This window comes from Streptomyces sp. NPDC044063 (assembly GCF_056434285.1).
Map to the genome: position 1 here is coordinate 1 of NZ_JBWKFM010000012.1, position 114,595 is coordinate 114,595.

Genomic DNA, 114,595 nt, shown 5'->3' on the forward strand with positions numbered 1-114,595 from the left:
GGGGAGGTCGAGGAGATGATCCGTGCCCGGCACGAAGAGGCCGTGGGGGGGGTGGGGGGGGGGGCGTTCCCCCCCCCCCCCCCCCCCCCCCCCCCCCCCCCCTCCCCCCCCCCCCCCCCCCCCCCCCCCCTGCCCCCCCCCCCCCCCCCCCCCCCCCCCCCCCCCCCCCCCCCCCCCCCCCCCCCCTTCTCCCCCCCCCCCCCCCCCCCCCCCCCCCCCCCCCCCCCCCCCCCCCCCCCGCGTGGCCAGATGGTGAGCGGGTGACGGGGGGTGTGGGGGGTGTATGAGGCTAGCAGCGCCGACGAAGATCGTGTTGGGGTTCATTCAGGGGGAAAAGGATGCGGTTCCCCAGTTGACCCTGCAGGGGGCTGACTGGAAGCACCAGCGGGGCCAAGAGGTGGCAGAGGTCTCTTCCAGCCCTGCAGACGCAGGGAGCACGATGATGGTGCGGTTCCCCATGGGTCACCCCCGCGGGTGCGAGGACCACCTGACGCGCTCGGCCAGAGCGCCCTTGAAGGCGGGACCATTCCCGCAGGCGCGGGGACCACGGCGTCGACATCGCCCCCCAGCCCAATTACCCGGGACAACCCCCGCAGGCGCGGGGACCACGATGAGCGTGCAGTCGTGGGGATGGGTGCCAAGGACCACCCCCGCAGGCGCGGGGACCACGTGACGACGAGCTGCAGCATCGGGTTGCCGTCGGGACCACCCCCGCAGGCGCGGGGACCACCTCCGCCGTCTCGGCGAGCAGGGTGCGGGCCTGGGACCACCCCCGCAGGCGCGGGGACCACGGCACCGGCTACCACGTCTCGGGCTCGATGTGGGGACCACCCCCGCAGGCGCGGGGACCACATCGGCACCACCGCCGACGCCACCGTGCTCTCGGGACCACCCCCGCAGGCGCGGGGACCACTGACCAGCAGTCTGATTGTCGTCGGTGTTCTCGGGACCACCCCCGCAGGCGCGGGGACCACCGCTCTTCCATCTCAGGTGTCACTCGTCCTCCGGGACCACCCCCGCAGGCGCGGGGACCACCGAGGTCTACCAGGCAACACGTATCGAACTGGGGGACCACCCCCGCAGACGCGGGGACCACCCGGCCAAACGCCTCGGTGATGATCTGGCCCTGGGACCACCCCCGCAGGCGCGGGGACCACGGGCAGTCCCCGGAGTCGCCCGGCACGTTGATGGGACCACCCCCGCAGGCGCGGGGACCACAAGCATCGGGCGAGGCGTCGCCCGAAATCCCCGGGACCACCCCCGCAGGCGCGGGGACCACCAGACCGGCGCCGTCGGAGGCGCCCCGGAGCTGGGACCACCCCCGCAGGCGCGGGGACCACCGGGCCCGATCCTTCTCCCACTGGTGTCTGGTGGGACCACCCCCGCAGGCGCGGAGACCACCGGTGTCCGCCGCAGCGGACAGGAGGTCAAGCGGGACCACCCCCGCAGGCGCGGGGACCACAGCGTCGACCGCCCGCACCGGCAGTACCGGTCGGGACCACCCCCGCAGGCGCGGGGACCACGCGCGGTGGGAGACCCATCCGACCCGCCACATGGGACCACCCCCGCAGGCGCGGGGACCACCTGATGGACGTGCACCACTGGAACGCGGACGCGGGACCACCCCCGCAGGCGCGGGGACCACGACCACCATGACCGGGTCGGCGGCCACGGCCTGGGGACCACCCCCGCAGGCGCGGGGACCACACGGTGACGCCGGTGATGCGTCGGTCGATGCTGGGACCACCCCCGCAGGCGCGGGGACCACCCCCGCAGGCGCGGGGACCACATGGTAGCGCTCCGTAGAACCGTTGGCCAAGGGGGACCACCCCCGCAGGCGCGGGGACCACAGGTCGTGAGCTGGGGATTCATCCGGTCAGGGTGCGGTTTCTTGTGACTTCTGGAGAAACGGACATTTCGCCGGGTGGTGGATCGGTTCTTGGAGAGAGCGCGGGGCACAGCCTGTTCCTGAACAATACTCGTACCCCCCACGTCTCTCGCTTCCTGTCGTTCACCTCGCTTGCCCGCCCGTGCCGAGAGTTGTCTCGTCGAGCGCTGTTACCGTCGCCGGATGGAGAGCTGGGACGCGGAAGGCGTGCATGCGCGCGTGGGAGAGATGGCTGCGGGGGATCCGGGGTGTGAGCGCTTCGGGGCCGACACGCATCGGTACGCGTTGGCGCCTCCGCTGTCCGAGGCCGAGATCCGGGTCTTCGAGGAGACGCATGGCATCCAGTTGCCCGCCGAGTACCGGTCCTTCGTCGCCGAGGTGGGCGATGGGCCCGCCGGTCCCTGCCATGGGCTGATGCCGCTCGTCCACCCCCGTCCGGAGGCCGGCGAGGAGTGGGCCGTGGACGACGAGTGGGAGGAGGACCGGGTGCCGGGCCGGCTCGCCGCGGCCTTCCCGCTCGTCGAGCCCCTTCCCGGCCGGATCGGCGCACAGGCCGACGCACTCTGCCGTGGCACCCTCATGCTCGCCGAACGGGGCTGCGGCATCTTCGTCCGGCTGGTCCTCAACGGTCCGCGCGCCGGTGAGATCTGGCAGTTCGATCCGGACTGGGGAGGATTCACTCCGGTGAGCCCGGGTTTTCGGGCTTGGTACACCGAGTGGCTGGACGGCCCGGGGCCAACCGGGGGATGAGGGCTTCGGCGTTGCCGCGGTCGACAGCGTGGAGTTGCCCGGGTGCCCAGTGGGGGTAGGCGTCCAGGGCCGCGTCGAAGTCCGTGCCCCAGTCCTCGGGGACCATCGGGAAGTCGCTGCCGTAGAGCACGTGTCCGGGTGCCGCGAAGGTGAGGAGCGAGGGCAGTGTGGCCGGGCCGGCGGCGAAGGCGGTGTCGAAGTAGAAACGCCGCAGGTCGGCCAGTACTCCCTCGGGGGTGGTGCCGGGTCGTAGCCGGCCCGCGCACGCGAACCGGTGGGCGGCGTACGGCAGGAAGCCGCCCGCGTGGGGCAGGATCATCCGGACGCGCGGGTACCGGCGCGGTACGCCGTTGAGTACCAGGTGCAGGGCGGTACGGGTCGTGTCGTACGGGAAGTCCACCAGCGGACCGGGCAGGTCCGGGAGCGCGGTGCCCGGTGGCGCGGTGGGGTGGATCAGGACAACCGCGGCACGGGCGTCCAGCTCGGCCCAGAGCGGCTCGAACGCGGGGTCGCCGAGGTAGCGGCCGTGGGCGTTGCTGAGCACCATCACCCCGTCGGCGCCCAGTGCGTCCAGGGCGTACGTGGCCTCGGCGAGCGCGCCGTCCACGTCCGGCAGGGGAAGGACGGCGAAGTGCCCGAACCGGTCGGGCCGCTCCTTCACCACTTCCGCCGTGTACTCGTTGACCCGCCGGGCCGTGGCGCGGGCACCCGCAGGGTCGTCCGCCGGCCCGACGGGAGCGGCGTACGACAGCAGGCCCGTGGCGATCGACCGGCGGTCCATCATCGCGATCGCGCTCCGCTCGTCCCAGACCGGCGCCGGCCACCCGAAGGCCGCGGCACGGCCGGACATGGCTTGGCGCCGCTCCGGCGGGATCAGGTGCTGGTGGACGTCGATGCGCGCGCGATCCGTCATGCCGTCCGAACCTCCTCACATGCTCGTATTCCCAGTCCTGCCCGGACCGCCACGGGAGACCACCCGGGCGGCCGAGCTCCCGCCGGAGCGTTGTCAGTGGGGCGTGCGACGATCCCGGCATGTTCGCCTCGCTCGACGCCCTGTTGCCCACCACCGGCACGCACGTTTCGACCACCTACGCCGACTGGGTCGACGCCCACGACCCGGGTGCGGCCGCCGCCGCGCGTGCCCTGGTCCAGGACATGGGGTCCGAGCTCAACCGGTCCTGGACCAAGCCCGGCCGGTTCGTCGACGCGATGGCGGCACGGGCGCGGCGGCTGCCGCCGGCGCATCTGCCGTGGTTCTGGGACACCGTGGGGCACCGGCTGATCGGTTACGGGAGCCGGCCGGGCGGGCGGGCCTACGCGGCGGCGCGGGCCGCCGAGGCCGAGCACGGGCTGCCGGTGGACGCCGGCTACCGTCGCGCCAACGGGTTGCTGTTCGCCGCGGGCGGGGCCATGCCGGCCAAGGAGTTCGGGGCCCATCAGCGGTTCCTGGCCGAGACGCTGGAGCCGGTCGCGGCGCACGCCGCCCTGGACGCGTTCCTCACCGCGTGGGCGGGCTCGTCGGCGGATCTGCCGGCCGACCTGGTGCGCCGGGTCCGGGCCTCGGCCAAGGCGGCCGGGCACGGTGACGAGGAGGTCGCCCGGCTGGTGGGCGCGATCCTTTCCGTTACCCGGAAGAAGTCGGTGCCCGACGCGCTGCTGACCGCCGCGGCGCCGGTGCTGGCGGCCCATCCGCCGGCGGACACGATCGCGGCCGGGCTGGTGGAGGTGTTCCCGGAAGGGACCACCGACGGCGGGGCGTGGCTGCGGATGCTCGTCGACTGCGGCGCGGCGGAGGCGATGGAGGCCGGGCGGGTGGTGCCGGAGGGCGGGCCGCACCGCTGGGTCGGGCACTTCACGCACCTGTACCAGTACGCGGCACAGTCCGGAGGCGGGGTCGCGCGGCAGCCGCTGCCGGCGGAATTCCTCGACCTGGTGGGCCGGTTGGGGCCGCGGCTGCGGGCGGCCGGCGCCCCGGTGACGCTGCACACCACCCGGCACCACTACCAGGGCCTCGACGCGGACGTGCTGGACGCCTGTCTGGCCGCCGGGGTCGCGGTCGTCGATCCGGGCCCGGAGATTCGGATGCGCTTCTGGGGCGAGCGGTCCCGGCGGGACCTCGCCGCGCTGGCCGCCGACCCGGTGTTCGGCCCCCGGCTGGAGGGGACCGTGCACGCGGACCTGCTGCCGGACTGGCGGGCGCGCGGGCGCCGGTCCGGGTCGGCGGTGACGCTGCTGCCGGGCAACGAGGGCATCGCCCACGAGGTCGCCGCCCGGGTCGGCAAGCTCGTCGACACCGTCGCGGGCGGAGGCATGGCGGGGGCCGAGGAGGCCGTGGCCGAGCTGGAGACCCTGCTGGACCGGCCGACGGTGGCGGCCCTCGGCGGCATCGCCGACGCCCTCGCCGGGGCGGACCCGGCTGGCGCGCTGCGGCGCTCGCTCGCGGCCGGCCTGCCGGAGGAACTCGCCTGGCCGGCCCTGGAATCGGTGTACGCGGAGGTCGCCGCGGACGACGCGACGGGTGGGCCGGCGGTCGGCGGCGCCCTGCCCGGCGTCGTCGGCGTGACCTCCACCTGGCCGGTGCTGACGGTCTTCGGGCGCGACCGGGCCGTCGCCGTCGCCCCCGACGGGGTACGGGCCTCCTGCCGGTTCACGGTGCCGGAGGAGGCGACGATGTTCGCCGTCCACTACGTGGGCGGGTCCTTCCTCGTGAGCTGGACCCTCGCGGCGGACCCCTACCACTGCGACACCGCCGTATGGGCCGACCGCCCCGAGGAGCCGTTCGCGCCCGACGAGGTGGGCGGCCTGGTGCCGTTCGGCGGCAGCCTGGACGGGGCCTACGGCTTCCAGTTCGAGACCGCCGACGGGCAAGGGCGGCACGACGGCCGACGCGTGCTGCGTCCAGGTGGCACCGAGGGCATCGACGGGGACGAGTTGCAGCTCGGCGACGGCTCCCGGATCTGGACCAACGCCGTCTACGGCAGGCGGCCGTGGGAGACCGTGGACCCGGTCACCGGCGAGCGGCGGGGCGCGACGCCGCTGCCGGACTTCCCCGGCCGCGCCGCCGGAACCGCCCCAGCGGCGGGAGAGTCCGAGGCGGGCATGAGCCTGGCCGCCGAGGCCCTGCAACTGGCGCCGCTGCCCGCAGGCCTGTCCGGCTCCCCACTGGGCAGCGAGGACGGGCTGGTCGGGACCCGGGTGCTGTTCCGCACCCGCCACCGCTACCACGCGCCCGACCACTTCCTGGTCGAGAGCGTGGACGGACGCACGGCCCGCTTCGACATCGACCGTCAGGGACAGAAGCCCTGGGGGCTGTGGGCGCCGCCGGAGGGCGCGGTGGAGGACGTGGTCCTCGCCGAGGCGGAGACCCGGACGGGCGTACGCGCGTACACCGCCGACGGCATCCTGCTCTGGGAGCTGGACGGCCACCACTCACCCCGGCACCCGCGGGTGGGGCCCGCCCGGCATGTCACCGTGTCCGGCGGCGTGGCCCTGCCGCCGGCCTTCTGGTACCTGCTGCGCACCCGGGACGCGGCCGGCTCCCGTGCCCTGCGGACCGTGGAGCGGCGGACGGCGGACGTACTGCTGGCGGCCGCCCTCGACGGCACGGAGGCGTTGCGCGCCGCCGTGGCACGGGAGCTGCCGGACGTCACCGCCCCGGTGCTCGTCGAGGCCGTCGTGGCGGTGACCCGGCGGGCCGTCCTGGTGGAGGAGCGGCGGCGCGCCCTGCACCGGCGCGTCACCCTGCTCGCCGAGGCGCCGGCCCCGCCGCGCCGGTCCGCGCCGGACACCGAGCTGATGCCCGCGCTGCGCGGGCTGGTCACGGACGGGGCGAGCGATGCGTGGCGGCGGACCCCGGACGCGGCCCTGCCGGCCACGCTGGGCGCGCTGGCCGCCGACGGCGCCTGCCTGGCCGGGACGATCACGGAGGAGGTGCGCCGGCTCTCGCCGTCCGCGCCGCCGCACGACTGGTCGCAACTCCTGGGCACGATCGACGCCGTGGCGTGGCGGGCGGCGGTGGCACCGACCCCGGACGCGGACCGGGCCGCCCTGCTGGCGCTCCTGGACACCTGGGCCGACCAGCCGTTCGCCCGGGCGGGCAGCCGGTGGTGGGTGGGCGGCGCGTCCGGCGGCTCCGAGGCCCTGGACGGCCTGCGCGCCGGCGGCACCGCCGTCGTGTCCGCGGCGGTACGCGACGGAGGGCAGCGGTGCTGGTTCGTGGCGCCGGCCGCCGAGAGCCCGGACGGCGACCCGGTACCGGCAGCGGTGGCCGAACACCCGCGGCTCGTCCAGGTGGAGCGTGACGACGCCGCACGGCTCCGCGCCCTCGTATCGGCGGTCGACACCCACGGACCGGTCCCCGTACCGGAGTCGGCGGCCGCGCGCTTCGCCGAACTGACCGGCGTACGGCGGTCCGTGGCCCGCCTGGTGGTGGCCGGCCTGGTCGGCCGGCCCGACCGGGACGAGGATCGCGCCCTGATCCGTAAGGCCCCCTATAAGGCGACCCCGCTGACGGCCGAGTCGTACGACGCGCTGCGCGCGCGGCTCGGGGCCGCCGGGCAGCGGGCCGTCCTGGCCGCCGCCCTGCCCGAGGACCCGGCCGAGCTGTGGCGGCCGGGAGGGGTCGAGGCGGCCGTGGAGCGGATGGCCGGGGTGTGGCGCGAGCTGGTCGGGACGCTGCCCGCCGTGCACGACGAGGCGGCCGACGCGCTGGAGGCCGACCTGGGGCTCTCCGAGGTGTGGGCGCGGCGGTTGGCCGGCGGCTACGAGGCCGCCGACGACGCGACGGTGCCGGCGGCCGGCTGGGAGCTGGAGATCCGGTACGGGACCGCGGTGGAGGTCAGGGCCGTGCCACCGGCCGGGCCCGAGCTGCCCTACGGCACCCCTGTGGGCCTCGCGCTCGAGCGGATGGCGAGCGCGCTGGTCTGGGCGTGGACGCACCGGCCCGTCGGCGACCCCGCCGTGGCCGGCGCGATGGCCCTCCACGAGCGGCTGCGCGCCGAACTGGAGCGCCCCGACCTGCTGCTGGAACTGACCGGCGGGTGGGTGAAGGACACCTCGGCCCGCATAGCCGAGCGGTTCGGCCCCGGCCGCCTGCCGATCGCGACGGACCGCCGAAGGGACGAGAGCGGGGCTTCGGTGACCGCGTACGACTCCGGACCGCTGGTAGTGTGCGCGCCCGGTGGCGCCGCCTTCCTGCGGCCCGCTGCGGTCGCCGACGCCGAGGAGTGGCGGCGGGTCCGCGAGGGCGCCGACGAAATCGCCGAGGAACTGGACCGGGTGGCGCCGCTGCTCGCCGGCGGCGGGCTGGAACGGATGATGCGCCGGGCCGCCTCGGGAGCGGTGCCGGTCGGCGCGTACGAGGCGGATCCGCGGCAGTCCTGCCCGGAGCTGGTCGCACGGGTGGCACAGGAGCTCGGCGCGGGTACGGACGCGGCGGCGCTCTACCTCCAGGTGGCGACGCTGGCCGCGCCCACCGACCGCAACGTGCGGCGGTGGAACGGATGGTCCACCAAGCGGCACGCGGAGGTCCGCGCTGAACTCCTCGCCACCGGCGCGGTGGTGGAGGCCAAGCGGGCCCGGGCCGGCCGGACCGTGTTCCTGCCGGGGGAGTGGACCGAGCTGAAGGCCCCTCACCTGCCGCTGGAGACCGTGAAGCTGGCGAGCCACCTGGTCCGCCCGCTGTGGCGCAACGAGATCCACTCCCCGTTCGGCCGGGTCCTGCCGACGGCACCCCTGCACGAGATGTTCGCGGAGACCTGGGAGCGGACGGCCGGCGAGCGCTAGCCGGGCCGGCGGAGCTCTGGAGGGGGTCGACGGGGTGGGCCTACTGTGCTGCTAGTGACAAGGGACGTATGACGGGGAGGCCGGGGTGCTCTCGGAAGCGTTGATCGTGCCGACGGGACAACAGGACGAACAGGACCAACAGGATCACCGCCTCGGTCCGCGCCTATGACCAACCGGGAGTCGACTTCGACTGCGGGGGAAGAGGGCTCGGACAGAACGAGGTTCCAGGGCCCGACCGGGTTCCAGGACGGCAACCAGAACGTCCAGCACAACCACTTCTACGCCGCGGCACGCCGTCTGGGCCTGGAAAAGCTGCCGTGGCGGGCCATCGCCTCCAAGGCGGCGGACGTGTTCAAGGTCGTCGCCGTTCTGGCCGTGCTGGCAGGGGGAGGGGGGTGGTGGTTCCACCACCATCAACAGGCCGAGGCCGAGCGCCGGCAGGAGGAGGCCAAGTACGCGGTGTGCCGGCAGGCGAACGACGTGAAGCCATGGATTCTGACCGTCGACCTCTTCATGCGTGAGCCGTCCATAGGCGGCTACAAGGCTTTCGCCCGCGTGCTCGGCCAGGCCGCCTCGACGGTCGACGACGCGAAGTTCGCCAAGGACCTCCAGGCGCTGTCGGCCGATTCCTCCGCCTGGGCGGATGCCGTGGAACGACGGGACAGGAGGACGGCGGACATCCTTCGGGAGAAGGTGGTGGTCGACAGCAGGGTCCTGCGCGGCGACTGCTACGACGGGAAGGGCCGCTACCTTTTCTCCTCGTGACGGAGTGCCGTCCGAATTTTTGTTATCCGCTCCCGGCTCCCGGGTCTCCTGAGTGTTGGACGCAGTACTCAGCAGACCCGAACCGGAAGTGATCCGCGTGAACCGTGAGAGCAGCACCACCCCGTTCGACCCGACCACCGACGGCCCCCGCCGCTCCCGCCGGCGCTCCGGCGGCCGGCCCCGCCGGGCCGCCGTGGTGACCGGAGCGGTCGCCCTGGTGGCCGTCGTGGGCGGCGGCTACGGCGTGGCCACGACGCTGGGCGGCGACGGCGGCGGCAAGGGTACGGACTCCGAGGCGACGTCCGTACGGGCCGCCGCCGGCGGGTCGTCCGGCGAGCTCGTGCCGTCCGCCGCCTACTCCTCCGCGGCACCTTCCGCCGCACCCTCCGCGACGCCGAGCACCACTCCGCACGGTGCGTCGCCGAGTGCCGGCAAGACCACGGACACGTCCGGCAAGGGTGGTGGGAGCGGCAAGGACACCAAGGGATCCGACACGGCCGGCGACCGGTCCGCGAAGGCTGTCGCGGGATCGGGGAAGTCCGCCGGCGACGATACCGGGACCACCACCTCCGAGGCCGGCTCCACGTCCGGCTCCGACGCCGGTTCCCGGGCGGCCGCGGTCGCCGGCAAGCCCGGCCGTAAGACGCCCACCGGCAAGAACGGCTCCCACGTCCAGCAGATCCTCGACATGGTCAACGCCGAGCGTGCGCGGAACGGCTGCTCGCCCGTCAAGATCAATGCCAAGCTGCAGGCCGCGGCCCAGGGCCACTCCGACGACATGGCCGCCCGGGACTACTACTCCCACACCTCGCCCGAGGGCCGCGGGCCCGGTGACCGGATAACCGCCGCCGGATACCGCTGGAGCACGTACGGCGAGAACATCTTCAAGAGCCCCAAGGACGCCCGTACGGCGATGGACGGCTGGATGAAGAGCCCGGGGCACCGCGCCAACATCCTGAACTGCTCCTTCAAGGAGATGGGCGTGGGCATCAACTTCAGCTCCAACGGCCCCTGGTGGACGCAGAACTTCGCCGCCACCTTCTGATCCACCCGCGGCACCGTCCTCGGCACCGGAGAAGCCCTAGTTCCGTAGGAAACGCAACGTCGCCTCGGTGAAGGCCTCCGGTGCCGCGGCGTGGATCAGGTGCCCCACCGGAATCGTCTCGAACCTCCCCCCAGGAATACGCCGGGCCAGTTCGGCCACGTTCTCCTGGGGGACGTGGCTGAGCGGACCGCCGCCCAGGACGAGGGTCCTGGCCGTGATCCCGGCCAGGTCCGCCAGCCACGCCGGTTCCGGACGGTCGATCTGCCCCCTGATGGCCGCCACCGCGTCCCAGTCGAATCCGAGGTCGCCCTCCGGCCGGGCGCGGGGCGTGGGCTCGCGGGGCACGGGCGCCGGAGCGTCCTCGACCACGAGCCGGCCCACCCGGCGCGGCTGTGCCGCGGCCAGCAGATAGGCGACGATCCCGCCCATCGAGTGCCCGATCACGTCCACGCGCCGGAGGCCGAAGGCGTCGAGGAGCCCGAGGACGTCGTCGCGCATGAGCTCGAACGAGTACGTCCCGGGCCAGTCGCTCAGCCCGTGACCGCGCAGGTCGAGCGCGTACACCCGCCGGTGCCGCACGAAGGCCGGTGCCACGCCGTCCCAGTCGGCCGCGCCCTCGCCCAGCCCGTGCAGCAGCAGGAGCGCCGGGGCCGTCTCCGGCCCCGAGACCCGGCAGACGAGCCGGACGCCGCCGACCTCGACCTCGACCTCGACGGTGCGGTGATCAGTCATGCGCCGACGCTAGCGGCAGTACTCCGCTTCGAGTACCTCGACCGCTTCGACGTGCGCCCAGTCGCCGTTGGCATTGAACACCATGGTGTGGCGGCCGTCGGGGGACGAGGTGGCCTCCGAGGTGGAGCCGTGGACGCCGCCGCCGTGCGTCCAGACGTATCCGCCGCAGGGCAGGTCGTACTTGTAGAGGCCCAGCCCGTAGGCGAGGCCGGCGTCGCCCGTCGGCACGGTGGTCAGCAGTTCCCGCTGCTGTCGCGCGGGCAGCAGCGTTCCGCCCAGCAGGGCGCCGAGGAAGCGGTTGACGTCGCCAGTGGTGGAGATGATCTCGCCGGCCGCCCAGACCCAGGTGTTGGTGATCTCGGTGGTGTCCCAGATCCTGGCGTCCGGGTCCTCGGAGAGGAGCTTGCTGTACGCCCGGCCGTGCGGCTCCGGCATCTTCGTGGAGGTGCCCGGGAGGGAGGTGGCGCGCAGGCCGAGGGGCTTGATGACGCGCCGTTCGACCTCGCTCGCGTAGGTCCGGCCGGTCACCTTCTCGATGATCAGGCCGGCGAGCACGTAGTTGGTGTTGGAGTAGTGCCAGCCCGTGCCGGGTGCGAAGTACGGCTTGTTGGACAGGCCCATGGCCACGAGCTCGGCGGGCGTCCTGGCGTCGTCGCGGTGCTCGGGCCAGCCCTCCCTGGCCATGTGCGCGAAGTTCCGGTCGTCGCTGTAGTCGAAGATGCCGCTGGTGTGGTTGAGCAGCTGGCGGAGGGTCACCTCGCGGCCGTCGTAGCCGTTGCCGCGCACGACGCCGGGCAGCAGGTGCTCGACCGTGTCGTCGATGTCGAGCCTGCCCTCGCTCTCCAGTTGGAGGGCGACCGCGGACGTGAACGCCTTGGTGATACTGCCGATATGGAAGTGGTCCTCGGGGAGCCGCTTGCGACCGGTCGCGGTGTCCGCCACGCCGGCGGAACCGTTCCAGACGTCGTTCCCGTCCCGTACCTGCGCCAGGACGCCGGGATGTCCGGCCCTGACCTGGCTCTCCAGCGCCGCCTGGGTGGCAGGGTGTCCGGGCCTGGGCGCGGCGGAGGCCGCGGGGGTGAGGGTGCCGGTGAGGGCGGTGGCGGCCACCGTCATGGCGATCAGGGCGCGGCCTAACGTTCTCGGCGTCATGTGTCGCCTCTTTCTTTCGTGATGAACGTGAACGAAGTGAAAGTTAGGCAAGGCTAGCCTAATCATCGCCGGGCGCGGATGCGTGGTGCGGCGGACGCCACCTACCGCCTCTACGTACCGCAGGCGATCCTCAGGATCACGTTCCTGGCCGGCGGCGTGTTCGCGTACGAGCTCGAGGACGGTGTGGTCCACCAGGGGACGTACACCGCCACGCCGGAGGTGCTGACGCTCGTGTCCGAGAGTGCGGACCGCAGTGTCTTCCGGGGTTGCGACGGGGCCTCGGCCACTCCCGGTGTCATCGCCTTCCCGGGCGCCATCATGGTCCGGGGCACCTGACGCGTCGCCTACCACTCTCACCGACGCCCCGTGTGTATAAAACCAGCCTCACTATGGCCTGATTTCGGCCACTTCTGATCAGGACTTGGGCTCGCTTAGGTCGCGACTGCATCACGATGCCCAGGCCGGCATGGATATCCACCGGGTTGCTGCCTAGCGTGACGCGGACTTGATGACGGCGCCGCGACCGGGCTGCCGTCGGCCCTGTCCTTCGCCAGAGAGAAGACACAGTGAAGCTCCGCAAGATCCGTAACACCGCCATGTCCGGGCTCGCCGTCACCGTCCTGGCAGCGACAGGTGCCGGCTGCAGCAGCGGCTCGGACGAGCAGGGCTCCGGTTCCGGATCGAAGCCGGCGGCCGCCATCGACGACAGCGGTGCCGCCGCGAAGGACGTCCAGATCGCCAGCTGCGCCTACGCCGACAAGCAGGGCGTGACCGCCAAGGTGAAGGCCACCAACGGCAACTCGAACGCCTACAGCTACGAGGTCACCGTGAAGTTCACGGCCCCCGACGGCACCGCCCTCGACGAGCAGACCGCCAGACTCCTCCTGGTCCGCCCGGGCCAGGAGGACACCCACGACGTCTCCACCCCCTACACCCCCAAGCCGGGCGCGGCCACCACCGGCGCCAAGTGCGAGGTCGAGAAGGTCGTCCGCACCGCCGGCTGACCGGTAGTACCGGAGCCGGCCCCAGCCTCACCCGTGCAGGGCGCGGCCCAGGGGCAGCAGGTACTGGAGCGGGTGGTCCAGGTCGTCCAGGCCCAGCAGCTCGTGGGCCAGGTCGTCGTGGAAACCGCCGAGCGGGGTGCCCGCCAGGCCCAGGGCCGTCGCCGTGAGCAGCAGGTTCTGCGCCAGGTGGCCCGCCTCCAGCAGGGTCAGTCGCAGGGCGCGCTGGCCGTAGCGCCGGCGCAGCAGGCCCAGGTTCACGTAGAGGCCCAGGACCACGGGCGCCTCGTCCACGCCGACCCGGTCGGGGTCCTCCGACGGACGCGAGAGGTACGTCGACAGCGTCTTGACGTCGGCCACCGACGGCGCCGGGCCGACGCGGCGCAGCGTGCGGCGCTCGGGCACGCAGTCGTAGGTGGCCGACGGGAGACCGGCCACGTCGAGGGCGAGCAGGCGCACCCGGGCCGTGTAGAGCGCCCCGGCGCTCGGGTACGGGCGGTGGACGAGCGACCGGGTCGAGCCGTCCGCGAGGCGCTGCTCGCTACGGCCGCTCTCGGACAGCGCACTCCACAGCAGCGTCCCGAGCGTCTCCGCGTCCAGCGGGCCGCCGAGCGCACCCCGCACGGAGGCCCTGCCGGCCAGCACGGACCCCAGCGACACCTCCGGCAGGGCACCCCCGGGCAATGGGATCTCCGGGAGGCCCGGGACCGCCGATCGCGTGGGTTCCGGCTCCAGCGGGCGCAGGGCCGTGTCCTCGTGCCGGCCGATCTGGAACTTGCTGCCCTCCAGGTACCGCAGGTCCGGCGCGGCGTGCCCCTCCGCGAAGAACGCCGGCGGCTCACCCGCGTCCAGCAGCGTCCGGGCCACGAGCCGGCACACCGCCCGCTCCTCGTCCGGGGTGACGCCGAGCCGGTTCAGGAGCATGTGCACCTGCGACGCCCACACCCACGGCAGGACCGTCGCCGCACCGGCCTCGCCGCCGGTTTCCGCGCGCAGCAGCGCGTCCGCGTCCGCGACCGTCCCGGCCCACTCCGCGAGCCACGGCGCCGCCGTGCCCGCCTCCAGCGACTCGCGCAGCGTCCGCGACCGGTGCTCCAAGGCCGCGTGCCGCGCCGCGTACACCGAGTTGACCCGCGTGTGCACCACCGCGCCCGGCAGCAGTTCCACCTCGTCGACCCACCGCCAGCCCGCCGCGTGCCGGCGCAGCCACCGCGCCCCTTCGAGCCGGTCCATGCCCAGCGCGTGCACGGTGGCGTGGACCAGGTCGGCCGCGAGCGTGAGCCGCGCCGACCCGGCGGACGCCCGGCGGAGGGCGCGCAGCGCCTCAACGGCCACCCGCGAGGAGACGGCGAAGACCCGCTCGGCCGTCGGGAGCGCGCGCGGTCCGCCGTAGCGGCGTGTCTCCGGGACGTACGGCACCTCACGGACCTCGCCGTGGTGCGACGGCCAGGCGTTCCCCACGGCGGGGCGTGCCTTCGCCGCCCGGGCCAGGGCGGCCGGCAGCTCGGCGGCGGCCGTCGCGTCGAGCCCACGCACCCGCACGCGTACGTGCGGGCCGCCCTCCCCGTACCGGATGAAGAACCACCGCTCCGCGTCCCCGGCCGCCACCAGCCCGTCGAGAAGCGGGGCCACGTCGTCGGTCAGGAAGGCGTCGGTGTCCTCCGTGGTGGAGTGGAGGAAGAGGTGGAAGCTGTGCCAGGTGCTGGTGCTGGTGCTGGTATCGATGTCAGGGCTCACGTGCCGCTCTCGTTCGTCGGGCTGGTCGCTGTCACGGAAACGGATGCGGGTGGATCGCCAGGTCCTCGTACCGCGGCGGCCGATCGACACGCCCCAGCCGGTACGGCACCTCCAGCAGCCGGGGCAAGCCCCTCGTACGGTGGTTGACGTGCCCGAAGGTCATCGGCAGGGCCCCCGGCACGATCACCTTCACGCAGTGCAGCCCGAGCCGGTCGCGCAGACCCGGCTCGGTCTGGTCGACCGCGATCACCTCCAGGCCCGCGTCCCCCAGCCGGCCCACGGTCGCGTCGAGCAGCGCACCGAGATCGGTCACCGGCTCCGGCGCTCCCGGCCACGCCTCGGCCACCGGCCGGACCGGGGTGTCGGCGAACAGGAACTCCAGGCGGGAGGCCGCCTCGGGAAGGGTGTTGAGCCCCACGTGCTCGTCGAGGGTCCGGACGAGATCGGGCCGGTCCAGCATCGGGCGAAGCCGTTCGGGATCGCGCGGACGGCCGTCGGCCGAGGCGCGGTGCGGCGCCTCCAGCACATTGGTGACGACCTCGGCGACGGCCGAACGGATCGCCGTGCGCGGGTCGTGGTGCGCCCCGGCCGCCAGGAACATCCGGGGCGCCTCCGGGTGCGTCCCCTCGTAGCGGCAGACGGCCACGACCGCCGGAACGCCGAAGTCGTTCGTCGCGTCGAGGAGCACGAGCCGGTAGCCGGCCACGGCGGCCCGGTCGGCGAGGAGCGCCGTGCCCAGGTCCCCGGGCGGCGGCTCCACCCGGGGCAGCGGCGTGGCCGCGTACCACGCCATGAGGAACGCGTCCCGCTCCGCCACCTCGAACAGGCCGTACAACGCCGCCTCCTCGGGGCTGTTGCCGAGCCCGCAGCCGTTGGACGACTCGTACATCACCCGTGTCCGGCCGGCGCCCGGCACGTCCCAGTACGCCACGTGCTCGGGCACGGCGACCGCCCGGCCCCGGGTGAGCGACCAGCCGTGCACCCACTCCATCTCCAGCTCCGGGGTGTACGGGACGCTGTGCGACGCGGGGTGCCCGTGGTACGCCGGGTCGGGCAGGCCGAGCCGTTCGGGGTCCAGCGCGCGGTCGGGCCCCAGCTCGGCGAACGACGCGCGCAGCACGGTGCGCCGGCCGGTGGGCCGCATCCCCGCGAACCGCTCGACGCTCTCGAACAGCGCGACCCGCTCGCTGTCGGCGAAGTCCCCGGCCCGCCCGTACCCGCCGTCGTCCAGCAGCCGGCCGTCCGTCACCAACGCCGTCGTGAGACAGAAGGCAGAGTCCTCCGACCGGAAGAGCTCGCGCACGGGACCGAACCGCTCGTCGTGCAGCGCCGCCCGCATCCCGTCATTGGTCGTACGGGAGTTGGCGCCGCGCAGCACGGCCGGGTCGGGCAGCGGCCGGGGACCGGCCGGCAGGGGCGTCACCCCGGCAGCCGAGTCCTCGGGCAGCGGCCGGCAGACCGCGCAGCCGCCGACCGGGCGGACCTGGTGGGTGGACCAGGTGGCGCGGGCGGTGTGGACGACGTGCACGGTGGCGGTCGCCACGGATTCGGCCGTATCCGGTTGTTCCAGCGGTTCCAGCGGTTCCAGCAATTCCAGTGCGAGGGTTCCGATCGCCTCACTCAGCGCGGGCGACGGCGAACCGGCCAGCGCCAGTTTCGGGCTCTGCCACGGCACCCTGCCGCCCGCCGTGGCCAGCCGCTGGTACTCCACGCAGGACAGGCAGGCGGGCGCGCCCGGCCGCAGCACGGGACCGACCACCGCCAGCGCTCCGTCGAAACGGACCGGGACCAGCGTCACCGGATGCGCGAGCGCATGACGACTCAGCTCCTCGGCGAGCCCCAGCGTCCACTCCGTCATCAGGACGACCGCCGGGCCCGCCGTGACAGCCATCGCGGACGCGGCATCGAGCACCGGCACCGGCATGGCGGTCAAGGTGGATACAGATAGAGGGGACACGGCCGACGTCATCGCTCACCCTTCTTGGTGGCCAGCACGGTGAAGCCGCAGGCCCGCAGCCGCGCGGCCAGGTCCACGGCCCCGGGCGAGGCCGGGACGGCCCGGCGGGCGCGCAGACCGGTCACCCTGTGCAGGGCGGTGTGCAACGCCACCTCCCGGTCGGCCAGTTCCGCCAGCCAGCCGGCGGTCCAGCCGCTGTCCTCCCAGGCGGCCGGCCGCGCGTCGGCGGACGCCAGGGTCGCCACGGAACCGTCCGACCCGCACATGTGCCGGACCGTCACCTCCTCGCGCGACGCCTGGACGGTGGCCACGGCCGAGAGCGCGGCGAACGCGGCCGCGTCCCCCGGCGTCGCCTCGACGGCTCGCCCAAGAAGAGAACCGCCGACGGCCGGTTCGGCGTGGACGACCGCGAGGTACGCCTCCTCGCCGGGCATGACCCGGAGAACCTCCAGGCGCGCCCGGACGCCCAGGCGTTCGGTGAGCGTGGTCCACCAGTGACGGGCCTGCGGATGACCGGACCAGTCCGTACCGGCGGCGTCGGACCGTACGCCGGCGGTGACGGCTCGGCGCAGGGCGCGTCCCCAGGCATGCTCCGGGTTCGCCCCCACGGTGAAGCGCTCCTGGCCCAGCAGGAGTTCGGCCGTACGGCAGAACGCGTCGAGGCGGGCCAGGTCCAGGCGCGGGGCACCGGCGAGCAGGGTGCCGGCGTGCGTCGTGTCGCCGGGCAGGTCACACGCGGCGAGCGGTACGGGCAGCTGCCGCAGGGCCCCCGGGAGCGGGGCGGGGAGCAGCCCGATCCGCTCGTCGCCGAGCACCGCCATCCGGCGCAGCGCCTCGGCGAGGGTGAGGGCGGGGCCGAGCGGGGTCCGCCGGTCCGCGTCGATCCGGTCGGGCCCGGCCCAGCCCTGGTACTCGGCGCGCGGGGGCCGCGCGGTCGCCAGCAGGACGGCGGGCAGCCCGTCCGGCAGCCGTGGGTCGTCCCCCTCGTGCGCCGGGTCCGTCAGCCCACCGACCGCGCACAGCAGCCGATGGGCCGCCGCCCCGCCCAGGAGAGCGACGGACGCGCCGGAAGGAGAAGGAGAAGGAGAAAGAGAAGGGGAGGGGCCCAGGCGCGCCGCCAGCGCCCTCGCGTCCGCCGTGGCCTGCGCCGAGCTGCCCGGGGCGGTGACGTATCCACTGCCGCCGCACACGCCGACGGCGACCGCCCATTCGTCCTGACCGCCCCCGCGCGCCGTCAGCAGGAACGATCCTGCGGGCAGTGCGTTCCCGGCACCCGCACCGTCCGCCGCGTACGCGACCACGGCGCCGCCCCGCTCCAGGGCCCGCCGGGCGGCCTCCGCCGGCGGAGAGCCCTCCGCCCCACCGGCCGTGATCTCCACGCGCGCCGCCGCGATCGCCGACGCCGCCTCGGCGGGATTGTCGGCCGTCGTCGCGAGCCAGTCGTCCCCGGCCTTCGCCCCGGTCGCCCCGGCGTGTGGCGCCGTCACCAGCAGGTCGTGGTCCTCCAACCGCGCGATCAGCGTGTCCAGCGCCGTGCGTACGGGCGTCCCCGGCTCCGCCTGCCGCAGCAACTCCTCTGTCTCACCGGTGCGCAACGGCCCTTCAAGTACGCGCCACAGGGCGGGCAGCGCGCCGCTGCCCTCCAGGGTGACGGTGCCGCGCGGGCCACGCAGGTGCAGTCCGTCGCGCAGGGGGGTGACGGCCACGCCGGGGCGCAGCCGCCAGGTGCCCGTCGTCCCGGGGACGGTCTCCTCCGGGTCGGCGGCATCGGCCGGACGCGTGGTCATGACCTGCCCTCCACCGCGTCGATGACCGCCCCGACCTCGGCGCGCCAGTCGCAGCCCGTGAGCCCTGGCACGGTGCGGACGACCAGGTGGGCGGCGAGGTAACGTTCCAGCGGCCGGACGTCGCAGATCGCGAACAGGCGGTACAGCGCGTTGGTGCAGGCGCGGTAGACCAGGTAGTCGGGGCGGCTCCACATCGCGCCCTGCGGGTCGGAGCGGCGCAGGAGCCGGTGGAACTCGCTGTACCGGGTGCGGATGTCCTGGTTCCAGCGTTCCACCGCCGCCGCGTCCCCGGTGGCGGCCGCCCGTACCCGGTACTCGAGCGGCGCACCGTGCAGATCGGCCCCGGCGTCGTGGCGGTCCTCCGCGAGCCGCCAGGCGGCGGCCGACCAGTCGGCCCACTCCCGTTCCCAGCCGCGCGCACCGCCGTCGGCGATCCTGCCGACGATGCCGGTGACGGCCTCGCCCGCGCTGTCCCAGTGGCGCTCGAAGCTCGCGCGCAGCCGCCCGTCCGGGTCGTCGTGCACGAGGAAGTCCTCCAGGTGCGAGACGTACGAGTAGTGGCCGCCGGCGAGCCCTCCGGGGTGGGCCGCCGCGTGGGCGGCCAGCGCGGTCACGGCGAGCTGGACCCGTGCCTGGGCGCTGTCGCCGTGCTCGCCCAGGAACCCGGCCCCCGCCCGCAGCGTGCCCAGCCCTCGGCGCAGCAGGTCGTCGCGCAGGGCCAGGCCGTCGGCGCCGAGGAGGCCGCGCAGCGGGGCGAGGTCGGTGGCCTCGATCCGGACCGTGTTGTCCGGCACGATCGGGTCGTACGGCGGGGCGACGAGTTCGGCGCGCCCGGTCTCGACGGCCTGCTCCAGCAGCTCCGCCTCGGTGAGATCGCTGTGCGAGGGGTGGGCCGCGACCCAGTCGCGCAGCGCCCGCGCGGCCTCCTCGGCGGCGGGCGCGAGGCGCTCCGCCGGCCCGTGCAGCCGCAGTCGCAGGTGGGGGCCGTGGAGCCAGTGCCGTTCGACGTGGACGGCGAGCCCTTGTGCCGTGTACGACTCGGCGAGGGGCAGCAGGACTTCGCGCAGCAGCGGTGCCTTGACCGGGTGGTGGTAATAGACGGCCACGTCGGTGACGGTGGTGGGCCCGTCCTGCTGGGGGTGAGCTGCCGGCACGGTCGATTCCATGGTCGATTCCACGGTCGCTTCCTCGGTCATCGGGGGCATCGGGGTCATCGCGTTCGACCGGGTCATCCGGATCGTCCGGCCCTGTAGGTCTCCACGACGAGTTCCACGGCCCGGGTGGGCGCGGCGAGCCCGCCGGGTGCGGGGAGCGCCTCCTCCAGGACGACGCCGTCGGGGTGGCGGGAAAGCCATTTGGCCAGGCAGCGCAGGTGGAGCGCGTTGCCGAGGTCGGCGAACTGCGGCTTGGGGAGCCGCGTATGGGCCAGGAAGTCCTCCGTCGTGCGGCCGGTCGGGGCGGCGGCGACGGGGTGGAGGAAGACCTGCTCGGGCAGGCCGAGAAGGGCCCGCCAGCGGGCCGCGACCCCGGCCGGAACTCCCCGCACCGCGGCCAGTTCCGTGTGCAGGGCGCGGACGACACCGGCCGGAAGCAGCCACCTCCGGCGGAGCAGGACGATGTGGCGGTGGCGCAACCGGGGCGTACGGACCACCTGGCCGCCGGGTGCCGGGAGGGTGCGCCGGGGGACCAGCGAGCGGAAGTCGACGAGGCCGTGCGGCTGGTCGCCGAGATGGGCGCCGATCCGGCGCGGCAGCATGATGGGGGCGAGGAAGCCCGAGTAGAGCACGTCGAGCGGCTCACCGGTGGCCCGCAGCCGGAACCGCACCTGGTCGGTCGCCTCGTCGTGGACGAGCTCCACGTCGGACTCGCCGATCGTCGCGCGGTCGCGGTCGGGGCCGATCTCGTCGGGGACGAGCAGCGGGTGGAGGTTGGCGTTGAACCCGCCGACCGGCCGGATCTGGGCGGCCCGTGCGTCCGGGCCGAGGCCGCGGCGGATCTGCGAGCCGACCTCCTCGGCCGCGCGCGGGTCGAGTGTGTCGAGGAACCTGCTGGTGAAGCGCCCCCAGCCGCCGTAGACGCGGTTGACGCAGAGCAGGCCGGCGCCGGGGTCGCGCTGGAGGAACCAGGAGAGGCTGAGTGGGCGTTCGACGGCCCAGCGCGGGAGCCGTTCGCCCAGGCCCTTCACGAGGTCGGAGGGGAGGACGACGTCGCCGTCCGCGTCCCCTACGGCGTTCGCGTACTGTACGCCGTCCCCGTCCCGTAAGGCGTCCGCGACGGTGTCGCGCAGAGCGGCGAGTTCGGCGGCGCCGGTGGGGAAGTCGTCGCGGTCGGCGGGGCTGAGGGCGGCGAGCCGACCGGCCCGTTCCCAGGCCTCGGTGACGTCGGCGCCGAACTCCCACGGGTGGTGGCAGACGCCTCCGCTGCCGTACCGCTCGACGAAGCGGTCGCGTGCGCACCGGCGCATCAGGTGGCCGAGGTCGAAGAGTTCGGCCAGCGCGGTGACCTCGCCGAGGGCCTCGTGGTCGGCGCCGTCGAGGTAGCCGTCGAGCCGCAGGGGGCGGGGCGCGACGACGTCCTCGGACAGGACGTTGAGGGCGGCGGAGCGGGCCGGTACGGGGCGGCCGGCGTCGGCGAGCAGGGACGTCCAGCGGCCGGAGAGGCCGGTGAGGAGGGCGGGGCGCTCGGCGGCGGGCGCGGCGGCGAACGCGGTGGTCAGACGGGAGATCTCGGCGATGCGGTCGGCGAGCGCGGCGTCCTCTTCATCGGACCTCCGGCGCTCGTTCTCGCGCAGCCACCGCGCGAGTCCGCCCAGCGGGTCGTGGTCCTGCGGCGGAACAGGGTCGGCGGGGACGAGCAGTCCCGCCTCCACGAGGCGGTCGAGGAAGGCGAGGGCCGCCTCGTGGCCCGCGGCGGTGGGGCCCGCGTCCGTGCCGGGCAGGGCGGAGGCGAGGGCGTGCGCGAGCTCGTCGAGGGCGACCGGCGCCGCGGCGCGTTCGGTGATCAGGCGCAGCGGGCCGGTCAGGGCGAGTTCGGCCTCGTCCTCGTCGGCGACGAGGTAGCGGCCCCCGGCGAAGACGCCCCGGTCGCGCGCGTACGCCGCACGGCCGCCGTCGGTGATGCGGGCGGTGCTGGTGATGCGGTGGGGGAGCCCGGCGCGGCGGTGCGGGGCGTCCAGCAGGGCGGCGGTGAGGGCGGCCGTCAGCGCGCGGTTGACGGTGACCGTGTTCGTCAACAGGCCGTCGAACAGGCCCGGTTCGCCCCATGCCTTCGCACGTCGGGGCCCCGGCGTGTCCGACGGTTCCGGCAGTGGCCCCCAGCCGACCGCCGTGAACCACGACAGCGGGCTGGTCTTCGTGCTGGCCCGCAGGGCGTAGCGCAGGACGGTGGGTTCCTCCTTGCGCGCCTTGCGGTCGTCGGCCCCGTCACCGGCGCGGCGTACGGCCCGCAGCAGGTCGGTGCTGGTGAGGGCGACGGCCTTGGTGAGGGCGGGGTCGCGGCAGAGGGCGGCGAGGGCTGTGCGTTCGGCGGTGAGGGCGGGGCCGGCGGTGCGGTCGAGGGCGGCGAGGAGGGCGGTGCGCCGGTCCCGTAGGGCGAGCCAGGCCCGGAGGCGGGGTAGGCGGGCGGGCAGGTCGCCGAGCCGGTCGAGCAGGACCGGCCGGGGCGCGCGTCCGTTGTGCAGGGCGCGGCGCAGGGGGAGGACGACGTCCCGGTGGAACTCGGCGGAGTGGTCGTCGTGGCTGGCGTAGAGGTCGTCGCAGAGGGGGCCGGCGATCGCCAGCGACTCGCCTTCCGCGGCGGCGAGGCGGGCGAGCGTGTCGCGGAACTCCGCGGCGTCCGGGCCCTGTGCCGGGTGGGTGAGGACGGTGGCGCGCACGAGTGCGTACGGCGCCGACCGTACGAGGTGGCCGACGGTGCGGGTGCCGGTGCCGGTGCCGGTGCCGGTGCCCGTGCGGGTGTCGGCGTGGCTGTCGGCGTCCGTGGGGTGCGGCATGCGGGTCCCGTCCCTTCGTGGTGCGGGTGCCCGCCGCGGGCCGCCCCTGATGAAAGAGGTACGGTCCGCGGCGGGCGTCAGGCGATCGCGTGGAGCCGGGCGCGCGTCAGGGGACGCGCGCCGGGGTCACACGTTCGGGTGCGGCAGGTGCGGCTGGCCGCAGGACGAGGAGCCGCAGGAGCAGGAGCTCCCGCTGTTGGAGGCGCCGCCCTCGGGGAGCGCGACGGTGTCACGCATCGAGGTGACGGTGAGGTCGCCGAGGTCCAGGTCGAGGTCTTGGAGGCCGAAGTCGATGGTGCGTGCCGGCTCGGACATACGGATCATCCCCTTGGTGTGAAGGTGAAGGCCGAAAAGTGCACTGGAAGAGTCGTGCGAAATGGAGCCTGGCGGTCCACGGAAAGCGCGTCAGAAAGGCCCGCTGACATGCTGCTGACAGGTCGCTGACGTCCGATGACCGTAAGTGATCAGCGCGTTGCGGGGATGACTATATGGCTGAGACTAGGTGGTCGTGTTGGGTCATATCTTGATTGGCCGGAATATGCCGATGGCTCGTATGGGACTGCTGGATAAAACGAGTCGAGAGCGGAAGAAGTCGGCCACGTCCGGACGCGCCGTACACGCGGGACGCGGGCCCGTACCGGGGTGTCCAGGGGGTGCGGGGGCGTCGAGACGGCTCGGGCGGCTCCAGTCGGAAATCCGGGCTTTCGTGCCGAAGTAGTCGCTCCGGTGCGGTGCGCGTGGAATTCTGGGGTTCTCGCACTGTGGTTCCCGCACCGTGGTTCGCGCACCGTGGTGGTCGCCGCCCGGTGCCGCTCGATCCGGCCGCCACTCCCGACCGTGCCACCGGAGGACAACCGTGACCCTCGCCCTGCATCCCTCGGTGTCCGCCGCGGACACCGAGGACGGAATGGTGCTGCTGAACGAAACGACCGGCCGGTACTGGCAGCTGAACCTCACGGCCGCGTTCGTCCTGCGCGCGCTGCTCGACGGCGCCACCCAGGACGACGCGGCGCGCCGGCTCGCCGCGCGGTATCCGCGCGTCACCCCCGAGCGGACGGCGGACGACGTGGCGTCCATCGTCGGCTCCCTGCGCGAGGCGGGCCTGGTGACGGTCTCATGAGCCAGCCCATGGTCCCGGCGGCCCGGGACATCATCCCGCCCCACCACCGGCCGCCCGCGCTGCTGGCCACGGCCGTGGCCCGGCTGATCGTCCTGATGCCGCCCGGCCGCATCCGGCGCTCCCTGACGCTACTGCGGCGCGGCGCGGCGCCGGCCACCGCCGCGCAGGCGCTCGCCGCGCGGCAGGCGGTGGTCGCCGTGAGCGCGCGCTGCGCGGGCGAGGGGTGTCTGCAACGGTCCGTCGCCACCGCGGTGTTGTGCCGTATGCGCGGCGTCTGGCCGGACTGGTGCACGGGGGTGCGTACGGCGCCGTTCCGCGCCCACGCCTGGGTCGAGGTCGGCGGGGAGCCGGTGGGCGAGTCGTTCGCGGCCGGCTACTACGGGCGGATCATGGTCGTGCCGAGCGCGCCCCGGAAGCGGCCGTCGTAGCCGTTCCTCATGCGATATGACCATCCTTCGATCCACTCGGAAGGGTTGACAATTCGGCAGCGCGGATGGGCGGGTTGACGCCGGGGGAGCCTCCGGAAGGCGGTGCGGTCCGGTGTCGTGCCGGAGCCGCCGCCGGCGCCGTGGATCTCGGGGGAGAGGCGTACGTCATGACCGTCGGTACGTGGTTCGTCGCGCTTCCCGACGGCGACGTCGCCCGCCCCGCCGCCCAGGCCCTGCTCCCGCGCGCCCCACGGGTCGTGAAACACGCCTCGGGCCGCCCGTGGCTGCTCGGCGACTGGCCGGACGACCGGCTGACCGTCGCCGACGCCGGCACGGCCCGGCTCGCGGTGATCGGCCGCTGCCCGGTCACCGCCGGCGAGCTCGCGGTCGGGCTGCGCCGGGCCCGCCACGTCGAGGACGGCGAGCGGGCCGTACGGGACCTGGCGGGGAGCTTCCACGTGGTCGCCTCGATCGACCGCCGCGTCAGCGTGCGCGGCAGCGCGTCGGGCGTCCGGCGGGTCCACCACACACGCGTGGGGCGGGCCACGATCGCGGCGTGCAGGGCGGACACCCTCGCCGCCCTGACCGACGCGCGCGTGGACGAACGGACGGTGGCGCTGCACCTGCTGTCCGCGCCCCCGCCCCACCCCCTGGACGTCCACGGCGTCTGGGAGGGCGTCGACGCGCTGCGGCCCGAGGACTGCCTCGTCGTCGAGGCCGACGGCCGGGCGCACACCCGCCGCTGGTGGACCGCGCCCGCTCCGGACGTCCCGGCCGCCAAGGGGGCCCACGCCGTCCGCCGGGCGCTGCAGGCCGCCGTCGCGTCCTGCGCCGCCGGCGGCGGCACGATCAGTTCCGACCTCTCCGGAGGCATGGACTCCACCAGCCTCTGCTTCCTGGCCGCGCGCCACGGCGGCGCCGGGCTGGTGACCCTGCGCTGGGAGTGCCACGACGCCGGCAACGACGACGTCGTCTGGGCCGAGCGCGCCGCCGCCGAACTCCGCGCCGCCCAGCACCTGGTGGCCGGCGACGGGGCCACCGGCACGGTGCACGCGGCACCCTCCTGGTACGCGGAGATGGCCGGGGCGACCGACCCCAACGACGCGCCGGGCCCGTGGGCCCGGGAGGCCGCCCGCCTGGCGACGCTCACCCGGCTGATGACCGAGCGGTCCTCGCGGCTGCACATGACGGGCGGTGGGGCCGACGAGCTGTTCACCGCGTTCCCCCAGCACCTCCACGACTACGTCCGCAGCCGCCCGCTGGCGGCGCTCGGCCGTGTCCGTAGGCAACACGCCTTCCTCCAGGGCCCGTTGTGGCCGCTCCTGCGCGGCCTGGCCGACCGCAGCACCTACGGCCAGTGGCTCGGCGCCTGGGCGGACGGCCTCACGGCGCCGGCACCCACCCTGTCCCACACCCTCCGCTCCCTCCCGGTCGGCTGGGGCGCGGAGCCGCGCATGCCGGCCTGGGCGACCCCCGAGGCGGTGCGGACCGTGCAGAAGGCGCTGCACGAGGCCGCCGGCGCCGGCACGGCACCGCTCGCACCGCAGCGCGGCCAGCACATGGCCCTGGCCTCCGTACGGGCGGGCGCCCGCGCGGTGGCCCAGACCGACCGCCTCACCTCGGCGCGGGGCCTCGAATACGCGGCGCCCTTCCTCGACGACCGCGTCGTCGAGGCCGCCCTGTCGGTGCGGGTCGCCGAGCGCAACGCCCCCCACCGCTACAAGCCGGTGCTCGCCGACGCCCTGCGCGGCCTCGTGCCGGGGGCCGTCCTCGGCCGGTCCACCAAGGGCGACTACGGCGCCGAGTTCCACCACGCCCTGCGCCGGAGCCGGGCGGAGCTCTTCGAGCTCTTCGAGGACTCGGCGCTGGCCCGCGCCGGCCTGATCGACGCCGCCGTCCTCCGCGCGGAGCTGCTCGCCCTCCACCCGAGCCCGCACACCCTGGCACCGGCCCTGGACGCCACCCTGGGCTGCGAGATCTGGCTCCGCTCCCGGGCGGCGGGAGACGGCATCGGCCCCGCCGGGACGAGAGTTCCTGCTCGGGAGCGAGCAGGGGAGGAGAAGGGAGAGCGCGATGGAACAGCAGCAGGAGGAGATGTACGAGCCTCCGGCGATGGTGGAGGTCGGTGACTTCGCCGAGCTGACGATGGGCACGCCGGCGGGCAATCGCGTCGAGGGCGGAAGCCCGGGACACTTCTGGTACTACGCACCGGCCGGCTGACCCGTCAGGCCGTCCGGCCGTTCGGCCCCGGGTCGAGACCTCCGGCCGCGACCTGAGGCCGAACGGCCGCTACGCTGCTCGCTCGAACAGGTCGTCGAGGAGGAGCGGGGAGCGGCGGGACGCCATGAGAACGCGGGACATCGTCTTCGGCCTCTACGCGGACGAGGACGGCCTCGTCCTGGTCCGGGACATCGTGCAATCGGCGGTCGCCGCCCACGGCGCCCGGGTGGCGCGGTGGACGGAGCGCGGACATACGGCACCGGACGCGTCGGTGGAGGACCTGCACGGCGACCTCGCGGTGCAGTGGGCGTACGAGCACCCGGGGCAGGACCCGGGAGACCGGCGCCCGGTGGAACTGCGCGTGGGCCTGGTGTGCTCGTTGCGCGTGTGGCGGGCGGTGCGCAAGAGGGTGATCCGGGACCTGTGCCCGGAGGACCGGGCGCCCCACGTCTGCCGGGTCCCGTGGAGCGTGTACTGAGCGCTCCCCCGGAAGTCGGGTGAGCCGGCCGCGGATGCGTCGTGGCTGATCGAGCCGCTCCCCGCGCCCCTGCGGGGCGCTGCCGCACCGCACCGGGCTCCGGCTACTCCTCCTGGCCGCTCGCGACCGGGCGGTACGTGCACACGTGCACGCCCGTGCCGCTGGTGACGGTGGAGACGAGCTCGAGCGTGCGCAGCGCGCCGTCCTCCGGGAAGATCCGCTTGCCGCCGCCGAGGAGCACCGGCATGACCATGAGCCGGAGTTCGTCGACCAGGCCCTCGGCGATCAGCGTGCGGACGAGCGTGGGGCTGCCCATGACCAGCAGGTCGCCGCCGTCGGTCGCGCGCAGCCGGCGGATGCCGGCCAGGGCCTCGTCGCCGGGGACGAGGGTGGTGTTCTCCCATGTCAGATCGTCGGTGCCGAGGGTGCCGGAGACGACGTGCTTGGGGATGGAGTTCATCCGGTCCGCGAACGGGTCACCGGCGCGGCCGGGCCACGCCGCCGCCATCGTCTGCCACGTGCGGCGCCCGAACAGCAGCGCCTCGGCCTTGCCCAGCGCGTCGGTGAAGGCGCCGCCCACCGTCTCCGGGTCGAAGAACGGGTGCGACCAGCCGCCGTGGGCGAACCCGCCGTCGGTGTCCTCGTCGGGCCCGCCCGGGGCCTGCACCACACCGTCGAGGCTCATGAACTCACTGACCACGATCCGCACAGCACTCACTCCACTTCTCGCTCAAGGGCATCGCGGCAGCGTGTCGCGCCGCGTGCACGATCATGGCACCGACCACTGACAACGCCCCGGTGACAGGCGTCCGGGTGTGGCCGATCCGCCCGCCGGTAGACAGTGTCTACCTCCGTTTGGTAGACACTGCCCATGAACGATGAGGGCTCGCTGCGCGAGCGATTGATCGACGTCGGGGTGGACCTCGTCCTGACGGAGGGGACCGCCTCCCTCGGGCTGCGCGAGATCGCCCGCCGGGCCGGGGTCTCGCACGGCGCGCCGCGCCGCTACTTCCCCACGCACCACTCCCTGCTCGCGGCGATCGCCCGGCGCGGGTTCGAGGACCTCGGGTCCCGGTTCGCGGCCGCCGTCGCCGGAGCCGCCACACCACGGGACCGGGTGGCGGCCGTCGCCCGGGCGTACGTCGGCTACGCGCTGGAGCGCCGCGGCATGTTCGAGCTGATGTTCCGTCACGACCTGCTCGACAGCTCGCAGCAGCCCGCCGGCCCGCCCCGGCTGCGGGAGTCGACCCTCCCGCTGTTCGCGCACATGACCGACCTCGTCGGCCGGTGCCGCGCGGAGACCAAGGACGCGCCGCCGCCCGCCGTGACCGCCGCGGCCCTGTGGGCCAACCTCCACGGCCTCGCCCAGCTGTGGGCCTGGGGAAGCCTCCAGCTCATGCTCGGCGTTCCGGCACCGGACGACGCCGAACGCGACCGTCTCGTCGACGCCGTGCTCACGGCCCACCTCGGGCCGGTGACGTCATGACCGCGCCCGCGCGACGCCACCTCGCCCTCCTGGCCAGCGTGGCCGGCGCGATGATCGTCGCCCTGGACGGGACCGTCCTGCTCGTCACCCAGCCCAGCCTGCGGAGCGACCTCGGCGCGAGCATGGCGCAGGTCCAGTGGACCAGTACCGGCTACCTCGTCGCGGTGGCGGCCCTCCTCGTCATCGCCGGACGGCTCGGCGACCGCTACGGGCACCCGCGCATGCTCTGCCTCGGCGTCCTCGGCTTCGGGGCCGCCTCCGCCGGGATCGCGCTCTCGCCCGGAGCCGGCTGGGTGATCGGATTCCGCGTCGCCCAGGGCGTCTTCGGCGCGCTCCTTCAGCCCGCGACCCTCGCTCTGCTGAACCTCACCTACCCGGCCGACAAACTCGGCCGCCCGATCGCCCTGCGCACCAGCGCGATCGCTGTGGCGGCGGGAGCCGGCCCGGTCCTCGGCGGCGTCCTCGTGGACCGCTTCGGATGGCGCGCGGTGTTCTGGATCAACGTCCCCGTCGCGGTCGCCGTCGCCGCGCTCACCCTCGCCGTCCGCACGCCGGCACCCGATCGTACGGGCCGTACCGGCCACCAGGGCGTCAACCTCGCCGGCGCGGGCCTGCTCGCCACCGCCCTCGCCCTCCTCGTCCACGCACTGGCCGGCGTACCCGACCACGGGTGGACCGCCCCGTCCACCCTGCTCGAACTCGTCGCCGCCGCCGGCGTCGCGGCGCGGCTCGTCGCACGGGAACGCGGCACCGAACACCCGATCGTCCCGCGTGCCGTCGCGCGATCCGTGCCGGTCACCGCGTCGATGGCGCTCCTGCTGGTCATCAGCGCCTGCATGTTCGGCTCGCTGTTCCGGGCCACGTTCTACCTCCAGGACGTGCTCCACCTCGGTCCGCTCGCCACCGGACTGCGCGTCCTCTCCCTCACCGCGTTCATGATCCTCGGCGCGCCCGTCGCCGCCGCCGCGCTGCGCCGCCACGGCCCGCGCCGCACCGCGAGCGCCGGCACGCTCCTCGTCGTCCTGGGCATCGCCGGGCTCTCCCGCCTCGCCCCGGCCACCCCGTGGCCGGTCATGACCGCCGCGTTCGCCGTCCTCGGCGCGGGGTGGGCCACCGTGATGGTCACCGCCACCGGCACCGTCGTCGCCGGCGCGCCGCAGGGCTACGCGGGGGTCGTCAGCGGGCTCAAGCAGACGGCCATGAACGTCGGTCCGACCCTCGGCATCGCCGTCGCGGCCGGTGCGGCGGGGTCGTCGGCCGCGCCGATGGGCCCCACGCTCCTCCTTCTGGCCGCGTTCGCCTGCCTCGGCCTGCTGCCGGTGGCACTGCTCCCGTCGTCGGGCTCGTCCGGCGGCGGGCGTACGAGCACGCGTGCGTCCACGGGCGACGAGCAGCCGGCCCGCTCCTAGGGTGCGTCCGGTGGGTCCACCAGGCACACGGCCACGGACGTCAGGTCCTGAGGGAAGCCGCCCGTGTTCCTGCCGCCCGCGTGCCAGCTGTGGTCCGTGAACCCGAAGGTCGAATCGGTGAGGACGATGTCGAGGCCGCTGGTCGTGCCCCCGCCGCCCGCCGGTTCCGCGTCCTCGGGGCACACCGCGTCGGGGGCGAAGGCCCAGGTGCCCGGCTGGATGGTGACGGGCCGGCCGATCACGCGGACGAGCCGGCCGCTGCCCAGGCTGCGGGTGCCGGCGCTCGGTCGTGGTTTGGGCAACGGCTCGCCGCCGGCCTGGGCATCGGCCGCCGTCGTCAGGGCGAGGCCCAGGACGGCGGTGGTGATCAGGACGGCGGAACGGGTGCGGTCCATCACGACTCCCCGGGTCGCGTCGGATTCCGTCAGCACGCCCCTCGGAGGAGGAACCTCCTCTTCCTGAACGCTAGGCGCGAGCCGCCGCGCCTCCACAGGGCGCGGCGGGCGCACCGCCACGGCGTACGGACGCACACCGCCGGCGGCGCGTACTACCAGACGCGCCCCTCCGGAAGGGCCGTCAGCTCCGGCGCGGACAGGTGCAGCACCTCGTAGCGCTCCCCGTGCTCCGTGCCCGTGCCGTCGTGGGGCACGGCGTCCCGCCACAGGACGAACCGCAGCAGCCGCCAGTGGTGCGGGTCGACGGCGAGCGCGGCCGTGTGGACGTCCTCGCGCCGGGCCAGGGAGCGGAGTTCGTCCGCCTCCCGCTCGATCGCGGCGGTCAGCCCGAGGCCGGTGCCGTCGGCGTCCGGGTCGGCGGGGAGCGCGGTGAGCCGGCGGGAGGCCGCCCGCGGGGGACGGGTGCGGGCGGGGCCCGCGTGGCAGGCGACGCCCGTCCAGTGCTGCGCGACGGGGCGCCCGAAGTCGCGGATGATGTTCTGGAACCCGCCGCCGCCGACCAGGAAGCGGGCCATCTCGCCGGTGTCGTTCCACAGATAGAAGGGGGCGTACTGGTTGACGGGGGACCCGTCCACGCCCCGCTCCCGGATGACGTAGGCCTTCAGGCCCAGCCCGGCGCGGTCGTCGAGGACGTGGCCACCGGCGGCCACCCGCTCGCGGATGATCCGCATGTCGTAGTCGGCGGGCAGGGTGATCTCGTACTGCTTGGCGTACACGGGGAGATGGTGCCTTTCACGGGAGGGGGAGGGGGAGGGGCGTCGGGCTCAGCCCTTGCGGGGCGGCGTGGCGTACGCGGCGAGCAGGGCCAGCACGCCGGTGACGGCCTCGTCGAACGGCTCCGTGGAGCGGGCGGCGCGGGCCAGCACATAGCCGCCCTGGAGGACGGCGATCACGGTGGCGGCGGTGGCCCGCGGGTCCAGCGCGTCGCTGAGCTCGCCCCGCTCCCGGCCTTCGGCCAGCACTTCCACGAGGCGTTCGCGCACCAGGCCGAGGGTCTCCTCGACCGGCACCCGCAGCTCCGGGTCGGCCATGACGTCCGGGTCCTGGGTCAGTCGCCCGAGGGGGCAGCCCTTGAGCACGTCCCGCTCGCGCCGCAGGTAGGCGGCGACACGCTCGACGGCGGTGCCGGGCGCGGAGAGGACGGCCTCCGCGGCCTCCCGCATCTCCTCGGCCGTGCGCCGGATCGCGGTGAGCGCCAGGTCGGGCTTGCCGGTGAAGTGGTGGTACATGCTGCCCTGGCCGACGCCGGCCCGCTGCTGGATGGTCCGGGGGCTGGTGCCGGTGTAGCCGCGCTCCCACAGCAGTTCCCGGGTGCTCTCGACGAGTCGTTCGGCGGTGCTCATGTCGATCACTGTACATACCAGTAGGTACAGAGAGTACCCATGGAGTGATGCTTTTCGGCCAGCCCCAAAAACTGGACGTTTCCTGTGAACTCCCTGTGAGAAACGGCGTGTTGGCTGCCGTCGGATGCCGGTGAGCGGTCGATGGTTGTCCGAAAACACCCCAAGGGATCGGTCAATACTTCCCCAAGCGCAGATAAAGGCGAGAGGGTTGGTTGACCGTCGAATCATCGGTATCGGGTCGGGTGTGGCGGTGGATTTGAAGCGTTGATGGGGTGTTTCTGCCCTGTTCGATTTACGGAACGTTGGGTCCCGTTTTACGAACCGGGTTCGGCCGCGCCACGTCTGTGGTGGGTGCGGACGTCCGGAAGGCGTCCGTGTTCCGTCAGATGTCGAATAGAGGCGCACACCGATGGCATCGACCTTTCCCGGTCTCCTGCCCGCACCGTCAGAACCCGATGTGGGCCGGGCTCACTACCCCGGCCCACCGCCCGCGCCGCCGCGTACCCTGCTCGACGTGCTGGACGCCACCGCCGCCGCGCACCCCGGGGCCCTCGCCCTGGACACCGGCGACGAACGACTCACCTACCGGGAGCTGACCGCGCGGGTCGCCGCACAGGCGGACCTCCTCCGGCGGGCGGGAGCCGGACCGGGCGACCGGATCGGGGTCCGCGTCCCCTCCGGCACGGCCGAGCTCTACCTGTCGATCCTGGCCGTCCTGCGCTGCGGCGCCGCGTACGTGCCCGTCGACGCCGACGACCCCGACGAGCGGGCCGCCACCGTCTTCCGGGAGGCCGGCGTCCGCGCGGCCCTCGGGGCCGGCGGCGCGCTCCTGCCCGGCAGCGCCCCGGCCGCCAGCGCCGCCCCCTCCACCTGGCGCCCGGTCCTGCCGGACGACGACGCCTGGATCATCTTCACCTCGGGTTCCACCGGCGCGCCCAAGGGCGTCGCCGTCAGCCACCGCAGCGCCGCCGCCTTCGTCGACGCCGAGGCCCGGCTCTTCCTCCAGGGCGACCAGGGAGACCAGGGCGACCAGGGAGATCAGGGAGGCCAGGGCGGTCAGGGCGGCCCGCTGGGCCCCGGCGACCGCGTGCTCGCCGGGCTGTCCGTCGCCTTCGACGCCTCCTGCGAGGAGATGTGGCTGGCCTGGCGGCACGGCGCCTGCCTCGTCCCCGCCCCGCGCTCCCTCGTCCGCGCCGGCCACGAACTCGGGCCCTGGCTCGTCGAGCGCGGCATCACCGTCGTCTCCACCGTGCCGACGCTCGCCGCGCTGTGGCCCGCCGAGTGCCTGGACCGGGTGCGGCTGCTGATCGTCGGTGGCGAGGCGTGCCCCGCCGAACTCGTCGACCGCTTCGCCGTCCCCGGCCGCGAGATGTGGAACACCTACGGCCCCACCGAGACCACCGTCGTCGCCTGCGCCGCCCGGCTGCACCCCGGCGAGCCCGTCCGCATCGGACTACCGCTGGCCGGCTGGGACCTCGCCGTCGTCGACGAGGCGGGCGAGCCCGTCCCCTTCGGCGCCGAGGGCGAACTGGTCGTCTCCGGCGCCGGCGTCGCCCGCTACCTCGACCCCGTCAAGGACGCCGAGCGCTACCGCCCCTCCGCGGCCCTCGGCACCGACCGCGCCTACCGCACCGGCGACCTCGTCCGGGCCGACCCCGAGGGCCTCGTCTTCGCCGGCCGCGCCGACGACCAGATCAAGATCGGCGGCCGCCGCCTCGAACTGGGCGAGATCGACGCCGCGCTGAGCGCCCTGCCCGGCGTCCTCGGCGCCGCCGCGGCCGTCCGCACCACCCCGGCCGGCACCCGGCTTCTGGCCGGCTACGTGGTGCCGGGGCCCGGCTTCGACCACGTACGGGCCAGAGCGCTGCTGACGGAACGCCTGCCCGCCGCGCTCGTCCCCCTGCTGGCCGAGGTGCCGGAGCTGCCCACCCGCACGTCCGGCAAGGTCGACCGCGACGCGCTGCCCTGGCCGCTGCCCACCGCCGGCGGCGGCGCGGACGACGACGCCGAGCCGCTGCACGGCACCGCCGCCCGGCTGGCCGACCTGTGGGAGGAACTGCTGGGCACCCGGCCCGGCGCCGGTTCCGACTTCGTCTCCCTGGGCGGCACCAGCCTGGCCGCCGCCCGCCTCGCCTCCGCGCTGCGCGAGCACCACCCCGGGGTCTCCGTCGCCGCCCTCTACCGCCACCCCGTGCTCCGGGACATGGCCGCCCACCTCGACTCCCTCACCCCGCAGCGGACCGTCCGGCGGCCGCGCGATGCCCGCCCGGTGCGCCGCCGGACGGGCGCGGTCCAGATACTCGTGCAGACCGCCCTGTTCGGCGTGGCGGGGCTGCGCGGGCTGGTGGGTCTGGCCGCGGCCGACAACGTCCTCGGCCTGCTCGCCCCCGAGGCCTGGGCGCCGCACACCTCCTGGTGGATCGTCCTGGCCGGCTGGTTCCTGCTCTTCAGCGCCCCCTGCCGGCTCGCGCTCGGCGCCACGGCCGCCCGCCTGCTCACCCGAGGCGTCGCCCCCGGCGCGTACCCGCGCGGCGGCCGGGTCCACCTGAGGCTGTGGGCCGCCGAACGCACCGTCGCCTCCTTCGGCGTCCCCGCCCTCCTCGGCACCCCCTGGGCCGCCTGGTACGCGCGCTCGCTCGGCTGCGCCACCGGCCGGAACGTCGCCCTCCACGCCATGCCGCCGGTCACCGGCCTCGCCGAACTCGGCGACGGCTGCGCCGTGGAGCCGGAGGCCGACATCGCCGGCTGGTGGCTGGACGGCGCGACCCTGCGCGTCGGCGCCGTACGCGTCGGCGCCGGGGCCCGCGTGGGCCACCGCGCCATGCTGATGCCGGGAGCCTCGCTCGGCGAGGGCGCCGAACTCGCCCCCGGCGGCTGCCTGGACGGCCACATCCCGGCCGGCCGCACCTGGGAGGGCTCACCGGCCCGGCCGGCGGACGAGGAGACGACGGGGACGACGGGGACGAAGGGAGCCGCGAGGACCACTCACCGGCGCTCGCGCCGCTGGGACGCCGCCTACGCCCTCTCCCTCGGCGTGCTGCCGCTCCTGCCGCTCGTCGCGGCCGCGCCCGCGCTCGTCGGCACGTACGAGCTGGTGAAGGGCTGCGCCACGCTCACCGCCGCCGGTCTGTGGCTGCTGGCCGCGGTGCCGCCCTTCACGTTCCTCACCACCGTCTGCTGGGTCCTGCTCGTCGCCGTCGTGGTCCGCGCTCTCGGCCGGGGCATCGTCCCGGGCGACCACCCGGCGGACGGCGGAGTCGCCTGGCGCGTCTGGCTGGTGACCCGGCTCCTCGACGGCAGCCGCACCGGCCTCTTCCCGCTCTACGCCAGCCTGGCCACCCCCGGCTGGCTGCGCCTGCTGGGCGCCCGCGTCGGCCGGCGCACCGAGATCTCCACGGTCCTGCCGCTGCCGTCGCTGCTCACCGTCGAGGACGGCGCGTTCCTCGCCGACGACACCCTGGTCGCGCCCTTCGAGCTCAAGAACGGCCGGATGCGGCTCGACCGGGTCCGGATCGGCCGGCGCGCCTTCGTCGGCAACTCCGGCATCGTCGGCCCCGGCCGCACCGTGCCGGACAACGGTCTCGTGGGTGTGCTCTCCGACGCCCCCGCGCACGCCGAACCGGGCGGTTCCTGGCTGGGGCGGCCGGCGATGCCGCTGCCGCGCGTGGCCGCCACCGCCGACGCGGGGCGCACGTTCGCGCCGCCGCGCCGCCTGGTCCTGGCCCGCGCGGGCGTCGAGGTGTGCCGTGTCCTGCCGCTGATGTTCGGTCTGGCCCTCGCCGAGGCGGTGTTCCTCGGCGAGCAGGACGCGCTGAACACCGGCGGTCTGGGGTTCGCCGCGCTCGTCGGCGCCCCGCTGCTGCTGGCCGCCGGCGTGGCCGCAGCGCTGACGGCGACCGCCGCCAAGTGGCTGCTGGTCGGCCGTTTCCGGGCCGGCGAGCACCCGCTGTGGAGCTCGTTCGTGTGGCGCAACGAGCTGTACGACACGTTCGTGGAGTCGCTCGCCGTGCCGTGGCTCGCCGGGCCGTTCACCGGGACCCCGGTCCTCAACTGGTGGCTGCGCAGCCTCGGCGCCCGGATAGGCCGCGGCGTGTGGTGCGACACCCACTGGCTGCCGGAGACCGACCTCGTCAGCCTGGGCGACGGGGCGACCGTCAACCGCGGCTGCGTCCTGCAGACCCACCTCTTCCACGACCGGATCATGCGCATGGACGCCGTGCGTCTGGAGGCCGGCGCCTCGCTCGGCCCGCACGGCATCGTCCTGCCGGGCACCACGGTCGGCGAGCACGCCGCCATAGGCCCCTCCTCCCTGGTGATGCGCGGCGAGAGCGTGCCCGCCGGTACCACCTGGGCGGGCAACCCCATCGCCGGCGCGGCCCCCGCCGCCGAGGGCGGGCGCGTGGCATGAGCGACGGCCCCCGCCGCCCTTGCAGCCGCCGTGGCCTCCTCACGGCCACGGCGGCCCTCCCGCTGACCGCCGCCGTGGCCGCCCTCGCCGGCGGCGACGGCCGCCGTACCCCCACGCCGGAAGGCGGGGAGAGGGCGGAGGGCGCCGGATGTGCCGGGCAGGCGGGGCGCTACTTCCCGCGGAGCGGCTCGTACGGCCACCGCACCACGGCCTACGAGCTGCGGCTCGACTACGACCCCGGACGCGCCCGGCTGGCGGGCCGGGCCCGCGTCCGGGCCGTGGCCCTGGAGGACGTCCAGCGGGTCGAACTCGACCTGGCCAGCCGGCTGACCGTGCGCTCCGCCCGCCTCGACGGGCAGCCGGTGCGGGTCCGCCACCGCCGCGGCAAGCTCGTCCTGGACACCCCGGGCCCGCTCGCCGCCGGCCGGCCGTTCGTCGTCGACATCCACTACGCGGGGCGGCCGGAGCCGGTCGCCACGCCCTACGGGTCCATCGGCTGGGAGCGCACCGGCGACGACCACGAGGGGACGCTCGTCGCCTCCCAGCCCGTGGGCGCGCCCTCCTGGTTCCCCTGCAACGACCGCCCCGACGACAAGGCCGCCTACACCTTCGAGATCACGGTGCCGCGCGGCCACCAGGCCCTCGCCAACGGGACATTGCGCGACCGCGTCCCGGACGGCGACCGGGTGCGCTGGACCTACGACCACCCGGGCCCGATGGCGACCTACCTCGCCGCCGTCTACACCGGCTCCTTCGTCCAGGAGGAGCGGGACGGGGTGCGCAACGCCTACCCCGCCCGCCTCGCCGACCACGCCCGCCACGACCTCGCCCGCCAGCCCGAGATGCTCCGCGCCTTCGCCGGGCTGTTCGGGCCCTACCCCTTCGAGACCTACGGGGCGGTCGTCGTCGACGCCGAGCTGGGCGCCCCGGTGGAGAACCAGACGCTCTCCGTCTTCGGCTCCAACCACATCGACGGCCGGCGCGGCGCGGAGACGCTCGTCGCCCACGAGATCGCCCACCAGTGGTACGGCAACAGCGTCTCCCCCGCCGACTGGCGGCACATCTGGCTGAACGAGGGCTTCGCCACCTACGCGGAATGGCTCTGGTCGGAGCACCTCGGCGAGGACGACGCCCACACCCTCGCCCGCGAGGCCTGGAACGGGCTGAACCGAGCCCGCCAGGACCTGCGCGTCGCCGACCCCGGCCGGCGCCACCTCTTCGACGACCGCGTCTATACCCGCGGCGCCTGCACCCTCCACGCGCTCCGGCTCGCCGTCGGCGACGACCGCTTCTTCACCGTCCTGCGTACCTGGCACGAGGCCCACCGGGGCGGAAGCGCCGACACCGGCGCCTTCCTGGCCCACACCGGGCGGGTGACGGGCCGTGACCCCGAACCGCTGCTGCGCCCGTGGCTGTTCGAGAAGACACTGCCGCGCTTTCCCGACCCGGCGTGATGGGGGGGACGGGGTTCGGGGGTGAACGAAGACCGGTGTCACACCGCGAGGCCCTCCAGGACCTCGGCGCCCGGGAGCCTCGCCAGATCCCGGCCGGGGAGGATGAGTTTGCCCCGGCGGCGTCCGCTGCCGACGAGGACGAAGGGCGTGGCGGCGACCGCCGCGTCGATCAGGAGCGGCCAGTCGGCCGGCAGGCCGATGGGGGTGATGCCGCCGTACTCCATGCCCGTCTCGCCGATCGCCGTGTCCATCGGGGCGAACGACGCCTTGCGGGCCCCGAGATGCCGGCGGACAGTGCTGTTGACGTCCACGCGGGTGTTCGCCAGGGCGACGCAGGCGACCAGGGTGGTCAGCCCGCCCCGCTTCGCGGCCACCACCACGCAGTTGGCGGAGGCGTCCAGCGGGACGTCGTAGGCCTCGCTGAACGTCGCGGTGTCGGCCTTCTCCGGGTCGCCGTCCACGTAGAGCACGGAACGCGCGGCCTCCGGCGCGTCCCAGCGCGTGAGCGCGTCGGCCACGGGTCCGACGAGACGGTCGCGGATCTCCAGGGCCCGTTCGACGGACGTGAAGGTGCCGAAGGGGGCTTCGGGGCGCTCGTTCATGACGTTCATGAGGTGACTGTAGGCGACTCCGACGGCCGTCGTTCCGGCCGGTTCCGGCGAACACCGGCCACCGCGCGGCCGGCGGCACTACGGTCGGCGCGTCGGCCGTAGTGCCGGAAGGGGCGGGAAGAAGGAGGAGGTACGTGGGCAAGCACGGTGACGGCAAGGGCGGGGAGGACGGCGACAAGAAGCAGTCCCCCCGGGAGAGCGACGGGCAGTGGACCAAGCCCGTCACCGATCCACCGAAGAAGAAGTGAACCGAAGAAGAAGTGAACCGGAGAAGCGACGAAGTGAGTGGTGAGCGCGGATGAGCACCCCGGCACGCCTGGCCCGGATCCTCCTGAACAAAGGGTCCCTGCCCCCGGACTCCCCGTGGCGGAGCGCGGTCGAGGACGTGCCGCGGGACCTGTTCCTCCCCGGTGTCTTCGAGGCCGGCGACCGTGTGTACGACCGGCGGCGGGACCCGGAGCGGTGGGCCTGGGCGGTCCACGCCGACCTGCCGCTCGTCACGCAGGTCAACGAGGGGCTCGACCTCGGCGAGGACACCTACCGGCGCCCCACCTCCTCCAGTTCCATGCCGACGGTCATGCTGGAGGCGCTCGGTCTCCTGGACGTCCGCCCCGGCCACACGGTCCTCGAGGCCGGGGCCGGCACCGGCTACAACGCCGCCTGGCTCTGCCACCGCCTGGGCTCCGGCCACGTCACCACCATGGACATCGACCCGCGCATCGCCAAGCAGGCCGAGATCAACCTGGACCGGGCCGGCTTCGCCCCGCGCGTGCTGTGCGCCGACGCCGAGGACGGCTGGCCGCAGGGCGCCCCGTACGACCGGGTGCTCGCCACGTACACGGTGCCGGAGATCCCGTACGCGTGGGTCGAACAGGCCCCCGGCGGGCGGATCGTCGCCCCCTGGGGCGGTGGGTTGTTCCACTACAGCTATGCCGTCCTCGACGTCGCCGGCGACCGGGCCCGCGGTCGCTTCACCGGCCACCCGGCGTTCATGCACACCCGCACCCGGCCGGGCGGGGGAGGGCGCCTGAAGGACTTCCTCCACCACGAGGACGAGGGCACGCCCCGCCGTACGTCGCTGTGCCCTCTCGATGTCACCGGTGACCACGAGGCCCTCTTCTACGTGGACCTGGCCGTCCCGCACGCCTGGCACCTCGTGGGCACGGCGGACGACGGCAGCGAGGAGGCCACCGTCTGGCTCTTCTCCTACGACAAACGGTCCTGGGCGACGGCCGAGTACGTGCCGGGCCGGAGCGACTACGAGGTCGAGCAGTACGGGCCGCGCCGGCTCTGGGACGAGGTGGAGGCGGCGTACCGGCGGTGGGAGGCGTACGGCCGCCCGGAGCGCGGGCGCGCGGGCCTGACGGTGGACCGCGCGGGACAACGGGTGTGGCTGGACGAGCCGGAGCGCGTCATCGCGGCTGTCCCGGCGGTCTGATACGGAAGCCTGATACGGAAGGGTGGGGGGACCGGTCAGTGGTGCTGCCGGTCGCCCTCGGGGTGACGGTCGTCCCGGCGGTACCGGTCGTCCTGGCGGCGTCGGTCGTCCGGCCGCGCCGGGCCGCTGGGGGTCCTCTTCCAGATCAGCGTCATGCCGACGACCAGGACGACGGCGGCGACGAGGACGATCACGCCCTTCATCGCGTAGTCGAAGATCAGGTGGTGGAAGAGTTCGTCGGCGTCCATGGCCAGGGGAGTCATCGCCGGCCCTCCTTCCGGGACGTGTGGGACGGACCGTTCTCCAGCCGCTTGGCCACGGCCTTCAGGGCCGCCCGGGCGACGGGCTCGGCGTAACGGCGGGCGTCGTCCAGCCTGCCCCGGCGCTTGAGGACCAGGGCGACGGCGAAGGCGATCAGGGCCAGCACGACGACGCCGGCCGCGATCAGACCGAACCTGATGAGCATGAAATCGAAGTAGGTCTCCACGTCAGCGGGCCTCTCTCAGCATCGTTCTATCACGCTTGTGATAAATCCAATCTATCACGCCCGTGATAAAAAGAGGAATGCCCAGATACGTGGACCCCGAGGCCCGTCGCCGCCGCGTCGTCGACGCGCTCTTCCGGGTCGCCGCCCGCGACGGCCTCCAGCGCGCCTCCCTGCGCGCCGTCGCCGACGAGGCCGACCTCAACATCGGTTCCCTGCGGCACTACTTCGCCAGTCAGCAGGACCTGATGAACTTCGCGATGCGGTCGATGCTCGACCGGCTCGCCGAGCGGCTGCGGTCCCGCCTGGAGGACATCGGTGACCTCGGCCGGCATCCGCACGCCGAGCAGCGCCGCATCGCCGCCGACCTGCTCGGTGAACTCCTCCCGCTCGACGACGGCCGCCGCGCCGAGGTGACCGTCTTCATCGACTTCATCACCGCCGCCCGCACCAACCCGGCCCTCGCCGAGCTCTCCCGCGAGGCCGCCGTGGGGGAGCGGGAGCTGCTGCGCCGCGTCCTGAACCGGCTGACCACCACCGGCGCCCTGCGCCCGGACCTCGACCCGGACATCGAGACCGAGCGGCTGGCCGCCCTGCTGGACGGCATCAGCCTCGGGGCCGTGCTCCACCCCCACCTCGTGCCCCCGGACACCTGCGCCCTCGCCGTCACCACGCACCTGGAGAACCTGGCGCCGGAGTGACGGGCGTGACCGGCGCACACGGCTGAGGGCCCGGACCTGTACAGGTCCGGGCCCTCAGCCCTCTTGCGGTCCTCTCCCTCAGTCGAGGTCCTCGTCGTCCTCGTCAGGGTCGTAGCCCTCCGTCACCCCGAGCTCCCGCAGGCCGCCCGCCAGCGTCCCGAGCGTCTCGTCCGCCAGCCCCTCCAGGAACGCCGGGCACACCCAGGCGTCCAGGGGCGCGTCCTCGTGCTCGTCCTCGTCCTCCAGGTCCCAGCCGAAGTACTCGGATATCTCGGCCCGGCCACCCGGGCTGCGCAGCTGGTAGCCGACCTGGTTGGTGTAGTCGAGGTCGCGGGTGTCGGGGTGCTCGCCGGGGCCGTGAGCGCACGGCCGGTCGCGCAGCAGCGGAACGGCCGCCTTCACCCCCTTGTACATCGCCTCCAGCACGGCGGGATCGGTGACCCGCTCGGAGGCCGCGTACCAGCAGGTGGCGTACATGGTCACGAGGAAGCCGGCCAGCACGCCGCGCGTCGGGCGGTCGGGCAAGTACGAGGACTCGTCGATCAGTTCCTCGTACGGATCGCAGTAGGGGTAGTCGTTCACGATGCCGGAGAGAGTGCTCCTGCGGCTCTGGTGCTCCTCCGGCATCGCCATGGGCACGCGGCGGACGGAGAACGGGGAGATCACGTCCGCGGCGAGGCGGGCCCACCCGGCGACGTTGCGGGGGCACAGCACCCGCTCGGCGTCGCCGTCGCTCTCCGCGGGGAGCCCGGCGGTCAGCAGCCCGCCGGTCAGCAGTCCGGTGTCGGCGTGCCAGATCTCGTCCGCCAGCTCGTCCATCGCGGTCTCGTACGGGTGGAGGTCGTGCGCACAGGGCTGGGCGTCCAGGGCCTTCACCGCGGCGCACAGGGCGTCGACGGCGGCGCGTTCGGCCTCCGGCCCCGGCCGCCAGGCGAGGTGGCCCGACATGGCCACCAGCCCGGCCACCGCTACGCGCGCCCGCTCGCCGCCCGGGTCGGCGGCGAGCCGGCGCGCGCACTCCAGGACGAGGGGGTCCGCCTCCTCCGCGGTGGAGGTGTCGTCGATGTGCCGCCAGGCGTCGGCGAGCTGTTCGTCGGTGAGGTCGGTCGTATTGATCATGACCTGAACGACGGAGATGCGGAGGGGACGGTTCCCGTCAGAACCCCAGCGCCGGAGCCCCGTCGGTCCTGCGGTCGTCGAGGACCTGGGGCGCCGCCCAGGTGTAGCCGGTGTGCCGCGACCACCAGATGTGGTTGTCGCCCGCGCCGCGCCAGGCCATCAGCAGCCGTCCGTCGCTGCCGCGCGAGAGCGCGGGCGCCGCCTCGGTGCGGCGGTCCGTCAGGGCCTGTTGCGGGGACCACGACGTGCCGTCGAAGTACGACCACCAGATGAGGGTGTCCGGGCCGGTGCCGCGCCACGCCATGACGGGCGTGCCGTCGGCCCCCGTACCCAGGGCCGGGGCCCCGTCGGTCCTGCGGTCGTCGAGGACCTGGGGCGTGGACCAGCTGTAGCCGGTGTACCGGGACCACCAGATGTGGTTGTCGCCCGCGCCGCGCCAGGCCATCAGCAGCCGTCCGTCGCTGCCCCGCGTGAGGGCGGGCGGGGCTTCCGTACGGCGGTCCGTCAGGGCCTGCTGCGGGGACCACGACGTGCCGTCGAACTGCGACCACCAGATGAGGTTGTCGGGGCCGGTGCCGCGCCACGCCATGACGGGTGCGCCGTCAGCGCCCGTGCCGAGGGCCGGGGCGCCGTCGGTTCTTCGGTCGTCGAGGGACCGCTGCGAGGTCCAGCCGCCGCCGTCGAACCGGGACCACCAGATGTGGTTGTCGCCCGCGCCGCGCCAGGCCATCATCGTCTGCCCGTCGCCGCCCCGCGTGAGGGCGGGCGGGGCCTCGGTGCGGCGGTCCGTCAGGGCCTGCTGCGGGGACCAGGTGGCGCCGTCGAACTGCGACCACCAGATGAGGTTGTCGGAGCCCGTTCCCCGCCACGCCATCACGGGCCGGTCGGCCGCTCGGACGGTCCGGGACCCGCCCGCCGCGTCCGCCGCCGAAGGCTGTGCCACCAGTGCGGCGAGCAACGCGGCGGCCGCGCACAGCGCGCCGCGCGTACGACCCCGCGCTCGGGGTCGTGACCAAGGTGCCGAGGACATACGGAACATACGTGCCTCCCTGCGGACGCGCGGACCCGATGGGGTGGTCCGGGATACGCCGGACGACCATGGCGTGGGCGGCACCCCGCCGCAAGCCTCCCGACAGGAACGGCGGATACCGGTGCGCGCCGCACACGGCCGGGAGCGCGGTCCGGAGCGTCTCCCCGAGCACGAAGGCCCAGGTCGAACGGCACCGCGCGGTCGAACTAGTCTGTGGCGCATGCCCGAGGAATCCCCGCTCATCAAGAGTCTGCGCGCGGCCGTCGACGCCGCCCCCGACGACGTGCCCCTGCGGCTGCACTTCGCCGGGCTCCTGCTCGCGCAGGGGCTGCGGCAGGAGGCGATCGCCGAGGCCGCGGGGGCTCTGCAGCGGGAACCGGGCAACCCGGAGGCGCAGACGCTGATGGCCCGCGCGGTCGCGCCCGCGCCCGTATCCCCGGCGCCCGTATCCCCGGCGCCCGTATCCCCCGCACCCGCCCCGGCTCCGGCTCCCGACGGTGGCGCGTACGACTGGCGGCGTGCCGAGGACGAGGTGTCCGGCATCGTCCCGCCCCGCTTCGTGCGGCCGTCGGCGGACGAGGCGGACGGGCCCGCCCACCCCGCGCCGGAGCGAGCCGGACAGCCCGTCGCCGCCGCGGACGGTGACGGCGACGACACCGACGCCTCCGCCTGGGACGTCCAGAGCACCACCCTCACCCTCGCCGACGTCGGCGGCATGGTGGAGGTCAAGGAGCGCCTGGAGGCCGCGTTCCTCGCCCCGATGCGCAACCCCGAACTGCGCCGCCTCTACGGCAAGAGCCTCGGCGGCGGCCTGCTGCTGTACGGGCCGCCCGGCTGCGGCAAGACGTTCATCGCCCGCGCCGTGGCCGGCGAACTCGGCGCCCGCTTCATGTCCGTCAGCATCAGCGACGTCCTCGACATGTGGCTCGGCACCTCCGAGCGCAACCTCAGCGAGCTCTTCGCGACCGCCCGCCGCAACGCCCCCTGCGTCCTCTTCCTCGACGAGATCGACGCGCTGGGCGCCAAGCGCAGCCAGATCCGGCACACCGGCATGCGCACCACCGTCAACCAGCTCCTCACCGAACTCGACGGCGTGGGCGCCTCCTCCGACGACGGCGTGTTCGTCCTGGCCGCGACCAACCACCCCTGGGACGTCGACACCGCCCTCCGCCGCCCCGGCCGCCTCGACCGCATGCTGCTGGTGCTGCCGCCCGACCGGCCCGCCCGCGAGGCGATCCTGCACCACCAGCTCAAGGACCGGCCCGTCGCCGGCATCGACCTCGGGCGGCTGGCCAAGCGCACCGACGGGTTCTCCGGCGCCGACCTCAAGCACCTGTGCGAGTCGGCGGCCGAGCGCGCCCTGATGGACTCGGTGCGCACCGGACACGCCCGGATGATCGGCATGGACGACTTCACGGCCGTCCTCGGCCAGGTCCGGCCGTCCACCGGCCCCTGGTTCGCCTCCGCGCGCAACGTCGCCCAGTTCGCGAACGAGGGCGGGGCCTACGACGAGCTGCTCGCCCACCTGAAGAAGCGGAAGATGCTGTGACCACCGAGACCGGGACCGGGACCGGGACCGAACCGACCGACCTGAAGGAACGCGCCAGGGCCCTCATGGGTGTCCAGCGCTACCCGCAGGCCGCCGAACTCCTCGGCCGCCACCTGGCGGAATCGCCCGGCGACGCCTGGGCCTGGTGCCTCCTCGCCCACTGCCGCTTCCGCGACGGCGACCACGCGGGCGCCCTGAAGGCGGCCGACGAGGGCATCGCCGCCGACCCCGAGTGCTGGTACGCGTGGGAGCGGCGGGCGTTCCTGCTGCCGTTCACCGCGCGCTTCGCCGAGGCGCTCGAAGCCGCCCGGGAGGCCGTGCGCCTGGGCCCCGGGATCGCGGACACCCACAGCGTCCTCGCCCGCTGCCTGATCATGACCGGCGACAGCGAGGGGGCCTACGAGGCCAACCGCAAGGCGGTCGAGCTCGAACCCGAGGACGCCCGGCTGCACTTCAACCTCGGCGGGACCGCCTCGATGATCGGCCGCACCGATGTCCAGGCCGAGGCCCTGCGCGCCGCCCTCCGGCTCGACCCGGACTACGCCGAGGCCCGCGCCCAGCTCGCGGAACTCGAGGTCGAGGCCCGGCGGATGAAACTGCCCGAGCTGGCCGGCGAGTACAGCGCCGCGCTGGGTGCCCAGCCGGACGCCGTCCACGTCCAGTACCGGCTGAACCAGCTCGTCCTCAGGCTGCTGCGCCGCACCCGCTGGTTCGCCCTGCTCTGCCTGCTGATGGCGGCCCAGGCCTCCCGCGCGTTCCCCACGGGCGACGACGTGCGGGACCTGCCCGTGCCGCTCGGCACCCGGCTGTGGGTCCTGCTGCTGATGGGCGTGGTCTGGGCGCTGGGCGCCTGGTTCCTGGCGTACCGCAAGCTGCCGCGGGGCGCGCGGTCCGTCGTGCACTCGCTGCCGCGCCGCCACTGGGCGGCCAGGCTCCCGCTGATCCACGCGCTGTGGGGCACGCTGTGCGCCGTCCTGCTGGTCGCCGTCCCGTGGACGGACCGGGGCCACGAGCAGGCCCTCGCGCTGGTGGGCGCGGTCCCGGTCGTGCTCGCGATGTGGTTCGGCAACTCCTGGCGGCGCGTGCAGAAGGAGCGCCGCGAGAAGGGCTGACGGGCCGGGGTCGGCCGCGTGCCCTACGCGGCCGCCCCCGGGAAGGACCTGCGGTAGTCCGTCGGCGTCACCCCGAACTGCTGGGTGAAGTGCCGGCGCAGATTGGTGCCCGTGCCCAGGCCGCTGAGGTGGCTGACGCGCTCCACGGACAGGGTCGTGGTCTCCAGGAGCGACTGGGCGCGGGCGAGGCGCTGGGTGAGGAGCCACCGCAGGGGCGTGGTGCCGGTGGCGGCGTGCAGCCGCCGGAAGAAGGTGCGGGGGCTCATGCCGGCCCGGGCGGCGAGGTCGTCGACGCCGATCGGGCGGTCGAGGTGCTCGCGGGCCCAGTGCAGGACGGGGGCGAGTCCGTCGTCGTCGGTCTCGGGGACGGACAGGTCGACGTACTGGGCCTGGCCGCCGGGCCGGTGGGCGGGGACGACGAGCCGCCGGGCGAGCTGGTTGGCGACATGGGCGCCGAGGTCGCGGCGTACGAGGTGCAGGCACAGGTCGAGGCCCGCGGTGACGCCGGCGCTGGTGAGGACGTCGCCGTCGTCGACGTAGAGGACGGAGTCGTCGACCCGTACGCGCGGGTGGCGGCGGGCGAGGGCCTCGGTGTGCATCCAGTGGGCGGTGGCGCGGCGGCCGTCGAGGATGCCGGCGGCGGCGAGCGCGAAGGCGCCGGCGCACAGGGAGACCATGCGGGCGCCGGAGTCCGCGGCCTCGCGCAGGGCCTCCAGCAGCTCGCCGGGCAGCTCGCGTTCGCCGTCGACGCACGCCTCGGGCACGGAGGGGACGATCACCGTGTCCGCGCCGCGCAGCCCGTCGAGGCCGTGGGACGCGCGCAGGGTGAGCCCGAAGGGCCCGGCCCCCGGCCCCGGCTGCCGCGGGTCACCGCCCCCGGTGGAGCACAGGCGCAGGTCGTACCAGGGATCGGCGAGGTCGTGGTGCGGGATGCCGAAGACGGTGCAGACCACTCCCAGTTCGTACAGGTCCCACAGGGGGACGTCGTCGTCGATGACGGCCACGGCCACGGTTCCGGCACTCATGATCGCCAGCGTAGACGAGGCGGCGCGGGGGGTGATCCCGAGTGGCAGGAATGGTGCGACGGACGGCAGTTCCGCCACTGTCGGGGAGCCCGGCGCGGTGCGAGGGTTGCCGTACGTGATCAGCATTCGTGACGAACGGTGAGAAAAACCATGAACGTTACTGTCCTCGGTCTGGGCTCGATGGGTACGGCCCTGGCCGGCGCGCTCCTCGACGCGGGCCACACCACCACCGTCTGGAACCGCACGGCGGGCCGGGACCGGACCCTCGTCGCCCGCGGCGCCGCGCCGGCGGCGAGCGCCGCCGAGGCCGCCGGGGCGAGCCCCCTCGTCCTCGTCTGCCTCTCCGACCACGACGCCGTCCACGGGCTGCTCGACCCGCTGGTGGACGTGCTGCGCGGCCGCACCCTGGTCAACCTCACCTCCGGCACGCCCGAGCAGGCCCGGGAGAGCGCCGCCTGGGCCCGGTCCCACGGCATCGGCTACCTCGACGGCGCCATCATGTCGACCCCGCCCGGCATCGGCAGCTCCCAGATCATGCTGCTGTACAGCGGGTCCTCCCAGCTGTTCGCGGAGTACCGCGAGACGCTCGCGAGCCTGGGCGACCCCGTCGACCTCGGCGACGACGCGGGCACGGCCTCCCTCTACGACACCGCCCTGCTCGGCATGATGTGGGCGACGCTCGCCGGCTGGCTGCAGGGCGCGGCCCTCGCCGGCGCCGACGGGGTGGACGCGACGGCGTTCACGCCCGTCGCCGTCCGCTGGACGGCCGCCGTCAACGGATTCATGACCGCCTACGCGCCGCAGATCGACGCGGGCGTCTACCCCGGCGACGACGCCACCCTCGACGTCCACCTCGGCGCCGTCGAACACCTCGTCCACGCGAGCGCCCGGCGCGGCCTCGACCCGCGGCTGCCCGAACTGCTCAAGTCCACCATCGAGCGGGCGGTCGCCGAGGGGCACGGCGGGGACGGCTACGCCCGCCTGATCGAATCCGTCCGGCGGTAGATAGGGTGGTGACACCCCGTCACCACGGTCGGGGCAAGGCGGCGGTGAGGGGCGGCCGCCACCGGCGGCGGCACACGTTTCCTCCTCACCGCCACCCCGGTAAGGAGGCCCACGTGACCGACTGGATCACCACCCCCATAGACGCCAGCGTCCTGCGCGGCGTCCTGGAACTGGAGCGGACCGCGCACGGCGTGCTGCCGCACAGGCTGCCCGCCCGGGCCCGCGCCCAGTTCCCCGACGCCTTCCTGGGCATGGTCGAGGCCCAGCCCTCGGGCGTACGGCTGGCGTTCCGTACCCGTGCCACCGCCGTCGAGCTGGACGTGCTCCCCACGAAGGTGGTCTACGAGGGCGGCCCGAAGCGGCCCGACGGCGTGTACGAGCTGCTCGTCGACGGGCGCCCGGCCGGCCGGGCCACGGCGGACGGGGGCAACACCTACGTCGTCGACATGGCCACCCAGGCCATGACGCCCCGGCCCGGGTCGCCCGTCACCGTCAGCTTCTCCGGGCTTCCGGGAGAGGCGAAGGACGTCGAGATCTGGCTGCCGTACGGGGAGCTCACGCAGCTGATCGCCCTGCGCACCGATGCCCCGGCCGAGCCCGTGCCGGACCGCGGCCGCCGGGTGTGGCTGCACCACGGCAGCTCCATCAGCCACGGCTCCAACGCCGAAGGACCGACCGGGATCTGGCCGGCGGTGGCGGCTTCCCTCGCCGGCGTGGAGCTGATCAACCTGGGGCTGGCGGGCAACGCCCTGCTCGACCCGTTCACCGCGCGGGCCCTGCGCGACACCCCCGCGGACCTGATCAGCGTGAAGATCGGCATCAATCTCGTCAACCACGACCTGATGCGCCTGCGCGGGTTCGGCCCGGCGGTCCACGGTTTCCTCGACACGATCCGCGAGGGGCACCCCACCACGCCGCTGCTGGTCGTGTCCCCCGTCCTGTGCCCGATGCAGGAGGACACGCCGGGCCCCCTCGCTCCCGAGTTCGATGGCCGGACCCTGAGCTTCCGGCCGCTCGGCGACCCGGCGGAGACGGCTGCCGGGCGACTCACGTTGAACGTCGTCCGGGCCGAGCTCGCGCGCATCGTCGAGCGCCGGGCCGCCGAGGACCCCCACCTCCACTACCTCGACGGCACCTCGCTGTACGGCGAGAAGGACGCCGCCGAGCTGCCGCTGCCCGACGGCCTCCACCCGGACACGGCCGGCCACCGGCGCATCGGGGAACGCTTCGCCGAGCTGGCCTTCGGCGGCACCGGCCCGTTCGCGTAAGCCGGCGGCCTCAGGGCTCCAGCAACCGCCCGCGCAGCGCGGCCACCAGATCGTCGCCGGCGCCGAGGCGCTCGGCGGCGTAGCCGCGCACCGAGCCGTAGCGTGCGGTGAGTTCGGCCATGACGAGCCGGATGAGCTCGGCGGGGGCCCGGCCGTAGCCGGGCCATGTCAGCGTCAGGCCGGGGTGGTTGGCGTGCCACTCGGCGACGAGACGGTCGGTGGCCAGCCCGGTCAGGGCGAAGTCGGCGGCGATGTCGTCCTCGTCCACCCCGACCAGGTCGAGGACCAGCATGGCCAGCAGGCCGGTGCGGTCCTTGCCGGAGTGGCAGTGGAAGACCAGGGGGCCGGTGTCGCCGGCGATGACCTCCAGGGCGCGGCCGATCTCCGCGGCCCCGTCGTCGGCGACCTCGGCGTACTTGTCCGCCAGGAAACGCACCGGCTCGACGTCCGGTCCCAGGCCCGCCTGGTTGTACGGCCGGTGCTCGATGCTCAGGTTGTGGTAGTCCAGCGACGGATGGTCCGGGACGCGCCCGCCGCGCTCGATCTCCCAGGGGTAGCGGAGGTCGATGACGGTACGGGGCCCCAGCCCGAGGAACCGGTCCCAGTCCGCGCCCCGCAGCTTGCCCAGCGAGTCGGACCGGAACAACCGTCCCCAGCGGACCGTCCGGCCGTCGGCGGTCCGGTAGCCGCCCAGATCACGGAAGTTGTGCAGACGCTCGAACACGATATGTCTCATCACGCCGGACACTCTAGATCGTCCGTGTTGGGCACGCTGAGTGAGAATGCCCTACTTTATGTGACCGCCGTGAGTGTCGGTCGACCGTGGGGCAGTGCTGCCCGAGTCGTATGGCTCCAACGGTTCCCGGGTCGATCCGCTGAATTGTTCGACCCCTCGCGGAGGAGGTTTTCATGCCGGCCGATCCCGGGCGCGAACTCGCGTTGGCTTTCGAATAGATTATCGGCGGTCCGCTGCAGAGCGTCATCAAGGCCAGCGCGATGGCCGCCAACGCCACCGCTGAGTTCGTCGACAGGGTGGGCTTCGTCCGCAAGACGGACCCGACCAGCAAGGTGACGTACAGCGAAGCCCGCACGTGGACTTCCATGTGACGCGCAAGAAGCACGGCTCGGACGGCAAGGCGGCCGAACCCGAGACGGTGACCATCACGGCACCGCTGCTGACGATCGTGCCCGTGCCCTACCTCCAGCTCAAGACCGTGCGGCTGGACTTCGAAGTGAAGATCCAGTCCACGACGGTGGAGAAGCGGTCGAAGTCGGTCGGGGCCTCGGCCGAGGCCAGCGCCAGCTTCTGGCGCTGCTCGGCGTCCTTCAAGGCGTCGTACGAGTCGAAGAGTTCGCGCGAGGACACCACCAGCAAGGCGGCCACGCTCAGCGTCCACGTGGAGGCGGTGCAGGAGGACATGCCCGCAGGTCTCAAGCGCATTCTCTCGATCCTCGAGACCGCGATCGATGACACCCCGCACAAGGGAACGGCGCCGCCCAAGGAGGAACTCGAGGCCGAGAAGACGAAGAAGACAGAGGAGCAGAAGGCCGACAAGGCAGAGAACCCGGAGAGCAGCTAGTGAACACGGCGGCGGCGTAGCACGCCGCGGTATCGGAACGGCGCGGCCCCCGCGCACGCCACGCGGCGGGCCGGCGCCCACACCAAGGGGTGGAAACATGGCGCAACTGACGGTCGACCAACCGGCGTCGCCCGAGCCCGGCCGTGTCGCCCTGCCGCACGTGGACAGCGTGGACCTGCCGGACGACGCGCACGAGACCCTCGCCTCCGGCGCCCCGGGAGGAGACCGCCGGCCGGCTCGCGGAGGCCCTCGACGCGCTCCGCGCCCTGCGCAAGCGCTACCGGAGCACCGGCCATCCGATCGAACTTCCCGACCCCGTCGAGCTGGCCAGGAGTGAGGCGACGGATATGGCAGACAGCGAGAGCGGCAATACCCCGGTCATGGTCGACCAGCTCCTGGGCGCCGCCTATCAGGCGGTGGTGCGGGGTCAGTCCTACGCCGCCGCCGAGGCCGTCGACATCATCGACAAGGGGATCGCACCCCGGTGTCATCCACGCCCGGATCTCCACCTCGCATTCCAACACCTCGCTCAAGGTGAAGACGAAACTGCGCCATCAGCGACCTGGGACATCTGCGGCACAGCCAGATGGTGGAGGTCGTCCCCGCGTCGAAGGAGATCGCCAAGAAGGTCGAGAAGGCCAAGGAGGAATTCGAGGCGACGGCCCAGAAGCTGCGGGAGAAGGTGAACACCGGTGGGGACGGCGAGGACCGGCTCGGCGACCTGCCGGACGTGTGCGGTGAGATCGGTGACTTCCGCTACCAGAAGGGGCTGGACCCTGCGACGGATCAGCAGCAGATCCAGGAGAGGGTGAAGTACTGGAACGACGAGTGCAAGCGTCTCAAGACCGAATTCGAAAAGCAGCCCGAAGTGGTGAAGCTCGTCGAACAACTGAACAAGTCGGCAACCGCGCTCTGGGACCTCAAGGAGAAGCAGGGCGAGGCCGACGGGAAGGCGGGGAAAGAGAATCGGGGTGAGGAGGGCTAGCCGGCCTCCGGCGCCGCCGTCGCCGCGCGCGTGATGTTCCTGGCCATGCCGCCGAAGACGACGGTGTGGAACGGGGCGACGCTCCACCAGTAGGCGTGCCCGAGCAGGCCGCGGGGGTGGAAGAGGGCACGCTGGCGGTAACGGGTCCGGCCGTCGGGGGTGCGGTCCACGGCCATCTCCAGCCAGGCGAGCCCCGGCAGCCGCATCTCGGCGCGCAGGCGCAGCAGTCGGCCCGGTTCGAGCTCCTCGACCCGCCAGAAGTCCAGCGAGTCGCCCACCCGCAGCCGGTGCGCGTCGCGGCGGCCGCGGCGCAGGCCGACGCCACCCACGAGGCGGTCGAGCCACCCCCGGGCGGCCCAGGCGAGGGGGAAGGAGTACCAGCCGTTCTCGCCGCCGATGCCCTCGATCACCCGCCACAGCCGCTCGGGCGGGACGTCCACGGTCTCTTCGCGGCAGTCGGTGTAGAGGCTGCCGCCCGCCCAGTCGGGGTCGGTGGGGAGCGGGTCGCTGGGGGCGCCCGCCACGGCGGCCGACGACCAGCGCGTGGCCACCTGGGCCTCCCTGACGCGCCGCAGGGCCAGGGCGAGGGCCTCGTCGAGGCCGATGAGGCCCTGCGGCGGGTCGGGGACGTAGCGGGCGATGTCGTGGTCGCGGCAGACGACCTCGTGGCGCAGCGACTCGGCCAGTGGGCGGGCCAGGCTTCCGGGTACGGGGGTGACCAGGCCGATCCACAGGCCGGACAGGCGCGGGGTCAGGACGGGAACGGGCAGGATCAGCCGCCGGGGCAGTCCGGCGACCGTCGCGTAGCACCGCATCATGTCGCGGTAGGTGAGGATGTCCGGGCCGCCGATGTCGAAGGCCCGGTTGACCTCGGGTGGCAGTGTGGCGCCCGCGACGAGGTAGCGCAGGACGTCGCGGACGGCGATCGGCTGGATCCGGGTGCGCACCCAGCTGGGCGTGACCATGAGCGGCAGACGCTCGGTCAGGTAGCGCAGGATCTCGTACGAGGCCGAGCCGGAACCGATGACGACGGCGGCCCGGAGGACCGCCGTGGGCACCCCCGAGGCCAGCAGGATCCGGCCGACCTCGGCGCGCGAGCGCAGGTGAGGGGAGAGATCGTCCTCCCGCTGTCCGGCCGGTGTGAGGGCGCCGAGGTACAGGAGGCGCCCCACGGCCGCCTCGCGGGCCCGCTCGGCGAAGAGCCGGGCGGCGCGGCGGTCGGTCTCCTCGAACGATCCGCCGGTGCCGAGGGCGTGGACGAGGTAGTACGCCACGTCCACGCCGCGCAGCGCTTCGCGCAGCGAGCCGGGGTCGGTCACGTCGCCCCGGACCACCTCGACGCGGTCCGCCCACGGATGGTCGCGCAGCTTCTCCGGGGAGCGGGCGAGGCAGCGCACGCGGTGACCGGCGGCGAGGAGTTCGGGCACGAGCCGGCCTCCGATGTACCCGGTGGCGCCTGTGACCAGGCACAGCTTTCCGGCGCCGTCCTCGTGCCCGCCTCGCATGTGCCGTCCTCCGCCGTGTGCCGCCCGGGTCAGGGGTCAGGGTGCGTACGGAGGCAGCGTACGGTCCCGATCAGTCCCGGGGGCCGATCACACGCCCCTCCTCCGTCACGGTGATGGCTCCGGCCGGGCAGGAGTCCGCCGCGTCGAGCACCGTCTCGTCAGGGGTCGTCGCGTCGCCGTCGAGGGGCCGGGAGCGGTCGTCGTGCAGGGTGAACGACGTGGGGGCCAGGGCCGTGCACATGCCCGAGCCCATGCACCGGGTGCGGTCCACCGTCACCTTCCAGGCCATCGCTCACCACCCGACCGGCAGCGAGCGCGGTCCGCGCACCAGCATCTGGGTCTTCCAGACGATCTCGCCGGCCACATGGAGGCCCGGCAGGCGCAGGACGAGGGCCCGCAGGGCCTCCTGGAGCTCGACGCGGGCGAGGGGTGCGCCGAGGCAGTGGTGGACGCCGTGCCCGAACCCCAGGTGCTGGTTGGTCCCGCGGCCGAGGTCGAGGGCCTCGGGCGCGTCGAAGCGCCGCGTGTCGCGGTTGGCGGAGCCCACGGACACGAGGACCGGCTCGCCCTCGCGCACGAGCGTGCCGCCCACCTCGACGTCCTCGGTGGCGTAGCGGGGCATGGCGGCGGCCATGCCCAGGGGGACGAAGCGGAGCAGCTCCTCCACGGCGGCGGGGATCAGACCGGGATTCCCGCGCAGGCGGGCGAGTTCGTCCGGGTGGTCGAGGAGGGTGCACACGAAGTTGGGGATCTGGGTGGCGGTGGTCTCGTGGCCGGCGACCAGGACGCCCACGCACAGGTCGACCAGCTCCTCCTCGGAGAGGCGGTCGGCCTTGTCGCGGGCCTCGATCAGGGCGGTCATCAGGTCGTCGGCGGGCCGGGCGCGGTGGTCGGCGATCAGCCCGGACATGTACGCGCGCAGCTCCTCGCGGCTGGCGTCGGCCTCCTCGGCGGTGAGCGAGCTGGTGGACAGCGCGTCGTCGCTCCACTTGCGGAAGAGGGGGCGGTCGGCCTCGGGCACCCCGAGCAGGCGGCAGATCACGGAGACGGGGATGGGCAGGGCGTAGGACTCGACGAGGTCGGCGGGCGGGCCGGCGTCGATCAGATCGTCCAGCAGGCTCTCGGAGAGGGCCCGGATGTCGGGGCGCAGCCGCTCGACCCGCTGGACGGTGAAGGCCTTGGTGACCAGGGTGCGCAGCCGGGTGTGGTCGGGCGGGTCCATGGAGAGGATGCCGCTGTTGTTCTGGCCCGGCGACTGGCGGGGCTCGTCGTGCGCGGCGCCCACGGCGCGGCTGAAGCGCCGGTCGCCGAGGACGAACCGGGCGTCGGCGTAGCGGGTGACGAGCCAGGCCGGTTCGCCGTACGGCAGCCGGACGCGCCGCAGGCCCGCGTCGCCGCGTGCGGTGGCGTACTGCTCGGACAGCTCCAGGCCGGTGGCCTCGTTGAAGGGGTAGGCGGTGGGCTCGCTGTGGGAGGTGGACATCCGGACCTCGTGTTCCCTCGCGTGGGCAGTGGAGTCTCGCACCGTGCGGCAAGTGATGTAAGCACCTGCTTACATCACCGTAGGACGTGGTAGGAAGGACGTCAACGACGCCTGTTCCCAGGCGATTTCGAGCGGGTCGCCGAGGAGGAGGAACGGGATGACGACCGAAGAGATGGCGTCCGGGGGGACCGAGCGCCGCCGTGACGCCGACGCCACGCGCCAGAGCCTGATCGAGGCGGCGGCGGAGCTGTTCGCCGAGCGCGGCTACGACAGGACGACGGTGCGCGCGATCGCCGCCCGGGCCGGGGTCAACCAGGCCCTGCTCTTCCGCTACTTCGGCTCGAAGACCGCGCTGTTCGGCGAGGTCGTGGCGCTGGACGGGCGGCGCCGGCTGCGGGAGACGCCGGCCGAGACCCTGCTGGAGGCCGCCCTGCGGGATCTGCTGGCGCCCGCCGGGGCCCCGCCCGGGGACCGTTCGCTGGAGGTCTTCCTGCGCTCGGTCGGCGGGGACGACGAGGCCGCGCGGACGAGCCGCCGGCTGACCGAGGAGTACGCCGGCGTGCTGGCCGGACTCACCGACTCCGACGACGCCGAGCTACGGGCCTCCCTCGTCCTGGCCTGGCTGCTCGGCATCGGGCTCACCCGCGTCGTCGTACGCCAGGAGCCGCTGGCCGGAGCCGACCCGGAACAGGTGTGCCGGCTGATGCTGGACGCGGCCCGCACGCTGCTGGAGCGGCTGCCGTAGGGCCCGGCCGTCCCGGCGGGCACACGAAGGCGTCCCGGTGCCGCCGTGCGGCACCGGGACGGATGCGCCCTCAAGGGCGTGCCGGTCAGGGACCGGTGTCACCCGGGTGGGAGCAGAGCCCGCCGCGGTAGTTGCTGTCGTACCAGGCCCCGGTCGCGTCGAGGTCCAGGTTGGTGCGGCCCGGCCCGACGCAGCGGTGGTAGTCGCCGCGCGGGAAGCGCTTGACCTGGATCCAGACGTTGGTGTTGTTGGCGCAGTGCTCGTAGTAGGCGCGCTCGCCGCCCCGGCTCTCGTTCCACCCGCAACCCTGGATCTTGGCGGGCGCTGCGGCGCTCGCCGGCGCGGTCACCGAGCAGGCCAGCGCTCCGGCCACCGCGAAGGCGGCCAGACCGATCCGGAGACCTCGGCGGGCGGGCCCGCCGGTGGGCGATCCATATGTCCTCATGCGTTTTCCTTCCCTCGGTCCGACGAGGCGGTGGGTGCCTCCGACGTCAGACTGGCCCGGCTGCGCCGAATCCGGCCACATGCTTCGAAGGTGGTCGAAGAGGGAGGAAAACATCAGTGCGAAGGGGCGATACCGGCCGGGTCCGCGCAGGCCCCCGACCAGCGGGGAGACGATGTCCGGGGCCGGCGCGGCTCAGCCCATTCCGGCCAGGGCCAGGGGGAAGTGCTCGAAGAAGGCCACGGCCTCCTCCCGCCAGTACGGCCGCCAGCCGGCGGCCTCGGCGCCGGCCGCCTCCGCCGTGCGCAGGATGCCGGCGCGCAGCCGCTCGTCGACACCGTGCCGGCGCGCCACGGCGCGGACCCGCTCGACCATGTCCGGCGGGCAGGACGGATCGGCCAGCGCGGACTCGACCAGCTCCCGCTCCGCGCCCTCGGTCGCCGCCAGGACGGCGCGGATCGCGTAGCCGCGCCGCCCCGAGCGCAGGTCGGACCCGGAGGGCTTGCCCGTGACCGCCTCGTCGCCGAAGAGGTCGAGGTGGTCGTCGCGCATCTGCCCGCCGATGCCGACGAGGGTCGCGTACCGGCGCAGCCGCGCGTCATGTCCGGAGAGGTCCTCGCCGGCGGCCAGGAGCCCCATCCGCAGCGGGGCGAGGATGGAATAGCGGGTGGACTTGTACTCGGTGACGCAGTGCAGGAGCTCCTCGCTCGGCAGGTCCTCGAAGTCCCGCTCCAGATCGGTGATCTGGCCCGTGACCGTGTCGGTGCTCGCGCTCAGCTGGGCGTCCAGCAGGGCCTGCTTCACGCCGGCCGGCAGCTCGGCGTCGAGCAGGACCCGTACGGAGAGGAAGGCGGCCAGGTCGCCCGCCAGGATCGCCAGCCCCAGCGCGGTCCGCTCGGCCCCGGGGAACTCCGCGCGGTAGGCGTAGTACGTCGACGGTGCGCCGCGGCGCGTGGCCGAGTCGTCGATGATGTCGTCGTGGATCAGCGCGTGCGTCTGGAACAGCTCGATGCTCAACGCGGCCTCCGCCAGCCCCGGAACGGGCTCGGCGGACACCAGCCCGGCCGCCTCGTGGAGCAGCGCGACGCGCAGCCGCTTGCCGCCGCGCAGCGTGTGGTCCCGCAGGAGGTCCAGACAGCGCGGGGTGAAACGGCTGAGCGGCGGGGTGTCGAGGTTCCGCGCCAGCGAGTCGAAATAGGCCTCGCAGACGGCGTCGAACCCCCGCCGATGAGCGGCGAGACGCTCCAGGGCGCCCGCGATCGTGTCGTTCATACGGTGAGTCTCCCAGGCCGGAGGGGGCCGGGGCCCCGCCCGTAAATGCGCGGCGGAGCGCGGCGGCCGGTCGTAGCGTTGCCGCATGGTCCTCGACGATTCCCCCGGAGATTCCTCCTCCCTCGACATCGGCACCCTCCCCACGGCCGAATTCGCCTTCCCCGGTCCGCTGCGCGATCAGCTCGTGGCCGCGATCCTGGACGGCTCCAAGACGACCACGACCGGGCTGGTCGACGAGTACGAGCGCGAGCGGGAGGCGCTGCCCGAGCCCGGGCGGCGGTCCGTGGTGGTCGACTCGGACGACCAGCCCGTGGCCGTCATCGAGCTGTCCGACGTCCGGGTCGTCCCGCTGGCGGACGTCGACCTCGCGCACGCCGTGGACGAGGGCGAGGGCTGCACCACGGTCGCCGAGTGGCGTGAGGTGCACGAGCGGTTCTGGCACGGCGACGAGATGCGGGACGCGATGGGCGACCCCGACTTCACCGTGGACGACTCCACGCGCGTCCTCCTCCAGCGCTTCCGGCTCGTCGCCGATCTGCGCCCCGCCCGCTGACGACGTGCCGCCCGGCGGCGTGAGCCGCGTCTCATCCCGGGTGGGGGTTCTTGCCTATGAAACGAGTTGCATAGCAGGATCCGGCGTATGGCGCTCGACCACGCGATCCTCGTCTCCCTGCTGGAGAAGCCGGGTTCCGGCTATGAGCTGGCCCGGCGGTTCGAGCGGTCCATCGGCTACTTCTGGACCGCCACCCACCAGCAGATCTACCGCGTCCTCAAGCGGATGGAGGCCGACGGCTGGATCGAGGTCCGCGAGGTGGCACAGCAGGGCAAACCGGATAAGAAGCACTACTCTGTCGCCGCTCCCGGCCGGGCCGCCCTCTCCGCGTGGCTGCACGAGCCGATCGAGCCCGAGAGCGTCCGGCACGACCTCGCGGTGAAGATCAGGGGTGCCGCCTTCGACGACCCGGCCGCGCTCATCCGCCAGGTCGAGCGGTACCACCAGGCGCACTCCGAACGGCTGACGCACTACCTCGCGGGGGAGCTGCGCGACTTCACCGGACCCGAGGCGCCGGCGTTCGACGCCACCGACGCCGGCCGGGAGCTCCAGCACGTCGTGCTGCGCGGCGGCATCGCGTACGAGCGGATGACGCTCGCCTGGCTCGACGACGTCCTCGCCACCCTCCAGCGCATCCAGGAGGCGCGGACCGCCGGATCGCCGGCCGGCGAGCACCCCGGCTCCTGACCCGGCCCCTGACCCGGGCCCCACCGACACCGAACCCCTTCACCCCCCGACCCGAACCGGAAGGCGAACACCCATGGCCGACCCGCTTCTCTTCAACCCGCGCACCTACGACCCGGCGCACTTCGACCCCGAGACCCGCCGGCTGCTGCGCGCCACCGTCGACTGGTTCGAGGAGCGCGGCAAGCGCAAGCTGATCGAGGACTACCGCTCCCGCGCCTGGCTGGCGGATTTCCTCGCCTTCTCCGCCAAGGAAGGGCTGTTCGCCACCTTCCTGACCCCCGCCTCCGCCGCCGGTGGCGCGGAGGACAAGCGCTGGGACACCGCCCGGATCGCCGCCCTCAACGAGATATTCGGCTTCTACGGGCTCGACTACTGGTACGCCTGGCAGGTCACCATCCTCGGCCTCGGCCCGGTCTGGCAGAGCGACAACGCCGCCGCACGCGCCCGCGCCGCCGAACTCCTCGACCAGGGCGAGGTGTTCGCCTTCGGCCTGTCGGAGAAGACCCACGGCGCCGACATCTACTCGACCGACATGCTGCTGGAGCCCGACGGCGAGGGCGGCTTCCGGGCCACCGGCTCCAAGTACTACATCGGCAACGGCAACGCCGCGGGCCTCGTCTCCGTCTTCGGGCGCCGTACCGACGTCGAGGGCCCCGACGGCTACGTCTTCTTCGCCGCCGACAGCCGCCACGAGGCGTACCACCTCGTCAAGAACGTCGTCGACTCCTCGAAGTACGTCAGCGAGTTCCGGCTGGAGGGCTACCCGGTCGCGGCCGAGGACATCCTCCACACCGGCCGCGCCGCCTTCGACGCCGCCCTCAACACCGTCAACGTCGGCAAGTTCAACCTCTGCACCGGCGCGATCGGCATCTGCGAGCACGCGATGTACGAGGCCGTCACCCACGCGCACAACCGCATCCTCTACGGCCGTCCCGTGACCGCCTTCCCGCACGTGCGCCGCGAGCTGACCGACGCCTACGTCCGTCTCGTCGGCATGAAGCTCTTCAGCGACCGCGCCGTCGACTACTTCCGCACCGCCGGCCCCGACGACCGCCGCTACCTCCTCTTCAACCCCATGACGAAGATGAAGGTGACGACCGAGGGCGAGAAGGTCATCGACCTCATGTGGGACGTCATCGCGGCCAAGGGCTTCGAGAAGGACACCTACTTCGCGCAGGCCGCCACCGAGATCCGGGGCCTGCCGAAGCTGGAGGGCACGGTCCACGTCAACCTCGCGCTGATCCTCAAGTTCATGGGCAACCACCTGCTGAACCCCGCGGAGTACGCGCCCGTGCCGACCCGCCTCGACGCGGCCGACGACGCGTTCCTCTTCCAGCAGGGCCCGGCGCGGGGCCTCGGCTCCATCCGCTTCCACGACTGGCGCGGCGCCTACGACGCGTACGGCCACGTGCCCAACGTCGGCCGCTTCCGCGAGCAGGCCGACGCGCTGTGCGAGTTCGTCACCACCGCCGCCCCCGACGAGGAGCAGAGCCGCGACCTGGACCTCCTCCTCGCCGTCGGCCAGTTGTTCGCGCTCGTCGTGCACGGCCAGCTGATCCTGGAGCAGGCGCGCCTGACCGGCCTCGAGGAGGACGTCCTCGACGAGCTGTTCGCCGTCCTCGTCCGCGACTTCTCCGCCCACGCCGTCGAGCTGCACGGCAAGGACTCGGCCACCGAGGAGCAGCAGGCCTGGGCTCTGGGCGCGGTCCGCCGCCCGGTCGTCGACGAGGCCCGTTCGGCCCGCGTCTGGGAGCGCGTCGAGGCGCTGTCGGGCGCGTACGAGATGGCGCCGTAAGCACCGCTCGTCGCACAGGCACCTTCGTTCCCCCGCCCGTCGCCACGGGCGGGGGGACGAACGTCATGTGCCCAGCCTCGCCCGCAGCAGCGTCTTGTCCGGCTTGCCCGCCGACGTCAGGGGGATGTCGGGCAGGACGTGGAGGGCCTCCGGCGCGTACATCGCGCCCTTGTGGGCCGTGACGAAGGCGCGGATCCCGGCCAAGTCCGGGGACTGGCGGGGCGCGGGGACGACGGCGGCGTGGACGTGTTCGGCGGCGTCGGCGTCGCGGGTGCCGAAGACCGCGCACCGGGCGATCGCGGGGTGGGAGAGCAGCAGCTCCTCCAGCTCCGTCGGGTAGACGTGGCCACCGACCACGATGATCAGCTCCTTGAGGCGGTCGACGACGAAGAGGTAGCCGTCGTCGTCGAGATAGCCGACGTCCCCCGTGCGCAGCCAGCCGTCCCGCAGGACCTCGGCGGTGAGGTCGGGGCGCTTCCAGTAGCCGCGCATGACGGCGGGGGAGCGGACCTGGATCTCGCCCTGCTCGCCCGCCGGCAGGGTACGGCCGGCGTTGTCGCGGATGGCGACCTCGACCCAGGGCACCGGGCGGCCGGTGGTGATCCGGCCGTCGCGACCGGTCACCGAGTGCTCCTCCGGCCGGGCCTCGGCGATGCCGGGCAACTCCGACTGGCCGTACCAGCCGTAGAGGATCGGGCCGAACACCTCGATCGCCCGACGCAGCCGGGCGGCCGGGGCGGGGGAGCCGCCGTAGGTGATCCGGGTGAGGCTCGACAGGTCCGTGCGGGCGAGGGCGGGGTGGTCGAGCAGCCGGTGGAGCAGGGGCGGCAGGAGCCAGGTGTGGGTGACGCGCTCCCGCTCGATGGTGGCGAGGACGTCGCCGGGGTCGAAGGCGAGCCGCAGCACGACCGATCCGCCCTGCAGCAGGGTCTTGTCGGCGAGGGGCCCGGAGAGCCGGGCGAGCGGGGTGCAGGCGAGGTAGCGGGCCGGGTCGCCGGCGTCGGCGAGCGGGTACTGGAGCCCGACGCTGTACGGGCCGTGGGTCGAGGGGACGCCCTTGGGGACGCCGGTGGTGCCGCCCGTGAACCCGATGGACAGGTCGTCGTCCGGGCCGGCGGTGGACGCGAACGGCACGGGGTCGCGGCGTGCGGCGGCCGACAGGACGTCCTCGCCGAACGGGCCCGGGCCCAGTGGGAGCACGGTGGGGACCTCGGCGAGGGCGAGCAGTTCCCCGGCGGCCGTGTGGCGGGTGGCGTCGATCAGCAGATGGGTGGCGTCGACGGTGTCCATGATGCGGGCGAGGACGGCGGGGGCCATGCCCTCGTAGAGGTGGACCACGCGGGCGCCGGCGAGATGGGACGCCCAGCGGGCGACGAGGGCCTCGGGGGTGTTGCCGGTGAGGAGGCAGACGGTCGCGCCGCGTCCGGTGCCCCGCTCGGCCAGCTCCCGGGCCAGGCGGTGGGTGCCGTCGCACAGCTCGCCGGCGGTGACCTCCCGGCCGTCGGCGGCGGTCAGGACGGGACGGTCGGGCGTGCGCGCCAGGACGTCGAGGATCGCCGTGGCGTAGGTGACGAAAGGGGTGGGACGTTCGTCGCTCATGTGCGGCCCTCCAGAAGGAAGTTGACGGCCGGGGCCGGGGACGCCTCCCAGTGTGCCTGTTGACCGTCGCCCGTCGCCCGACCCGACCCGGCCCGGCCCGGCCCGGCCCGGCCCCGGCCGCCGGGCTCACCGGGCGGTGAACGATCCGCCGCCGTCGAGGCGCAGTTCGCGCGCGCCGAGCGGGGCGAAGAAGCGTTCCACGTCCGCGTCGGTGACCTCCGCGAGCGTGGCGGGGGACCAGCGCGGGTCACGGTCCTTGTCGATCACCTGGGCGCGGATGCCCTCGACCAGGTCGGGGGTGGACAGGGCGGCGCAGGAGACGCGGTACTCCTGTTCCAGGACCCGTTCCAGGGTGCCGAGTCCGCGCGCGCGGCGCAGCGCGGCGAGGGTGACCTTCAGCGAGGTCGGGGACTTGGCCAGCAGCGTCGTGGCGGCGTCCGCGGCGGCCGGGTGGCCATGGCCGAGCAGCCGGTCCACGATCTCCTCGACGGTGTCCGCCGCGTAGCAGTGGTCGATCCACTCCCGGTGGGCGGCGAGCTCGCCGGGCGGCGCCTCGGCCGCGTGGCGGGCGAGCACGTCGTGCACGGGCGTGTGGGCGAGATCGTCCAGCAGGCGGGGGAGGCGCTCGGAGGGGACGTGGTGGTCGGCGAGCCCGCACAGCAGGGCGTCGGCGGCGCCGACGGCCGCGCCGGTCAGCGCCAGGTGGGTGCCGAGCCCGCCGGGCGCGAGGCCGAGCAGGTAGGTGCCGCCGACGTCGGGGACGAAGCCGATGCCGGTCTCGGGCATGGCGACGCGGGAGCGTTCGGTGACGATCCGTACGCCGCCGTGGGCGGAGACGCCGACGCCGCCGCCCATCACGATGCCGTCCATGACGGCGACATAGGGCTTGGGGTAGTGGGAGATCAGGGCGTTGAGCCGGTACTCGTCCCGCCAGAACCCGGCGGAGGCGGTGCCGCCGGCCCGGGCGTCGTCGTGGATGGAGCGGATGTCGCCGCCCGCGCACAGCCCGCGTTCACCCGCGCCCGTGATGACCACGGTCTCGACGGCGGGGTCCTTCTCCCACTCGGCCAGGGCCTCGTCGATGCGGCGGACCATGGCGTGGGTGAGGGCGTTGAGGGCCCGGGGCCGGTTGAGGGTGAGGTACGCCGCGTGGCCCTCCGTGCGCAGCAGGACGTGTTCGTCGTCGGTGGTGGTGGTCATCGGCGCTCGTTCGTTCCTTCCAGGACGCGGGTGCCCGCGGATCGCGGGCGATCTTCTCGATGCCATGGTCGCCGAGGCGGCCGTGGACGCGGCCGTCGGGGGCTCACGGACCCGGGTCCGCCACCGGATACGGCACGAACGTGCTGCTGTTCTCGTCGATGGCCAGGGGCCTGCCCAGCGGCGGTACGGCCCGCTGCGGGCAGTCGACGCGCTCGCACACCCGGCAGCCCATGCCGATCGGTGTGGCGGCGGCCGCGTTGCCCAGGTCGAGGCCGTCGGAGTAGACGAGCCGGCCGGCGTGCCGGATCTCGCAGCCCAGGCCGATGGCGAACGTCTTCGCCGGTTCCCCCCAGCCGCCGCGCTGCCGCGTGACCGTGCGCGCCGTCCACAGGTGGCGCTGCCCGTCGGGCATGGCGGCGATCTGGACGTGGACGCGGCCGGGCGCGGCGAAGGCCTCGTAGACGTTCCACAGCGGGCAGGTGCCGCCGGCGCGCGAGAAGTGGAAGCCGGTCGCGGACTGCCGCTTGGACATGTTCCCGGCGCGGTCGACGCGGACGAACGAGAACGGCACCCCGCGCAGCCGCGGCCGCTGCAAGGTGCTCAGCCGGTGGCAGACCGTCTCGTAGCCGACCCCGAAGTGGTCGGTCAGCCGCTCGATGTCGTAGCGCATCTCCTCGGCCGCCGTGTGGAAGGCGCGGTACGGCAGGATCAGCGCGGCCGCCACGTAGTTGGCGATGCCGATGCGCGTGAGGGACCAGGCGGCGGAGCCCTCCGGGTGGTCCTCGGCGGCGAGGTCCGACAGCCGTGGCCCGAACTCCAGCAGGGCCAGCTGCGTGGCCGTGCGGAAGGCCCGCTGGCCGGGCCGCAGCCGGCCGGACAGGTGCAGGACGCGGCGCGCCGGGTCGTAGTGGTGGAGGCGGTCGGAGCCGGTGGTCAGCCGTACGCCGTGCTCGTCGGCGAGCCGCGCGGACAGCGCGGTCTGTACGCCGCCGGGGCGGACGCCGAGGCCGGACGCCAGCTCCTCGGCGGCGAGGTCGAGGTCGTGGAGGTAGTTCTGCCGCCGGTAGAAGAACTCGCGGACCTCCTCGTGGGGAGGGCGCGGCGCGTCCGGGCGGGCCGCGGTGGCGCGGCCGTCCGCGGCCTCGGCCAGGTGCTCGGCGAGGGCCTGGTTGCGGCGGCCCAGGTCCAGCAGGACGGAGGCGACCGCGGGCAGCCGCGCGGCGAGTTCCGATAGGTCGGCGGCGGACACCCGCGCCGCCGCGATCTCGTCGGCCAGCGCCTCGCGCAGATCGGCCAGGACCCTGGCGGTGTCGTGCTCGGAGAAGAACGCCGGGTCCACGCCGAACGCCTCGGTCAGACGCAGCAGGACGGGGACGGTCAGCGGCCGGGAGTCGTGCTCCATCTGGTTGAGGTAGCTGGGCGACATGCCGAGGACGCGCGCGAACTCGGCCTGGCTCAGCCGCCGTTCCTCGCGCAGTCTCCGCAGCCGCGCACCCGCGTAGATCTTGCTCACCGGCCCAGCCTAGGCGGGCCGCGGCGCGGGCCCCGGCGAAGTCGGCGGAAACGGGCCGGTCCGGGCCGGGCCCGCTCGCCGCACCCTGGAGGACCACGGCCGGTGCGGCCTTTCGGGTGAAGGTCCCGCGCGATCCCTTTGGGCCGAGGGGCTTCCGGCTACGAGTCTCTGCGTCCATGCCGCCCACCCCTGTGAGGGAGTGCCCCGTGCCCGTACCCACCGCGATCGACCACCACGCCCGGTCCTACAGCCTCGCCCACGCCTACGGGCTGGCCAAGGCGGCCGACCTCGCCTACAAGGACGAGGCCACCATCGAGGAGCAGGCCCGGCGCTGGGGCTTCGGCACGGTACGGCACCACCACACCCGGTTCACGCCGCCGTTCCCGCTGGAGGACACCCAGGCGTTCACCATGGCCAGCGACCACATGATCGTCACCGCGTTCCGGGGCACGGAACCGGCACAGATCCGTGACTGGCTCTCGGACGCGAGCACACCGCCCTGGCCGGGCCCGGCGAAGATCGGCTACGTCCACTACGGCTTCGCGGAGGCGCTGGAGGCCGTCTACCCGGCCGTGCGGGACGCGCTGAAGGAGCTCCGCACGAACAGGCAGAGCCTGTGGTTCACCGGCCACAGCCTGGGCGGCGCGCTGGCCATGCTCGCCGGGGCGCGCCTGTACCTGGAGGAGCCCCGCCTGCTGGCCGACGGCGTCGTCACCTTCGGCCAGCCCCGCACCTGCGACCACCTCCTCGCGTCCGCGTGCAACAAGGGCTTCAAACAGCGGCTGTTCCGTTTCGTGAACAACAACGACGTCGTACCGCAGCTGCCGCCGGAGCCCGCCTTCACCCACGTCGAGACGCTGCGCTACATCGACTCCGGCGGCAAGGTCCACGAGTCGATGTCGTACTTCGGCGGCCTGGCCGACCGGGCCAAGGGCCTGACCGCCGACGCGTTCGCGCCCGCGAGCGACGGCGTACGGGACCACTGCATGCGGAACTACCTCGCCGCGCTGGAGAAGAACCTGGTCTGACGACCGGGCTCAGACCTCCCTCGGCACCGTGACGGCGGACGCCGCCTCGGCGCGCCGGACCAGCTTCACGATCCGGGCGACGATCTCGGGCCATACGGCCCGCGGCAGGTCGTGGCTCACCCCGTCGAGCACGACGAGCTCCGCGCCCGGGACGGCCTCCGCCGTGGCCCGGCCCCCGCTGACGTCGCACAGCATGTCGTCGGCGCCGTGGATCACCAGCGCCGGCACGTCGAGCGACCGGAGCCGGGCCGTACGGTCTCCCGAGGCGAGGGAGGCCACGGCCTGGCGGGCGACGCCCACCGGGTCGTAGGACCGGTCGTACGCACGCCCGGTGCGCTCCGCCAGCGCGGCCTCGTCGGGCGCGTACCCGGGCGAGCGGACCACCCGGGAGAGCCTGAGCATCCGGTCGATCGCGTCCTGGCGGCACGTGACCGGAGCCCCGTCGAAGGCGGCGAGAGCCGCCGGCGCGGGCTTTCCCACCGACGGGTCGCCGGTCGAGGACATCATGGAGGTCAGCGACCGGACGCGGGCGCGGTGTTCGAGCGCCATCGTCTGGCCGATGGCGCCGCCCATCGAGGCGCCGACGACGTGCGCGCTGTCCAGGCCGAGCGCGTCGAGCAGTCCGACCGTGTCGGCCGCCATGTCCGACAGGGTGTAGGCCGCGGAGGACAGGTCGCCGGCGAGAGCCGCCTGGATGTCGGGGGCCGGCGCGTCGGGGAAGTGCGACGACAGGCCGCAGTCGCGGTTGTCGAAGCGGATCACCTGCACGCCGTGACCGGCGAGCGCCTCGCAGAAGCCGTCGGGCCACGCGATCATCTGCATGGCGACCCCCATCACCAGCAGCACGGGTGGTGCGTCGTGGTCACCGAAACGCTCGTACGCCATGTCGATCCCGGACGGACCGACGTTCACGGCCATTTCCTCGCTCACTGATTCCCCCATCGCCTCGGATATCTCCGGCTTTCCTCGGCCGAGAGACCGACAGAACAAGGAAGTACACCCGGACTTGAGGTCGAATCAAGCCGGAACGGGGGAATTCCATGAAAATGGACAATTCATTTCTGATGCCCTATAATGGAACGGGGAAAGGCGCTCCGACCGCCGGTCAGTCGCGCGGACGGACGTGAAGGTCCGGACCCGTCGTTCCCGGGGCCTCGACGCCCGGCAGGAGCCGCATGTCGTGGTCGTAGTCGCCGCCGGTGAGGGTGCGGAACGGGACCGGTTCGTCGGTGAAGAGCCCGTCGAGCCGGCGCGCGTAGGCGCGCTTCGCCTCCTCGAACCGCTCCTCGGACATGCCGTGCACGTCGTAGAGCGCGAACGGTTCGAGTGGTGCGATGCCGCTGAACCAGAACAGGCCGTGCTGGAGGGGCCGGAGGACATGGGACAGGTCTCCGTGGATGCCCCGGTCGGAGAACGCCGTCCCCCGGGCGCCGGCCGTGACCGACAGCAGCGCCCGGCGCCCCCCGAGGGCGCCCTCGCTGTACGGCGGGGGAACCGCCGGGCCGTAGGCGAAGCCCGCGGTGAAGACCCGCTCGATCCAGCCCTTCAGGATCGCGGGCGCCGAGAACCACCACACGGGGAACTGCAGGACCACGGCGTCCGCCCAGAGCACCTTCTCCTGCTCCGCCGCGACATCCGGCGCGAGCCGGCCCGCCTCCGTGGCCCGCTGCGAGGCGTTCATCACGTCGAGGCGCTCCCCGGAGAGGTCCGGGAAGTCGTCGGCGTCCAGCGTCGCCTTCCACTTCATCGCGTAGAGATCGGACACCCGCACCTCGTGCCCCGCCGCGCGCAGGTGCTCGGTGGCGAAGGCGGTGAGGGAGGCGGTGAGCGAACGGGGTTCCGGGTGGGCGCTGACGACGAGGACCTTCCCCGGCCGCGGGGACTGCTTCTGCTGCTGCGGTATCGCTGTGGTCATGGGCCCACGTTCTCCCGGAAGCGACCGGGCAGCCAGTGCCCTGTTCGACCGGAGGACCGGTGATCCTGGTACTGGCGGGGCCACCCATACTTGGGCGTATGGACGGTGCGGATCAGATGCAGACCAGAGGCACGGACGGCCGCGTCGACGGGCTCGGTGACCCCGGGCGGGCGCTCGGCGGCTTCCTGCGCGCCCGCCGGGCACGGGTGGCGCCGGAGCGCGTCGGGATCGACGGCGGCCGCCGCCGGCGCGTGCGCGGGCTGCGCCGCGAGGAGTTGGCCCAGCTCGCCGGGATCAGCGTGGACTACTACGTCCGCCTCGAACAGGGCCGGGCCACCCAGCCGTCGCCCGAGGTGCTCGAGGCGCTCGCCCGGGCGCTCGGCCTCGACGCGGCGGAACGCACCCATCTCGTCACCCTGGCCTGCGCCAAGCAGGGGCCGGCGCCCAGCGTCCGGGTCAGCCCCCTGCTGCAGCGCATCCTGGACTCCCTGGCCGGGCTGCCCGCCTTCGCCACGGACCACCGCCTCGACGCGGTGGCGTGGAACGTCCTGGGCGCCGAGCTGGTCGGAGGCCTGGCCGATCCGGGCCGCCGCGACCGCAACCAGGCCAGGTTCATCTTCCTCGACCCCGCCTCCCGGGTGATCCACCCCGAGTGGGAGGACCGGGCGATGGAGTCCGTGGGCCAGCTGCGGGTCTCCGCGGGGCGCTACCCGGACGACCGGGAACTGGCGGCGCTCATCGGCGAACTGTCCGACCGCAGCGCCGACTTCCGGCGGATGTGGGAGACGGGCGAGGTGGTGATGTGCGGCGCGGGCAGCAAGCGGCTGCGGCACCCGGTGGCCGGCCTGCTGCACCTGGACTGCGAGACGCTGCACGTGCCGGCCTCGCCCGGCGAGACGGGCCTGATCGTGCACGTGTTCAGCGCGCGGACGGGAACCCCGGACGCGGCCGCCCTCGCCCGCCTCGCGGCGTCGGCGGCGACTGTGCCGCGAGCGGGAGAAGGGGTGCGGGCGATCCACCGGGAGGAATACCGGCAGGACTTCCGATAGGAATACCGTCCAGGAATACGGTTGAATCCGTGCGTCGTTCCCCGCGCGGTGAATTCATCCTTCCACACCCCTTTCGGCATTCCGTCGTGCCGGTTAGCGTCATAGAGACGCTCCGCACCGGGATTGTGGAAGGGTTGCGGAATGCCGGACATCACCGATCTCACCGATCTCCCCGACCTGGACATCACCGCTCCGGGATTCGACCTCGGCTCCGGCGACGTGGCCGCGATCCGGGAACGGAGCTGGTGCGCGCGCACTCCCCTGGGAATCGCCGTCCTCGGTTATCCCGAGACGCAGGAGTTGCTGCGCGATCCGCGCATGGCCCAGAACGGCAGGGGATATCTGGAGTGGCTCGGGATCACCTCGGGCCCGACGTACGACTGGTTCGTCTCCGTGATCCTGCACCGGCACGGACCGGACCACGCCCGCCTGCGCCGGCTGGTGCACAAGGCGTTCACCCCGGCCGTCATCGACGACCTGCGCCCCTTCATCCGGAAAACCGCCGCGTCGCTCGCGGACGGCCTGGACGGGGACCGGGAGACCGACTTCGTCGAGGCGTTCGCCGACCCCCTCCCCGTACGGGTCATGTGCCGGCTGCTCGGGGTCCCGGTCGAGGACTACGACCTCTTCCACCGCTGGAGCACCGACATCGGCCTGGTCTACTCGCTGCTCCAGCGGCCGGACGCGCTGCCCCGGCTCGACGCCGCCGTCGAGGGCCTCCACGCGTACGTGGACGGGCTGATCCGGGCCCGTGAGGACAGCCCCGGGGACGGCGACGACCTCCTCGCCCACCTCGTCCGCGCCCGGCGCGACGACTCCTCCATCAGCGCCGCCGAACTGCGCGGCCTCGTCGTGTCGATCGTGTTCGCCGCACACGACACCACCAGCCACCAGCTCGGGCAGTCCCTGGTCGCCTTCGCCGCCCACCCCGGCCAGTGGTCCCTGCTCCGGGACCGCCCGGAGCTCGCCCCGCGGGCCGTGGAGGAGCTGATGCGGTGGTGCCCGGCGGTCACCGCCGCCTACCGCACGGCGCGCGAGGACTTCACGTACCGAGGGCTGCGCATCGAGGCCGGCACCATGGTCGTCCTCGGCGTGAAGTCGGCGCACCGCGACCGCCGGACCTTCCGCGACGCGGACACGTTCGACATCACGGCCACGCGCGAGGCGCCACCCCTGGTCTTCGGGGCGGGCCCGCACTTCTGTCTCGGCGCGGCCGCCGCCCGCGCGGAACTCGCCGAGGCCCTCGTCGCCCTGACCCGGCGCCTGGGGCCGCCGTCCCTGTCCGGCCACCCGCCCTGGCGCACCGGCCTCGGCATCTGCGGCCCCGAATCCCTGCGGGTGCGCTTCGCGCCCTGACGCCCTGGGGCGGAGTCCATGGCGTCAGGCGGCGACGGCCGGCGCGCCGACCACGGGAGGGGGGCGGCGCGCCGGCCGTGGCAGGGGCTTCGCTCAGCCGGTGGTGCGCACGACCTTGTCGACCTGGCACTTGACGCCGGAGGTGGCGGCGCCCGCCTTCGGGGTGTATGGGGTGGCGAGGTCGTGGGTGTCGCCGCGGCCGGGCCGGACGAAGAGCATCCTGGCGGTCTGCGGCTCCAGGGCGGTGCCGTCCGGGGCGGCGAACTTCACGGTGACCTCGTAGCTGTAGGTCGCCGTCGCGCTGCCGTTGGCGACGTTCACCTTGGCGGTGACGCCCTTCTTGTCGGCGTAGGCGCAGTCGGAGACCTCCACGTCCTTCACGGCGGCGCGGCTGTCGTCGATGGTGGCCGACGTGTCCGACTCGGAGGCTGAGCTCCGCTCGTCCGACCCGCTGCCGCAGCCGACGACGGTCGCTCCCAGGGCGACGACGGCGAACCCGGATATGGCGGCGGTGCGGATCTGGCGGAGCTTCACTGTGTCTTCTCTCTGCTGGGGGACGTGACGGACGGCGGCCGTGTTCCGGTGGCCGCCGTCAAGCCCGCGTTACGTTAGGTAACCCGCTCCCTGCTTGGCCATACCGTCGGTAACACTGTGACCCACTCGCTACCTAAGTGATCCCGAGTTCTGATCAGAGATGGTCGAAACCGGTGCATAGAGGGGCTGGATCGGGCGGGGATGGGCGGGGACGGGCGAGGACCGACCGGCGGCGTACCGCCCCGGCATGCGCCGCGCCGCGATGCGGCGCACCCTGTGAGCGAGAGGCCCCGGCGGAAGGAGGGCCGAGGTGACCGGCGCCGGCGAGGATCTGGCCGCCGTCCGGCGGGTGGTCGACGGCCGCCTGGCCGCGTTCCTGGACGCGACGGATCCGGGCCGCGTCACGGGTGCCGAGAGCGACACCGGGGCGGACGCCGGCCGCGGTCCGGTTCCCGACGGGATAACCCGTCCCCTGCGGGACTTCCTGCTCTCCGGCGGGAAGCGGGTCCGGCCGGTGCTGTGCGTCGTGGGCTGGCGGGCGGCCGGCGGAGGCGGGGACGAGGACGCGGTCGTCGACGTCGCGGCGTCCCTGGAACTGTTCCACGCCTGCGCCCTCATCCACGACGACATCATGGACGCCTCCGCCACCCGCCGCGGCGGCCCCGCCCTCCACCGCCTCCTCGCCGCCCGCCTGGGGGAGGGGCGCGATCCCGCGGCGGCCGAGCGGCTCGGGACCGCCGCCGCGATCCTGGCCGGGGACCTGGCCCTGGTCCTCTCCGACGAACTCCTCCACGGTGCCCGGGTGGCGCCGGACCGGCTGGCGGAGGTGCTGCCGCTGATCGGGGCCATGCGCCGGGAGGCGATGTACGGCCAGTACCTGGACGTCACCGCGGCGGGCCGCCCCACCGACGACGTCGAACGGGCCCTGCGGATCGCCCGCTACAAGACCGCCACCTACACCGTCGAGCGGCCCCTGCGCGTCGGGGCCGCCCTGGCCGGCGCGCCCGGGGCCGTACGGGAGGCGCTGAGCGCGTACGGGCTGCCGCTGGGGGAGGCCTTCCAGCTGAGGGACGACCTCCTCGCCGTGTTCGGCGCGTCCCGGGAGACCGGCAAGCCGGTCCTCGACGACCTTCGCGACGGCAAGCACACCGTGCTGACCGCCCTCGCGCTGCGGTGTGCCGACGCCGCCCAGCGCACCACGCTGCGGGCGCTGCTGGGCAACCCGGCGCTGGACGACGAGGAGGCCGCCCGGGCCCGGGCCGTGATCACGGCGACCGGCGCACGCGAGGAGGTCGAGGAGATGATCCGTGCCCGGCACGAAGAGGCCGTGCGCGCGCTGGAGCGCGCGCCGTTCCCCCCGGCCGTCACCGCCGCCCTCCACCACCTGGCCGCTGCCGCCGTCACCCGCGCCGCGTGACCGGCCCCGCCTCCCCGGATCAGCGCACCCAGCCCCCGGTCATCTCCCGCACCCTCGCCCCGTCCAGGTCGCCGAGCTTGGTGGCCACGAAGTCGCGTGCCCGGTCGGAGGTCTGCACGCGCGGGGGCGGGTGCTCGGCGGTGAGCACGTCGATGACGGACGCCGCCGCCTCGGCGGCGCTCTGCGCACTCGCGAACGCCGTTCGCGTACGGTCGATGTACCCCTGGAGCGCCGGGGCGTACGGTCCGGCGGCGTCGAGCAGGGCGGGGATGTCGAGCCGCTGGCTCGCGACGAACTCGCTGGCCACGGCGCCCGGTTCGACCACGGTGACATGGACGCCGACGGTGGCCGCGACCGGGGCGAGGGATTCCATGAAGCCTTCGACGGCGAACTTGGCGGCGCAATAGGCCTCGTTGAAGGGCTGGCCGACCACGCCGCCGACGCTGGTGACGGTGACGAGACGGCCGCGCGTGGCACGCAGGTGGGGGAGGGCCGCGCGGGTGACCTCGACGACGCCGAAGTAGTTGACCTCCATCGCCGCCCGTACCGGCTCCATGCCGTCCTGCTCGATGGTGCCCACGTGCCCGGCGCCCGCGTTGTTGACCACGGCGTCGAGGCGGCCGTGCTCGGCGAGCACCTCGTCCAGGCACGCGGCGACGGAGGCGGGGTCGGTCACGTCGAGGGCCTTGACCTGGACGAGCCCGGCGACGTCCGCCTCGGCGGCCGCCTGGAGCAGGGCGTCGGCGCGGCCGGTGTCCCGCATGGTGGCGATGGTGCGCCAGCCCGCCCGGGCCGCCGCCACGGCCGCGGCGAGGCCGATGCCGGAGGAAGTGCCGGTGATGACAACGGTTCTGGGGGTGTTCATGGGGCCTCGCGTCTCCGGGTGGATGATCCACTCCTGATTTGTGTGTGTACACACATTAGCTTGTTGTGTGTACGTACACGCAAACCCGGTAGGCTGACCGGCATGGCCCGTACGCGCACCGACCTGACCCTGGGGGAGCTCTCCACCCGTGACCACGCCTTCTACGGCCTGGTGTGGGCCGGCACCACCCTCAGCGCCCGGGTCGACCAGGCGCTGACGCGGGCGCACGGCCTGCCGCTGTCCTGGTTCGAGGTGATGCTCTGGCTGCACGGACAGGACGAGCCGGTGGCCGCTTCCGACCTGGGCGCCAAGACACTGCTCAGCCGCAGCCAGGTCTCCCGCGTGGTCGACGCGCTCCACGGGCGCGGCCTGGTGGCCCGCGAGACGGCCCCGACCGATGCCCGCTCCGTGCGCGTCGCCCTCACCGACGCCGGGCGCGGCGCGTTCGCCGAGGCCGACGCCACCCGCAGGGCCGCGCTGGCGGAAGCGTTCGACGACCGGCTCGACGACGCGGACATCGAGGCCCTGGAACGGGTGTGGGCGAAGCTCAAGGCGCCCCGCGAGGGAGAGAAGCGACCTCGCGCGTAGCGACGGCGCCCTGACGGCACGTATCCGTCACCCTGGCCGGAACCAGCCCCCCGGTCCTACACTCCCGGAAGGCGGTCCACGGGGGATGGAGGGGGCGGTCTCCATGGCGTTGTCGCACGGTGACGAGCGGGCGGGCGACGCCCGGAGGCGGCCGGCGGGGCGTGCCCGCCGGGGCTGGTGGCTCGGACGGGGCATGGCCCTGGCCGCCCTGGCGCAGGAACGGGCCGACCCGGACATGATGCGCAGGGCCGTCGACCAGTTCCGCCGCATCGTCGAGCGCACCCCGCACGACGACCCCGGGCACTGGAAGATGGTGACCAACCTCGGCATCGCCCTGGGCGTCCTCGCCCAGATGCGTGCCGACCCCGAGGTGCTGAGCGAGAGCGTGGACGCCTGCCGGCAGGGGCTGGCCGCGGCGCCCGCGGACGACCCCGGCCGGACCGTGCCCCTGAGCGCCCTCGGCTGCGTACTCCAGATCTCCCACGAGCACCACCGGGCGGGCCCGGAGGCGCTGGACGAGGCCATCGCCCTGTTCGAGGAGGTGGTGCGGGCCACCTCCGACGACGACCCCACCAAGCGGCTGAACATGGCGAATCTGGGCGGTGCCCTGCGCATCCGGGGCGAGAACACCGGCGACGAGGCGGACATCGCCCGGGCCGTCGGCATCCTGCGCGACGCGCTCGACCGCGTGCCCGGCGAGGACGCCCCGGAGGCCGCCGCGATCCTGAGCAACCTCGGCGGCGCGTTGATCGCGCGCTACGGCGTCGGCGGCGACCTGGACGTCCTGGACGAGGCGATCGACGTCTGCCGCCGGGCGCTGCGGGGCGGGCCCGTACCCCGCCGCGGCCGCGGCCCCACGATGAACATCGAGCACGACGACCAGAAGTACGTCTCCAACCTCGCCATCGCGCTGCAACGCCGCTATGTCCACACCGGCGAGCGGGCCGCGCTCGACGAGGCCGTCGAGCTCCAGCGCCGGGTCATGGACCGCACCCCCGCCGGTCACCCCCTGTGGACGCGCCGGCTCGGCAACCTCGGACTGGCCCTGTGGACGCTGCACGAAGCGACCGACGAGGCCGCACCTCTGGATGAGGCCACCGACGCGTTCCGCCGCGTCGCCGACCCCGGCCCCGGCGTCCCGCCCCACCCGCAGGCGCTGTTCCTGCTCTGCACCGCCCTGCACATGCGCTACTGGCGCGACGACGACCCGGCGGCCCTGGACGAGGCGGTGCGCACCGCCCGCCGTGTCGTCAAGGACGAGACCCAGCCGCCGCACGTGCGGACCGCGGCCCTGACGACCCTCGCCGACACGCTGCGCAGCGGCTACGAGCACGGCCGGGACCCGGCGCTCCTGGAGGAGGCCGTGACGGTGAGCCGCCGGGCCGTGGCCGCCGCCGGGCGCCCGTACGCCGTCCGCGCGGTGGCCCTCTCCGGTCTGGCCGACGCGCTGCGGATGCGTCACGACCTCGGCAGGCGGCTCGGGATACCCGACCGGGAGGCCCTAGGCGAGGCCACCCGGCTGTGGCGCGAGGCGTACGACTGCGCCGAGGCCCCGGTGGCGACACGGCTGATGGCGGCCTACGGCTGGGGGGAGTGCGCGGCCCGCGCGCGGGACTGGGAGCTCGCCCGCACCGCCTACGAGGCGGCCTTCGACCTGGCGCCGCGCGTCGCCCCGCGCCGACTCGTCCGCAGCGACCGCGAGCGCCGCGTGGGCTACCTCGCCGGACTGGCCACCGACGCCGCCGCCTGCGCCCTGCACGCCGGCCGGCCGGAACAGGCGCTGCGCTGGCTCGAACAGGGCCGCACGGTCCTGCTGTCCCAGACCCTGGACACGCGCGGCGACCTGACGGCCCTGCGGGAGCGGGCCCCGCGCCTGGCCGCCCGGTTCCGCAGGCTGCGCGACGACCTTGACCACAGCGAGGCGCCCGGCCCCGCCGTCGCGGGGATGCCCCTCGCGGACTGGGCCGGCGACCGGGGCGACCCCGCCGCCGAGGCCCGCCGCACCGCCGAGCGGCGGGTACGGGCCGCGGCCGCGTGGGACGACCTGATCCGCGAGATCCGGGCCGTACCCGGCCTGGAGGACTTCCTGGAACCCACGCCCGTCGCCGACCTGCTCGCCCGCACCACCCGGGGCCCGGTCGTCGTGGTCAACGTCAGCGCCCACCGGTGCGACGCCCTCGTGGTCACCCCCGACGGCATCCTGGTGGTGCCGCTGCCCCTGCTCTCCGACGAGATCGTGCTGGACCGCGTCGCGGACTTCCTGGAGGCGCTGGAACGCCTCGACGCCTCCGGACTGGGCGAACGCCACGCGGCCCAGCGGGACGTCCACGCGACCCTGGCCTGGATGTGGGACGCCATCGCCGAACCGGTCCTCACGGCGCTGGGACTGGACGCGCCGCCGCCCGCGGGGCGGCCGTGGCCCCGGCTGTGGTGGGTCCCGACGGGACTGCTCGGATTCCTCCCCCTGCACGCGGCCGGCCGTCACCTCGACAACGACCCCCGACGGCCCACGGTGATGGACCGCGTCGTCAGCTCCTACACCCCCACCCTCCGTTCCCTCTTCCACGACGCCGACGGCGGCCCGGCACCCGCCCCGGGGCCGCGCCGCCCGCTGGTGGTGGCCATGCGCCACACCCCCGGCGAGGCGCCCGAACTCCCGGGCGCCGAGGCCGAGGCCGCCCTGCTGCGGAAGCGCTTCCCCGGCACCACCGTCCTCGCCGGCCGCGCCGCCACCCGCCGGGCGGTGCTCGACGCGCTGCCCGCCCACACCTGGGTCCACTTCGCCTGCCACGCCGTCAGCAGCATCGTGGCGCCCTCCACCGGGCACCTCGTGCTGCACGACCACCGGCACCGGCTGCTGACGGTCGTCGACATCGCCCGGTTACGGCTCCACCAGGGCGAACTGGCCTTCCTCGCCGCCTGCGCCACCGCCCGGGGCAGCGCGCGCCTGGCCGACGAGGCCATCCACCTCGCCTCCGCCCTCCGCCTCGCCGGCTACGGTCACGTCGTCGCGACCCTGTGGCCCCTCGACGACGCGACGTCCGTACGCCTCTCCGACGCCTTCTACGCCGTCGTCGACGACGACCCCCACGGCTTCGCCGGCGCCCTGCACACCGCGGTCCGCGACCTGCGCGACCGCTTCCCCCACACACCCTCCCTCTGGGCCTCGCACGTCCACGTCGGCATCTGAACGCCGCGCCCGGCGCCGCCGCTACGGACCGGCCGGGTGGTCCAGGTGGTCCTTGCGCAGCAGGGACGTGACCGCGAAGCCGTGTTCCCGGGTGAACCGGTCCACCGTGATGCCGAGCTCCCTGGCCAGGTCCTTGGCGTAGAGATCGACGGCTGCCTCGGTCAGATCCGCCAGCGCCACGGTGGCCGCGCGGGCCCGGACCGCGGCGGTCACCGCGACCACGACGGCGACCGGCACCGCCGGCCACCACCACACCCCGAGCACCGCGTAGAGCACCGCCCACCCCGTCAGGCGCCCGGTGGCGGCGTACCCGTCATGGGCGGCCGACAGCTCCGTCCGCGCCGCGTCCGGGATGACCAGCCACAACCGGGGCCAGACGGCGGCGAGATCCAGGGCGTAGGCGCGGCGCACACGCGTGACCGGGGCGTGCAGACGGTCACCCGTCCAGCTCGGGTACACGGGCGGGACGAGCCCGACACGGTCCCGGGCCCGCAGCGGGGCGCCGAGCCCCGGCCCCGCGCCGCCCGGCCCCACGGCGGCCGTGACGGCGGCACGGACCTCCGCGTCGGCGTCGTCCCAGCGCCGGCGGCGGCGCTCCCTGAGCCACCGCAGCGGACGCCGGTGCCCCGGCAGCGACCTGACGAGCTCCACGCCCCGACCCAGCGTCGCCGCCGCGAGCCCGGCCGCCGCGGACACCAGCAGCACCCCGGGCAGGACCAGCGCGACGACCGCGGCGCCCCGCGCCTCCCCCTTCGTACCGGACAGCGAGGCGACCCAGCCCTGCAACCGGCCGAGGTCCAGCGCGTGGGCGTGCCCCAACCGGAGCGCGGCCACCGCCGCGCCCACGTACAGCAGACCGGGGAGGAGCAGCAGCGTCACCCAGCGTTCGGCGAGCTTCTTGCCCACCTCGGCGAGCAGGCCGCTCACCATCCCAGCCGCCGCCGCGCCATCGGCGCCCCCAGCACCGCGCAGACCGGGGCTTCGTCGGCGGCGAGGACGCCGGCGCCCTGCCAGCGGTCGCAACGGCCGGCCGGGCAGGCCCAGACCTCCAGCGGGGGAGGCCCGTCGTGGCCCGCGGCGACGGGAGAGGCCCGGTAGTCCCGTCCGGGTACGGGCGTCAGACCGCCGGCGATCCCGTACCGCACGAGGGCCGTGTCCAGGGCGTCGAGATCGGCGGCCAACGCCGTGGCGTCCACCGGACCGGACGCCGGCCCGGACGCCAGGGCGGCGAGGACCCGGGCGAGGACGTCCGCCGCCCCCGCCTGCTCGGCCAGGGGCCCCAACTCACCGGATTCCAGCGCCCGGCACACCGTCGCTATGCGCACCACCAGCTCCGCCACCGCCACCTCCGAGCCCCCGCCCCGCCACGCCCCTCCATGGTGGCCGAAACCCGCACACCGAGGAAGGAGTGGGATGCGCCGGGCGCGCGGGAGGCGGGCCTACGCTTCCCCCATGCCCGCCTTCCGCGTCGAGCGCCACAGCGCCCTGCCCGTCGGCGAGGTGTGGCGACGACTGACCGACTGGCCGCGCCACGCGGACTTCGTCCCGCGTACCGGCATCGTGGTGACGACACCGCCCCCGACCCGGCGGGGCACACGCTTCACGGCGCGCACCACGCTGGGCCCGTTCGTCGTCGAGGACCCCATGGAGGTCGTGGCCTGGCGACCGCCCTCCGGCGGCACGCCGGGCCACTGCCGCCTGGAGAAGCGCGGCTCCACGATCACCGGCTGGGCCGAGCTCGACGTGTACCCGTGGGGGACCGGCACGCGCGTCGTCTGGCGCGAGGACCTCCGCATCACCGCCCTGCCCCGCCTCTTCGACACCGTCACGGCCCGAGCGGGCCGCCTGCTCTTCACCCGCCTGGTCACCCGCCTCCTCGACGACTGACACCGCCCGCCGGCTACCCGGCGGCACCCGGTGGCCGGCCGCCCACCACCCCGACCGCCTCCGTGCCCGCGCGGCAGCCGTGGTGGGCCGCTTCCTCGGGCGTGAGGCCCGTCAGGCGGGCCGCCAGGAAGGCGCCCGTGAAGGCGTCGCCCGCGCCCGTCGTGTCCACCACCGTGGCGGGCCCGGCCGGGACGTGGGCGACTATGGCGCCGGAGGCGGCCACCAGTGCGCCCCCGGCGCCCCGCGTGGCCACCACCAGCGGGAAGCGGCGGCTGAGTTCGGCCGCCGCGCCCGCCGCGTCCCGGCGCCCGGTCAGCAGCGCGGACTCGTCCCCGTTGGGCAGCAGCACGTCCGCGCCCTCGACCGCCTCCAGGAAGCGGTCCACCCCCAGGCGGGCTATGAAGCCCGCCGAGGCAGGGTCCACGCTCACCGGCACCCGCCGCGCGCGGGCCGCCTCCATCGCCCGCCGGGCGGCAGCGCGGCTCGTCCCGGAGAAGAAGAGGTAGCCCGACACGTGGAGATGGCCGACCCCGGCGAGGAGGTCGTCGTTCCAGTCGGTGGGCGACAGCCGCAGCACCGCCCCGCTGTCCGTGAGGAACGTCCGTTCGCCGTCGGCGCCCACCAGGCACACCACCGTGCCGGTGGGCACCTCCGGATCGGCGACCAGGCACGGGCGCACCCCGGCCGCCCGCAGCTCCCGCTCGTGCCGCCCGACCGCGTCGCCGCCCACCCGGGCCCACAGGCGTACGTCCCGGGCGCCCGCCCGCGCCGCCCAGCACGCGACGTTGGCCCCCGCCCCGCCCGGGAGGGTCGTGATGCGGGCCGCCGTGTCGGTCGCGGGAGCGAGCGGCGTACGGTGCCGGGCGACCACGTCCGTCACCACGTCCCCGACGACGAGCAGCGCCCCGCCCTCGGCGCCCGTCACGCGGCGTACGCCACGGCGATCCCGGCCGCGAGCCGCACATTGCCGCGCACCGCCGCCACGTTGGCCTCCAGCGACAGGCCGCCCGTGTGCCGGACCAGATGGCCGAGGAGGAAGGGGGTGACCGCCTGGCCGGTGACGCCCTGCCGCGCGCACGCCGCCAGCGCCTCGGCCAGCACCCGGTCGTGGAGGGCCGGGTCCAGCTGTTCCGCCGCGGACACGGGGTTCGCGACGACCAGTGCCGAGGGCGGGCCGCCGAGCGCGTCCTGGGCGCGCAGCACCTCGGCCACCTCGGACGCGGACGTGACGGTCCAGTCGACCGGTTCGCCGGAGGACCGCAGGTAGAAGCCCGGGAACTCCGTCGTCCCGAAGCCCACGACCCCGACCCCGAGTGTCTCCAGCCGCTCCAGCGTCGCCGGTACGTCCAGGACGGACTTCACCCCCGCGCAGACCACCGCGATCCGCACCCGGGACAGCAGCCGCAGGTCCGCCGACTCGTCCTGGGTGCGTGTCCATTCGCGGTGGACCCCGCCCAGGCCGCCCGTCGCGAAGACGCGGATCCCGGCCCGTTCCGCCAGGAACGCCGTCGCGGACACCGTCGTCGCCCCGCTCGCTCCCGTCGCGACGGCCGGCGCCAGGTCCCGGTGCCCCAGCTTGCGGATACCGTCCCCGGTCGCCACCCGCGCCAGCTGTGCCTCGTCGAGCCCGACGCGGGGCCGCCCGTCGAGCACGGCGACGGTGGCGGGGACGGCGCCCCCGGCCCGTACGAGGTCCTCCAGCTCCCGTGCCACCGCCAGGTTCCGTGGTCGTGGCAGGCCGTGCGCGATGATGGTCGACTCCAGGGCGACGACCGGACCGCCCCGCTCCAGTGCCTCGCGTACCTCGTCCGACACCGCGGGCGACCGCTCGCCCGACCACCCCTGCGCCATCGCCGGTCCCTTCTCCCACTGGTGCGACACCGCGTGCGGAGAAAGCCGTTCCCCGGCGCGTGCGGGTCGAAGCCTCCGGGGCACGACGGGACGTGACAGGGTCGTGGGCGCGGTGCCCCAGCGGGCCGCCGCGAAGTGCCGAACCGGAGGACGCCGTTGTCAGCCCTGCTCTCCGCGCTGCTCGCCCTGCTGACGGCCGTGGCCAACGCCCTGGGGACCGTGCTGCAACGGATCGCGGCCCGGCGGGTGCCCCCGGGCGACGCCTTCAGCGTCCGCCTGGTCCGCCACCTCGTGCACAGCCCGGCGTGGCTCGGCGGCATCGCGGTGATCGTGGGCGCGGCGGCGTCCCAGGCGCTGGCCCTCAACCTCGGCTCGCTGTCGCTCGTCCAGCCCATCCTGGTGCTCGAACTGCCCTTCACCCTCGTCATCGCCTCCGCCGTGGCCCGGCGGGCGCTGCCCGCCACCGGCTGGGCCGCGTCCCTGATGGTGGCCTTCGGCCTGGGCCTGGCGCTGGCCGCCGCGGCGCCCTCCGGGGGTCGTGACGAGGTCTCCGCGGCGCTGTGGGCGCTGACCCTGGGCGCCACCATCGCCGGGATCGCCGGCTGTGTCGCGGCCGCCCTGCCGCGCCCGCGGGGCATGGGCCGCGCGGCGCTCTTCAGCTCGGCCTCGGCGATCAGTTACGCGCTGACGGCCACCTTGATGAAGTCGGCCACCGATGTCTTCGCCCGGGACGGCTCCGCGGCCTTCTTCACCTGCTGGCAGACCTACGGGTTCGTCACCGCAGGGGCGCTGGCGCTGTTCCTGCTGGCCAACGCCATGGAGTCCGGCCCGCTGGTGGCCTCCCAGCCCGCCCTGACGCTGGGGGAGGCGCTGGTCAGTCTGGCCCTGGGGATGCTCGTGTACGGGGAACGCGTACGGACCGGCTGGTGGCTGGTCCCGGAAGGCATCGGGGCGGCGCTGGTCACCTGGGGGATCGTGCTCCTGCCGGGAGTGGAGATGGAGACCCGCGAGCCGCCGGCCGGCTGAACCGTTGCACTATCCTGCGCCGGAGTGAAGCATGTTGCACGAGATGGAGGGGGTAGGGGATGGACGGCGGAGGCACACGCTTAGGAAGAGACGCGAGTGACGATCTCGCGACGCAGGTCCACGCCGCGAAGGCCGCCGTCGCCGCGCGGCTGCGGCATCTGAGGCGGCATCACCCGGAAGGACCGTTCAGCCTCGCGGGGCTGGCCGAGCGCACCGGGGTGTCCAAGCGCACGCTGGCGTCCGTCGAGTCCCCCGGCGGCACCAACCTGACCCTCGAGACCCTGGTCAAGGTGGCCCACAGCCTGGGCATCACACGCTACGCCTACTTCCTCGACGAACAGGTCTTCCAGCAGGTCAACGCCGAACTGGGCGCGGTGCCCGGCGGACCCCGCCGCCCCGGCAGGGCGAGCGGCCGGTCGCGTCCGGGCGATCCGCGGCCCGACGAGCCGGCCGCCGACCGGATGTGCGAACTCCTCGGAGGGATCATCAACGCCGCGTCCCAGGCCCGGGAGTCCCTGCGCGTCCTGGCCCCGGACCACGCCCCGGCCCCGTCACCCTCCCCGGAGGGTTCCCCGGACCGTGACGGGCGGCGTCACGACCCGCGCGACCACAGCACGTGATCGTGGTGCGATGGCGACTTCGGGCTGACAGCGGGTCATCGGACAGCCTTCAGAAGCGGTGCGCGGAACGGATCCGCGCGCTTGGCCTGCCCGCTCGGGCCAAGGTCTCGATGGAGACACTGTGCGAGCACGTGGGGCAGCTGCACGGGCGTCCCATCCGGCTCGTCCCGCTCGAACTGCCCGTCGGCAGCCCCGACGGGCTGTGGGTGTCGGCGGAGGGGCAGGACTTCGTCTTCTACGAGCGGCGCCTGGCCCCCGTGCACCAACAGCAGGTGATCCTCCACGAGTTCGGCCATGTGATCTGCGACCACGACTCCTCGCCGGTGATGTCGGCGGAGTCGTCGTCGCTCCTCCTGCCCTCGCTCAACCCGGACATGGTGCGCCGGGTCCTGGGACGGGAGCACTCGCACGCCGCGTCCGAGGTCGAGGCCGAGCTGGTCGGCTCGCTGATCGGCCGGCAGATCAGCAGCTGGACCGTGGAGCGCACGGTGGAGACGCCCCCGGAGGCACGGGAGCTCGTCGCCAGACTGGCCGCCCTGGAAGCCCCCATACGACAAGGGAAAAATGAATAGCACGCTCTACCCCGTCTGCGCGCTGATCTCCTTCGCGGCGCTGCTCTTCAAGCTGAGGGTCGTCCGCACCGACCGCTCGCCCACCCAGCTGGCCCTGGTCGGCAACTTCTTCTTCCTGACCGTCACCTTCGTCGTCTCGACCCCGGCGGTCTGGATCGCCACCAGCCGGCTCGCCGGCATCGTCAACTTCTCCGGGCTCCTGACCCAGAGCTCCGTCATCCTCGCGGCCGCCTGCCAGCAGGTGGTGCTCCTCCACCTGTCGCACGACCGCGCCACGGCCTGGCGCAAGGCCGTCCCCCGCCTCGTCGGCCTGGGCACCGTGCTCCTTGCCATGATCACGCTCTTCTCCGCCGCCACCAGCAGCGGCGAACGCCCCACCGACTTCGCCCTGACGAAGGCCCAGTACTACCCGGCGTACCTGAGCATCTACCTGATCGGCTACGCGGCGAACACCATCGACATCGGCGTCATGGGCTGGCGCCACGCACGGGTCGCCCCCGCGCCCTGGCTCCGGCGCGGTCTGCGCCTGGTGGCGGCCTCCATGCCGTTCGCCATGATCTACACGGGCTGCCGCATCGCCGACATCGTCGCCGGCCAGTTCGGCGGCACCGGCCGCCCCTGGGAACCCGTCGCCCAGCTCGCCATCGCCGGCACCGTGATCAAGACCATCGGCTGGACCCTGCCCGACTGGGGCCGCTACCTCACCGCCGTCCACGAGTGGTTCGGCACCCGCCGCGCCCACCGGCAGATCGTCCCGCTCCACCGCGAGGTCACCTCCACCCTGCCCGAGGTCGTGCTGCGCCTGGGCCAGGAGGCCGACCTCCGGACCCGCCTCTACCGCTGCCTGGTGGAGATCCGCGACGCCCAGTGGGCCCTGCGCGTCTGGATGGACCCCGCCGTCGCCGACGACGCCACCCGCCGCGGCGAGGCCGCCGGCCTCACGGGCGCCGACCTGGCCGCGTCCGTCGAGGCGGCCCAGCTCAAGGCCGCGCTCCGGGCCAGGGCCGAGCAGCGGCGGCCGGCGACCCATGTCGCCTCGCCCCGGGTCGCCGACCCCGAGGACCTGGCGGCGGAGCTGTCCTTCCAGCGGAAGCTGGCCCGGGCCTTCGCCACGGCACCCGATGCCGCGGCCGGTTCCCGTCCCGTACCGACCCCCGTCCCCACCGACCCCGCCGAGAAGGACGCATGACCACCCGTTCCACGGCCCCCACCCTCCCGTGCCCCTTCGACGCGGCCTTCTTCGCCGACCCCTACCCCGTCCACGCGCGGCTGCGCGACGCCGGCCCCGTCCACCGCGTGTCGCTCCCGGACGGTTCCCCGGTGTGGCTCGTGGTGCGGGAGGCGGACGTCCGGGCGCTGCTGACCGACGCCCGGCTGTCGGTGAACAAGGCACACTCCGGTACGGGCTACAAGGGCTTCACCCTGCCGCCCGCCCTGGACGCCAACCTCCTCAACCTCGACTCCGGCGACCACCTGCGCCTGCGCCGCCTCGTCTCCCGGGCGTTCACGCCCCGCCGCGTCGAGGAGCTGCGCCCCCGCGTACGGGCCGCCGCGGACGCGCTGGCCGGCCGGCTGGCCCGGCGCCTGGCCGACGGGACGAGCGCCGACCTGGTCACCGAGTTCGCCAACCCCCTGCCGCTGGTCGTCATCGGCGACCTCCTCGACGTCCCCGAGGCCGACCGGCGGCCCTTCTCCTCCTGGGTGGGCGCCATGTTCGCCCCCGCCCACCCGGGCCAGGTCGCGGAGTCCGTCGAGCGCATCCACGCCTTCCTCGTCCGGCTCGTGGGCGAACGGCGGGCGCGTCCCGGCACCGACCTGCTGTCCGGCCTGATCGCCGCACGGGACGAGGGGGACCGGCTCAGCGAGGACGAACTGGTCTCCCTGGCCTTCCTCATCCTCATGGCCGGCAGCGAGAATACCCAGCACATGATCAGCTCAGGGCTGTTCACCCTGCTCCGCCACCCCGAACAGCTCGGCGCCCTCCGCGCGGACCCCGCTCTGATGCCGGCGGCCGTCGAGGAGCTGCTGCGGTACGCGCACCCCAACCAGATGGCCATCCGCCGCTTTCCCACCGAACCCCTCGACATCGGGGGCGTCCGCGTCCCCGCCGGCGACACCGTCCTGCTCTGCCTCGGCTCCGCCCACCGGGACCCGGCCCGGTACCCGGAACCGGACCGCTTCGACATCCGGCGGGAGGACACCGCGCACCTCGCGCTCGGCCAGGGCATGCACTACTGCCTGGGCGCGCCCCTGGCCCGCATGGAGATCCGGCTCGGCCTGGAGGCGCTGTTCCGCCATGTGCCCGGGATCGCCCTGGCCGTGCCCGGCGCCGGCGAGCGGCCGGAGTGGCGTCCGTCGTTCCGCTCCCACGCCCTGACGGCGCTGCCGGTCAGGGACGCCGCACGGTGAGGCCGGGCCGCTACTCGCTCTCGGCGAGCACGATGATGTGGTCGTCCTCGTGGAGGGTGAAGGGCTCGTCCTTGGGCGGGTTGAGGCGGACGCCGTAGCGCGGCGGCGCGTCGCGCCGGCGGCCCTGCCGGTAGCCGATGGCGGTCTCGCCCCGGCGCCGGGCGGCCTCGATGGCGGTGGCGAAGTTGATCCGGGCGCCCGGCCGGACGTAGCGGGCCGCCGGCTTGAGGTAGATCTCCGAACCCGCCGGGTCGAGGAGCGTGGTGAGGACCTCGTGCAGCTGCGGGCTCTCCACCAGCTGCGTCAGCAGGAGGCATATGAGCTTGCTGCTGACGATGAAGTCGTCGGCCTTGGTGACCTGGGCGACCTCGCGGTTGCTGTCGTTGTTCATCTCGGAGACGATCGAGTACGGGTCGCCGAGCGCCTCCTCGATGTCGCGCAGGTGCAGCAGCGTCACCAGGGTGCGGTTGTCGGCGAGTTCCCGGTCGACCGTCTCGTCGGAGAGGACGAGGACGTGCTGGTAGGCGCCGGGGTCGAGGGCTTCGAGGGAGGCCCTGCCGGTGGGTTCGCAGTGCCGGTAGCCGAGCAGGATGTTCTCCAGCCGGAGGTCGAGGTATGCGTCGGGCCGGCGGGGCGCGGCGATGTCGAGGAAGGAACCGGGCTGCACGAACCGGTCCAGCAGGTCGATGATCTTGGCGGCGCGTGAGTTCCAGCCGATCAGCAGGGTGCGGTCCGGTTCCCTCCGCCAGCCGGTGGGGCGGACGACGGCGGTCTCGCCGAGCGGGGCGGCGGGGCTGTCGGCGAGGCGGATGAGCACGTCGTCCTCGGCGACGAGGACCATGCTGTCGTCCGGGTCGACGACGGTGTCCATGGCGGGGTTGAGGAGAATCCGGCCGTCCTTGGCGCACAGCCCGATCGGGGCGCCGAGCTCGTAGCGGTCCAGGGTCTCGCCGTAGGTCAGGCCGGCCAGCGCGGGCTCGTGCCGGATGTAGAGCTCGTTGCCGTGGAAGCTGAGCAGTTCGTTGCAGACGGCGGACAGGCCCGACTGCCGGTGCGACTGCACGAGTAGCCGGACGGCGAGGTCGTCGGCGTCGACCACCAGGCCGCTGGCCCCGGCCGCGAGCCGGGCGGCGGGAAGGTTGCCCGAGTCCAGCACGGCGGCGACGAAGGGCGGCCGTTCCCCCGCCCAGGTGCGGTTGTTGAGGATGAGGAGCGTCTTGATGACGGTGGTGTCGCCGTCGGGGGAGAAGGACGGCAGCACCATGACCGACCGGGCGGTGTCGGGGCTCACCAGCTCCAGGTCGGCCTGTTTCAGGGGGTTGCCCGAGCGGCAGATCACCTGGGTGCGGCCGGTGTCGCGGACCCGGGTGCGGATCTGGTCCTCCATGTCGACCTTGTCGTGGTCGGCGAGGATCACCACGCACGAGCGGCGCTGGCTCTGATTGGCCTCGACGAGCTCCTCGACCACGGTGTAGATCTGCTCCGACCAGCCCAGGACCACCGCGTGGCCGTGCTCGATGATGCGTGAGCGGCCCTTGCGCAGCAGCTGGAGCCGGTGGTTGAGGCCCGTGGTCAGCACACCGATGAGGCTGCTGACGATGAAGATCCCGCCGAGCGTCACCGCCAGCATCAGCCCCAGGAAGAGCGGGCTGCCCGCGTCACCGCCCATCGTCCCCGGATCGAGGGTGCGCAGCAGGCTCATCCAGGCCACCCCGGCCCAGCCGCCGTTGGCCTCCCGGTCCTCGTCGGTGAACAGGACCACGCCCACGGTGATCACCGCGATCAGCGCCACCGACGCCAGCGCCAGCCAGCCGATGAGGGCGGGAGTCCCGCGGTCCATGGTGCTCTCGAACCAGTACCGCACCCGATCCCGGCGCCTCACCCGCACAACTTCCCCCTCCGGCGCCGGTGATGACCGGCACGCCGGGGCAGGATATCCGCCGCGAGGACGGCGCGGCTCAGGACGGGGCGCCGCCCAGGATCTCCACCACGCCGGTGTCCAGCGAGTAGTAGGCGCCGACCACCGCGAGCGCGCCCTTCTTCACCAGCGGGGCGAGGTCCCTGTTCGCGCGCAGATCGTTCGCGGTCAGCCGGATCTGGGAGCGGGTCATGGTGTCGACGGGGTCGCTGCCGCCGCCCTGCCGGAGGGCATCCCGGTACGCCGGCCGGAGCGCGTCGGCGATGGCCTGCAGATTGCCGGGCAGCGTCGCGCCCGCCCGCATCGCCTTGTACGCCGCCTCCACCGCGCCGCAGCGCTGGTGCCCCAGGACGACGATCAGCGGCGTACCGCTCGTCATGGGACCGTACTCGACGGACCCCGTGACCACCGGGCCGATCGTCTGCGCGCCGGTGCGCAGCACGTAGAGGTCGCCGAGACCGGTGTCGAAGAGGAGCTCGGGCGGAACGCGGGAGTCGATGCACGACAGGACCACCCCGAACGGCTCCTGCGTCTGGGCCACGAGCTCACGCCGGGTGGGGTCGCGGTCGGGGTGCTGGAGAGTGCCGTCCACCCAGCGCTTGTTGCCCTCCATCAGGCGTGCGAGGGCCTCCTTGGCCGTGGTCGGACGGTTGGTCGGCGGCGCGGTCGACGCCTTGAGGTCGGCCGGCGCCGGCACCTTGGGGGTGGTCTTCGCGCACCCCGAGAGCGCGGCCGCGGCGACCACGAGGCCACCGGTGAGCATCGTCCTGCGATGCGGGTGTACTGCTGTGCCCATCGGAACCCTCTCCTTGGCGACGCCGGGATGCGCCCACACGCCCGCCGGCGCACCGAGTCGCCGTGGCGACGTGATTGTGGACCGGGAGACGGCCGGACCGGCGGGAGGCGCAGAGGGGTGGGGCCGCGTTTACCACCGATGGCCCATGCGACCGGTGCCCCTGAGATTCCTCGGGGTCATCCCCCATTCTTCCGGGCGGACGTTGCCCGGCCCCCGAGCCCGATCGCACACTGGATCCATGCCAGCCGACGTGTCCGGAACAGACGATGCCTCCCCCCTTCACCACCTCCCCGAGCAGCGGGTCTCCCACCGGGACCGGGATCAGGCCGTGGAGATCCTCCGGGTCGCGGCCGGCGACGGCCGGTTGACGATCGCCGAGCTGGACGAGCGCGTCGAAGCGGCGATGGCGGCACGTACCGCCTCCGACCTCGCGGTGCTGGTCGCCGATCTCCCGCTCGAGGGGATGCCGGGGCGGGCCCGCGAGGTGATCCGGATCGACCAGCGCTTCGGGGAGGGCAAGCGCACCGGCCGCTGGCTGGTTCCCCGCCGGATGGAGATCCGGCTGATGTTCAGTGACCTGAAGCTCGACTTCACCGAGGCCGTCCTCACCCACGACACCCTGCACATCGACGTCGACCTGCGCATCGGCGGCAATCTGACCCTGATCACCGGACCGGGGATCGTGGTCGAGGCCGACGACGTCACCTACAGCCGTGGCGACATCAAGGTTCCCCCGGTCACCGAGCCGGAGGAGCCGGTACGGCTGCGCGTGGTGCTGTCCGGCAGGTCGACCGGTGGCGACATCGTGGCCCGGCCGCCGCGGCGCGCGCCCGGGCAGTGGCTCCGACGCAAGCCCTGAGCCCGCGACCGCACCTCGGCCCGCGGCGGCCCCTCACCGCGGCAGATGGACGTCCAGCAGGCATACGTCGTCCCGCCGCTCGCCCCGCAGCATGCGGTCCAGCACCACGTCGAGCGAGCCGGCGCCCTCGGGCGGGAACGCCTTCCGGGCGGCCTCCGCGAGGCGGGCGAGGCCGTCGTCGAGGTGCTCCCCGGGGCGCTCGACCAGCCCGTCCGTGTACAGCAGCAGGTGATCGCCGGGTTCGAGCCGGCAGCCGGCCTCGCCGTACGCGGGGCGCAGCGCCGCGCCGAGCAGCATGCCCTCCGGCGGGGAGAGGAACTCGGCCGTACCCCGCCGCACGAGCAACGGCGGCGGATGGCCGGCCTGCGCCCACGTCAGGCAGCGCTCGGCGGGGTCGTAGCGGCCGAGGACCATCGTGGCGGTCGCCTGGCCCTCGGGGGTGTGGAGGAGCAGGGTGTTGAGCCGGTGCAGCGCGCCGGTCAGCGACGACCCGGTGATGACCATGCCCTTGGCCGTGAAGCGCAGCTGCGCCATGGTGGCCACGGCGTCGATGCCGTGCCCGGCGACGTCGCCGACGGCGAAGAGCACGCCGCCGTCGGCCATCTCCAGGGCGCTGTACCAGTCGCCGCCCACGTTGAGGCCGTCGTGCGAGGGCAGGTAGGCGACCTCCACATGGAGGCCGGCCAGGTCCAGCGACTGCCCGGGCAGTGGCAGCAGGGCGTGCTGGAGGCGGGCGGCGACCGTCCGCTCGGCGTGGAGCACCTCGCGCTGGGCGAGGACGGCCCGCCGGGACTCGACCAGGGCCAGTTCGGTACGGCGCCGGGCGGTGAGGTCCTGGACGAAGCCGTGGACGTCGACGGGGGTGCCGTCGGCGTCCGGGACCGCCTCCGCCACGAACCGCAGGTGCCGGACGCCCGTGGCCGTCGCGATCCGGAAGGGGTGGTCCACGGGCGTGCCGTCGTCGAGCAGTCCCCTGATCGCGGCCGCGAACGCCGGCCGGTCCTCGGGCAGTGCCTGGTGCGGGAGTTCCCGCGGGCCGACCGGGCCCGGCGCCGGGTCGCGGTCGAGGATCGTGTGGACCTGGGGCGACCAGGTGGCGGTGCCCGTGACGAGGTTCCAGTCCATCCAGCCGAGATTGCCCAGCCGTTGCAGGTCCGCGAGCAGCTCCTGCTGCCGGTCGGCGGAATCGTGGCTGGTCCAGGTGACCACGAGCGCGTCGCCCAGCCTCGTCACCCGTACGGAGTAGGTGGACAGCCGCCGGACACCGGTGACGACCTCCTCGTAGGTGAACGGCTTCCCCTCGTACGGGACTCCGGTCTCCAGCGTCTCCAGATAGCCCGGCCAGGCCTCGGTGCCGGCCATGGTGGGGTAGCACTCCAGGACGCGGAGCCCCACCATCCGGTGGCCGCGGCGGCCGGCGACGTCGACGGACAGGGGAGCGGCGGCGTCGATCCGGAAGTCCTCGACCTCGCCCGCGGGCGACCGCAGGGGGGTGAGGAGGACGGCCGGTCCGGGGAGGGCGTCGAAGACCTGCTGGACGAGCCGGACGAGCCCCGCCGCGGTGCCGGGACCGACGGGGAGCCTCGCGTGTCCTGCGGACAACTGGACGTCCGGGTACGGGGGTTCGCGGCCGTCCGAGTCGCACGGGCCACCCGCGGCGCCCGGGCCCCGCGCGGCCTCGGCCAGGACCCGCCGGCACTCCTCGGCGACCGTCCGCCCGTCCGCCCGCGCCCGCCGCGTCAGTTCCTCGTACGCCGCTGCCGCCGAGCAGCCGGAGCGGGCCATGACCACGCCCTTGGCCCGCTCCAGCACGGTGCTGGTGGAGACCAGCCGGTGCAGCTTCTCGTTCTCGGCCCGCAGCCTGGCCACCACCCTGGCCAGTGCGACGACGTCGGGGACGACGTCGGACCCGGACTCCCCGTTCCGGACATACTCGCTCGTCACGCCCCGAGCATGGCACAAGCGGCTCGTGCCGGGACCCGGCGTGCACGCCCTTCACCTGCGGTGACGGATTCCGGGCCCCGCCGTGTCCCCGGTGGGCGCGCCGGGCGACCATAGCTGGGTACAGCACGTATCAGCAGGTCGCGAGAGGTCCGTCATGCCGCACATCACCGTCGACTGTTCCTCCCGGATGGCCGGCGCCCTCGACCGGCGGGCGTTCGTCGAGGAGCTGCACCCGATGGTGCTCGCCGAGACGGGGTCGGCGGGCGTGTGCAAGACGGTCTTCCGCCCGGCGGCCGAGACGTACATCGCCGACCGGCACGGCGACGGGGTGGCCTTCGTCCATGTGGAGGTGGGGTTGCTGCCGGGGCGGCCCGAGGCGCTCAAGGCGCGGCTGTCCGAAGGCGTGCTGGCCCTGCTGACCAGGCACCTGCCCCCGGCCGTCGCCGGCGAGGCGGTCTGCTCGGTGGAGGTCCGGGACCTGGCCGACTCGTACCGCCTCCACGACGCCCGGCGCCGGCCGATGACCGGGAGGAACGGGCGGGCGGCCTGAGCGGGGTCGCCCCGCTACCTCCCCCCGCCCTTCCCGTCCCGCTCGGCCTCCCGGCGGTGGAGGTGCTGGTGCGCGGGGGCCGGCTCGCCGCGGCGGGTGGCGCCGGGGGCGCGGCGGGCCGGGTGGTCGGCCAGGCGGGAGGAGGTGAGCTGCCACGGGACGCTGGTGACCATGACGCCGGGGGTGAACAGCAGCCGGCTCTTGAGCCACAGCGCGGACTGGTTGTGCAGCAGGTGCTCCCACCAGTGCCCCACCACGTACTCGGGGATGAAGACCCCGACCACGTCGCGCGGGCTCGTCCGCCGGGTCGAGCGGACGTACTCCACGACGGGCCGGGTGATCTCGCGGTACGGCGAGGCGATGACCTTCAGCGGTACATCGGTGTCCAGTTCCGCCCACTGCCGTTCGAGGTCCTTCGTCTCGTCGCGGTCGACGGCGACGGTCAGGGCCTCCAGGTGGTCGGGCTTGAAGGCCTGCGCGTAGGCCAGGGCGCGCAGGGTCGGCTTGTGGAGGGTGGAGACCAGGACGACGGCCACCACGCGCGAGGGGCGGACCAGTTCGGCGCGCGGGTCGGCGACGGCGAGTTCGGCGGCGACGGCGTCGTAGTGGCGGCGGATGCCGCGCATCGTCGTCCACAGCACGACCGCGGCGACGACGGCCAGCCAGGCGCCCTGGAGGAACTTCGTGGCCAGCACGATGACGAGGACGAGCCCGGTGACCACCGCGCCGACCGCGTTGATGACGCGGGCGATCCGTGCCCGTCGCCGGGTCTCCGCGTCGGTCTCGGCGCGCAGCTCGCGGTTCCAGTGCCGGACCATGCCGGTCTGGGAGAGGGTGAAGGAGGTGAAGACGCCGAGGATGTAGAGGTGGATGAGGCTGGTGACGTCCGCGTCGTAGAACCACAGCAGCAGCCCGGCGGCCAGGGCCAGGGCGATGATGCCGTTGGAGAAGGCGAGCCGGTCGCCGCGGTTGTGCAGCTGCCGGGGCAGGTAGCGGTGCTGGGCGAGGATCGAGGCCAGCAGCGGGAAACCGTTGAAGGCGGTGTTCGCGGCCAGGATCAGCACCAGCGCGGTGGCGGCCTGGACGAAGTAGAAGCCGGCGCTGTGCTCCCCGCCGAAGACCGCCGCGGCCAGCTGGGCGATGACGGTGCGCTGGGTGTACGCGGCGCAGTCGCCGGTCAGGCCCGTCAGCCGGCAGGAGTCGTCGGTGATGCGCACCTTGGTGATCAGCGCGAGCGTGGTGACGCCGACGAACATGGTCACCGCGATGGTGCCCATGATGCCCATCGTGGCGGCGGCGTTCTTCGACTTCGGCTTGCGGAACGCCGGTACGCCGTTGGAGATCGCCTCCACGCCCGTCAGGGCCGTACAGCCGCTGGAGAAGGCGCGCAGGCAGAGCATGACCAGGGCGAAGCCCGCCAGGCCCGCGTCCCTGGGGTCCGCCGTGATGCCGAAGCCGGCGCTCTCGGCGACCGGCGGGTGGCCGAGCGCGTAGCGCACCAGCCCGGTGGCGGTCATGATCAGCATGCCGGCGATGAAGAGGTAGGTGGGGGCCGCGAAGGCCTGCCCCGACTCGCGGACGCCCCGCAGGTTCACCGCGGTGAGCAGGACGACGAAGCCGACCGCCAGCAGCACCCGGAACCCGGCCAGCCCGGGCACGGCCGAGATGATGTTGTCCACGCCGGAGGCGACCGACACCGCCACCGTCATCACGTAGTCGACCAGCAGCGACGCGGCGACGACGAGGCCGGCCGAGTCGCCCAGGTTCACCGAGACGACCTCGTAGGAGCCGCCGCCGCTCGGATAGGCGTGGACCACCTGGCGGTACGAGAGGACCACGACCGCCATGAGGACCACCACGGCCGCCGCGATCCAGGGCGTGAAGTGCAGGTACGCCATGCCGCCCAGGGTGAGGACGAGGAGGATCTCCTGCGTGGCGTAGGCCACCGATGACAGCGGGTCGGAGGCGAAGATGGGCAGGGCCAGCCGTTTGGGCAGCAGCGTCTCGTGCAGCTCCTCACTGCGCATGGCCCGGCCGATCGTCAGCCGCTTCAGAAGCCCCGTCACGTTGATCACGAGGCGAGCGTAAGTCGGATATGCCTCTTATAGAGGGGAGCGCAACGCCGGGGCGCGGCCCGCTACCAGGTGACCGGCAGCCGGTGTACGCCATAGATGTTCGACTTCGTGCGCAGCGGTACGTCCTCCGGTGCCACGGCCAGCCGCAGCGACGGGAAGCGGGCGAGCAGGGCCGGGAAGGCGACGCGCATCTCGACGCGGGCCAGCTGCTGGCCGAGGCACTGGTGGGCGCCGTGGCCGAAGCCGACGTGGCCGGTGGCCGCGCGGCGCACGTCGAGGGTGTCGGGGTCGGGGAAGCGCAGGGGGTCCCGGTTGGCGGCCTGGAGCGACAGGGTGACGGTCTCGCCGGCCTTGATCATGTGACCGTCGAGCTCGACGTCCTCCAGGGCCGCGCGGGCGCCGGTGTCGGTGATGGTCAGATAGCGCATCAGCTCCTCGACGGCACCGTCGGTGAGGCCCGGGTCGGCGCGCAGGGCGGCGAGCTGCTCCGGGTGGGAGAGCAGGGCGAACGTGCCGTGGGCGATCATGTTGGCGGTCGTGTCGAGGCCGGCGCCCAGGAGGAATGTGCCGAGACCGGCGAGTTCGTCGTCGGTGAGGTCCTCGTGGCGGGCCAGGTCGCCGAGCAGGTCGTCCGTGGGCGCGGCGCGCTTGGCCCGTACGAGGCCGTACAGGATCTCCTGCAGCGCGGTGTAGCCGGCGGTCCGCTCCTCCATCGAACGGCTCATGTCGGTCACGGTGTTCGCGTGGCGCTGGAAGACGTCCCGGCCGGAGGCCGGCACGCCGAGCAGTTCGCAGATCATGAGCGCGGGGACCGTCTGGGCGAAGTCCTCCACCAGGTCGGCCGGAGGTCCCTTCCGCTCCATCGCGTCGAGGCGGTCGGCGGTGATCTCCTCCACGCGCTCGGTGAGCTCGCGCATCCGCCGGACGGTGAACTTGCCCATGAGCAGCCGCCGGTAGCGGGTGTGCTCGGGGGCGTCGATGCCGCTGATGTCGCCGGGCGGGGCGGGCGGCAGGGGGTGTTCGGGGCCGCCGGCGACGGGTACGTGCATCAGCTCGTACCGCGCGCTGAAGCGCGGGTCGGCCAGGATCGCGCGGACCGCGGCGTGCCCGGTGGCCAGCCAGCCCTCGTGGCCGTCGGGGTAGGTCATCCGGCGTAACGGCGCCTCCTCGCGCAGCCGCGCCAGATCCGGGGGCGGATCGAAGGGGCAGCCGGAGGGGCGCGTGACCGGCAGCTCGGTCAGCGGGGCCGGTTCGGGGCGGATCGACGAGTTCTCGAACGTCTCGGACATCAGGTCCTCCGTTGTGTCTACGTCGTGCGAAGCGGCCTGAACGGCAGCTCCGTGACTCCATGATGACGCCATGTTGGCATCATGTGCAAGCCTTATGGCGCCATTAAGTGCCAACCGGTGCCACGTGGTGTCACGTGGTGCCGCGAAAAAGCGACCACCCTATCGAGCGATGGTTTTCGCCAACCATCCGGTCTTCACTGTTGGAATGTGCGCGGTCAACGTCGCCCTCACCGGCGCGACCGGATTCCTCGGCAGCCGGCTGGCCGTCCATCTGCTCGGCCAGGGGGCCGACGTCACCGTCCTGGCGCGCGCCGGTTCGCCCGACACCCGTGACCGCCTGCGGCGGATGTTCACCGCGATGCGCGTCCCGGCCGGGCTGATGCGGCGATTCGAGAGCAGGACGGAGGTGATCGAGACCGAACTGACGCGGCCGCGCCTGGGGTTGTCCGCGAAGCGCTTCCGGGAGCTGGCCGACCGGCTCGACGTCGTGTGGCACAGCGCGGCCGACACCCGGCTCGCCGGAGACCTGGAGGAACTGCGCGCGATCAACGTCGAGGGCACCCGGCGCGTGCTGGAACTGGCCGCGGCCGGACGCCGCCTCCCCCTCTTCCGCCATGTGAGCACCGCCTACGTCGCCGGTCGCCGCGAAGACGTGGCGTACGAGCGTGAACTCACCGACACCCACGGCTTCGAGAGCCCCTACGAGCGGTCCAAGTACGAGGCGGAGCTGCTGGTCCGGAGCTGGTCCGAGCGACACCGCCGGCCCGTGCTCATCCTGCGCCCCAGCGTTCTGGTCAGCGATCTGCCGCCCCATCCGGCGCTCCCACCCCACACCTTGCAGGTCGTCGCCGGCCTCGTTCGGTCGGGTCTCGCCCGGTGGGCCGCGGTGGCACCGTGCCGGACGAAACCGCTGCGGATCGTCGCGCGACGCGACGGCTGCCTGAATCTCCTCCAGGTGGAGTGGGCCGCCAGGGCGATGATCACGCTCGCGGACCGCTGCCAGGGCCCCGGCCCCACCACCTTCCACGTGGTGCACCCGACGGACACTCCCACGGACCTGATGATTCGTTTCTCCGAACTCGCCTTCCGGAGAGAGGTGCAACTGGTGTCCCGCATCGACGACCCCACCCCGCTGGAGCGCGAGGCGCACAGCTACCCCGGCTTCCTGCCGTACGTCCGCCAGCGCCGCCGTTTCGACGCCACGGAGGCGCTCGGCCTCCTCGGCACGGACTTCCGCCCGCCCCCCATCGACCTGGACTACCTGCTCGCCGGCACGCTCCCGGACCCGGCATGACGGCCGCCCGCCCGAACGCCCCCGCGCCGGCCCGGCCGGCGCTGTGGTACCCCGGCGACCGGCCCGCCGCCCGCACCCCCGCCGACATCCTCGGCATGACGGCCGAGATCAGGGAGACCCTCCACGTCGTGGGCGCCCCCGAGGGCCCGGGCGTCGGCGTCGCCACCGGCGGCTCGACCGCACCCGCGGACAGCGGCAGGCCGGGACTCCCGCTGCTGGGCATCCTGCCCCCGCTCTACCCGGAATGGCTCGGGGACCGGTCCTTCGGGGAGGCACACGGCGTCCGCTTCCCCTACGCGGCCGGGGAGATGGCCAACGGCATCGCGACCGTCGCCCTGGTCTCCGCCATGGCCCGCGCGGGCATGCTCGGCTTCTTCGGCGCGGCCGGCCTGGACCCCGACCGGGTGGAACGGGCCGTCACCGAACTGACCACCGCTCTGGCCGGACGCCCCAACTGGGGCGTCAACCTCATCCACTCCCCGGCCGAACCCGCGCTGGAGGAGCGCGTCGCCGACATCGCGCTGCGCCACCGCGTACCGGCCGTCTCCGCCTCCGCCTTCATGGGCCTCACCCCCGCGGTCGTCCGGGTCGCCGCCACCGGGCTGCGCCGCGGCCCAGGAGGGCGCGTCGAGCGCCGTACACGCCTGTTCGCCAAGGTCTCCCGGCCCGAGGTGGCCGGGCCCTTCATGTCCCCCGCCCCCGCCCCCCTCCTGCGCGCGCTCGTCGACCGGGGCCTGCTGACCGGGGCCGAGGCCGAGCTCGCCGCCCGCGTACCCGTCGCCGAGGACATCACCGTCGAGGCCGACAGCGGCGGCCACACCGACAACCGGCCGCTCGGCGTCGTCCTGCCCGCCCTGCTGGCCCTGCGCGACCGGATCGCCGCCGAGCACGCCTACGACCGTCCCGTCAGGGTCGGCGCGGCCGGCGGCCTCGGCACCCCCGCGGCGGTGGCCGCCGCCTTCGCGCTCGGCGCGGCCTACGTCGTCACGGGCACGGTCAACCAGGCCGCGCGCGAGGCCGGCCTGTCGGACGACGCCAAGCGGATGCTCGCGCGGGCCGACGTCGCCGACGTGACGATGGCACCGGCGGCCGACATGTTCGAGATGGGGGTGAAGGTGCAGGTCCTCAGCCGCGGCACGTTCTTCGCCCCCCGCTCCACCCGGCTCCACGAGCTCTACCGCGACCACGCCTCGTGGGAGGACATCCCGCCCGCCAAGCGGGCCAAGGTCGAACAGGACGTCCTCCGCGCCCCCTTCGAGACCGTATGGGCCGAGACCCGCCGCTTCTGGCAGGCACGCGACCCCGCCCAGGTCACGCGCGCCGAACGGGACCCCCGCCACCGCATGGCCCTGGTCTTCCGCTGGTACCTCGGCATGTCCAGCCGCTGGGCCGTCACCGGGAACACCGAACGCCGCGCCGACTACCAGATCTGGTGCGGCCCCGCCATGGGCGCCTTCAACCGCTGGGCCGCCGGCAGCTTCCTCGCCGACCCGGCCCACCGCGACGTGGTCCAGATCGCCCTCAACCTCCTGGAGGGCGCGGCCGTCGTCACCCGCTCCCACCAACTGCGCAGCTACGGCGTGCCCGTCCCCCCGGCCGCCTTCGACCACCGGCCCCGGCGGTTCGCCTAGCCCCACCGGGAGCAGCACGGCCGTCGCACGCCGCCGACCGTCCGACCGCTCGACACCCCACCGCTCCGCACCGCGAGGGAAGCACCATGCACCACGAGCCGCTCCCGGGCCGGGTACCCGTCGCCGTCGTGGGCCTCGGCGCCCTGCTGCCCGACGCCCACGACGTCGAACAGAGCTGGCGCCTGATCCTCGGCCGCCGCGACCTCATGCGGGACGTCCCCGCGACCCGCTGGCTGATCGACGACCACTACCACCCCGAACCGGGCACCCCGGGGAAGGTCTACACCCGGCGGGGCGCCTTCCTCCCCAAGGTGGACTTCGACCCCGTGGCGTACGGCATCCCGCCGCGCGCCCTCGCCTCGACGGACACCGCCCAACTGCTGGCCCTGCTCGTCGCCGACCAGGTGCTGCGCGACGCCGCCGGGCCCGGCGGGCAGCACTCCGGCCGGCCGCCCGGCGGCGACCGCGTCGCCGTCGTGCTCGGCGCGTCCGCGCTCCAACTGCTCGCCGAGTCCAACGCCCTCACCCAGCGGCCGGTCTGGCTCAAGGCCCTGCGCGAACACGGCCTGCCGGAAGCGGAGGCCCGGGCGGTGTGCGACCGCATCGCGGCGCACTACCCCGAACCCGACGAGGACACCTTCCCCGGCCTGCTCGGCAACGTCGTCGCCGGACGCGTCGCCGCCCACTTCGACCTGCACGGCACGAACCACACCACCGACGCGGCCTGCGCCAGCTCCCTGGCCGCCCTCTCCACGGCACTGGACGAACTCTCCCTGGGCCGCGCCGACCTGGTGGTCAGCGGTGGCGTCGACGTGGCGAACGACATCGGCATGTTCTCCTGCTTCACCACCACCCCCGCGCTGTCCCCGACCCAGGAGTGCCGGCCGTTCGCGGAGGACGCCGACGGCACCATGCTCGGCGAGGCCGTCGTGATGTTCGCGCTCAAACGCCTGGCCGACGCCGAACGCGACGGCGACGGCGTCTACGCGGTCATCCGCGGCCTGGGCACCTCCTCCGACGGGCGCGGCGCGGCCATCTACGCGCCGCGCGCGCAGGGGCAGGTCCTCGCCCTGCGCCGGGCCTACGAGGAGGCGGGCTACCCGCCCGCCGCCGTGGAGCTCGTCGAGGCCCACGGCACCGGCACCAAGGCCGGCGACCAGGCCGAATTCGCGGCGCTGCGGGACGTCTTCGAGGCCTCCGGCCGTACGGACCCGCAATGGTGCGCCCTCGGCTCGGTGAAGTCGCAGATCGGCCACACCAAATGCGCGGCGGGCGCCGCCGGGCTGTTCAAGGCCGTGCTCGCCCTGCACCACAAGGTGCTGCCGCCCACCATCAAGGCCGATCGCCCGCACCCCGCCCTGCGGGTGGAGACCAGTCCCTTCTACCTCAACACCGCCGTCCGGCCCTGGATCCGGCCGGCCGGCGGCACGCCCCGGCGCGCGGCCGTCTCCAGCTTCGGGTTCGGCGGCAGCAACTTCCACGTCACCCTGGAGGAACACCGCCCGGCCGCCCCCGCGCCCGGCGCCACCGCCCGTCCCCGGCTGCGGACCGCCCCGACCGAGCTGTTCCTCCTGGGCGCCGACTCCGCGGACGCCCTGCGCGAGCGCGTCGCCGAGCTGCGGCGGGCCGCCGGCGACGAGGACGGCACGGCGGTGGGGGGCGTCTCCGGCCTGGCCCGGCGGAGCCAGGAGGCCTTCCGGCACGACGCCGGCCAGCGGCTCGCGGTGATCGCCACCGATGCCCGCGAGCTCGCCGAACGCCTCGACCGGGCGGCGGAGGCACTGGCGGCGGGGGAGGACCCCTCCCGGCCGCTGGCCCTGCACCGGGGCGCGGGGCCGTACGAAGGGGGCCGCCGGGCCTTCCTGTTCCCGGGCCAGGGCTCCCAGTACGTCGGCATGGGCGGCGACCTGGCGGCACACCACCCCGGAGCGCTCGCGGTCTGGGACGCGGTCGGCGGCGGGTCTCTCCCCGGCGGTGACGGGACGCCGCTGCACCGCGTGGTCTTCCCGCCGCCCGCCACCGGGGAACGGCACACCGCCCAGCAGTCCCTCCTCACGGCCACCGAGTGGGCCCAGCCGGCCCTCGCCGCCCACAGCCTGGCGCTCCTGGCCCCGCTGGCGGAGTTCGGCCTCCGCCCCGACTGCGTGGCGGGCCACAGCCTCGGCGAACTGACCGCCCTGCACGCGGCGGGCACCTACGACGCCGCGACGCTCATGCGCCTGTCCCGCCGCCGGGGCGAGGCGATGCGCGACGCCGCCCGCGAAACCCCCGGCGCGATGCTGGTCGTCCAGGCCGGCCACCAGGAGACCCTGGAAGCGCTGGAGGGCGCGGACGTGGCGGCGGACGCCTGGATCGCCAACCACAACGCCCCCCGGCAGACGGTCGTCTCGGGCACGAAGGAGGCGATCGCCGCGCTGGCGGACCATCTGGCCGGCGCCGGGACCGGCACCGTGCCCCTGGCGACGTCCGCCGCCTTCCACAGCCCCCTCGTCGCGGCCGCCCGCGAGAGCTTCGGCGCGGCACTGGCCGAGGCGCCCGTCGCACCACCCGCCCTGGAGGTCTACTCCAACACGGACGCGGCCCCCTACCCGGACGACCCCGAGATGATCCGCGCCCGCCTGGCCCGGCACCTGACCGAGCCCGTGCGCTTCGCGGACCAGATCGAGGCCATGTACGGGGCCGGGGTACGGACATTCGTCGAGGTGGGCCCCGGCACGGTCCTCACCGCGCTGGTGGGCCGGATCCTGGGGGACCGCCCCCACCTCGCCGTCCCCCTCGACCGCCGGGACGCCCACGGCGTGACCGCCTTCCAGGACGCCCTCGCCCGCCTGGCCGTCCACGGTGTCCCCCTGGACTTCGCGCCCTACTGGCGGCACTACGCCCAGCCCCGCCCGGCCGACAGACAGCGGAGGCCCTCCATGACCGTACAGATCGACGGCGGCAACCTCGGGCGCCGCTACCCGCCGCAGGAGCCCACGACAGAGCGCCCGGAGCCCGAGCGGCGGACCGCCCCCGTGCCGCCCGTCGTACCCGAGCCGTCCGTCGCCCCCGTGCCGCCCGTCGTACTCGATTCACCCGTCGTCCCCGCGCTCCCGGATCCCGAGGTCGAGGAGGCCCAGCGCCAGACCGCCGACGCCCACGCCGTCTACCTGCGGTCGGTCAGCGAGGCCCACATGGCGTTCCTGAAGATGTCCGAGACGTCCTTCGCGGCGCTCGTCGCGTCCACCGGGAACGGGACGGTGCTGCCCGAACAGACCGCTGTCGTACGCGTCGAGACACCCGCCCCCGCCCCGCCCGCTCCCCGGCGACCGGACCCGGAGCCCGTCCCCGAGCCCACCCCCGAGCCGTTGCCCACGGCATTCGACCCGGCGCGCCTGGAGGAGACGGTCCTGGCCGTGGTCGCCGAACGGACGGGCTACCCCGTCGAGATGCTCGACCTGGACATGGAGCTGGAGTCCGAGCTGGGCATCGACTCCATCAAACGGGTGGAGATCCTCTCCATGCTCCACCAGCGCGTCGGCGAACTGCCCGGGCTGGCGGGCAGCCCGGAGGACCTGATCACCCTGCGCACGCTCCGGCAGGTCGTCGACAAGCTGCGGTCGGTGTCGGACGGGCAGGCCGCCCCGCCGACGACGGAGGCACCGGCGCCGGTGCCATCGGCCGGACTCGGACGGTACGTCCCGCGCACCGTGCCCGTACCGCCGTCCGGCCTGGCGATGGGCGGCCTCGGAAAGCACCTCCTGTACGTGGTCGACGGGGGCTCGGGCCTCGCCGGCCTCGTGGCCGAACGTCTGGAGGCGCGGGGCGTGCGGGCGCGGGCGGTCGAGGAGCTGCCGTCGGAGGCGCGCGCGGTGCTGCTGCTGGGCGGCCTGGCGGAGGGCCTCACCGAGGACGCCATGCTGGAGACGCAGCGCGCCGCCTTCGCCGCGGCACGCCGGGTGGCGCCGCGGTTCTCGGAGGAGGGCGGGCTGTTCGTCACGGCGCAGGACACCGGGGGAGACTTCGGGGCCGGGGGAACGCACGGTGGCCGGGCCTGGCTCGGCGGTCTGGCGGCGCTCGTCCGTACGCTCGCCGGGGAATGGCCCGGGGCCGCCCTCAAGGCCGTCGACTGCGCCCGCGCGGGCCGGTCGCCCGAGGCCGTCGCCGATGCCCTCACCGGCGAACTGCTGCTCGGCGGGCCGCTGCTGGAGGTGGGCCTGCCCGCCGACGGCGGCCGGGTGACCACGGTGGCCGTGCCGGCCCCGACCGGTACGGGAGAGGAGGAGGGCGGCCCGGGTCCCGACGACGTCCTCGTCGTCACCGGTGGCGCCCGCGGCGTGACCGCTGCCGCGGTGACAGCCCTCGCCCGGGCGCGCACGCCGCGCCTCGCGCTGCTGGGCCGTACCGAACTCGCCGACGAGCCACCGGGTTTGCCGCCCATCGGGGACGAGGCCGCCCTCGTACGGGCCCTCGCCGGCCGGAACGGCGGCGCCACGCCCGCCGACCTCGTCCGGGAGGCCCGCCGCGTACGGGCCGTCCGGGAGATCAGGGCGACCCTCGCCGCGATCGAGGAGACCGGCGCGCCGGTCCGCTACCTACCCGCCGACACCCGCGACCCGGCCGCCGTGCGGGCCGCCCTGGACGCCGTGCGCGCGGAGTGGGGCCCGGTGACCGGGATCGTCCACGGCGCCGGGGTGCTGGCGGACAAGCGGATCGCCGACAAGACCGACGAGCAGTTCGACGACGTCTTCGGCACCAAGACCCGTGGGCTGCGCACCCTCCTCGACGCGACGGCCTCCGACCCACTGCGGTCGATCTGCCTCTTCTCCTCGGTGGCCGGCTGGTTCGGCAACCCGGGGCAGTGCGACTACGCGATGGCCAACGCGACGCTCGACCAGGTGGCCGTCGCCGAGGCGGCCACCCGCCCCGGCTGCCGGGTCCGCGCCCTGGCCTGGGGCCCCTGGGACGGCGGCATGGTCACCCCCGCGCTGGCGGACCATTTCGCCGCGGCGGGAGTGCCGCTGCTGGGCGTCGCGGACGGGGCACGGGCCTTCGTCGAGGAGATGACCCGCCCCGGACGGGACGCTCCCGACGCCCGGGTGCTCCTCATGGCACGGCCCACGGACGGCGCCCTCGGCGTGCCTGTCACCGCTCCGCCGCATCCGCAGCCCGCGCGGGTGCGCGTCACCCCGGAGACCCACCCGTACCTGGCGCACCACGTCATCCGCGGCAGGACCGTCATGCCCCTCGTCCAGAACCTGGAGTGGCTTATGGCGGCCGTCCGCGACTGGCTCCCCGGGGCCACCGCTCCGGTCCTGCGGGACGTCCGGCTGACGCAACCCGTCACACGGAAGGGCGACGGAGGACTGGACGCCGAGTTCACCCTCTCCTGCACGGTCGAGGCGGACGACCCGGGCTCCTTGTCCGTCGAGCTGCGCCAGGCGAGCGGCCGCCTGCACTGCACGGCGCTCGCCGCCGACGGGCCGGCGGACGGGTACGGACCCGCGGCGGCGGAGGTACCGGCCGAACTGCCGCCCTTCGGGCGGGAGGAGATCTACGACGGAGGGCTGCTTTTCCACGGCCCGCTGATGCGCTCCCTGAAGAGCGTCGAGGGGCTGGGCCCCGCCGGCGCCCGGGGTACCGTCGTCGGCCTCACCGCGCTGGGATGGACCGGGGACACCTGGCAGACCGACCCGGCCGCCCTCGACGGCGCGCTGCAACTCGCGGTGCTCTGGGCGGGCGAGGCCCATGGTCTCGTCCCGCTTCCCATGGCCGTCGGCACGTTCCGCCTCCACCGGCCCGGCCCTGTCCGGGGCCCCGTCGCGTGCACGGTGCTCCCGGTGCGGGCCGAGGGCGCCTGGGCGCGATGCCATCTGCGGCTGACCCGCGAGGACGGCACTCCCTACGCGGACCTGCTCGATGTGGAGCTGATCCGGCTGCCGTACAGGACGGCGGTGTTCGACGCCGACACCGACGGCGGGGAGTGAGACGCCGATGGTCTTCGAACCCATCGCCGTCGTGGGACGCGGCTGCGTCCTGCCGGACGCGCACGCGCCGGAGGACTTCTGGCGGAACGTCCTCGCCGGCCGGGTCGGTCTCGGGCCGGCCCCGGCGGGACGCTGGGGACCGGCAACGGGGGCCGGTGACGCGGACCCGGAGTTCCCGGGCCGGGAGTTCAGCGGTACCGGCGGGTTCGTCCGGGGGTTCGACGAGGCCTTCGACCCCTCCGGCTACGCCCTGGACCGCGCGGAGATCCTGCGCCTGGACCCCCTCTTCCACTGGGTCCTCCACGCCGGACGCCAGGCCCTCAGCGAGGCCGGCCACCCCGGCGCCGCACCGCCGCGCGCCGGACTGGTCCTCGGCAACCTGATGTACCCCTCCTCCTCGGCCGTCCGCCACGCCGAACACGTATGGCTCGCGGCCCAGGAACCCCGGCTGCGCGACGCCCTGCTCGCGTCCGCGCCCCCGTCCCCGTACGCCCTCAACCGTTTCTGCTCCGGCCTGCCGGCCCTGCTCGCGGCCCGCGCCCTGGGGCTGGACGCGGGCGCGTACGCCCTGGACGCCGCCTGCGCCTCCTCGCTCTACGCCGTCAAGCTCGCCTGCGACCGCCTCCAGGACCGGACCGCCGACCTGATGCTGGCGGGCGCGGTGAACCGTTCGGACGCGCTCCTCATCCATCCCGGCTTCGGTCTGATGGGCGCGCTCAGCCCGAGTGGGCGCAGCCGTCCCTTCCATCCCGACGCCGACGGGCTGGTCCCCGCCGAGGGCGCCGCCCTCTTCGTCCTCATGCGCCTGGCCGACGCCCTGGCCCAGGACCGGCCGGTGCTCGCGGTGGTGCGCGGCGCCGGCATCGGCAACGACGGCCGCGGCGCGGGCCTGATCGCCCCCGACCAGGCGGGACAGGAGCGCGTCCTGCGCGCGGCCTACGCCGCGGCCGGAGTCCCTCCGGACAGCGTGGGCATGCTGGAGTGCCACGCGACCGGCACGGCCGTCGGCGACGCCGTGGAGGTCCGTTCCACCGCGCGGGTCTTCTCCGGCCACCCGGGCCTGGCCGTCGGCGCGGTGAAGGCCAACACCGGCCATCTGCTGACCGCTTCGGGCGGAGCGGCACTGCTCAAGGCCGTCGGCGCGCTCCGCGCGGGGGTCCGGCCCGGCACCCCGTACGAGGGCGCTCCGCCACGCCTGCCGCGGCCCCTCCGGCTCGTCACCGAACCCGAGGACTGGCCCGGGCCCCGCCGGGCGGCGGTGAGCGCCTTCGGTTTCGGCGGCACCAACGCCCACCTCGTCCTCGACGGCTGGGACACCACGTACACCGCCCCGCCTCTCCCGGTACCCGCTCCCCGGCGGCCGGACGTTCCCGTGGCGGTCGTCGCGCTCGCCGTACGGGTGGGGCACGACGACGGCACCGAGGGCTTCCTCACGGCCCTGCGCACCGGGCGGGCCGGCCGGGACGCGCGGGGGAGCGTGGACCTCGCGCTGGAGGGACTGCGGTTCCCGCCCCGGGACCTGCGGGAGGCACGGCCCCAGCAGCTGCTGCTTCTCGACGCCGCGCTCGAGGCCGCGGCGGCGGTGCGTCTGCCGCCCGGGCGGACGGCGGTCCTCACCGGTCTCGGCACCGACCCGCAGGTGGCCCGGTACGCCGCCCGCTTGTCCGTCGCCGGGCTGTGGCGGTGCGCCGGGCTGCCGACACCGCCGGGCCTGCCGCGGCGGCTGCGGGACGCCGTCGTGCCCGAGACCGGCCCGGCGGTGGTCCTGGGCGCGATGGCGAACATCGCCGCGAACCGCGTCAACAGTCACCTGGACCTGACGGGCCCCGGCTTCACCATCGCCGCCGAGGAGGACTCCGGCACCGCGGCCCTCGCCCTGGCCGCCCGCCTCCTGCGCGCGGACGAGGCGGACGCCGTGCTCGTCGGGGCGGCCGACCTCGGCCACGACCCCGTGCACCGGGCCGCCCTGCGCGACCTCGGGACGGACGCCGAGCCGGGGGACGCGGGCGTCGTCCTCGTCCTCAAGCGGCTGCCGGACGCCGAGCGGGCCGGAGAGGACGTCCTGGCGGTCCTCGACGACACCGGCGACCGGGCAGGCGGTCCTCCGGACCTGCGGGTGAGCACCGTCCCCCCGGACGACGCGCGGGACGACGACGCCGTATGCGACAACTCCGCGTTCTTCGGCACCCCGCACGCCGCCGCCGGGCTGCTCGCCGTCGCGACGGCCGTCGCCGCCCTGCGGCACGGCATCGGGCCCCGGCCCGGCCGGCCCTGCCTGCCCGCGCCCGGGGCGCGTACGGCCGAGGTCGTCGTCCAGGTCCTCGACGGCACCGAGCGACGCCTGCGCCTGCGGGCCGCACCGACGTCCGGCCCGCGGCCCGCCGCCCCGGCCCCCGCGCCCGCCCGCCGCGCCCGACGGGGACAGGTCGCCTTCGTCTACACCAACGGCTCGGCCTCCTACCCGCACATGGGCCGGGAGCTCACCGCCGCCCTGCCCGACCTCGCCGAGACCGTCCGGCGGCGCTGCGGTGCCGACGGACTCCCGTGGCCCCCGGCCGACTTCGACGGCAGCGGCGTGCTCGGCAGGATCTGGGCCGCCACCCGCCTCGCGGCGCTGCACACCCTGATCACGCGGGACGTGCTCGGCGTGCGACCCGACGCGGCCATCGGCTACTCCTCGGGCGAGACCTCCGCGCTCGTCTCCCTGGGAGCGTGGCCCGACGCCGCGGCGCTGGCCGAGGACGCCCGGCGCGGCGACCTGTTCACCCGCGACGTGACCGGCGAGTACCGGGCGATCCGCCGGCACTGGCGGGCCATGGGCGTGACCGGACGGCGCTGGCGCAGCTACCTGGTCACCGGGCCGCTGGAACGGGTGCGGGAGGCCGTCGCCGACGCCCCGGCGGTCCATCTGATGGCCGTCAACGCCCCGGGCGTCTGTGTCGTCGGCGGCGAGGAGAGCGCCTGCGCCGCCCTCGTGCGCGACCGCTTCCCCCACGACGCGGTCCCGATCGACTACGACATCGCCGCGCACGCCCCGGAACTGGAGGCGGTCCGCGAGGCCTGGCACCGGCTCCACCGCCGCCCCACCGTGCCCGTCCCGGACGTCCGCTTCTACCGGGGCGACACCGCCGAACCGTACGAGCCCACCGAGCGGAGCGCCGCCGACGCCGTCACCGGACAGGCCATGGGGACCGTCGACTTCCCGGCGGTGATCGAACGGGCTTACGCGGACGGGGTCCGCGTCTTCGTCGAGCACGGTCCCCGCTCCCTGTGCACCGAGTGGATCGGCCGCGTCCTGGCCGGGCGGGACCACCTGGCGGTGGCGCTCGACGAACCCGGCGGGCGCGCCGTGGAGCGGCTGCGCCGGTCGGTGGCGCTCCTGGCGGAGGCGGGGGTGGGCGATCCGGCACCGCTGCTGAGCCGCCTGGGACCGGCCGGTGGACGGATGCTGCGCGTTCCCGCCCACCTTCCGCCCGTACGGCTGCCCGTCCCGGACCCGCTGGTGACGGTGATGCGGCCGGCACCGGTGCTGCCGCCGATGCTCCATGAGGCTCCCGCCGTGGTGGCCGTCCCGCGCGCGGCCGTGTCGTCCCGTACCGCCGCCATCGTCCGGCACCGGGCCCGGGTCACCGAGCTGCACCGCCGGTACCTGACCGAGCAGACGGCACTGCACCAGCGCTACCTCCAGGGGCGGCGGCCGGCGGCCGTGGCGCCGCCGCCACGCGCCGAGCCGGGCCCGCCGGGCCCGAAGTTCGACCGCGCGCAGCTGGAGCGACTGGCGGAAGGGCCCGTGTCCGAGATCCTGGGGCCGCTGTTCGCCGCCCAGGACGGCTACCGGCGGCAGACCAGGATGCCCGGGGGCCTGCTCCTCCTGGCCGACCGTGTCACGGGCATCGACGCGGTGCCGGCCTCCATGGGCACGGGCACCATCTGGACCGAGACCGACGTGAGGGCCGACTCCTGGTACCTCGACCACACCGGCCGCATCCCCGGTGCCCTCCTGATCGAGGCCGGGCAGGCCGACCTGCTGCTGATCAGCTGGCTCGGCATCGACCTGCTCAACCGGGGCGAGCGCGTCTACCGGCTCCTCGGCTGCGAGGCCACCTACCACGGCGGCACGCCCCGGCAGGGCGAGACCCTGCGCTACGAGATCCACGTCGACGGTCACGCCGAACACGAGGGCACCCGGCTCTTCTTCTTCCACTACGACTGCTTCGCCGGCGACCGGCGCGTCCTCAGCGTCCGTTCCGGGCAGGCCGGGTTCTTCACCGATGCCCAGCTCGCCGCCGCCGAGGGCATCCAGTGGACCCCCGGCGAGGCCCTCTCCCGCGACCTGACCCACGAGCCTGTCACCCCGCCGCCCACCGCCGGCCGGTTCGGCGCCGAGGCCGTACGGGCCTTCGCCGACGGCAGGCCGTACGACTGCTTCGGACCCGCCTGGCGGGCCACGCGCGCCCACGTCCGTACGCCGCGGATCGACGGCGGCCGGCTGCTGCTCCTCGACGAGGTCACCGCCTTCGAGCCGGCGGGGGGCGCGCTGGGGCGCGGCTACCTGCGCGCGGAGTTCCGGCTGAACCCCGACGCCTGGTACTTCGACCGGCACTTCACGGACGACCCCGTCATGCCCGGCACCCTGATGATGCACGGCGCCCAGCAGGCCATGGCCTTCTTCCTGGCCGGCCTGGGCCTCACGATCGACCGGGACGGGTACCGCTTCGAAGCCGTCCCCGGCCTCCCCGGCCTCGCCCGCTGCCGCCGCCAGGCGACCCCGGAGAACCGGCGCGTGGTCTACGAGGTGCACGTCGGCGGCCTGCGCACCGGTCCGGAACCCGAACTCCACGCGGAGGTCATGGTCGGCGTCGACGGCGTCCATGCCTTCCACGGCCGGGACATGGCCCTGCGTCTCGTCCGGGACGCGCCACTGGACCACTGGCGGGAGCTGGGCCCGCACCGCGAACAGACCACCGGCGCACGCCTCGAACCCCGGCTGCTGGGCGGTCTGGTGGGTCACCGGGAGACCCGGCCGGTGGCCACGGACCACGGCGTCGAGCTCGGCTACCCCGCGATGCTCGCGTGTGCCTGGGGCCGGCCCGGCCAGGCCTTCGGGCCGTCGGCCGCCCCCATGGAGGAGGCGCCGACCGTCCTCCGGCTGCCGGGACCCCCGTACCACTTCATGAGCCGGATCACCTCCCTCGACCTGACAGCCCGTCCGTCGCCGCTCGGGAGCGCGATCGTCGCCGAGTACGACGTACCGCGGGAGGTCTGGTACTTCGAGCAGAACGGCACCCCCGTAATGCCCTACGCGGTCCTGATGGAGGTGGTGCTGCAACCCTGCGGCTGGCTCGCCGTGCGCACCGCGGACCCCGCCGTCCTCACCGGCCCCCGGGTCGTCTTCCGCAACCTGGACGGCACCGCGCGGCTCCACGGGCAGGTACGACCGGGCGTACGGACCCTGCGCACCCGGGTCGAACTGACCGGCTCCGTACGGCACGGTGACACCACGATCGTGTCCTTCGCCGTCCAGTGCGCGGCGGACGGCGCGCCCCTGCTCTCCCTGACCTCGTCGTTCGGCTTCTTCCCGCCGAGCGCGCTCGACCGGCAGGTCGGCATCCCGCCCGACGACGAGGAGCGCGCCCAGTGGGGCGCGCCCTGCGAGCGGCGGGCCGACCTGACGGGGGAGCGCGCGCCGGGCGGCGCGCGGCTGCCCGGCCCCATGCTGCGAATGCTGGACCGGATCACCGGCCACTGGCCCGACGGCGGCCCGGCAGGGCTGGGGAGGCTGCGGGCGGAGAAGCCGGTCGATCCGGGCGCGTGGTTCTTCGCGTCCCACTTCTTCCTGGACCCGGTGCAGCCCGGCTCCCTGGGCGTGGAGGCCATGGCCCAGCTCCTGCAGTACCACCTGCTGACGCGAACCCCGCCGGAGGCCCTGGCGGACGCCACCCTCGAACCGCTGGCGGCGGGGGAGTTCACCTGGCGGTACCGCGGCCAGGTCGTCCCCACGGACGGCCTGGTCACCGTCGGCCTCGACGTCACCGAGGAGGGCGAGGACGCGCGGGGCCGCTACGCGGTGGCCGACGCATGGCTGTGGGTGGACGACCGTCGCGTCTACCGCGTACGAGGTCTGGGCGTCCGCCTCGGGACCCGGGACCGCGGGACTTCGTGAGTGACGCCGTCAGCCCGGCGTGGGAGCCGTGCCCCCCACTCCGGTCTCGTGCGGTCCCAGCAGGCTCAGCGCCACCACGCCGTCGTTACGGCATCTCCCTCGAAGGGAGGAAGCCCGCCGGAGTCGCCTCCGGTCGCCGCGAGCCCGCACTAAGGTTCGGGCATCCCACGGAATCACGGGGACGGCACGGGCGGCAGGTGTCAGAAAGGACAGCGACTTGTCCAGCTATCGATATCGGTGCGCTGCATGCGGCATCACCTGGGACGAGGTCACCTCGAAGCGGCAGGCGGAGGAGGAGCGCGACCGGCATCGCCGGGAGGCCCACTACGGTGGCGCCCCCGACGGCGACAACATCCAGTCCGACGACTCCAAACCCTGGCCCGGCCGCGGGGTACTCGTCGCCGGGCTTCTTCTCGCCCTCTTCCTTCTCTACAGCGGCAGGCACGGTCAATGACCGGCAGGCGTCCGGCAGCCCGGCCGCCGCTCGGCAACCGGGGCGAACGCGCCATCCGTCCGCCGGCCTCCGCGCCGGGCGGGCTCCGGCCGGTGCCGTGTGTGGACATGGCCGTTGACGTGCGTCGATGAGCTCGCGGTAGCTGACCGGTCCGGTGCGCCGCACGGATTGACGTCGACCGGGCCAACTCCCTTCACCCGTCGTGGTGTCGGGGAGAATCACCTGGTGGGAGGGGTGGCGGTGGTCGTTTATCGTCCTCTGCCGCGCGCCGGCCGAATCCGGTCGGTGCTCCCGCCCGGCCCGCCGGGGGTCTCGGCCGAAACGCCCTGGTGGGAGGCGGTGTTCAGCCCCGACCGGGCTCCCGTCCTCGCCCGGATCGAGTGCCGCGTGTCTTCCTGGCCGTTTATCGACGTGCAAGGAACGCCGCCGCCGATCCGCGCCTCCGCCACGGGGAACAGGCCCCCGGACAAGGTGGCCCAAGGTCCGAGGGATGATCCGGCCGGTCGAAATACCGCGTTCAACGATCGTTGAGCTGTCCGATTCACCTCGTACGTCCACCCGCCACGGCGACCGTAAGCTCCCTGGAACCGCAGGTCACGGGCCGTGCAGCATGGAATCCGGCCCGGCGGTCCGCCCGGCCGAGCGCCGATTCCTCACGGAGTGACAGTGACCTCCCCCTCCACCGCGACCACCGGCCGGCTGCCCCGCGTACTGATCACCGGAGCGGCCGGTCCCGCCGCCGTGTCGTTCATGCGCTCCGCCGGACTCGACGCCCGTACGTGGTTCGCCGCCGACACCGACCCGCACGCCGCCGGACTCCACCTCGTGCCGCCCGGCCGGAGGTTCCTCGTCCCGCACGCGACGGACCCGGACTTCGCCTCCACCCTGCTGCGCCTGTGCCGGACCCAGGGCATCGACGTCGTGGTGCCCACGCTGGAGGACGAGCTGCTCCCGCTGGCCGCCGCCCGGCCGCTGTTCGAAGAGGCCGGCGTACGTCTGCTGCTCGCCCCGGAGGCGGCGCTGCGCACCGCCGTGGACACCTGGCGGCTCGTCCGGAAGCCGACCGTGACGGTCCGTATGCCCGGAACCTGGCTCCTCGACTACCGCCTCGACACCGGCGTCGTCGACTGGCCCGCCGTCGTCGAACCCCGCACGGGCGGCGGGTCCCACGGCGGCCTGACCGTCGGCGGCCCGGAGGACCTGGCCGGCCTGCCGTGGGACGGCTCGCTGATCGTGCGGGAGTTCTCGCCGGGGGCGGAGTACGCCGTCGACGTGCTCCGCCGCACGGACGGCACGCTTGTGGCGGCCGTGCCGCACAGCCGGGACCGGGTGGACGCGGGCGTGGCCGTCGCGAGCCGCACGGTCCGTGATCCCCGCCTCCAGGAGTTCGGGGCCGCGGTCGCCACCTGCCTGGGCCTGACCGGCATCTCCAGCGTGCGGGTCCGTTACGACGGCGACGGCGAGCCGGAGCTCCTCTCGGTGCGCCCGTGCCCCTCCGGCACCCTGGCCCTGACGGCCGCCGCGGGCGTGAACATGCCGGCCCTGGCGCTCGCCGACCTCCTGGGGGAACCGGTGGACCGTCCCGACGACTTCGACGAGGTCGCCATGGTCCGGCACTGGACCGAACTCTTCTTCTCACCGACCGGCCCCGCGCCGGCGGTCGTTCGCTGACGGCGTCCGGCTGCCGGGCGCGGGACTTCTCGGCGAGGTTCAGCAGGCGAATTCCGGACTGTTCGCGAAGAACGCCAGGTGCGACCACGTCTGGGCCCCGATGATCCCGTCGACCGTGATGTCGGCGCACTCCTGGAAGCGCCGGGTCGCGGCCTCGGTGAGCGGGCCGAACTTCCCGTCGACGACAAGGTCGACCGTGGTCACGCTGTTGTTCAGATAGCACTGGGCCTGCTTCACGGCCGGTCCCTCCGAACCGACCTTGAGCGTGGGCCGCACATTGGTGTGATTGCAGATCTCGGTGGCCATGGCGCACCTCGCATGCTTTTCACGTCGGATCGGGTTTCACGCCGGATCGGGTCACGTCACATCGGGGTAGGGCACCCGCAGCTTGTCCCAGGATTTCTCGCCGGGCCAGCCGTCCGCGTCGGCTCCGGTGAATCCGAGCTTCTTCTGCCACAGCGCATAGGAATTGCGGTGCTCATCGGTCCACTGCGTCTGGGCGCCGTCCGGCCCGTAGGCCGAGCAGTCCTCCTCGATGAGGCGAACGGCCATCATGCCGATGATGGGATTGTTCGGTTTGGATTTGAACCAATCGGCGCCCGGGAACGGGATGAAGCCCGAAGTGGATCGACCGACGAGCAAGAGCTGGCCGACCTCGATGTGATTCGGATCCGGGATGTGATTCCACGCCTGGAGCTGCTGGACGGTCGTATGGAACCGACCTGCGATTTTGGTGAGCGTGTCACCCGGCGCGACGACATAAATGATGTCTCCTGCTGCCATACTCGTATGCTAGTCATCCGGGCCGGTGGCTGCATTTCCTGTCGTCGTCACCTGTTCCAGGGAGGACGGCATGGGAATCCCGCGTACTTCGTCGTCGGACGTCGGATTGCAGAAGACCCGCGCGTGGGCCGGTCTGCTGGTGGTGGTCCTGGGCGACATGGCGATCGCGATCGCCGCCGTCTGGGGCGTCCTGGCCACGGACGGTGCCCAGTCGGCCGCCATCCTCACCAGCGCCTTCACCGCGGTGAGCACGATGACCACGGCCTACTTCGGCATCCGGGCCGTCACCAACACCGCGCAGGGGCGTACGGAGTCGCTGCTCACCCGGTCGGCGTCCGACGCGGACCGCCCGGAGCGTCCGTCGTAGGCTTGCTCCTCATGACGGCTTCCCTCCCGGACCACGACGGCACCACGATCCCGCGGCCGCGGACCGAGGGCTCGCTCCAACTGGTGCCGGACCGGGAGGAGATCACGCACCTCGTGTGCTGCCGTGACGTCTCGTGGCGGACGGCGTTCTGCGGCGCGCAAGGGCACGCGGTGAACCCGTCGGCGGAGACCATCTGCACGATGTGCCTCGAAATGGCCGAGACGATGCGCCCCGGCTGGCTGTCGGCCGGCGCCGGCCCGCGGGGCGAGGGCATCGTCTGCCCGGTCGACGGCAACCCGTGCCCCGACGAGCACGAGATCGACCTGAGGATCGCCCGGGAGACCGACCCGGCCGCGTAGGACACCCGGGCGGAGGCCGCGGCGGACGCTCCGTACACTACGTCCGCACGATCACAGGAACCATCGAAGGACACCGCCATGTCCGGCACCCCCTCGCCGTCCGCCCTGAGGGCCGGGCTCGTCGTCTCCGTCCCCCTGCTCGGGCTCGTCGAGCCCCGTCTGGGCGGGGTCGCGCTCCTCGCCGCGCTGATCGCGCTGTGGTGCCGCAACCCTTGGCCGCGGGGCGGCAAGGTGGCGGCGACGATCGCCGCCATGGGGCTGCTGGGTGCCGTCCTCCCCGAGCAGCCGCGCGACACCGGCCGGGGGAGCACGGTGGCGGCCCGTACGGCGGACGGGAAGCGACCCGGCTCCTCCGTGACCGCTTCCCCGCCCGCCACGCCGGCGCCCAAGGCCTCGCGCGCCGCGGTCCCGGACTACCGGGGCGTGCGCCTGGACGTGGCGTACGGCAGGGCCACGAAGGCCGGATTCTCCGTCACCCACCACGACGCGTCCGACCAGCGCAAGGCCGTCATGGCCCGTTCGCTGTGGACGGTGTGCTTCCAGGAGGCGGGCGCCTCCGGCGACCGCCCGACGCTCGACTTCGGCGCCGTGCACACCGGCGACCCCTGCCCGAAGGCGGACGGCGCTCCCGTCCCGTGGCCGCTCATGCCCGAGCTGGTGTGGAAGACCTGGTCGACGGCCCGTAAGCAGGTCGTGGACCTCGGGGTGCCCGCCGACCACGTCATGGCCCGGGCCGCGTACCGCAACGACACGCTGCCCAAGGAGGGCGAGTACGACGACTGGCGGGTGTGCGCGCACGACCCGGGCGAGGGCGGCAAGGTCACCCGCGGCACGCGGGTGACGCTCTACCTCTCGACCCAGGACAACGGCTGCCCCGAACCGGACCGGGCGACCGGCACCGCCGTGGACCTGCCGGACCGCGACGACGACGGGGACCCCGACTACCGCGACCCCTTCCCCGGCGACCGGGAGCGCGACACGGCCTTCCCCGACGGCCGCCCCCACCTGCCGGATGTCTCCGGCGGTACGTCGGGCGGCTCCCACGGCGGAGGCCACGGCGGCGGCCGGGGCATCTGCCGTCACACCCGCTGGTGCTGACGGGCCGCCGGACCGCCTGACCGCCGACCATCGGGCATCTCACGAATATCACGTGAAAATCGTCACGGTACGTCACTTTGTGCATGGGCCACGTAGTACACCGGTTCCGTTCCATCGCCGCAACGGCACCGCCCCCGCACACCGGAGACGTCTCGTGACCACACTCCCCACCGACCCCGAACCCTCCCGGGAACCCCGCCGGGAACCCCGGCCGCTTCCGCACGCCGCGAAGCCGTCCCGGCTCCTCGCCGACATCACGCCCCTGCGCACCTCGGCCGACTTCCGCCGGCTGTGGTGCGGGCACACCGTGTCCTGGATAGGCCAGCAGATGACCGCGCTGGCGGTCTCCCTCCAGGTGTACGCGATCACCGGCTCCACCTTCTCGGTGGGCCTGGTCGGGCTGTTCTCGCTCTTCCCGCTCATAGCCGCCGGCCTCTACGGCGGCGCGATGGCCGACAGCGCCGACCGCCGGATCGTGGGTCTGGCGAGCGCGGCCGGCGCGACCTTACTGTCCGTCGTGCTGGCCACGGCGGCCCTGCTGGACCTGCGCCAGGTGTGGCTGCTCTACACCGTCGTCGCCCTGCAGTCGGTGTGCTTCGCCATGAACAGCCCCGCCCGCACCTCGATGATCCCCCGGCTCCTGCCCAGGGAACAGCTCCCCGCCGCCAACGCGCTGGCGTCCCTGACCACCAACCTCGGCCTCATGGGCGGCCCGGTCCTCGGCGGCGCCGTCGTCGGGCTGTGGGGCTACAAGTCCGCGTACCTGATCGACGTGGTGGCCTTCTCGGGCTCCCTCTACGCCATGTGGCGGCTCCCCTCCATGCGCCCCGAAACCGCCGCCGGCCGGCCCGCCGGGCAGCGCGCCTCCGTCCGGGGCGGGCTGCGCTTCCTCGTCACCCGGCCCAACCTGCGCGTCACGTTCGTCGCCGACCTGGCGGCCATGGTCCTCGCCCAGCCCCGGGCGCTGTTCCCGGCCGTCG

The 114,595-nt window shown here is 74.1% G+C and carries 95 protein-coding genes (1 of these 95 cut by a window edge); 52 read left to right on the plus strand and 43 right to left on the minus strand.

Annotated elements, in window-relative coordinates; translation table 11 throughout:
* Positions 1-2,071: 2,071 nt before the first annotated feature.
* Positions 2,072-2,638, plus strand: a complete 567-nt coding sequence (locus tag AC07BS_RS16560) for an SMI1/KNR4 family protein (RefSeq protein ID WP_478932759.1) — start codon at positions 2,072-2,074, stop codon at positions 2,636-2,638.
* Here AC07BS_RS16560 and AC07BS_RS16565 read toward each other — a convergent pair.
* The gene (locus tag AC07BS_RS16565; protein ID WP_478932761.1) at positions 2,565-3,551 is read right to left on the minus strand and encodes an amidohydrolase family protein; all 987 of its coding nucleotides are present in this window, start codon (positions 3,549-3,551) and stop codon (positions 2,565-2,567) included. The genes AC07BS_RS16560 and AC07BS_RS16565 overlap by 74 nt on opposite strands.
* Positions 3,552-3,670: 119 nt before the next feature.
* Here AC07BS_RS16565 and AC07BS_RS16570 point away from each other — a divergent pair, with 119 nt between their 5' ends.
* The 3 genes from AC07BS_RS16570 (at position 3,671) to AC07BS_RS16580 (ending at position 10,232) form a co-directional block, all read left to right on the plus strand.
* Entirely contained in the window at positions 3,671-8,422 is a 4,752-nt protein-coding gene (locus AC07BS_RS16570; protein ID WP_478932763.1) for a hypothetical protein, read from the plus strand.
* 165 nt (positions 8,423-8,587) lie between these two features.
* Positions 8,588-9,187, plus strand: a complete 600-nt coding sequence (locus AC07BS_RS16575; RefSeq protein ID WP_478643556.1) for a hypothetical protein — start codon at positions 8,588-8,590, stop codon at positions 9,185-9,187.
* A gap of 97 nt (positions 9,188-9,284) precedes the next feature.
* A complete protein-coding gene (locus AC07BS_RS16580) occupies positions 9,285-10,232 on the plus strand; it encodes a CAP domain-containing protein (protein WP_478643553.1) in 948 nt (315 codons plus the stop codon).
* Positions 10,233-10,268: 36 nt separating this feature from the next.
* Here AC07BS_RS16580 and AC07BS_RS16585 read toward each other — a convergent pair whose 3' ends face one another.
* Positions 10,269-10,964, minus strand: coding sequence for an alpha/beta fold hydrolase (locus AC07BS_RS16585; protein WP_478932766.1), 696 nt, complete (start codon positions 10,962-10,964; stop codon positions 10,269-10,271).
* 9 nt (positions 10,965-10,973) lie between these two features.
* A complete protein-coding gene (locus tag AC07BS_RS16590) occupies positions 10,974-12,116 on the minus strand; it encodes a serine hydrolase domain-containing protein (protein ID WP_478932767.1) in 1,143 nt (380 codons plus the stop codon).
* Between the two features lie 78 nt (positions 12,117-12,194).
* Here AC07BS_RS16590 and AC07BS_RS16595 point away from each other — a divergent pair, with 78 nt between their 5' ends.
* On the plus strand, positions 12,195-12,452 hold the full coding sequence (locus AC07BS_RS16595; protein ID WP_478932769.1) for a hypothetical protein: 258 nt from the start codon (positions 12,195-12,197) through the stop codon (positions 12,450-12,452).
* A gap of 230 nt (positions 12,453-12,682) precedes the next feature.
* Positions 12,683-13,120 (plus strand): hypothetical protein, encoded by a 438-nt coding sequence (locus AC07BS_RS16600; protein ID WP_478932771.1) that lies wholly within the window; start codon positions 12,683-12,685, stop codon positions 13,118-13,120.
* Between the two features lie 27 nt (positions 13,121-13,147).
* Here AC07BS_RS16600 and AC07BS_RS16605 read toward each other — a convergent pair whose 3' ends face one another.
* The 6 genes from AC07BS_RS16605 to AC07BS_RS16630 all read right to left on the minus strand — a co-directional run bounded on the left by AC07BS_RS16605 (position 13,148) and on the right by AC07BS_RS16630 (position 22,904).
* A complete protein-coding gene (locus AC07BS_RS16605; RefSeq protein ID WP_478932773.1) occupies positions 13,148-14,854 on the minus strand; it encodes a thiopeptide-type bacteriocin biosynthesis protein in 1,707 nt (568 codons plus the stop codon).
* Positions 14,855-14,885: 31 nt separating this feature from the next.
* Positions 14,886-16,778 (minus strand): TOMM precursor leader peptide-binding protein, encoded by a 1,893-nt coding sequence (locus AC07BS_RS16610; RefSeq protein WP_478932775.1) that lies wholly within the window; start codon positions 16,776-16,778, stop codon positions 14,886-14,888.
* 41 nt (positions 16,779-16,819) lie between these two features.
* A complete protein-coding gene (locus AC07BS_RS16615) occupies positions 16,820-18,598 on the minus strand; it encodes a hypothetical protein (RefSeq protein ID WP_478932777.1) in 1,779 nt (592 codons plus the stop codon).
* Positions 18,595-19,794 (minus strand): lantibiotic dehydratase C-terminal domain-containing protein, encoded by a 1,200-nt coding sequence (locus AC07BS_RS16620; RefSeq protein WP_478932778.1) that lies wholly within the window; start codon positions 19,792-19,794, stop codon positions 18,595-18,597. The genes AC07BS_RS16615 and AC07BS_RS16620 overlap by 4 nt, the downstream gene beginning before the upstream one ends.
* A 32-nt stretch (positions 19,795-19,826) precedes the next feature.
* Complete coding sequence (locus AC07BS_RS16625) at positions 19,827-22,589, minus strand: lantibiotic dehydratase (RefSeq protein ID WP_478932780.1); 2,763 nt, start codon at positions 22,587-22,589, stop codon at positions 19,827-19,829.
* 126 nt (positions 22,590-22,715) lie between these two features.
* Entirely contained in the window at positions 22,716-22,904 is a 189-nt protein-coding gene (locus tag AC07BS_RS16630) for a thiazolylpeptide-type bacteriocin (RefSeq protein WP_478932782.1), read from the minus strand.
* Between the two features lie 541 nt (positions 22,905-23,445).
* Here AC07BS_RS16630 and AC07BS_RS16635 point away from each other — a divergent pair.
* The 5 genes from AC07BS_RS16635 (at position 23,446) to AC07BS_RS16655 (ending at position 26,835) form a co-directional block, all read left to right on the plus strand.
* Positions 23,446-23,709: a lasso peptide biosynthesis PqqD family chaperone gene (locus tag AC07BS_RS16635; RefSeq protein ID WP_478932784.1), complete on the plus strand. Its 264-nt coding sequence runs from the start codon at positions 23,446-23,448 to the stop codon at positions 23,707-23,709.
* Positions 23,706-24,137, plus strand: coding sequence for a lasso peptide biosynthesis B2 protein (locus tag AC07BS_RS16640; protein ID WP_478932786.1), 432 nt, complete (start codon positions 23,706-23,708; stop codon positions 24,135-24,137). Before AC07BS_RS16635 ends, AC07BS_RS16640 begins: the two co-directional genes overlap by 4 nt.
* 167 nt (positions 24,138-24,304) lie before the next feature.
* On the plus strand, positions 24,305-26,266 hold the full coding sequence (locus AC07BS_RS16645; protein WP_478932788.1) for an asparagine synthase-related protein: 1,962 nt from the start codon (positions 24,305-24,307) through the stop codon (positions 26,264-26,266).
* A complete protein-coding gene (locus AC07BS_RS16650; protein ID WP_478643515.1) occupies positions 26,211-26,357 on the plus strand; it encodes a lasso RiPP family leader peptide-containing protein in 147 nt (48 codons plus the stop codon). Before AC07BS_RS16645 ends, AC07BS_RS16650 begins: the two co-directional genes overlap by 56 nt.
* Positions 26,358-26,481: 124 nt before the next feature.
* Positions 26,482-26,835: a hypothetical protein gene (locus AC07BS_RS16655; protein ID WP_478932791.1), complete on the plus strand. Its 354-nt coding sequence runs from the start codon at positions 26,482-26,484 to the stop codon at positions 26,833-26,835.
* A 103-nt stretch (positions 26,836-26,938) separates the two neighbouring features.
* On the opposite strand, the gene AC07BS_RS16660 is transcribed toward AC07BS_RS16655, so the two are convergent.
* Complete coding sequence (locus tag AC07BS_RS16660; RefSeq protein ID WP_478933050.1) at positions 26,939-27,544, minus strand: dihydrofolate reductase family protein; 606 nt, start codon at positions 27,542-27,544, stop codon at positions 26,939-26,941.
* Positions 27,545-27,706: 162 nt separating this feature from the next.
* Between AC07BS_RS16660 and AC07BS_RS16665 the strand changes: the two genes are divergently transcribed.
* Both AC07BS_RS16665 and AC07BS_RS16670 read left to right on the plus strand, forming a co-directional pair.
* A complete protein-coding gene (locus AC07BS_RS16665; RefSeq protein ID WP_478932793.1) occupies positions 27,707-28,321 on the plus strand; it encodes a TetR/AcrR family transcriptional regulator in 615 nt (204 codons plus the stop codon).
* Entirely contained in the window at positions 28,318-29,730 is a 1,413-nt protein-coding gene (locus tag AC07BS_RS16670; protein WP_478932795.1) for an MFS transporter, read from the plus strand. The genes AC07BS_RS16665 and AC07BS_RS16670 overlap by 4 nt, the downstream gene beginning before the upstream one ends.
* Here the strand turns inward: AC07BS_RS16670 and AC07BS_RS16675 are convergent.
* The 3 genes from AC07BS_RS16675 to AC07BS_RS16685 all read right to left on the minus strand — a co-directional run bounded on the left by AC07BS_RS16675 (position 29,727) and on the right by AC07BS_RS16685 (position 31,528).
* Positions 29,727-30,125 carry a hypothetical protein gene (locus AC07BS_RS16675; RefSeq protein ID WP_478643506.1) on the minus strand — a complete coding sequence of 133 codons (399 nt, stop codon included), beginning with the start codon at positions 30,123-30,125 and terminating at the stop codon, positions 29,727-29,729. The genes AC07BS_RS16670 and AC07BS_RS16675 overlap by 4 nt on opposite strands.
* Before the next feature lie 152 nt (positions 30,126-30,277).
* Positions 30,278-30,901, minus strand: coding sequence for a DUF4865 family protein (locus AC07BS_RS16680; protein ID WP_478932797.1), 624 nt, complete (start codon positions 30,899-30,901; stop codon positions 30,278-30,280).
* 48 nt (positions 30,902-30,949) lie between these two features.
* The gene (locus tag AC07BS_RS16685) at positions 30,950-31,528 is read right to left on the minus strand and encodes a TetR/AcrR family transcriptional regulator (protein ID WP_478932799.1); all 579 of its coding nucleotides are present in this window, start codon (positions 31,526-31,528) and stop codon (positions 30,950-30,952) included.
* Positions 31,529-31,937: 409 nt separating this feature from the next.
* On the opposite strand from AC07BS_RS16685, the gene AC07BS_RS16690 reads away from it, so the two are divergent.
* Positions 31,938-35,936, plus strand: coding sequence for a Pls/PosA family non-ribosomal peptide synthetase (locus tag AC07BS_RS16690; protein WP_478932801.1), 3,999 nt, complete (start codon positions 31,938-31,940; stop codon positions 35,934-35,936).
* Entirely contained in the window at positions 35,933-37,390 is a 1,458-nt protein-coding gene (locus AC07BS_RS16695) for a M1 family metallopeptidase (protein ID WP_478932803.1), read from the plus strand. Before AC07BS_RS16690 ends, AC07BS_RS16695 begins: the two co-directional genes overlap by 4 nt.
* A 38-nt stretch (positions 37,391-37,428) precedes the next feature.
* Here the strand turns inward: AC07BS_RS16695 and AC07BS_RS16700 are convergent, their stop codons facing one another.
* Positions 37,429-37,992 carry a YbaK/EbsC family protein gene (locus AC07BS_RS16700; protein WP_478644182.1) on the minus strand — a complete coding sequence of 188 codons (564 nt, stop codon included), beginning with the start codon at positions 37,990-37,992 and terminating at the stop codon, positions 37,429-37,431.
* A gap of 307 nt (positions 37,993-38,299) precedes the next feature.
* Here AC07BS_RS16700 and AC07BS_RS16705 point away from each other — a divergent pair, with 307 nt between their 5' ends.
* Complete coding sequence (locus AC07BS_RS16705; protein WP_478932805.1) at positions 38,300-39,439, plus strand: methyltransferase domain-containing protein; 1,140 nt, start codon at positions 38,300-38,302, stop codon at positions 39,437-39,439.
* A gap of 35 nt (positions 39,440-39,474) precedes the next feature.
* Here the strand turns inward: AC07BS_RS16705 and AC07BS_RS16710 are convergent, their stop codons facing one another.
* Positions 39,475-39,702: a hypothetical protein gene (locus AC07BS_RS16710; RefSeq protein WP_478932806.1), complete on the minus strand. Its 228-nt coding sequence runs from the start codon at positions 39,700-39,702 to the stop codon at positions 39,475-39,477.
* Positions 39,699-39,926, minus strand: a complete 228-nt coding sequence (locus AC07BS_RS16715) for a hypothetical protein (RefSeq protein WP_478643489.1) — start codon at positions 39,924-39,926, stop codon at positions 39,699-39,701. Before AC07BS_RS16715 ends, AC07BS_RS16710 begins: the two co-directional genes overlap by 4 nt.
* A gap of 77 nt (positions 39,927-40,003) precedes the next feature.
* Here AC07BS_RS16715 and AC07BS_RS16720 point away from each other — a divergent pair, with 77 nt between their 5' ends.
* Positions 40,004-40,624, plus strand: a complete 621-nt coding sequence (locus AC07BS_RS16720) for a TetR/AcrR family transcriptional regulator (protein ID WP_478932808.1) — start codon at positions 40,004-40,006, stop codon at positions 40,622-40,624.
* A gap of 78 nt (positions 40,625-40,702) precedes the next feature.
* Here the strand turns inward: AC07BS_RS16720 and AC07BS_RS16725 are convergent, their stop codons facing one another.
* A complete protein-coding gene (locus tag AC07BS_RS16725; protein WP_478643483.1) occupies positions 40,703-41,743 on the minus strand; it encodes a hypothetical protein in 1,041 nt (346 codons plus the stop codon).
* 37 nt (positions 41,744-41,780) lie between these two features.
* Positions 41,781-42,782 carry a PLL family lectin gene (locus AC07BS_RS16730; RefSeq protein WP_478932810.1) on the minus strand — a complete coding sequence of 334 codons (1,002 nt, stop codon included), beginning with the start codon at positions 42,780-42,782 and terminating at the stop codon, positions 41,781-41,783.
* A 211-nt stretch (positions 42,783-42,993) separates the two neighbouring features.
* On the opposite strand from AC07BS_RS16730, the gene AC07BS_RS16735 reads away from it, so the two are divergent.
* Positions 42,994-44,322, plus strand: coding sequence for an ATP-binding protein (locus tag AC07BS_RS16735; protein ID WP_478932812.1), 1,329 nt, complete (start codon positions 42,994-42,996; stop codon positions 44,320-44,322).
* A complete protein-coding gene (locus tag AC07BS_RS16740; protein ID WP_478932814.1) occupies positions 44,319-45,434 on the plus strand; it encodes a tetratricopeptide repeat protein in 1,116 nt (371 codons plus the stop codon). The genes AC07BS_RS16735 and AC07BS_RS16740 overlap by 4 nt, the downstream gene beginning before the upstream one ends.
* A 23-nt stretch (positions 45,435-45,457) precedes the next feature.
* Here the strand turns inward: AC07BS_RS16740 and AC07BS_RS16745 are convergent, their stop codons facing one another.
* Entirely contained in the window at positions 45,458-46,444 is a 987-nt protein-coding gene (locus AC07BS_RS16745; protein WP_478644179.1) for a GlxA family transcriptional regulator, read from the minus strand.
* A gap of 165 nt (positions 46,445-46,609) precedes the next feature.
* On the opposite strand from AC07BS_RS16745, the gene AC07BS_RS16750 reads away from it, so the two are divergent.
* Both AC07BS_RS16750 and AC07BS_RS16755 read left to right on the plus strand, forming a co-directional pair.
* Complete coding sequence (locus AC07BS_RS16750; RefSeq protein WP_478643473.1) at positions 46,610-47,464, plus strand: NAD(P)-dependent oxidoreductase; 855 nt, start codon at positions 46,610-46,612, stop codon at positions 47,462-47,464.
* A 113-nt stretch (positions 47,465-47,577) separates the two neighbouring features.
* Positions 47,578-48,732, plus strand: a complete 1,155-nt coding sequence (locus AC07BS_RS16755; RefSeq protein ID WP_478932816.1) for a GDSL-type esterase/lipase family protein — start codon at positions 47,578-47,580, stop codon at positions 48,730-48,732.
* Between the two features lie 10 nt (positions 48,733-48,742).
* Here AC07BS_RS16755 and AC07BS_RS16760 read toward each other — a convergent pair whose 3' ends face one another.
* Positions 48,743-49,468, minus strand: a complete 726-nt coding sequence (locus AC07BS_RS16760; protein WP_478932818.1) for a tyrosine-protein phosphatase — start codon at positions 49,466-49,468, stop codon at positions 48,743-48,745.
* Between the two features lie 221 nt (positions 49,469-49,689).
* On the opposite strand from AC07BS_RS16760, the gene AC07BS_RS16765 reads away from it, so the two are divergent.
* From AC07BS_RS16765 to AC07BS_RS16775, 3 genes are all read left to right on the plus strand, one after another.
* On the plus strand, positions 49,690-49,839 hold the full coding sequence (locus tag AC07BS_RS16765; protein WP_478933052.1) for a hypothetical protein: 150 nt from the start codon (positions 49,690-49,692) through the stop codon (positions 49,837-49,839).
* Positions 49,836-50,312, plus strand: coding sequence for a DUF2589 domain-containing protein (locus AC07BS_RS16770; RefSeq protein ID WP_478932820.1), 477 nt, complete (start codon positions 49,836-49,838; stop codon positions 50,310-50,312). The genes AC07BS_RS16765 and AC07BS_RS16770 overlap by 4 nt, the downstream gene beginning before the upstream one ends.
* Positions 50,313-50,898: 586 nt before the next feature.
* The gene (locus AC07BS_RS16775) at positions 50,899-51,297 is read left to right on the plus strand and encodes a hypothetical protein (protein WP_478932822.1); all 399 of its coding nucleotides are present in this window, start codon (positions 50,899-50,901) and stop codon (positions 51,295-51,297) included.
* Here the strand turns inward: AC07BS_RS16775 and AC07BS_RS16780 are convergent.
* The 3 genes from AC07BS_RS16780 to AC07BS_RS16790 form a co-directional block, all read right to left on the minus strand.
* A complete protein-coding gene (locus AC07BS_RS16780) occupies positions 51,294-52,802 on the minus strand; it encodes an SDR family oxidoreductase (RefSeq protein WP_478932824.1) in 1,509 nt (502 codons plus the stop codon). The genes AC07BS_RS16775 and AC07BS_RS16780 overlap by 4 nt on opposite strands.
* Positions 52,803-52,872: 70 nt before the next feature.
* Positions 52,873-53,091: a ferredoxin gene (locus AC07BS_RS16785; RefSeq protein WP_478643450.1), complete on the minus strand. Its 219-nt coding sequence runs from the start codon at positions 53,089-53,091 to the stop codon at positions 52,873-52,875.
* 3 nt (positions 53,092-53,094) lie between these two features.
* Positions 53,095-54,285, minus strand: coding sequence for a cytochrome P450 (locus tag AC07BS_RS16790; protein ID WP_478932826.1), 1,191 nt, complete (start codon positions 54,283-54,285; stop codon positions 53,095-53,097).
* Positions 54,286-54,442: 157 nt separating this feature from the next.
* Between AC07BS_RS16790 and AC07BS_RS16795 the strand changes: the two genes are divergently transcribed.
* Positions 54,443-55,030: a TetR/AcrR family transcriptional regulator gene (locus tag AC07BS_RS16795; RefSeq protein ID WP_478932828.1), complete on the plus strand. Its 588-nt coding sequence runs from the start codon at positions 54,443-54,445 to the stop codon at positions 55,028-55,030.
* Between the two features lie 85 nt (positions 55,031-55,115).
* Here AC07BS_RS16795 and AC07BS_RS16800 read toward each other — a convergent pair whose 3' ends face one another.
* Complete coding sequence (locus tag AC07BS_RS16800) at positions 55,116-55,475, minus strand: DUF6355 family natural product biosynthesis protein (RefSeq protein WP_478643441.1); 360 nt, start codon at positions 55,473-55,475, stop codon at positions 55,116-55,118.
* Between the two features lie 192 nt (positions 55,476-55,667).
* Complete coding sequence (locus tag AC07BS_RS16805) at positions 55,668-56,744, minus strand: polyprenyl synthetase family protein (RefSeq protein WP_478932831.1); 1,077 nt, start codon at positions 56,742-56,744, stop codon at positions 55,668-55,670.
* A gap of 85 nt (positions 56,745-56,829) precedes the next feature.
* Here AC07BS_RS16805 and AC07BS_RS16810 point away from each other — a divergent pair, with 85 nt between their 5' ends.
* The 3 genes from AC07BS_RS16810 (at position 56,830) to AC07BS_RS16820 (ending at position 59,779) form a co-directional block, all read left to right on the plus strand.
* Positions 56,830-57,297, plus strand: a complete 468-nt coding sequence (locus AC07BS_RS16810; RefSeq protein ID WP_478932832.1) for an ASCH domain-containing protein — start codon at positions 56,830-56,832, stop codon at positions 57,295-57,297.
* Between the two features lie 87 nt (positions 57,298-57,384).
* Positions 57,385-57,984, plus strand: coding sequence for a PadR family transcriptional regulator (locus AC07BS_RS16815; RefSeq protein ID WP_478932834.1), 600 nt, complete (start codon positions 57,385-57,387; stop codon positions 57,982-57,984).
* Between the two features lie 73 nt (positions 57,985-58,057).
* Positions 58,058-59,779, plus strand: a complete 1,722-nt coding sequence (locus AC07BS_RS16820; RefSeq protein WP_478932836.1) for an acyl-CoA dehydrogenase family protein — start codon at positions 58,058-58,060, stop codon at positions 59,777-59,779.
* A gap of 63 nt (positions 59,780-59,842) precedes the next feature.
* Here AC07BS_RS16820 and AC07BS_RS16825 read toward each other — a convergent pair whose 3' ends face one another.
* The 3 genes from AC07BS_RS16825 to AC07BS_RS16835 all read right to left on the minus strand — a co-directional run bounded on the left by AC07BS_RS16825 (position 59,843) and on the right by AC07BS_RS16835 (position 64,091).
* Positions 59,843-61,378, minus strand: a complete 1,536-nt coding sequence (locus tag AC07BS_RS16825) for an AMP-binding protein (RefSeq protein WP_478932838.1) — start codon at positions 61,376-61,378, stop codon at positions 59,843-59,845.
* Positions 61,379-61,504: 126 nt separating this feature from the next.
* The gene (locus AC07BS_RS16830) at positions 61,505-62,578 is read right to left on the minus strand and encodes an enoyl-CoA hydratase/isomerase family protein (RefSeq protein WP_478932840.1); all 1,074 of its coding nucleotides are present in this window, start codon (positions 62,576-62,578) and stop codon (positions 61,505-61,507) included.
* A 103-nt stretch (positions 62,579-62,681) separates the two neighbouring features.
* Positions 62,682-64,091 (minus strand): short-chain fatty acyl-CoA regulator family protein, encoded by a 1,410-nt coding sequence (locus AC07BS_RS16835; protein WP_478643424.1) that lies wholly within the window; start codon positions 64,089-64,091, stop codon positions 62,682-62,684.
* Positions 64,092-64,297: 206 nt separating this feature from the next.
* On the opposite strand from AC07BS_RS16835, the gene AC07BS_RS16840 reads away from it, so the two are divergent.
* Positions 64,298-65,119 carry a lipase family protein gene (locus tag AC07BS_RS16840; RefSeq protein WP_478932842.1) on the plus strand — a complete coding sequence of 274 codons (822 nt, stop codon included), beginning with the start codon at positions 64,298-64,300 and terminating at the stop codon, positions 65,117-65,119.
* 9 nt (positions 65,120-65,128) lie between these two features.
* Here the strand turns inward: AC07BS_RS16840 and AC07BS_RS16845 are convergent, their stop codons facing one another.
* Entirely contained in the window at positions 65,129-66,037 is a 909-nt protein-coding gene (locus AC07BS_RS16845; RefSeq protein ID WP_478933054.1) for an alpha/beta fold hydrolase, read from the minus strand.
* Positions 66,038-66,224: 187 nt separating this feature from the next.
* Positions 66,225-67,034 (minus strand): NAD(P)H-dependent oxidoreductase, encoded by an 810-nt coding sequence (locus tag AC07BS_RS16850; RefSeq protein WP_478932844.1) that lies wholly within the window; start codon positions 67,032-67,034, stop codon positions 66,225-66,227.
* Between the two features lie 98 nt (positions 67,035-67,132).
* On the opposite strand from AC07BS_RS16850, the gene AC07BS_RS16855 reads away from it, so the two are divergent.
* Both AC07BS_RS16855 and AC07BS_RS16860 read left to right on the plus strand, forming a co-directional pair.
* Positions 67,133-68,083, plus strand: a complete 951-nt coding sequence (locus tag AC07BS_RS16855; RefSeq protein WP_478932846.1) for a helix-turn-helix domain-containing protein — start codon at positions 67,133-67,135, stop codon at positions 68,081-68,083.
* Between the two features lie 141 nt (positions 68,084-68,224).
* Entirely contained in the window at positions 68,225-69,439 is a 1,215-nt protein-coding gene (locus AC07BS_RS16860; protein WP_478932848.1) for a cytochrome P450, read from the plus strand.
* Positions 69,440-69,532: 93 nt separating this feature from the next.
* Here AC07BS_RS16860 and AC07BS_RS16865 read toward each other — a convergent pair whose 3' ends face one another.
* Entirely contained in the window at positions 69,533-69,973 is a 441-nt protein-coding gene (locus tag AC07BS_RS16865; RefSeq protein ID WP_478643414.1) for a hypothetical protein, read from the minus strand.
* A gap of 310 nt (positions 69,974-70,283) precedes the next feature.
* Here AC07BS_RS16865 and AC07BS_RS16870 point away from each other — a divergent pair, with 310 nt between their 5' ends.
* Complete coding sequence (locus AC07BS_RS16870; RefSeq protein WP_478932851.1) at positions 70,284-71,390, plus strand: polyprenyl synthetase family protein; 1,107 nt, start codon at positions 70,284-70,286, stop codon at positions 71,388-71,390.
* Between the two features lie 19 nt (positions 71,391-71,409).
* Here the strand turns inward: AC07BS_RS16870 and AC07BS_RS16875 are convergent, their stop codons facing one another.
* Positions 71,410-72,255, minus strand: a complete 846-nt coding sequence (locus AC07BS_RS16875; protein ID WP_478932853.1) for an SDR family NAD(P)-dependent oxidoreductase — start codon at positions 72,253-72,255, stop codon at positions 71,410-71,412.
* 102 nt (positions 72,256-72,357) lie between these two features.
* Between AC07BS_RS16875 and AC07BS_RS16880 the strand changes: the two genes are divergently transcribed.
* Both AC07BS_RS16880 and AC07BS_RS16885 read left to right on the plus strand, forming a co-directional pair.
* Positions 72,358-72,843, plus strand: a complete 486-nt coding sequence (locus AC07BS_RS16880) for a MarR family winged helix-turn-helix transcriptional regulator (protein ID WP_478643410.1) — start codon at positions 72,358-72,360, stop codon at positions 72,841-72,843.
* A gap of 103 nt (positions 72,844-72,946) precedes the next feature.
* Positions 72,947-76,033, plus strand: a complete 3,087-nt coding sequence (locus AC07BS_RS16885; protein WP_478932856.1) for a CHAT domain-containing protein — start codon at positions 72,947-72,949, stop codon at positions 76,031-76,033.
* A gap of 21 nt (positions 76,034-76,054) precedes the next feature.
* Here the strand turns inward: AC07BS_RS16885 and AC07BS_RS16890 are convergent, their stop codons facing one another.
* Together AC07BS_RS16890 and AC07BS_RS16895 are read right to left on the minus strand one after the other, a co-directional pair.
* Positions 76,055-76,963, minus strand: a complete 909-nt coding sequence (locus AC07BS_RS16890; RefSeq protein ID WP_478932858.1) for a hypothetical protein — start codon at positions 76,961-76,963, stop codon at positions 76,055-76,057.
* Positions 76,957-77,373, minus strand: coding sequence for a hypothetical protein (locus AC07BS_RS16895; protein ID WP_478932860.1), 417 nt, complete (start codon positions 77,371-77,373; stop codon positions 76,957-76,959). Before AC07BS_RS16895 ends, AC07BS_RS16890 begins: the two co-directional genes overlap by 7 nt.
* 112 nt (positions 77,374-77,485) lie before the next feature.
* Between AC07BS_RS16895 and AC07BS_RS16900 the strand changes: the two genes are divergently transcribed.
* A complete protein-coding gene (locus tag AC07BS_RS16900) occupies positions 77,486-77,920 on the plus strand; it encodes an SRPBCC family protein (protein WP_478643403.1) in 435 nt (144 codons plus the stop codon).
* A gap of 13 nt (positions 77,921-77,933) precedes the next feature.
* Here the strand turns inward: AC07BS_RS16900 and AC07BS_RS16905 are convergent, their stop codons facing one another.
* Both AC07BS_RS16905 and AC07BS_RS16910 read right to left on the minus strand, forming a co-directional pair.
* Positions 77,934-78,845, minus strand: a complete 912-nt coding sequence (locus tag AC07BS_RS16905) for a carbohydrate kinase family protein (protein WP_478932862.1) — start codon at positions 78,843-78,845, stop codon at positions 77,934-77,936.
* Positions 78,842-79,771, minus strand: a complete 930-nt coding sequence (locus AC07BS_RS16910; protein WP_478932864.1) for a pseudouridine-5'-phosphate glycosidase — start codon at positions 79,769-79,771, stop codon at positions 78,842-78,844. The genes AC07BS_RS16905 and AC07BS_RS16910 overlap by 4 nt, the downstream gene beginning before the upstream one ends.
* 156 nt (positions 79,772-79,927) lie before the next feature.
* Between AC07BS_RS16910 and AC07BS_RS16915 the strand changes: the two genes are divergently transcribed.
* From AC07BS_RS16915 to AC07BS_RS16935, 5 genes are all read left to right on the plus strand, one after another.
* On the plus strand, positions 79,928-80,797 hold the full coding sequence (locus AC07BS_RS16915) for a DMT family transporter (protein WP_478643398.1): 870 nt from the start codon (positions 79,928-79,930) through the stop codon (positions 80,795-80,797).
* A gap of 59 nt (positions 80,798-80,856) precedes the next feature.
* Positions 80,857-81,417: a helix-turn-helix domain-containing protein gene (locus AC07BS_RS16920; protein WP_478643395.1), complete on the plus strand. Its 561-nt coding sequence runs from the start codon at positions 80,857-80,859 to the stop codon at positions 81,415-81,417.
* Between the two features lie 110 nt (positions 81,418-81,527).
* Positions 81,528-81,989 carry an ImmA/IrrE family metallo-endopeptidase gene (locus AC07BS_RS16925; RefSeq protein ID WP_478643393.1) on the plus strand — a complete coding sequence of 154 codons (462 nt, stop codon included), beginning with the start codon at positions 81,528-81,530 and terminating at the stop codon, positions 81,987-81,989.
* Positions 81,982-83,178, plus strand: a complete 1,197-nt coding sequence (locus AC07BS_RS16930; RefSeq protein WP_478932867.1) for an MAB_1171c family putative transporter — start codon at positions 81,982-81,984, stop codon at positions 83,176-83,178. The genes AC07BS_RS16925 and AC07BS_RS16930 overlap by 8 nt, the downstream gene beginning before the upstream one ends.
* The gene (locus AC07BS_RS16935; RefSeq protein WP_478932869.1) at positions 83,175-84,398 is read left to right on the plus strand and encodes a cytochrome P450 family protein; all 1,224 of its coding nucleotides are present in this window, start codon (positions 83,175-83,177) and stop codon (positions 84,396-84,398) included. The genes AC07BS_RS16930 and AC07BS_RS16935 overlap by 4 nt, the downstream gene beginning before the upstream one ends.
* A gap of 10 nt (positions 84,399-84,408) precedes the next feature.
* Here the strand turns inward: AC07BS_RS16935 and AC07BS_RS16940 are convergent, their stop codons facing one another.
* Complete coding sequence (locus AC07BS_RS16940) at positions 84,409-86,280, minus strand: CASTOR/POLLUX-related putative ion channel (RefSeq protein ID WP_478932871.1); 1,872 nt, start codon at positions 86,278-86,280, stop codon at positions 84,409-84,411.
* Positions 86,281-86,356: 76 nt separating this feature from the next.
* Positions 86,357-87,112: a carbonic anhydrase gene (locus AC07BS_RS16945; RefSeq protein ID WP_478932873.1), complete on the minus strand. Its 756-nt coding sequence runs from the start codon at positions 87,110-87,112 to the stop codon at positions 86,357-86,359.
* Between the two features lie 238 nt (positions 87,113-87,350).
* Between AC07BS_RS16945 and AC07BS_RS16950 the strand changes: the two genes are divergently transcribed.
* Complete coding sequence (locus tag AC07BS_RS16950; protein WP_478643382.1) at positions 87,351-87,971, plus strand: DUF1707 SHOCT-like domain-containing protein; 621 nt, start codon at positions 87,351-87,353, stop codon at positions 87,969-87,971.
* 33 nt (positions 87,972-88,004) lie between these two features.
* Here the strand turns inward: AC07BS_RS16950 and AC07BS_RS16955 are convergent, their stop codons facing one another.
* Complete coding sequence (locus tag AC07BS_RS16955; protein ID WP_478932875.1) at positions 88,005-89,915, minus strand: SpoIIE family protein phosphatase; 1,911 nt, start codon at positions 89,913-89,915, stop codon at positions 88,005-88,007.
* 154 nt (positions 89,916-90,069) lie between these two features.
* Here AC07BS_RS16955 and AC07BS_RS16960 point away from each other — a divergent pair, with 154 nt between their 5' ends.
* Entirely contained in the window at positions 90,070-90,465 is a 396-nt protein-coding gene (locus AC07BS_RS16960; protein WP_478643378.1) for a 5-carboxymethyl-2-hydroxymuconate Delta-isomerase, read from the plus strand.
* 14 nt (positions 90,466-90,479) lie between these two features.
* Here AC07BS_RS16960 and AC07BS_RS16965 read toward each other — a convergent pair whose 3' ends face one another.
* Together AC07BS_RS16965 and AC07BS_RS16970 are read right to left on the minus strand one after the other, a co-directional pair.
* Complete coding sequence (locus AC07BS_RS16965) at positions 90,480-92,492, minus strand: APC family permease (RefSeq protein ID WP_478933056.1); 2,013 nt, start codon at positions 92,490-92,492, stop codon at positions 90,480-90,482.
* A 110-nt stretch (positions 92,493-92,602) separates the two neighbouring features.
* Positions 92,603-93,829 carry a cytochrome P450 gene (locus AC07BS_RS16970; RefSeq protein WP_478932878.1) on the minus strand — a complete coding sequence of 409 codons (1,227 nt, stop codon included), beginning with the start codon at positions 93,827-93,829 and terminating at the stop codon, positions 92,603-92,605.
* A gap of 169 nt (positions 93,830-93,998) precedes the next feature.
* Between AC07BS_RS16970 and AC07BS_RS16975 the strand changes: the two genes are divergently transcribed.
* From AC07BS_RS16975 to AC07BS_RS17000, 6 genes are all read left to right on the plus strand, one after another.
* Entirely contained in the window at positions 93,999-95,123 is a 1,125-nt protein-coding gene (locus AC07BS_RS16975) for an SDR family oxidoreductase (protein WP_478932880.1), read from the plus strand.
* Between the two features lie 95 nt (positions 95,124-95,218).
* Positions 95,219-96,754, plus strand: a complete 1,536-nt coding sequence (locus AC07BS_RS16980; RefSeq protein ID WP_478933058.1) for a PfaD family polyunsaturated fatty acid/polyketide biosynthesis protein — start codon at positions 95,219-95,221, stop codon at positions 96,752-96,754.
* An 86-nt stretch (positions 96,755-96,840) separates the two neighbouring features.
* The gene (locus AC07BS_RS16985; protein ID WP_478932881.1) at positions 96,841-102,720 is read left to right on the plus strand and encodes a type I polyketide synthase; all 5,880 of its coding nucleotides are present in this window, start codon (positions 96,841-96,843) and stop codon (positions 102,718-102,720) included.
* Between the two features lie 7 nt (positions 102,721-102,727).
* Positions 102,728-108,883, plus strand: coding sequence for a beta-ketoacyl synthase N-terminal-like domain-containing protein (locus tag AC07BS_RS16990; protein WP_478932883.1), 6,156 nt, complete (start codon positions 102,728-102,730; stop codon positions 108,881-108,883).
* Positions 108,884-109,100: 217 nt separating this feature from the next.
* Entirely contained in the window at positions 109,101-109,337 is a 237-nt protein-coding gene (locus tag AC07BS_RS16995) for a hypothetical protein (RefSeq protein WP_478643369.1), read from the plus strand.
* A gap of 666 nt (positions 109,338-110,003) precedes the next feature.
* Positions 110,004-111,008, plus strand: coding sequence for an ATP-grasp domain-containing protein (locus AC07BS_RS17000; RefSeq protein WP_478932885.1), 1,005 nt, complete (start codon positions 110,004-110,006; stop codon positions 111,006-111,008).
* A gap of 39 nt (positions 111,009-111,047) precedes the next feature.
* On the opposite strand, the gene AC07BS_RS17005 is transcribed toward AC07BS_RS17000, so the two are convergent.
* Together AC07BS_RS17005 and AC07BS_RS17010 are read right to left on the minus strand one after the other, a co-directional pair.
* Positions 111,048-111,314: a peptidoglycan-binding domain-containing protein gene (locus AC07BS_RS17005; RefSeq protein ID WP_478643366.1), complete on the minus strand. Its 267-nt coding sequence runs from the start codon at positions 111,312-111,314 to the stop codon at positions 111,048-111,050.
* A 51-nt stretch (positions 111,315-111,365) separates the two neighbouring features.
* Positions 111,366-111,791 carry a peptidoglycan-binding protein gene (locus AC07BS_RS17010; RefSeq protein WP_478643364.1) on the minus strand — a complete coding sequence of 142 codons (426 nt, stop codon included), beginning with the start codon at positions 111,789-111,791 and terminating at the stop codon, positions 111,366-111,368.
* A 70-nt stretch (positions 111,792-111,861) separates the two neighbouring features.
* On the opposite strand from AC07BS_RS17010, the gene AC07BS_RS17015 reads away from it, so the two are divergent.
* The 4 genes from AC07BS_RS17015 to AC07BS_RS17030 all read left to right on the plus strand — a co-directional run.
* Entirely contained in the window at positions 111,862-112,158 is a 297-nt protein-coding gene (locus AC07BS_RS17015) for a hypothetical protein (protein WP_478643363.1), read from the plus strand.
* An 11-nt stretch (positions 112,159-112,169) separates the two neighbouring features.
* Complete coding sequence (locus AC07BS_RS17020; RefSeq protein WP_478643361.1) at positions 112,170-112,517, plus strand: hypothetical protein; 348 nt, start codon at positions 112,170-112,172, stop codon at positions 112,515-112,517.
* A gap of 78 nt (positions 112,518-112,595) precedes the next feature.
* Entirely contained in the window at positions 112,596-113,615 is a 1,020-nt protein-coding gene (locus AC07BS_RS17025; protein ID WP_478932888.1) for a PASTA domain-containing protein, read from the plus strand.
* A 154-nt stretch (positions 113,616-113,769) separates the two neighbouring features.
* On the plus strand, positions 113,770-114,595 hold the 5' portion of the coding sequence (locus AC07BS_RS17030) for an MFS transporter (RefSeq protein WP_478643358.1). Its footprint extends 491 nt past the window's final position; only the first 826 of its 1,317 coding nucleotides appear in the window; its start codon is at positions 113,770-113,772; its stop codon lies beyond the right edge, outside the window.

Bases quoted from the DNA above. Each gene is read 5' to 3' on its own strand.
- AC07BS_RS16760 (WP_478932818.1), bottom strand. From the start codon at position 49,468: ATGAGACATATCGTGTTCGAGCGTCTGCACAACTTCCGTGATCTGGGC.
- AC07BS_RS16620 (WP_478932778.1), bottom strand. From the start codon at position 19,794: ATGACCGAGGAAGCGACCGTGGAATCGACCATGGAATCGACCGTGCCG.
- AC07BS_RS16675 (WP_478643506.1), bottom strand. From the start codon at position 30,125: ATGGACCGCACCCGTTCCGCCGTCCTGATCACCACCGCCGTCCTGGGC.
- AC07BS_RS16925 (WP_478643393.1), top strand. From the start codon at position 81,528: ATGGAGACACTGTGCGAGCACGTGGGGCAGCTGCACGGGCGTCCCATC.
- AC07BS_RS16860 (WP_478932848.1), top strand. From the start codon at position 68,225: ATGCCGGACATCACCGATCTCACCGATCTCCCCGACCTGGACATCACC.
- AC07BS_RS16815 (WP_478932834.1), top strand. From the start codon at position 57,385: ATGGCGCTCGACCACGCGATCCTCGTCTCCCTGCTGGAGAAGCCGGGT.
- AC07BS_RS16910 (WP_478932864.1), bottom strand. From the start codon at position 79,771: ATGGCGCAGGGGTGGTCGGGCGAGCGGTCGCCCGCGGTGTCGGACGAG.
- AC07BS_RS16830 (WP_478932840.1), bottom strand. From the start codon at position 62,578: ATGACCACCACCACCGACGACGAACACGTCCTGCTGCGCACGGAGGGC.
- AC07BS_RS17020 (WP_478643361.1), top strand. From the start codon at position 112,170: ATGACGGCTTCCCTCCCGGACCACGACGGCACCACGATCCCGCGGCCG.
- AC07BS_RS17005 (WP_478643366.1), bottom strand. From the start codon at position 111,314: ATGGCCACCGAGATCTGCAATCACACCAATGTGCGGCCCACGCTCAAG.
- AC07BS_RS16790 (WP_478932826.1), bottom strand. From the start codon at position 54,285: ATGTCCACCTCCCACAGCGAGCCCACCGCCTACCCCTTCAACGAGGCC.
- AC07BS_RS16945 (WP_478932873.1), bottom strand. From the start codon at position 87,112: ATGGGCACAGCAGTACACCCGCATCGCAGGACGATGCTCACCGGTGGC.
- AC07BS_RS16850 (WP_478932844.1), bottom strand. From the start codon at position 67,034: ATGACCACAGCGATACCGCAGCAGCAGAAGCAGTCCCCGCGGCCGGGG.
- AC07BS_RS16735 (WP_478932812.1), top strand. From the start codon at position 42,994: ATGCCCGAGGAATCCCCGCTCATCAAGAGTCTGCGCGCGGCCGTCGAC.
- AC07BS_RS16695 (WP_478932803.1), top strand. From the start codon at position 35,933: ATGAGCGACGGCCCCCGCCGCCCTTGCAGCCGCCGTGGCCTCCTCACG.
- AC07BS_RS17015 (WP_478643363.1), top strand. From the start codon at position 111,862: ATGGGAATCCCGCGTACTTCGTCGTCGGACGTCGGATTGCAGAAGACC.
- AC07BS_RS16665 (WP_478932793.1), top strand. From the start codon at position 27,707: ATGAACGATGAGGGCTCGCTGCGCGAGCGATTGATCGACGTCGGGGTG.
- AC07BS_RS16670 (WP_478932795.1), top strand. From the start codon at position 28,318: ATGACCGCGCCCGCGCGACGCCACCTCGCCCTCCTGGCCAGCGTGGCC.
- AC07BS_RS16890 (WP_478932858.1), bottom strand. From the start codon at position 76,963: ATGGTGAGCGGCCTGCTCGCCGAGGTGGGCAAGAAGCTCGCCGAACGC.
- AC07BS_RS16590 (WP_478932767.1), bottom strand. From the start codon at position 12,116: ATGACGCCGAGAACGTTAGGCCGCGCCCTGATCGCCATGACGGTGGCC.
- AC07BS_RS16935 (WP_478932869.1), top strand. From the start codon at position 83,175: ATGACCACCCGTTCCACGGCCCCCACCCTCCCGTGCCCCTTCGACGCG.
- AC07BS_RS16775 (WP_478932822.1), top strand. From the start codon at position 50,899: ATGGTGGAGGTCGTCCCCGCGTCGAAGGAGATCGCCAAGAAGGTCGAG.
- AC07BS_RS16630 (WP_478932782.1), bottom strand. From the start codon at position 22,904: ATGTCCGAGCCGGCACGCACCATCGACTTCGGCCTCCAAGACCTCGAC.
- AC07BS_RS16640 (WP_478932786.1), top strand. From the start codon at position 23,706: ATGAGCCAGCCCATGGTCCCGGCGGCCCGGGACATCATCCCGCCCCAC.
- AC07BS_RS16965 (WP_478933056.1), bottom strand. From the start codon at position 92,492: ATGCGCAGTGAGGAGCTGCACGAGACGCTGCTGCCCAAACGGCTGGCC.
- AC07BS_RS16950 (WP_478643382.1), top strand. From the start codon at position 87,351: ATGCCAGCCGACGTGTCCGGAACAGACGATGCCTCCCCCCTTCACCAC.
- AC07BS_RS16625 (WP_478932780.1), bottom strand. From the start codon at position 22,589: ATGCCGCACCCCACGGACGCCGACAGCCACGCCGACACCCGCACGGGC.
- AC07BS_RS16705 (WP_478932805.1), top strand. From the start codon at position 38,300: ATGAGCACCCCGGCACGCCTGGCCCGGATCCTCCTGAACAAAGGGTCC.
- AC07BS_RS16885 (WP_478932856.1), top strand. From the start codon at position 72,947: ATGGCGTTGTCGCACGGTGACGAGCGGGCGGGCGACGCCCGGAGGCGG.
- AC07BS_RS16700 (WP_478644182.1), bottom strand. From the start codon at position 37,992: ATGAACGAGCGCCCCGAAGCCCCCTTCGGCACCTTCACGTCCGTCGAA.
- AC07BS_RS16560 (WP_478932759.1), top strand. From the start codon at position 2,072: ATGGAGAGCTGGGACGCGGAAGGCGTGCATGCGCGCGTGGGAGAGATG.
- AC07BS_RS16975 (WP_478932880.1), top strand. From the start codon at position 93,999: ATGGTTTTCGCCAACCATCCGGTCTTCACTGTTGGAATGTGCGCGGTC.
- AC07BS_RS16645 (WP_478932788.1), top strand. From the start codon at position 24,305: ATGACCGTCGGTACGTGGTTCGTCGCGCTTCCCGACGGCGACGTCGCC.
- AC07BS_RS16880 (WP_478643410.1), top strand. From the start codon at position 72,358: ATGGCCCGTACGCGCACCGACCTGACCCTGGGGGAGCTCTCCACCCGT.
- AC07BS_RS16810 (WP_478932832.1), top strand. From the start codon at position 56,830: ATGGTCCTCGACGATTCCCCCGGAGATTCCTCCTCCCTCGACATCGGC.
- AC07BS_RS16565 (WP_478932761.1), bottom strand. From the start codon at position 3,551: ATGACGGATCGCGCGCGCATCGACGTCCACCAGCACCTGATCCCGCCG.
- AC07BS_RS16780 (WP_478932824.1), bottom strand. From the start codon at position 52,802: ATGCGAGGCGGGCACGAGGACGGCGCCGGAAAGCTGTGCCTGGTCACA.
- AC07BS_RS16800 (WP_478643441.1), bottom strand. From the start codon at position 55,475: ATGAGGACATATGGATCGCCCACCGGCGGGCCCGCCCGCCGAGGTCTC.
- AC07BS_RS16845 (WP_478933054.1), bottom strand. From the start codon at position 66,037: ATGGCCGTGAACGTCGGTCCGTCCGGGATCGACATGGCGTACGAGCGT.
- AC07BS_RS16570 (WP_478932763.1), top strand. From the start codon at position 3,671: ATGTTCGCCTCGCTCGACGCCCTGTTGCCCACCACCGGCACGCACGTT.
- AC07BS_RS16720 (WP_478932808.1), top strand. From the start codon at position 40,004: ATGCCCAGATACGTGGACCCCGAGGCCCGTCGCCGCCGCGTCGTCGAC.
- AC07BS_RS16615 (WP_478932777.1), bottom strand. From the start codon at position 18,598: ATGACCACGCGTCCGGCCGATGCCGCCGACCCGGAGGAGACCGTCCCC.
- AC07BS_RS16655 (WP_478932791.1), top strand. From the start codon at position 26,482: ATGAGAACGCGGGACATCGTCTTCGGCCTCTACGCGGACGAGGACGGC.
- AC07BS_RS16690 (WP_478932801.1), top strand. From the start codon at position 31,938: ATGGCATCGACCTTTCCCGGTCTCCTGCCCGCACCGTCAGAACCCGAT.
- AC07BS_RS16820 (WP_478932836.1), top strand. From the start codon at position 58,058: ATGGCCGACCCGCTTCTCTTCAACCCGCGCACCTACGACCCGGCGCAC.
- AC07BS_RS16725 (WP_478643483.1), bottom strand. From the start codon at position 41,743: ATGATCAATACGACCGACCTCACCGACGAACAGCTCGCCGACGCCTGG.
- AC07BS_RS16930 (WP_478932867.1), top strand. From the start codon at position 81,982: ATGAATAGCACGCTCTACCCCGTCTGCGCGCTGATCTCCTTCGCGGCG.
- AC07BS_RS16900 (WP_478643403.1), top strand. From the start codon at position 77,486: ATGCCCGCCTTCCGCGTCGAGCGCCACAGCGCCCTGCCCGTCGGCGAG.
- AC07BS_RS16985 (WP_478932881.1), top strand. From the start codon at position 96,841: ATGCACCACGAGCCGCTCCCGGGCCGGGTACCCGTCGCCGTCGTGGGC.
- AC07BS_RS16575 (WP_478643556.1), top strand. From the start codon at position 8,588: ATGACCAACCGGGAGTCGACTTCGACTGCGGGGGAAGAGGGCTCGGAC.
- AC07BS_RS16990 (WP_478932883.1), top strand. From the start codon at position 102,728: ATGGTCTTCGAACCCATCGCCGTCGTGGGACGCGGCTGCGTCCTGCCG.
- AC07BS_RS16960 (WP_478643378.1), top strand. From the start codon at position 90,070: ATGCCGCACATCACCGTCGACTGTTCCTCCCGGATGGCCGGCGCCCTC.
- AC07BS_RS16730 (WP_478932810.1), bottom strand. From the start codon at position 42,782: ATGTTCCGTATGTCCTCGGCACCTTGGTCACGACCCCGAGCGCGGGGT.
- AC07BS_RS16595 (WP_478932769.1), top strand. From the start codon at position 12,195: ATGCGTGGTGCGGCGGACGCCACCTACCGCCTCTACGTACCGCAGGCG.
- AC07BS_RS17025 (WP_478932888.1), top strand. From the start codon at position 112,596: ATGTCCGGCACCCCCTCGCCGTCCGCCCTGAGGGCCGGGCTCGTCGTC.
- AC07BS_RS16875 (WP_478932853.1), bottom strand. From the start codon at position 72,255: ATGAACACCCCCAGAACCGTTGTCATCACCGGCACTTCCTCCGGCATC.
- AC07BS_RS16970 (WP_478932878.1), bottom strand. From the start codon at position 93,829: ATGTCCGAGACGTTCGAGAACTCGTCGATCCGCCCCGAACCGGCCCCG.
- AC07BS_RS16750 (WP_478643473.1), top strand. From the start codon at position 46,610: ATGAACGTTACTGTCCTCGGTCTGGGCTCGATGGGTACGGCCCTGGCC.
- AC07BS_RS16585 (WP_478932766.1), bottom strand. From the start codon at position 10,964: ATGACTGATCACCGCACCGTCGAGGTCGAGGTCGAGGTCGGCGGCGTC.
- AC07BS_RS17010 (WP_478643364.1), bottom strand. From the start codon at position 111,791: ATGGCAGCAGGAGACATCATTTATGTCGTCGCGCCGGGTGACACGCTC.
- AC07BS_RS16920 (WP_478643395.1), top strand. From the start codon at position 80,857: ATGGACGGCGGAGGCACACGCTTAGGAAGAGACGCGAGTGACGATCTC.
- AC07BS_RS16795 (WP_478932828.1), top strand. From the start codon at position 54,443: ATGACGACCGAAGAGATGGCGTCCGGGGGGACCGAGCGCCGCCGTGAC.
- AC07BS_RS16785 (WP_478643450.1), bottom strand. From the start codon at position 53,091: ATGGCCTGGAAGGTGACGGTGGACCGCACCCGGTGCATGGGCTCGGGC.
- AC07BS_RS16805 (WP_478932831.1), bottom strand. From the start codon at position 56,744: ATGAACGACACGATCGCGGGCGCCCTGGAGCGTCTCGCCGCTCATCGG.
- AC07BS_RS16980 (WP_478933058.1), top strand. From the start codon at position 95,219: ATGACGGCCGAGATCAGGGAGACCCTCCACGTCGTGGGCGCCCCCGAG.
- AC07BS_RS16710 (WP_478932806.1), bottom strand. From the start codon at position 39,702: ATGACTCCCCTGGCCATGGACGCCGACGAACTCTTCCACCACCTGATC.
- AC07BS_RS16650 (WP_478643515.1), top strand. From the start codon at position 26,211: ATGGAACAGCAGCAGGAGGAGATGTACGAGCCTCCGGCGATGGTGGAG.
- AC07BS_RS16685 (WP_478932799.1), bottom strand. From the start codon at position 31,528: ATGAGCACCGCCGAACGACTCGTCGAGAGCACCCGGGAACTGCTGTGG.
- AC07BS_RS16855 (WP_478932846.1), top strand. From the start codon at position 67,133: ATGGACGGTGCGGATCAGATGCAGACCAGAGGCACGGACGGCCGCGTC.
- AC07BS_RS16825 (WP_478932838.1), bottom strand. From the start codon at position 61,378: ATGAGCGACGAACGTCCCACCCCTTTCGTCACCTACGCCACGGCGATC.
- AC07BS_RS16610 (WP_478932775.1), bottom strand. From the start codon at position 16,778: ATGCCGGTGCCGGTGCTCGATGCCGCGTCCGCGATGGCTGTCACGGCG.